Source organism: Streptomyces sp. NPDC059994, assembly GCF_042737755.1.
In the GTDB taxonomy this organism is placed as follows: domain Bacteria; phylum Actinomycetota; class Actinomycetes; order Streptomycetales; family Streptomycetaceae; genus Streptomyces.
Window position 1 is genome coordinate 1 of sequence record NZ_JBHWUR010000001.1, and the last position, 113,808, is coordinate 113,808.

Genomic DNA, 113,808 nt, shown 5'->3' on the forward strand with positions numbered 1-113,808 from the left:
GCGCCGTCCTCTCCCTCAGGACCGTCAGCCGAGGACCGGGAAGTTGCTGCGGAAGACGCCGCGCGGGTCGCGGTCGCGCTTGACCTGCTGGAGCCTGGCCAGCGCCGCGGGCTGGAAGGCCGCCGCGGCGGTGTCACCGGGGGAGAGGTACGTGTAGGGCTTGCGGCCGCTGATGTACGGGGCGACCGACTGGACCAGCGCCTCCTGGCGGGCGGCGATCTCGGCACCGCGCTCCGGCGTGAAGGGCACACCGAACATGGACAGCGTGTACGGCTCGGTCAGCGGGCCCTGCGGGTTCTCCGTCGGCGCGGCGAAGGCGCCGCCCAGGTGCCGGATGTGCACACCGAAGAGCGGGTCGATCGGCTCCGCGAGCAGCGCCGCCGCGACCTTGTCGTCCAGGTCGGTGAGCAGCTCGGCGCGGCTCGCGCTGGGCCCGGGCTCGGTCGGCTCGCCGGTGATCTCACCCAGCTCGGCGACCGGCAGCATGGCCCTGGTGTCGGTGTTCGCGCCCTCGATCTCGTCGAGCGCGCCGAGCAGCGCCCGGCCCTCGGCCTCGTCGCCCAGGAAGGTGCTGTCCACGGTGACCAGCGAGGGGCCGTTCGGGATCTGGAGCAGGTTGATCCACGCGGTCAGCTCGTCCGGAGCGTTGGAGGTGATCTTGCGGAAGGCCTCAAGGACGCGGGGCGCCTGGCTGCCGTGCCAGACCACCCGGCCGCCGAACAGTGCGGGCGCGGGGTGCAGGTCGTACTCGATGGCCGTGACCAGGGCGTAGTCGCCGCTGCCGCCGCGCAGCGCCCAGAAGAGGTCGGCGTCGGAGTCGGCGGTCACCCGGGCCTGGGTGCCGTCGGCGGTGACCACCTCGAAGGCGGTGACGCTGTCGGCGGCCCAGCCGTACTTGCGCCCGAACCAGCTGAGCCCGCCGCCGAGCGTGTAGCCGACCACGCTGACCAGCGGGGAGCTGCCCGGCAGCCCGGTCAGGCCGAGCGGCCCGGCCACGGCCTGGACCTGCCCGCCCAGAACGCCCGCGCCGACGCGCGCGGTGCGGGCGGCGGCGTCCACGTGCAGCTCGTCGAGCTTGCCGGTACGGAGCAGGATCACTCCCTCCACGTCACCGCTGGCGCCCCGGCCGCCGGGCTGGGGCGCGACGACGAGTCCGGCGGCCGCCGCGTACCGCACCACAGCCGAGACGTCGTCGGCGTCGGCGGCCTCGACGACCGCCGAGACGGGCTGCTGGACCGAGAGGTTCCAGGGCTGTCGTGCCTGGTCGAAGTTGTCGTCACCGGTCAGCAGGACACGGCCGCGCACCTGTGAACGCAGTTCGGCGAGAGCGCTCGTGGTCATGGTTCTTCCCTACTTCCTCGTTCTGCGTATGCCCCCGGAACGCACCGGCCGGCTTTCGCGATCACTTCCCTGACGGAATCGAACGGGGAAATGTGACGAGAAGGCGGAGGAAGACGGCGGGGAGGGGCGCGCGGAACCCACCGGTCCGGTCCCGCGCGACCGACATCAGACCCCGTCCGGCCCGGCTCCGTCGTCCTCCGGGGTGGGCGGGGCGAGGGGCCGCAGCCACAGCCAGACCAGGAAGAACAGACCGAGGGCGAGCATTCCGAGGCCCGTCCACAGGTTGATGTTGATGCCCTGAGCCTTGTCGAGGTCGGCGTCGGAGGCCGTCAGCCCGGCTATGGTGACGATCACTCCGTACAGGGTGAAGAGGCCGCCGATGATCCGGCGGATGTCGAAGAGCCGGGCCGCGGTGGCGGACTTCTTCTCCAGCTCGGAGACTTCGCGTTGCAGTTCAGACATGGTCCGGGCCTCCGATCAGAGCGAGTAGGGCAGGTAGCAGAGCGCGGCGAGGACCACCGCTCCCCAGCCGAGCAGCGCGGGCCTGCGGTACCAGGCGCCGTCGCCCTCGGCGGGCGGCTCCTCCAGACCGGGCGAGACCGTCCCGTACACCAGACCGGCGAGCTCGGCCTCGGGCTTGGGCGCGGTGAAGAGCGTGACCACGACCATGACGATCGCGCCGGCGGCGAAGCCGACGATCGCGGAGACGAAGTTGGCGCCCTGGTCGGTGGGGATGGAGACGACGCCCTGCTTGTAGATCCAGAAGTAGTTGACCATCGCGGCCGTGGTGCCCGCGAGCAGCCCCCAGACACCGGACTTCATCGAGGCCCGCTTCCAGAACATCCCGATGACGAAGACCACGAACATCGGCACGTTGAAGAAGGAGAACAGTGTCTGGAGGTACCCCATGATGTTGGAGAAGCTGGACGCGATGAACGCGGTGCCGATCGAGGCCAGCACACCGATCGCCGTGATCAGCCGCCCGAAGCGCAGGTAGTACGCGTCCGGCTGCCCCTTCTTCACGTACTTGGACCAGATGTCGTACGTGAAGACGGTGTTGAACGACGACACATTGGCCGCCATGCCCGCCATGAACGCGGCGAGCAGCCCGGTGACGGCTATGCCGAGCACACCGTTGGGCAACAGCTCCTCCATCAGATACGGGATGGCGTCGTTGTACGTGAGGCCGGAGGCCGGGGTGCCGATGTTGGGCACCAGGGCGGCGGCGACCAGTCCCGGGATCATCACCAGGAAGACGATGAACATCTTGGGGAAGGCCGCGATCAGCGGGGTGCGCTGCGCCGCGCTGAGGTTCTTGGCGGAGAGGGCGCGCTGGACCTCGGCGAAGTTGGTGGTCCAGTAGCCGAAGGAGAGCACGAAGCCGAGCCCGAGGATGATCGTCAGCCAGTTGGCGCCGAGCGGGTTGCTCTGCCCGATGCCGGTTCCGCCCCAGGCGGTGAGGTAGTTGTGGCCGTGCGCCGACTCCAGGTTGTCGCTGAGCGCGCCCCAGCCGCCGACCCGCTTGAGGCCGAGGACGACCAGCGGGATGAGCGCGGCGAGGATCACGAAGAACTGGAGCACTTCGTTGTAGATCGCCGAGGAGAGTCCGCCGACGGTGATGTACGCGAGCACGAAGAGCCCGGCGACGACGATGGCCACCCACTGCGGCCAGCCGAGCAGCGCCTCGACCACGATGGACAGGGCGTAGAGGTTGACGCCCGCGATCAGGATCGCGGCGAAGGCGAACAGCGCCGAGCTGAGCAGGTGCGCGGACGCGTCGAACCGCTGGAGCAGGAACTCCGGCACCGAGCGGACCTTGGAGCGGTAGTAGAAGGGCATCATCACCAGGCCGAGGAAGACCATGGCGGGGATGGCGCCGATCCAGTACCAGTGGACGACCGCCACGCCGTACTGGGCGCCGGTGGCGGCCATCCCGAGTATCTCGGTCGCACCCAGGTTGGCGGCGACGAAGGCGAGCCCGGTCACCCAGGCGGGCAGCGAGCGCCCGGAGAGGAAGAAGTCGAGGCTGGTCTTCACGCTCGCGCGGGCGGCGAAGCCGATGCCCAGAACCACGACGAAGTAGATCGCCAGAATCGTGTAGTCGAGCCCATTGGTGGGGAGCCGGAGCCCTTCGGCCAGAGATTGCATACGTACCCGCTTCGTCGCGCGAACTGATCCGAACCGGAACCTACGCCTCGACGGCCAGAAACTGAACACTTTTGTTGGAATTTTTTGTTTGATTGTGGTGGAGGGTGAGCGGTGTGTGGGGGTGGCCCGGTGTCGGCCCCGGCGGCTTGTCCGGATTGCGCCGGGCCTGGGGCCGGAGAGGGAACACGATGGGTTCATGGCAGTGGAACGGCCCGCACAAGCCCACCACCGCGGTGGCCGTACGGCCACGGTGGGCGCCGTCGCCATGAAGGGCGATCCGCAGGCGGCCCAGCTGCCGTATGTGTTCGTCCTCCGACGACTCCGGCCTGTGGGTCAACCGGTGGTCGCCGCCGTAGGCGGTACGCGTACGGCGAACGGGCCGTCCAGGGCCGCCCATTGGAGCAGCATGACGGTCTTGGCGTCGGCGATCTCCCCGCTGCGGACCCTGTCCAGGGCCTCGGCGAAGGGGAGTTCCATGACGGCGATGTCCTCGCCCTCGGCCGCGACCCCGCCTCCTTCGGCGGTGGCGGTGCCCGGGCCGTACGGGGCCGCGAAGAAGTGCAGCCGCTCGGTGACCGAGCCGGGGCTCATATAGACCGCGAAGACCGGTTCGGGCACGCCGACGGTGTGGCCCGTCTCCTCGGCCGCCTCCCGCCGGATGGCCTCCTCCGGGCTGTCCCCGTCGAGAAGCCCGGCGGCGGTCTCGACGAGCATGCCGTCGGGGTGCCCGTTGACGTACGCGGGCAACCGGAACTGGCGCGTCAGCAGCACGGTCCCGCGGTCGGCGTCGTACAGGAGGATCGTCGCGCCGTCGCCCCGGTCGTACGTCTCGCGCTGCTCGCGGCTCCAGTGGCCGTCGCTGTGGCGGTAGTCGAAGGTGGTCTTGCGCAGGACGTACCAGTCGCAGGAGAGCACCTCGACGTCGGTGATCCGCACCTGCGGGTTGCCGGTCAGATCGCGTCCGTGCCGGTCCAGGCCGGTGCGGCCGCGGCGGTCGGGGGTGTCGATGCCGGCGGTCATCGGGCGAGGACCGTCTCGACGCCCGCGTCCCGCAACGCCTTCAGCGTCGCCGGGCCGCTGGGGTGGGTGTCGGCGTCCTCGGCCGCGGCGTCGGTGACGAAGCCGTGCACCGAGCCGAGCGGGGCGACCTGGCCGAACGCGCGGACGCCGAGTTTGGTCGCGTCGGCCACCCCGATCGTGCGGGCCGCCTGGGCGAGCCCGGCCTGCTTGACGGCCGCGTCCTCCAGTGAGAACTCCGACCAGCCGTGGTCGGCGTGGACGCCGCCGATGGACATCACGAAGCAGTCGAAGACGAGGGATTCCAGCGTGCGCAGGGCCAGGGGGCCCACCAAGGAGCGCTCGCCGGGCCGGGAGCGGCCTCCCACGACGAGGAGTTCGATCCCGGGCCGGTCCGCCAGGCATGCCGCCGCCTGGAGACTGAGCACCGCGACCGTGAGCGGGGCCCGGGCGGCCAGCTGCTCCGCGACGTGCACAGTGGTGGTTCCGGCGTCAAGCAGCACGCGCGACCCGGGCTCCACCAGCGCGGCCACCGCCGCACCGAGCCGGTCCTTCGTAGCGGCCTGCCACGCCTCGCGGGCGGCGAACCCCGCGCCCTCCTCACGGGGCGGCCCGGCGACCGCCCCGCCGTGCACCCGCCGGAGCAGCCCCTGGCGCTCCAGCGCGTCCAGATCCCGGCGCACGGTCATCTCGGACACCCCCAGTCGCTGGGAGAGTTCGGACACGGAGATCTGACCGGAGCCCTGTACGAGCCGCAAGGTCAGATCGAGACGATTGGCGACACCCATGGCCCTTTTCTAACACATAAATGTTCGATCGAACATAGAAATGGGAGAAGGGCAGGTCCCTCCGGGGTCGGGGGCGGCCGACCGGTGGCGGCGAGTCGCGGGCGCGGGCGGCCTGAATCACCTGGCCGCATGAGCGAGCCATCGGGCCCCGGCCCCAGCGACCCCGCCGATGGGGCCCCCGGCCCCGGTCCCCGACGCCACCGGGATCGTGGGGCCCGCTGCCCGGCCCCGGAGGCCTGTGCAACCCCCCGCATGGGCGCAGGCGGTGGCCATGGTTGCCGCTGGTCATCGCCCTGCTGCCGGCGGGCGGCTGCGCGGCGGTGTTCGCGCTGTTCGCCAACGGGGTGTGACCGCCGCAGCCTCCGGGCCGCGCCACTGCGTCGTGCGGTGACTTCTGAAGGCGGTGTTCCGCATACCCCGCCCGCGTGCCATCGTGATGCCCGGACCAACTGGTCTGGACCATCTCGTCGTTCGTGCGGCGGTCCCGCCGTGCGGCACCACAGTCGGGAGTGGGCGGATGCGTGGGGCGACCGTGTTACCGGGGGCGGGCGGGAACGGGTGTGAGGCTGTCGGTGGGGCGCCGCCGTTGCATCGGCTTGAGGTGCCGATGCCGAACTCGCTGCCGTTCGCCATGGGCACCTTCGACACCATCGGCGCGATGTCCCGCGCCGACTTCCCGCACCGGCACACCTTCTACGAGATCGTGCACGTCACCGGCGGCACCGGCACCCATGTGCTCGATCTCGCCCGGTTCGCGCTGCGCCCGCCGCACCTCTGCGTCATCGCGCCCGGGCAGGTCCACCAGTGGGAGTGCGCGGACGGGCCCGAGGGGTCGGTGATCCTGTTCACCGACGACTTCCTGCTGGACCACCCCGACGACCGCGCCCTGCTGCGCGGACTCGGGCCACGGCCCTGGCTGGAGCTGGACCGGGAGGCCGGCGCCTGCACGTCGTCGCTGGTGGCGGAGATGTACGAGGAGTACCGCACGGGGGCCGAGGGCTTCCACGGGGTGCTCCGCGCGTTGCTGCACGTGCTCCTCGTGCGCGCCGCCCGGCTGCCCGCGCGGCCCGTCAGCCGGGCCGTCGCCCGCGCGAGCGGCGTCGCGGGGGAGTTCACGGCCCTGGTCGCCCGCGCCGAGGACCTGCCGCCGTCCGTACGGGCGTGCGCGGACCGGATCGGGGTGTCCGTGGGGTATCTGACCGAGGCCGTGAAGGAGGCCACCGGCCGGACGCCCGGCGAGCTCATCCGGCAGGCCCGCACGCATGAGGCCAAACGGCTGCTGCTGCACACCGAGTTGACTGTCCGTCAGGTCGCCCGGCGGGTCGGGTTCGCCGATCCTGCCTACTTCTGCCGCTTCTTCCGCCGTGAGACCGGTACCAGCCCCGGTGACTTCCGGCGCGGCGGCGGAGATATTCACCACGACCACCGCATTGCGTCCATCGCCCGCACCGGACCGTCCGCCTAGCGTCGTAGCCGTCCCCCCCACCTCCCCCCGAGGAGCAGACATGGATGGCGAGCGCGACGCGAGAACACGTGACGAGAGCCGGCCGCCGGGTGCCGACGGGCAGCCGCGGCCCAGCCGCAAGACCGTGCTGCGGGCCGCGCTGGCGGCCGGTGTGGCCGTGCCCGTGTCCCTGGTCGCGATGCCCGCCCTGGCGCGCGGCTCCGTCGGCACCGGCACCACCCCCGAGCTCACCCCGTCGTGCGACGACGGCGACCACCCCACCCCGGCACAGACCGAGGGCCCGTACTTCAAACCGAACTCCCCCGAACGCGCCTCACTCCTCGAACCCGGCACCCCCGGCACCCGGCTCACCGTCACCGGATACGTCTTCGGCCGGGCCTGTCTGCCGGTGGCGGGCGTGCTGCTCGACTTCTGGCAGGCGGACACCAACGGCGCCTACGACAACACCGGCTTCCGCCTGCGGGGCCACCAATACACCGACGCGCGCGGGGCGTTCACGCTGACCACCGTCGTACCGGGGCTCTACCCGGGCCGTACCCGCCATCTCCACGTGAAGGCCCAGGCACCCGGGCGGCCGGTGCTCACCACGCAGCTCTACTTCCCCGGCGAACCGCGCAACAACACCGACTCGCTGTTCGACGCCCGGCTGCTCATGACCGTACGGGACGCGGGCGCGGCGAAGGAGGCGGCGTTCGACTTCGTGCTCGACGTGGCCCAGTCACCGACGCCGACCGCCACGCCCACCGGCCCGCCGCCCGGAACCACCTGGGCCGTCGGCACCGCCTACGGCCCGGTCGACCGCGTCGGCTACGGCGGCCGTACCTACCTCTGCCTCCAGGCCCACACCGCCCAGCCGGGCTGGGAGCCGCCGAACGTCCCCGCGCTGTGGCGGGCCGCCTGACCCCACCCGGGCAGGCTCTGGCGCAAACCCCGAGGGCGCCGGGGAGCACACCGACGCGAGTTGGTCGCCCGACGGCGCGCATGTGGTGTTCGCCTCCGCCGCCGGTGGGCTCGACCTGCCGAAGATCTTCGTGATCCCGGCCGGCGGCGGCCGTCCCGTACGGGTGACCAGCGAACGTGACACCTATGACGGCGCCCCCAGCTGGTCGCCCGACGGGCGGTGGATCGCCTTCGAGTCGCACACCGGGGACGAGGACCGGCCGACGTCCCGGTGGCGAGTCCCGGGACCCCGGCGATGAGCAGCGGGATCATCCCATGGTGACGGCCAGCAGCGCGTACTGGGACACCGTCAGCTCGACGGATGCGGTGGCGCCGTTCACGGTCCAGGTGACCGGGCGCGGCGCGGGCGAGGCGGCGTCCGGTGAGCTGACCGTGGCGGCCAGCACCTGCTGACCCGCCGGGACGGCCAGCGTGACGGTGCAGGTGGCGGGTGTGGTCTTGAAGGCGGCCGGTGTGTCACCGAAGCCCGTGAAGTTGACCAGCTGCACCAGGGTGTCGTTGCCGAGGTGGCTCAGCTCCAGGTGGATGCGACGGTCACCGGTGAGCGTGACGGTGGGCGGTGCGGCCGTACGTACCGCTTCGAGGAGTCTGTCGGCGCTCGGCTGGTCCGTGGCGGAGAGGTATTTCAGACCGAGCAGGTCCTTGAAGTACCAGCAGGTGCCCGCGCCGAACGCCTGGCGCCTGCTCACCGGCAGCGGGCCGCCCCCGCGGAAGCCCAGCACGTCCGCCAGCGCGTACTCGCTCCTGGCCGTGCCGAGCTGGTCGAGCCCGGTGGGTGCGGGGCCGGTGATCACCACCGTGCCGCCGCCCTCGACGTAGGCGCGCAACACGTTCGCCTCCGCGTCCGAGACGGCCTGGAGGTCGGGCAGGAGCAGGACGCGGTACGGGGCCAGGTCGGCGGCCTCGATCCCGGGGCTGGGCACGGTGTCGAACGGGATGTGGGCGTACACCAGCGACTTGACCGTGCCCCGGAACTCGCCCAGCCACTCGTGCCTGGTGCAGCTCTCCTGGGGCTCGTTGAAGCTCCACCAGTCCTTGACGCCCGTGGGCGGCTTGGTGGTGACGTACATCCCGCTGCCCTCGGTGGGGCTGACGAAGTCGCGGGAGGACGAGGAGTGGTAGACCCCGACCACCGCCCCGCCGGTGGCGGCGAACAACTGCTCCTGGTGGGCCGCCACGAACCCGTACATCCGGGTCCGCATCGCCCTGTCGGTCGTCTCGGTCTTGAACGGCGTCTTGACCTCGTACGGGTTGCAGCCCGCCGCCAGCACCTCGGCCATCACCAGTGAGGCGTCGTCGGCCTTCCAGCCGTACGAGAACGCCCAGGCGGGCTTGGTCCCGCTGGCAGCGCGGGCGTATTTGTACATCGAGATCAGACATGTCCAGTCGGTGGCCGTGGCGTGGCGCATCCCGTCGTAGTTGCCGAGGATGTCCACCTCCCACACATGGCTGACGCCCTCGGCCTTGCGCAGATAGGCCCCGTCGAGACCGACCAGGGTGGAGTACTGGTAGTCCATGGTCACGGTCTCCACGAACGTGACCAGGTCGGGGTTGACGGAGCGCCCCGCGGCGGCGATGTCGAGCTGCCACTGGAGCAGGTTGCGGTGGCGCCACTCGACGTAGCGCCGGAAGGCGAGGTCCGTGAAGTCGGCCTTGACGGGCATGCTGAGGCCGGTGTCGGCCTTGAACGCCGCGGTCGCCCAGGTCGAGGTGTCGCACCAGCTCAGTGCCCCGTCGAAGTAGATCGGCACGTCCGGCCAGATCGCGTCGAGACCGGTGGCGGCGAGCGCCTTGACACGGGTCAGGTAGTAGTCCCGCCAGGGCGAGTCGGGGCTCAGCCAGCAGCTCTCGTCTCCCGGGTCGACCCAGACGACCAGGCTGCCGTAGAAGACGTTGGGTTTGCCGTCGAGGCCGCGCTGGACCCAGTCCTTGCCGTCGCTGTCCTTGTAGAACGACGGTCCCTTCTCGCCGCCCGCGCTGATGAGCTCCATCGACGGGTAGTACATGACCACCCGGATCCCGGCGGCGTGCGCCAGCTGCACAAAGCTCCTGACCTTGCCCATGTGCTCGGTGAACTGCTGGTCCGTCAGCCAGTTCGACAAGATGGTGTCGACCTCGATGACGCTCACGTTCTGCGCCTTGAGTCCGGCGATCACCGGCTTCATGTCGAGGTTCGGGTCGGCGTCGTCGTCGAAGGTGCCGTCCGCGATGCGGGCGAAGCGGGCCCATGCGGGAAAGGGGACGCCGGCGACGGGCGTGTGGGCGGTGCCGAGAGATTCGGCCCAGGCGGGGCCGGAACGCAACCCCGGAACGGGCAGCAGATTCGCCGCCATGGCCAGCCCCCCTGCACCCAGCCCCTTCCGTAATACGCTTCTTCGGCACAGTCTCCGTCTCTCGTGCATTTAACTGTCCCCCCAGTGGTGGTCGTTTCGGCTTCGGAATACCGCGCTTTCACTGCCCGTTGCCTTTCCGGGCAATCCTGTCTGATCTTTTGCAGCACCGCGTGGACTCGCGGCAACGCGGCCGAGAGGGCTCAAATGCGACGGACGCTTTCCGGCCGTACTTCTCCCGGGAAGCGGTGGAGTTCGGTCGTTTCGGCGACGCGAGCGCGGATGGCAGACTGCGATCATGAATACGGAGACGATCAACGCGGCGGCCGCGGGCGCCTGGAAACTCGGTGACCTGTCGGTCAACCGGCTGGGATTCGGCGCGATGCGCCTCACCGGCAGCGCCGCGTTCGACCTCGGCACGCCCAGCGACCGCGAGCGGTCCATCGGCGTGCTGCGGCGCGCGGTCGAACTCGGCGTCAACCACATCGACACCGCGGCCTTCTACTTCTCCCGGCTCCGGTCCGCCAACGAACTCATCAACCGGGCGCTGGCGCCCTACCCGGACGATCTGGTCATCGTCACCAAGGTCGGTCCGGGGCGCGACGCGTCGGGCGAGTGGCTGTCCTGGGCCACGCCGGAGCAGCTGCGCGGCCAGGTCGAGGAGAACCTGCGCCAGCTCGGCCGCGACCACCTCGATGTGGTCAACCTGCGCCTCAACGGGCCGGGTTCGCTCGCCGAACACTTCGGCGCACTGGCCGAGCTGCGCGACGCCGGACTCATCCGCCACCTGGGCATCTCCAACATCGCCCCCGAGCACCTCGCCGAGGCCCAGGCCATCGCGCCGGTGGTCTGTGTGCAGAACCGGTACGGCCTGGACAGCCGGCGTACGGGCTCCGACGAGGTGCTGCGGCTCTGCGGGGAGCAGGGCATCGCGTTCGTCCCGTTCTTCGCCATCGCCGGGGAGGGGCGCGAGAGCGGTGCGGGACAGGGGGGCGGCACGGACAGTGAGGCGGTCCTCGCGGTCGCCCGCGCTCACGGGGTGACGTCCGCGCAGGTCCGCCTCGCGTGGACGCTGCGGCAGGGCGAGCACGTGCTGGCCATCCCCGGCACCGGCAACCCGGACCACCTGGTGGAGAACGTGGCCGCGGGCGCGCTGCGGCTCACGGACGAGGAGATGGAGCTGCTCGGGTCCCCGAGCTGAGGCTGCCGGACCCCTCGCTCGATGTCCGAAATGAACCCCAGAGGGGCAGTTTCCCTTCTATGTCGCCAATCTAGTCATTAGGAATGATAGGGCGGCTTAAGATTTTGTTTGGGCAGTGTCGGTGGAATTGCTATTACCGGCGCAAGGAGTGAATTGGGTCACGCGCCCCCCTTGTCGGCGGGCGCCCCGCGACGCGCGCATTCCGTTTCGTGCGGGGCGAGTTGGGGGTGCGGGGAGGCAGGGTCCCGCATTTCCCGCCCCTGGTGGATCTTTCTCGCGGCTGCCGTGGTGAATTGAGGTCTTGTTTCGGCCAGTCCTATTCGTTTACGGTCACCGTCAAATCCGGATGGACCGCCGAATCCTGCCGCTGTCCGGAAACCTCCCACACACGAAATGGCAGGAGCGGGGGAACCAGGTAGGCCGCCGAATCCGGAGACGGAACGGCTCGGGGTGAAGCCGCGTGCGCCGCGGCCGGGCAGCTCTCGCCCGAACCCGACAGCTCACCTCGCAGGCGAAGGAGAGGAATTCGCCATGCCCGCAACGGGTAAGCACCGCCGCCCCAAGTCCCGCACCCTGACCCGGGGCATCGCCGCCGTGGGTACGGGTGGCGCCGCGCTCATCATTCCGGTGATCGGCGCCACCAGCGCCGGTGCCGCACCTTCGGCGGCGCCGCACTCCGGCACCGCCGCGAAGTCCGCGCCCGCCGTCGCGGCCGCCGCGAAGGGCACGGTGTCCGCCAAGCCGATCGTGGCGAAGAAGGCCGCCGCGACGACCTACTCCGTCGTCGCCGGGGACTCCCTCTCCAAGATCGCCCAGGACCTCGACGTCAACGGCGGCTGGAAGAAGCTGTACCAGGACAACCGCCAGGCCATCGGCGGCAACCCGGCCCTGATCCACCCCGGCCTCGAACTGGCGGTGGGCAAGAAGGCGAAGGCTCCGGCGGCGTCCGCCGGCCGTACGGCCACCTCGGCCCGGGCCGACCGTTCGGCCCGTACGACCACGCTGCCCCAGCAGGCGACGGCCGCCGTGGCGAAGAAGGCGACGTACTCCGACAACCTGGACGGCTGGATCCGGCAGTCCCTGGACATCATGGCCCAGCACGGCATCCCCGGCTCCTACGACGGCATCTACCGCAACATCATGCGCGAGTCGTCGGGCAACCCGCTGGCCATCAACAACTGGGACTCCAACGCCGTGGCCGGCACGCCCTCCAAGGGCCTCCTCCAGGTCATCGACCCCACCTTCCAGGCCTTCCACGTCGCCGGCACGTCGACGGACAGCTACGACCCCGTCGCCAACATCGTCGCCGCGTGCAACTACGCGGCCAACACGTACGGCTCGATCGACAACGTGAACGGCGCGTACTGACGGCGGCCGACGGGTCGACGGCGGCCTCCGGTCGACTACCGAGGAGGGGACGGCCGGGGTGGCAGACCATCTGGTCCATCATGGACCAGATGGTCTGTTACGGTGAGCCGACCAGGCTCAGGGGAGGACCCGTCATGCCACGCCCGACGCGCGCCGAGCTCGACGCCGAGATCGTCGAAGCCGCCGCCGAGCTCTTCACCGCGCAGGGCTACCTCGGCACCTCGGTGCAGGAGATCGCGGACCGGGTCGGCTACTCGAAGACCGGGCTGCTGCACCGGTTCCCCTCCAAGGAGCGGCTGCTCGCGGCGACGCTCATCGGGCCGCTGACCGAGTTCGCCGCCCTGCGCGCCACCTGGAGCGCCCTGCCGGACGGCCCCGAGCGGCACCGGCGGGCCTCGGCCGATCTGGTCGACCTGGCGCTGCGCCACCGCTCCCGGCTCGCCCTGCTCTTCAACTCCGGGCTGCCGGTGCTGCCCGGCGCGCTCGCCGGAGTGGAGGGCATGGGGGATCTGGGCGACCACCGCACCGAGACCCTCGCCGCCTTCGCGGACCCTGATGACCTGGAAGGCACGATCCGGGCGCAGCTGGCCGTGACCGGCCTGGTCAGCACCGTCGCCGCACGCCAGGACGTACCGGATGGGCTGCTGCGCGCCCCGCTGCTGCGGGCCTTCCGCGCCGCGTGCGGGATCTCCGCGCACCCCGTACTCCGCGGGGGTTCCGCATGCTGAGGCCGCGGGCTGTGGCGGGCCGGGCGCTTCGGGGGTGGCGGAAGTACGCCGTCGCCGCGGTCGTCCTGGCCGGGCTGGGCGTGGCGGGAGACCGGGCCGCGACCGCCTGGACGGAACACCGTACGGCCGACGCGTTCCAGAAGGCCCAGGGGCTCAAGGCCGCGCCGCACGTGCAGGTGCACGGCTTTCCCGTACTGGCCCAGCTGGCCGGGGGCACGCTCGACCGCGTCGACATCGAAGCCTCCGACATCCCCGCGGGCCGCGACGGCGGCAGGCTCCCGATCACCACGCTGAACGTCGAGCTCGACCGTCTGCGCCGCTCCTCGGACGCCTCCGAGGCCCACGCCGCCTCCGCCAAGGCCACCGCCTTCGTGTCCTACCAGGACCTGTCCGCCGCGCTCGGCGTCGAGGTCGGCTACAGCCAGGACAGTACGAAGGCCGAGCCGCGCGTCGTGGCCACCGCGAGCCTGCCGTTGGTCGGCAAGGCCACGGCCAGCGCACGGGTCGACGTGGCGGGCGACCACGCGCTCGCCTTCCGGTCCGTGAAGGTGGGCGACGGCCTGCCGAAGGCGATGCGGACGATCGTCACCGGCATGCTGGAGCGCGAGCTGAAGCTCGACGGCATCCCCGACGGCCTGGCGCTCAGGTCCCTCACCACGACTCCCGACGGACTCACCGCGACCCTCTCCGGCAAGGACGTCACCTTCCGCACCGACGACCGCGCCTGAGCGCCCGCCGGGCAGGTGCAACAACGGGTTTCGCGGACGCCAACCGCCTCGACGGGACGCCGGGCGTGATACGCAGACCTCAACACTCGTCGAGGTCACGGAACTTCGCCGGCCGGTGACAAGAACGGTCACGAGAACAGACGGGGAGCGAGCCCATGCCCATCAAGGTGATCCTCTTCGGCGCGACCGGCATGGTCGGCCAGGGGGTGCTGCGGGAGTGCCTGCGCGACGACAGGGTCGAGAGCGTCCTCGCCGTGGGACGCACCCCGCTCGGCGCCGAGCACCCGAAACTGCGCGAGCTCGTCCACCCCGACCTGGCGGCCCTGATGAGCCTGCCCGCCACCCAGGCCCAACTCACCGGATACGACGCCTGCTTCTTCTGCCTGGGCGTCTCCTCGGCGGGCATGGACGAGGACACCTACCGCCGCATCACCCACGACCTCACCCTCACGGCCGCCCGCGCCCTGTCCTCCTGGAACCCGCGCTCCACCTTCGTCTACGTCTCCGGCCAGGGCACCGACGCCACTGAGCAGGGCCGGATCAAGTGGGCCCGGATCAAGGGCAGGACGGAGAACGACCTGCTGGCGCTGGACCTGGACGCGTACATGTTCCGCCCCGGGTACATCCAGCCCCTGCACGGCATCACCTCGAAGACCCGCCTCTACCGGGCCGCGTACGTGTTCACGAAGCCGCTCTACCCCGTCCTGAGACGACTGGCCCCGAACCACGTCACCACGACGGAGCAACTGGGCCGAGCGATGATCGCTGTCGCGACGGAGGGCGCCCGCGTGCATGTCCTGGAGACCAGGGACATCAACGGGACGGCGTCCCGCCTTTGACGGGACGTCAGTGCCCGCCCCGGTACACCCGCAGCGCGGGGACCTCGAACGACATCTCCGACACCTCCGGGGCGGGGGCGGGATGGAAGCGGCCCGCGCTGACCGAGAGGTTGACGATGAGGTGGGCGTGCCAGCGGCTGCCCACTCCGCGGTGGTCGGCGAAGACGTGGGCGCCGTTCACCCACCACGTGACCGAGCGGGCGCCGAACTCGACCCGCAGGTCGAGGAGGCCGCCGGGGGCGATGGACGGGTCGCGGTAGGAGTGGTGGGCGTCCCGGACGTGGTTGCTCAGTTCCAGGAGGTCGGGGTTGTCGGGGTGGTACTCGAACACGTCGACCTCCTGGCCGCCGTCCCGCCAGGTCCAGATCGCCGGCCAGGCCCCTGTGGCGTGCGGCAGCCGGACCCGGGCCTCCAGGACGTCGCCCGCGCGCACCATGAAGTCCTCGTCGCTGCCCTCGGTGGTCAGCAGCCCCGTGCTCCACGTGCCCTCGGGGCGGCGCCTCGCCCAGAACGTGCCGGTGCGGCTGTACGCGGCGTCGGGGACCAGGTGGTCGAGCTTGTCGTCGCCGGGGTTGACCGGGCCGCCGTCCGGATACGCCCAGGAGCGGCCCGCGACCCACTGCGCGGGGGAGGTGAAGTCGGCCGTGAAGAAGGGGAGCTGCGGGGCCTCGGTGAGCACGGGCACACTCTGGCACAGGTACGGGGCCCGTCCCGGCGCCTCACCCGCCTCCTCACCGCCTCCTCCGCGCCACCCCGCCGCTTCTCCCCGTACCTCGAAAGTAAGCTTTACGTACGCAAACATCCGGGATGGCAGGTTCGGGGCTGGTTGAGTGATTTTTCCTTGGGGGATCAGGGATTCCCGGGGGCGTGGCTGGGGAAGTCGGCATTTGCTGTACGGGACGGCCACACCGTGCTACGGTTGATCCAGTTGCAGTTGTGGTTCCCAAAGACTTCAAGTGCCTGGGCGGGTATCTTCCGTCCGGCACTTTTGTATTTCCGGTGCAGTTATCCGGACGGGGCAATCATCACGGCGACGCCGGGATTCACACAGTGTGAATCCCAGGGCAATGCCCCGAAGGAGATATGACATGGCTACTGGCACCGTGAAGTGGTTCAACTCGGAAAAGGGCTTCGGCTTCATCGAGCAGGAGGGTGGCGGCCCGGACGTGTTCGCCCACTACTCGAACATCGCCACCCAGGGCTTCCGTGAGCTTCAGGAAGGCCAGAAGGTGACCTTCGACGTCACGCAGGGCCAGAAGGGCCCCCAGGCGGAGAACATCGTCCCCGCCTGACGTCGCTGAAGCGCAAGTATGACGCAGCTGGGGCCCGCACTTCGTGTACGGGCCCCAGCTCGTTGCTGTCTCCGGGCATGCGCCCCTCGCGGGGTGCGTGCCCGCTGCGCCGTGGACGGCACTCCACGGTGTGCATGACACCGGGTACCGCCGCCGCGCGCACCACCGCCCCGCCGGGGTCATCCCCTCGGGCCGGCCCGCGGCAGGTATTCCGAGGCCCGGCAACGGCCCGCAGCGTCGCGGCCGACCCGGGCTCGTTTTCGTCTTTTCTTTCGGCTCGTTCTTGCGATTCCCCGGCAGTCATATCCGCCGCGAATTCCTCGATACGTGCCATATCGAGGAAGGTTCTGTATGAACCGATCAGCTCGCACGAATGACCGCTCCTTCGGCGCCCGCAAGGGCTCCGGCTCCGGCTCCGGCGGCGCCCGCTACCGCGCCCAGGCCCAGGCACAGGCGCAGAGCCGCTCGGGCGGCCGCACCCGGCGCCCCTCCGCCCCGCAGGGCGAGTTCGCGCTCCCCACCACGCTCACCCCGGCACTGCCCGCAGCTGACGCCTTCGCCGACCTGGACATGCCCGCCCCCCTGCTCGCGGCGCTCACCGGCGAGGGCGTGACGGTGCCGTTCCCGATCCAGGCGGCCACGCTGCCGAACTCGCTCGCGGGCCGTGACGTACTCGGCCGGGGCCGCACCGGCTCGGGCAAGACCCTCGCCTTCGGCCTCGCGGTCCTGGCCCGTACGGCGGGCAAGCGCGCCGACTCCAAGCAGCCGCTGGCCCTGATCCTCGTCCCCACCCGCGAGCTGGCCCAGCAGGTCACCGACGCGCTCACCCCGTACGCCCGGTCGCTGAGGCTGCGCCTCGCCACCGTCGTCGGCGGGATGTCGATCGGACGGCAGGCCGGGGCGCTGCGCTCGGGCGCCGAGGTCGTCGTGGCGACGCCCGGCCGTCTCAAGGACCTCGTCGAGCGCCGCGACTGCCGCCTCGACCGGGTGGACATCACCGTCCTGGACGAGGCCGACCAGATGGCCGACATGGGCTTCATGCCGCAGGTCACCGAGCTGCTGGACCTGGTGCGCCCCGGCGGGCAGCGGATGCTGTTCTCGGCCACCCTGGACCGCAATGTGGACCTGCTGGTGCGCCAGTACCTGACCGACCCGGTGGTCCACTCCGTCGACCCCTCGGCGGCCACGGTCACCACGATGGAACACCACCTGCTGCACGTGCACGGCGCCGACAAGTACGCCACCGCCACGGAGATCGCCGCCCGCGAGGGCCGGGTGATCATGTTCCTCGACACCAAGCACGCCGTAGACCAGTTCACCAAGCACCTGATGAGCAGTGGCGTACGGGCGGCCGCGCTGCACGGCGGCAAGTCGCAGCCGCAGCGCACGCGCACCCTGGCCCAGTTCAAGGACGGGCAGGTCACCACCCTGGTGGCGACCAACGTCGCGGCCCGGGGCATCCACGTCGACGACCTCGACCTGGTCGTCAACGTCGACCCGCCCGCCGACCACAAGGACTATCTGCACCGCGGCGGCCGTACCGCCCGTGCCGGTGAGTCCGGCAGCGTCGTCACGCTGGTGACGCCCAACCAGCGCCGCGACATGACCCGGCTGATGGCGGATGCGGGCATCCGGCCGCAGATCACCCAGGTCCGCTCCGGCGAGGCCGAGCTGAACCGCATCACCGGCGCGCAGACCCCGTCGGGCGTCCCGATCGGCAACGCGCCGGCGGCCGAGCGCCCCAAGCGCGGCGGGGCCCCGTTCCGGGGCATCGGCACCACCCCCGGCCGGCCCGGCCGCTCCGGCGGGAGCCGCCGGACCACCGAGGCCCAGCAGCTCGCCGAGGCCCGCAAGGCGGCACGCGTACGCCGCTCGGCATAAACCGGTGCGCCGCTCGGCCTGGGGCCTGTCGTCACATTCCCGTCGTCGCCCGAAGGGCGGTCCGCGGCGTCTGGTGCGTGCTCTCGGCGTGCCGGGCGTCGCGGGGCGGGCGGGAATTCGACGACCGGCCCTCGGGGCCGGTCGGCGCTCAGTGGGCGGGGGTGTGCGTGGCCGTCGCCGCCGGGAAGGTTTCGGTGAGCAGGGCGTCGAACAGCATCGTGACGTCGTGTTCGCTCAGGCCCTCCGCCCGCGCCTCGCGCAGCCACTCGCCGAGCCGGGTGCGCAGCGGTGACTCCGGAGCGGTCTGCGGGGTGGCCAGCGAGCGGGTGATGAACGTCCCCGCCCCCTGGCGCACTTCGACCAGCCCGGAGCGCTCCAGCTCGCGGTAGGCCTTGAGAGTGGTGTTGGGGTTGACCTTCGTGGTGGCCGCCACCTGGGCCGCCGTAGGTAGTTTGTCGCCCTCGGCCAGCGCCCCCATGCGCAGCGCCTGCTCCACCTGGTGGACGATCTGGAGGTAGGCGGGCAGACCGCTGCGGCGGTCCACGCGGAACACGACCATCGCACCTGCCTCCTTCGCGTCGTGGGTGTCCGGTGGGTGCGAGTCCCGGGCCTCGACACCCGGGTGCTCCACCCTTCGTACGGTGGCGTACAGCCTATGCCCGGCGGTTTCCCGCCCCGGGCCGGACAGGCCCTAGAACGCCTGGCGGCGGGTCCGCCACACGGCCAGTGCGAGCAGGGCCCCGGTCGCCACGGCCAGCAGAGCGGCCGCGGTCCACTGCAAGGTGGCCATCTGGTCGTAACCGAAGTAGTCCCACACCGAGTTGACGATGCCCTTACGGGCGCGGCAGGCATCGGAGTCGGCGTCACTGACGCAGGTACCCCACCCGTACAGCTTGCCCGAGGCGGTGCCGATCCACTGGTCCACCTGGACCGAGCCGTTGAGCACCGCCGGGTGGTCGCCGTCCAGGGGGAACGCGACCCGCCGGGGTGTGGCGAGGTGCGGCTTGAGGTAGTCGAAGGCCACCGAGAAGGCGAACGCGCCGAAGAAGGTGAGCGTCATCGCGGTCACCGCACGGCGCACCAGTGCGCCGATGACGATGCCGAGCGAGGTGGTGAACAGCGCTGTCGTGAGCAGTACGGGGCCTGTGTTGTCGAAGATCGACGCGTCGAGCCAGTCGGTGGAGACGAACGGCCGGGCGGCGTGCCAGTACCAGGTCAGCAGCGTGCCCAGGACCGCGGTGGTCACCGCGACGAGCACCACGGCGAAGCCGAGCTTCCACAGCAGCCAGTGTGTCCGGGGCACCGACTGGGTGGTGACCAGCCGCGCCGTGCCGTTCTCCTGGTCCGAGGCGAGGAGCGGGGCGCCGAGGAAGACACCGAAGAGCAGCGGGAGATACCCCACGTAGCGCGCGATGCCCTCGAAGCTGTTCTCCAGCCGCAGGCGCAGGGCGCCGTCGATCTCGTCGACAGGGGTGGAGGGCCAGCCGGCGGCGTGTGCGTCGTCCAGCATGACTCCGCGCTGGTAGATGATCCAGGCCGAGCCGAGGGCGATGGCCGCCGCGCAGGCGAAGAGGACGGCCCGGTGCTGGCGTGTCACGAGCCAGAGCAGTCCGCGCAGCCTCCTGGGCTTGGTGCGGGCCGGTTCTTCGGCGACGGCGGGGCGGGTGAGCGTGCTCATACGGCGTACTCCTCTTGGTGGCCGGGAGCGGCGGCCGGGGAAAGCAGCGCGGGCGCCTCGGGGTTGCGGAGGTAGGCGAGCAGCACCTCTTCCATGCTGGGCTCGGCGAGCTGCCAGTCGCCGGTCAGCGGGCCCTCGGTGCGCACCATCGCGGTGAACTGCCGTCCCGCGGTGCGGGATTCGATCACCGTGTGGGTGCTCAGCGCGAGGGGCAGGCCCTGGTCCGTGGTGACCCCCGTGACCAGGGTGTGCATCGGCACCAGCTCGTCGGTCTCACCGGCCATCCGGACCCGGCCGTCGGCGAGGACGAGGAGGTAGTCGCACATGTGCTCAAGCTCGCTGAGCATGTGGGAGGACATCAGGACCGTGGTGCCGCGCTCGACGGCCTCGGACATCAGCAGCGAGCTCAGCTCGTCGCGGGCGACCGGGTCGAGATCGGCCATCGGCTCGTCCAGGAGCAGCAGTTCGGGCCGCTTGCCGAAGGCGAGCGCGAAGGCCACGCGGGTGCGCTGGCCGCCCGACAGGGTGCCGATCCGGGCGTCCATCGGGATCCGCCCGGCGTGCACGATGCGCTCGGCCGCCGCCTGGTCCCAGCCCGGGTTGAGCTCCTGGCCCAGGCGCAGCGACTCGGCCACGGTGAACCGCTTGAACATCGGCTTGTCCTGGGCGAGATACGCGTACCGGGGCAGGGCGGCGGGAGAGTCGGCCGGGGTGCCGAAGATCCGCAGCTCCCCGGCGCTCGGCTCGACGAGCCGGGTGGCCAGATTGAGCAGGGTGCTCTTTCCGGCGCCGTTGGGTCCCACGAGGCCGCAGATGCGCCCGGCCGGAATCCGGAAGGTGCAGTCCCGCAGGGCCCAGCCCCGTCGGTATTTCCTCCCCAGCCCACGTGCTTCCAGGGCCCACCGGGTGTCGGCCGCGCCAGGAGCGGTCAGGTCGCGCACGCGCCACCCCCCCTTTCCATGATTCCACTAGTTGACTAGTGGAATCATGGTGTCCGCGACGAGGACCTGTCAAACGTGCGCGGACAACGGGGGAGCGGATCACATGGCGGCCGCCCGGGTCGCCTCCCACAGGTCGCGGGTGAGGGCGGCCGCCGGTACGGCCCGGGCGAGGCGGAAGCGGCTGCCCGCCCACAGATGGAGCCGGTCCGCGTCCCCGGCCTTGGCCGCGGCGGCGCGCAGCCCCTTGGTGAGGTGGTGCACCTGCGGATACGCGCCGGGGGCGCTCGCGTCGTGCGCGTCGATGAACCGGTTGCGCAGGCCCCGCGCGGGCCGTCCGGAGAACGCGCGCGTGACCACGGTGCGGTCGAAGCGCGGGTCGACCAGGGCGTCCTGGTGGGTCCGCGAGGCCCCCGACTCGTGGGTGCGCAGATATACGGTGCCGAGCTGCGCGGCGACGGCGCCGGCCGCCAGCACCGCGGCGATGTCCTCCCCGGTGCCGAGGCCGCCCGCCGCGATCAGGGGGATCCGCACACGTTCACGGACGGCCGCCAGCAGGTCGGGCAGCGGCAGGTCCGACGGCTCGGCCCGGGCGTCGTGGGTGGCCCGGTGGCCGCCCGCGTCCGGGCCCTGGAGGCAGAGCGCGTCCACCCCGCGGGCCTCGGCCGCCTCCGCCTCGGCGACGGTGGTGACGGTCCCGATCAGATGGCTGCCCGCCCGGTGCAGCGCCTCGACGACGGACGCGTCGGGCAGCCCGAAGGTGAAGGACACCACCGGCACGGACTCGCGCACCAGGACGTCGAGCTTCTCGTCCCACCCGTCGTCGTCGCCCTCGTCGGTCGGCACGGGCAGGGTGATGCCGTACTCGGCGGCGTCGGCGAGGAGCTCCGCACGGTAGGCGCCCACCGCCTCGGCGCTCGACGGGGCCGGGGGACCCGGCACGAAGAGGTTGACCCCGAACGGGCCGCCCGTCAGCTCCCGGGTCCGGACGATCTGCTCCCGCATGCCATGCGCGGTGCGGTATCCGGCGGCCAGGAAGCCGAGTCCGCCCACTTCGCTCACGGCGGCGGCCAGTTCGGGGGTGGAGGCGCCGCCCGCCATCGGCGCCTGGACGAGCGGAACGGAGAGTCGGTCGGGCTGGAACGGCATGGTCGTCCTCCAGGGTGAGGGTCTTCTGCGTCGTCGCTCCGATCATGCCGGGCCCGGGTTTCCGCCGGGCACGGACGGGCGTCGGCGTTCGTTTTCCTCGCGGCAGCGTCCGCCAAGGGGCGGCGGGGCGTGGCTGATTGATCCATATCGGCGGTGGCGGCGCGCGGCGTACGATCCGGCCGCCCGGCGGTCGAACCGGCCGCGGGTCCGAGGCCGATGGGGGAGTCATGACGAGCATCGAGAGTGACAGACCGGGACCGGACGGCGGCGGTCTGCCGGATCCGGGGGCGCTGGGCACGGTCGGGGAGTTCGTCGGGGCGCTGCGGGCGCTCAAGGCGGTGGAGAGCCTGTCCCTGCGCGAGTTGCAGCGGCGCACCGGGCTGCCGAGGACGACCATCGCCCATGCGCTGAACGACGAGCGTCCGTCGCTGCCGCCGTGGGACCGGGTGCAGGCGCTGCTGCGGGCGTTCGGCGTACGGGGAGAAGCGCTGGCGAGTTGGAAGGACGCGTGGACGCGCATCCGGCTCGATTCGGCCAAAAGTGCGGGCGGTGACGGGGAACCGGAACCGGAGGCCGCAGAGCAGCCCGCCGAGCCCCCCGAAGGAGAGGTTCAGCAAGCGGGTGCGGCCGAGCCCGAGGTGTCCGCCGTACCCCGCGCGCGGATCCGTCCCGGGCGCCGTGCGCTGATGCACGGCAGCCTGCTGGGGGTCGGCGCCGTGCTCGGGGCCGTGGCCGTGTTCGGGCTCGTCGGCTCGGCGGGCGGTTCGCCGGGAGGGGGCGGTCCCGTGGAGGCCGAGACCTGTCCGCCCGCCACCGCGTCGCGGAGCGCCGACCCCGGCCTGCCCGTCTCGGCCGATCCCCGGCTGCCCGCCTCCGCCGACCCCGGTCGGTCGCCCTCCAGCGGTTCTCCGGCGCGTGTGGTGCGGGCGCGCCCCGCCTGGGTGGGCCGCCCCGCATCCGACGCGCAGATCCTCTCCGACACGGACGTCGACCTCCCGGTGACCTCTCCGGTGACCGGCGGGGACGCGCTGATCGTCAGCGTCATGCTGACCAGCACCTGCCCCGGCCCCGTCACGGTGACCGACACCCAGGGGGACCGGTTCCGCGTCGCGGGCGAGGTCACCGACACCCGCAGGCACCGCACCCTGCTCCTGGCAGGCTTCCACGTGCACGCGCTCACCACCGCCGACTCGATCCGGGTGGTGTACCCGAGCGCCAGCAAGTACCACATCGCGGTCGACGAGTTCCGGGGCGTCAGCACGGTCGTGGCCCGGGCGGAAGCCCACGGCGAGGCCGGTGGCACCGCCTTCACCACCAGCCACAGCAGGGTGGAGTGCGCGCCCGGTGACCTGGTGGTGGCCGCCGTGGGCACCAACAGCGGTACCGCGCCCGTCTACTCGACCGAGTGGAGCGCGCTGCCCGTGCTGAGGCTGTCGTCCTACCGTCTGTCCGGCGCCTACCGCGTCGCCCCGGCGGACCCGTCGTGCGCGGCGACGGGCACCACGACGGCCCAGTGGGGTGCGGTGGTGGTGGCGTTCCGCTGACACGGCGGAGACCGGCGCCTGCCCTGGCGGATTCGCGCCCTTCCCCGCCGCCCGCGCGCCACGTTACGTATGGCTTGGCGCACCACGGCGGCGCGCGGGGAAGGGCGGCGGTCATGACCGAGGCACAGCCGAAGGGCCAGGTTCCCGCAGGGGACGACGTGTCGCGTACGGCGCACTCCGGCAGCCAGGGGATGACACGCTTCGACGACGCCTACGACCAGCCGGACCCGCGCGCCTACTTCCGCGCGCTGCGCCCCTGGGGATACCGGACACCCCACCACGCCCAGCGCGTGTTCCGGCGCCTGCTCGCCGCACGTACGGCCGCCGGGCGCGAGCAGGGCCCGGCGACCGTGCTCGACCTCTGCTGTTCGTACGGCGTCAACGCCGCCCTCCTCCACCACGACCTGACCCTGGAGGACTTGTACGAGCACTACGCCTCGGCGCGCACCGCCGCACTCACCACCGCCGAGCTGAAGCAGCGCGACCGCTCCTTCTACGCGGCCCACCGCCGCCCCGACGCGGCGCGCGTCATCGGGCTCGACATGGCCGGGCACGCCGTCTCCTACGCGCAGGCGGTCGGATTGCTCGACGAGGGCTTCGCCGAGAACCTGGAGGCGGCGCCGCCGAGCCGGGCGCTGCTCCGGGCCGTACGGCACACCCGCCTGATCACCGTCACCGGCGGAGCCAGCTTCCTCTCCGCCCGTACCTTCGCACCGCTCCTCGCGAGCATCGAGGGCCCCGTGTGGGTGGCGGCGTTCGTGCTGCGCACCGGCTCCTACCGGGGCATCGCGCACAGCCTGGCCGCCCACGGCCTGGTCACCGAGAGGCTGACCGCCCCCACCTTCCCGCAGCGCCGCTTCACCGATGAACAGGAGCGGCGCTACGCCGTGGACGCGGTGACCGCGGCCGGTGAGGACCCCCGGGGCAAGGAGAGCGACGGCTGCTTCCACACCGCGCTGTATCTGTCGCGTCCCGCCGCCGAGGTGGCGGATGTGCCGCTTTCGGCGGTGTTGGACGGTGGTTTGTAACCGTCGTGCCACACCCGCCCATACGTGTGAACCATTGCGGCCGCCGCGGTGTGTTGTACGGCGAGCGCCGGGGTGTACCGGCCATACCCTCGGGGGAGTCATGGACTACTCACACATGCGTCGGGCGATGACGGTGGCGGCGACGGCCGTGGTGGCCGGTGTGCTGGTGGTCGGCTGTGAGCCGGGCGGCGGCAAGGGGCCCGACACGGGGGCCGCGTCCCCCGTTATTCCGAGCGCCCAGGCCACACCGCACACCACCGCACCCACCGCGAAGGCCCCCACGGCCCCGGCGGGCACCGCCAAGCCCAAGCACGCGGCCCCCAAGTGCGGGATCAGCGACCTGAAGGTCACCCCGGCCCACCAGGCGGCCAACCGCCCGCCGGGTACGGGCACGGGCGCGGCGGTCGTCGGGTTCGCCAACACCTCCGCGCACCCCTGCACGGTGAAGGGGTTCGTCACCGTGGGCGGCGCGGGCAACGGCTCACCGGACCACAACGTCCCCCTCGCCGCCACCCACACCGGCACCGCCTCCACGGTCACGCTCGCCCCCGGCGCCCACGCCTGGACGAAGCTCACCTTCGTCCAGGTCCAGGGCGAGGCCGACGGGATCTGCGCGTCCGGTGCCGAGCCGGTCTCGTACCCGACGCTCGTCCTCGGGGTGCCGGGTGCCGGGCGTCATCAGACCGCCCTGGACGACGGCGTGATCGCCGAGTGCGACAACACCGTGAAGGTCACGGCGCTCTCGGCCGCCAAGCCCTCCTGAGCGCACCTGCCTTGCGGCTCAGCCGTCCCGCGGGCAGAACACACCGACCCGCTGGACGACGTTGTTGGCGAAGCCGCCGCGGTTCCAGGGCTGGGCGAGCGGCTGGGTGGCGCCTTCGGCGTCGGTGGCGCGGACGCTCAGGACGTGGCTGCCGGGGGTGGCCGTCCAGGGCGCCCGCCAGCGGCGCCAGGCCCAGTCGTGGCCGTCCGCCGGGGCGAGTTCGGCCTCGTACCAGCTGTGCCCGTCGTCCGTGCTCACCTCGACGCGGGTGACGGGCGCCCGCCCCGACCAGGCCCGGCCCTCCAGCAGGATCCGGCCGGGGCGTACGACCCGCGTGCGGGACATGAAGTCCGGGAAGCCGGGCGGGACCATCAGCGCGCGCGGGGCGATCAGGGTGACCGGATCACCGGGATCGTCGGCGGACTGCCGGTAGCGGTAGGCGACTTGCTGCTGGAAGCCGGTGAAGGGGGTCGCGGTGAGCGTGATGGCGCGCAGCCACTTCACGTGCGCCATGCCGTACCACCCGGGGACCACGAGCCGCAGCGGGTGGCCGTGCTGCGGCGGCAGCGGGGCGCCGTTCATCTCGTACGCCACCAGCACCTCGGGATCCCGGCCGACCGCGTCCGTCACCGGCAGACTGCGCTGGTAGTCCTGCTCCACCCCGCGCTCGACGCCGTGGTCCGCGCCGGTGAAGACCGCCTCGACGGCGTCCCGCTCCACCCCCGCCTCGGCGAGCAGCGTGCGCAGCGGCACCCCGGTCCACTCCGCGGTCCCCACCCCCTCGACCAGCCACGGCTGGCTGACGGGACGCGGGGCGAGCCGGGCCCGGCCGTTGCCCGCGCACTCCATGGTCACCCGGTGTGTGGCCGCCGGGAAGGCGCGCAGGGCCGCCAGGTCCAGGGTGAGCGCGGTGCGCACCCGGCCGCCTACGGTGAGCTCCCAGTCGTCCGCGTCGGCGTACGGGATGTCGTAGTGGACCAGTACGTAGTGCAGTCCGGGCGGGGTGACGTCGTAGCGCAGGGCCTCCAGGGGCAGCCCGTGGTTGCGGGCCGCCAGGGCGAGTTCCTCGGGGCTGATGCCCTCCGCCGGGCCGGCCAGACGCCCCGGCGTACTGATGTCACCGATACGGCCGTCCATGAACCCATCGTGCGCCCGCGACCGGGCCCGGTCATCTCCGGGGCCGGGGCGGGCCGGGGATTGCGAGTCTCCGCTCGCGGCGAGACGCTTGAGGTGTCAGCCCTGTGGCGCCCGTTCACGGCCGAGACCGGTGGGGACGCCGGGGCACCGGCGTGCACGAACCCACCGGCGGCCCAGCAGGGGAAGGGCCGGGCGGGTCCACGGACCGTACCGTGCCGCTGCTAGGAGATCGCCATGGACGGCACGACGCTGGAGGCGATGCGGACCGTACTGCGCGGTCCGGTCATCGGCCCGCAGGACCCGGAGTACACCGAAGCCCGCACGATCTACAACGCGATGATCGACCGGCGGCCCGCCGCGGTCGTCCGGTGCGCGGACGCGGGCGACGTCATCGACGCGGTCGACTTCGTCCGCGACCACGGCCTCGAACTCGCCGTCCGCGGCGGCGGGCACAGCGGCCCGGGCCTGTGCCTGGTGGACGACGGGGTCACCCTCGACCTGTCGCCCATGCGCTGGGCACGCGTCGACCCCTCGGCGGAGATCGCCCAGGTCGGCGGCGGCTCCCTGATGGGCGACCTGGACCACGCCGCCCACGCGTTCGGCCTGGCCACCCCGGCCGGCATCATGTCGACGACCGGCGTCGGCGGGCTGACCCTCGGCGGCGGCCACGGCCATCTGACCCGCAAGTACGGCCTGACCATCGACAACCTGCTGGCGGCCGACGTGGTGCTCGCGGACGGCAGCTTCGTCACCACCAACGAGCGCAGCCACCCGGACCTGTTCTGGGCGCTGCGCGGCGGCGGTGGGAACTTCGGCGTCGTCACCGCCTTCACCTTCTCGTTGCACCCGGTGCACACCGTGGTGCTCGGCGTCACCCTCTGGACGCTCGACCGCATCGGTGACGTGCTGCGGTGGTACCGCGAGTTCCTGCCGCAGGCGCCCGAGGACCTGAACGGGTTCTTCGCGGTGCTCGTCGTCCCGCCGGGGCCGCCGTTCCCGGAGGAGATCCACGGGCAGAAGATGTGCGGCGTGGTGTGGTGCTGGACCGGCGACCCGGACGAGGCCGAGAAGGTCTTCGAGCCGGTCGGCGAACCCGGCCCGCCCGCCTTCCACTTCACGGCGCCCATGCCGTACCCGATGGTGCAGAGCATGTTCGACGAGCTGATCCCCAAGGGCCTGCAGTGGTACTGGCGCGGCGCGTTCTTCGACCGCATCACCGACGGGGCCATCGACGTCCACGCCAAGTACGCCGAGGGCATCCCCACCGACCTCTCCACCATGCACCTGTACCCGGTCGACGGCGCCGCCCACCGGGTCAAGCCGGGCGACACCGCCTGGGGCTACCGGGACGCCGTCTGGTCCGGGGTCATCGGCGGCATCGACCCCGACCCGGCCAACGCCGAGACCGTCAAGCAGTGGTGCGTGGACTACTGGGAGGAGCTGCAGCCGCACTCCATGGGCGGCAGTTACGTGAACTTCATCGGCGTCGGCGAGGGCCAGGAGCGGGTCAGGGCCACCTACCGCGACCAGTACGACCGCCTTGCCGCGGTCAAGCGCGCCTACGACCCGCACAACCTCTTCCACGCCAACCAGAACATCGAACCCGCCCACGGTTAGGGCTTGTCCGGCGGCCCGTCACACCGGCAGCAGCCGTGCGACGAGGCCGCCGAGCTGGTGCGCGTTGCGGCACACGTGCATCTCGACCAGTTGGGCGTAGGCGAGCGCGGCCGAATCCCCGGTCGACCACTGGGACGCCGGTTCGGGGTTGAGCCAGTAGACCCGGCGGGCGCGCTCCGCGATGCGGCGCAGGGCGGGCAGGTTCGGGTCGGCCATGTTGGTGCGGGCATCCCCCAGGACGAAGACGGCGGTGCGCGGGCCGACCGCGTCGAGATGGCGCTCGGCGAACTCCCCGAGCGAGGTGCCGTAGTCGCTGCTGCCGTGCCAGCCGGTCACCGCCGCCTCGCCCGCGATGCGGTCACCGAGGCCCGCCGGGTCCGCCGCACCCTTGCGCAGCAGCCCGGTGACCTCGTCCACGCGGTTGACGAACGCGAACACCCGCACCTTGCTGAACTGGTCGTGGAGCGCCTGGACGAGCAGCATCGTGAAGTTGGCGAAGCCCGCGACCGAGCCGGACACATCGCAGAGCAGCACCAGCTCGGGGCGTACGGGACGGCGGCGGCGCAGCACCGGGCGCATGGGGACGCCGCCGGTCGACAGCGAGCCGCGCAGGGTGCGGCGCAGATCGATCCGCCCGCGGGCCGCGCGTCGGCGCCGCGCCGCGAGCCGGGTGGCCAGTTTGCGCGCCAGTGGATGCACCGACCTGCGCAGCTCGTCGAGTTGGGCGCGGCCCGCCACGAGGAAGTCGACCCGGTCGGCGGTGGGCCGCAGGGCCCGGCGGGCGATCTCGTCGGCGCCGCGCCGCTCCGCGACCCGGCGGCGCGCCTCGGTGCCCACCCGCTCGCGGAACCCCTGGATGCGGCGGCGGATCTCGTCGTCGGTCAGCCGGTCGGTGAAGGCGGCGCCCCGGGCGCCCTGGGCGAGTGTGGCCCGTACCCGAGCGAGCAGTGTCTGGGGCCGCAGCCGGTCGAGCGTCTGGTGTGCGGAGAAGCCGTCCGAGCCGGGTGAGGCGCCGTATCCGCCGAGGCTGTCCACGGCCTCGGCCGCCAACTGGCCCAGCGCCGCCTGGTCGTTGGCGGCCAGCGCGGCGGCCAGCCGCTCGCGCAGGTCCGCCGTGTCGCCGCCCGGTGTGGCCGGCGCGCCGACGCGGAGCGGGAAGTACAGGTCGAAGACGGGGTCGAAGACCGCCCGCTGTCCCTCGTGGTGGAGCAGCGCGGCGGCCAGCCCCTCCCGCATCCGCTCGCGGTCGGCGAAGCCGAGCACCTCCAGGGCGGCCGCGGCGTCGACGGTCTCGCCCGGGCCGATCCGCAGCCCGTGCGTCCGCAGCGTCCGGACCAGCTCGGTGAGGCGGTCGGGGAGCGCGGTCACACGGCGTCCAGGTCGAGTTTGGCGGCGGCCTTCAGCAGGTCGTCCTGGTGCTTGAGGAGGACGCCGAGGCTGTCGCGCACGACGTTCTCGTCGAGCGTGGCGGCGCCGAGCGCCAGCAGCGTACGGGCCCAGTCGACCGTCTCCGAGACCGAGGGCGCCTTGCGCAGGTCCATCGCCCGCAGCGCCCCGACCACCCGCACCACGGACGCGGCGAGCGCCTCGTCTAGCCCGGGCACCTTCATCCGTACGATCCGGCGCTCCAACTCCTCCTCGGGGAAGCCGATGTGGAGGAAGAGGCAGCGGCGGCGCAGGGCCTCGGAGAGCTCGCGGCTCGCGTTGGAGGTGAGCACCACGAACGGGCGGCGCGTCGCCGTGATCGTGCCCAGCTCCGGCACGGTGACCTGGAAGTCGCTGAGTATCTCCAGGAGCAGCCCCTCGACCTCCACGTCCGCCTTGTCGATCTCGTCGATCAGGAGGACCTTGGGGTCGCTGCCGCGAATGGCCGTGAGCAGGGGGCGGGAGAGCAGGAACTCCTCGCCGAAGATGTCCGTGCGCGTCTCGTCCCACGACTCGTCGCGGCCCGCGGTGATGCGCAGCAGCTGCTTGGCGTGGTTCCACTCGTACAGCGCGCGGGACTCGTCGACGCCTTCGTAGCACTGGAGCCGGATGAGCTCGGCGCCCGCGACCTGGGCGACCGCCTTGGCCAGCTCCGTCTTGCCGACGCCCGCCGGTCCCTCGACGAGCAGCGGCTTGCCGAGCCGGTCGGCGAGGAAGACGGTGGTGGCGACGGCCTGGGACGCCAGATAGCCGGTCTCGGCGAGGCGCGCGGAGACATCGTCCACGGACGTGAAGTACCCGGTCGTCATGGGGTGTTCTCCTGGTCTTGCGCGCGGTGGAGCGGCTTCGCGGCGCGCTCGTACGTGATGTCGTACGTACTTGATCAGCTCCCCGGGCCGGTCCACAACGGGGAGGCACGGTTTGCGGCGAAGGTCACGGTGCCCGGAAGGGGCCGCGCCCGGCGTCAGTGCGTGGCGCGGCGGGTGGTCAGCAGGAGCGCGATGTCGTCCGGGCGGTCCGTGGCCTGGCGGGCCTCCTCGATGAGCAGGTCCGCGGTGCCGCCCAGGGAGGGGCCGGTGCGGCGGGTGGGGGTGGCGGCGCGGGACAGGGCCGCGCGGAGCCGCTCGATGCCCTCGTCGATGTCGCTGCCCGGCCGCTCGACCAGCCCGTCGGTGTACAGGGCGAGCACCGCCCCCGGCTCCAGGCACAGGTCCACCACCGGGTACACGGCGTCCGGGGCCACCCCGAGCACCACGCCGCCGGGCAGGTCCAGGACCTCGGTACGGCCGTCGGGGTGGCGTAGCAGCGGCTGCGGGTGTCCGGCGCGGGCGGCCCGGGCGGCGCCGGTGAGCGGGTCGAGCCTGATGTAGCAGCAGCTGGCGAACTGGCCCGGGTCGAGGTCGATGAGCAGCCGGTTGGTGCCGCTCATGACCTCCTCGGGCGGATGCCCGCCGAGCGCGAAGGCCCGTACCGCGCTGCGCAGTTGACCCATGGTGGCCGCGGCCTGCACGCCGTGTCCCTGGACGTCGCCGATGACCAGGGCCAGCCCGTCCCCGGCCTCGACCACGTCGTACCAGTCGCCGCCCACGTCCATGCCCTGGGTGCCGGGCAGATACCGTCCCGCCGTCTCCACCCGGGGGTGTACGGGAAGGCGGTGGGGGAGCAGGGCCGCCTGGAGGCCGCGGGCGAGGGCGGCCTCCGTGTCGTAGCGCTGGGCCCGCTCCAGGGCCTGGGCGATGAGCCCGGCGAGCGCGGTGAGGACCGTGCGCTCCTGCGGGCTGAAGCCGCGCGGCCGGTCGAAGCCGAGGATGCAGGAGCCGACCGGCCGGCCGGAGGCGATCAGCGGCAGGAAGGCGCGGGCGCCCTCCTCGGCGTCGAGGGCGATGCCGGGATAGGCCGCCGCGAGCTGCTGCATGGACTCGAAGAAGAGCGGGCGGCCACTGGTGAGCGTCTCGACGCCGGGCAGCCGTACGTCGAGCGCGACCCCGTCGAAGGGGTCCAGGAAGCCTTTGGGGAAGCCGCTCTCCCAGGCGAGGTAGAGGTGGCGGTCCTGGAGCAGATAGATGGCGAGGCGACGGCCGCCGAACGCCGGGAGCAGTTCCTGCATCACCACGGCCGAGACCTGGCGGGCGGTGACCGCCTCGCTCAGCGCCAGGGCGAGGAAGACGGGCGGGTAGAGGGCTTCCGTCCCGTTCGCCGCCGCGGCGGGGGCGGCCGGGTCGTCCGCGAGCGCCGCCGGGGCCGTCAGCGGCCCGAACGGCGGGCCGCCGCGCTCCTGCCCGTCGAGGGCGGTGCCGCCGGGGAGGGAGGCGGCCCTGGCGGCGCCGGCGTCCCGGCCCAGCGGGACCGCCGTGAACGTCAGACCGTTCGGGCCCGGGTAGACGGACAGCGAGAGCCGGTCGCCGTACCGCTCCCCGGACCCCGGCCCCTCACCGGGTGCCGGCGGGCGTCTGACCTGGAAGTGCACGGGGTCCCTCGACAGCAGCGCGCCGCGCAGATGGTCCTCGTACGTGGGCTGCTCCAGCCACGGCACCGCGTGCCACAGGGACCGCCCGAGCAGTTCGCTGGGCGGGTGGCCGAGGAGCAGGGCGGCGCGCGGGTTGACGTAGCTGAACAGCCCGAGGCGGTCCAGCGTGAACACGCCCTCCGGGAGCAGATCGGCCGCGCCGTCCCCGGGGGTGCCGCGGCCCGCGTGCCCCGGGGAAGCGCCGTTGGCCGGGGGCTGTACGCACAGCGGCTCGCCGTCCCAGACGACCCCGGGGCCGTCCGCCTCCAGTTCGTGGAGGGCGGCGCCCAGGGCCTGTGCCGCCTCCGTGAGGCGGTCGCGGTCCAGAGGCGCCGAGGAGGCGTCCAGTGTCGCGGGGCGCAGCACGCTGAGGACTCCGTACGCCGTCGACGCCCCCACCACGGGCACGTACACCGAGCCGAACCGGAACGGCAGCCCGGCCGCCAGCTGGGGGTAGCGGCGCATGGTCTCGGTGGGGTCGGCGAGCTGGATCTCGACGCCGAGGCGATGGGCGTCGGCCACCGGGAACGGCCGGTCCACGTGCATACGCCACCAGGGGCGGAACAGCGGTCCTGGCAGTCCGGAGAGCACGGCCAGCCGCAGCAGCCCGGGTGTGCTGGACCGCAGGTACACGCCTCCCACGTGGCCGCCGACGGCGCGCATGGCCTCCGCCACGGCCCCGGTGAGCAGTGCGGTCAGTCTTCCCGGCGCCCAGTGCTGGTTCTCGGCGCTCTCAGTCATCGGTCTGCCCTCGTCCGCGTGCCGCGCGGTAGGTGATACAGCAAGAATGCGCCCCGGGGCCGGTGGCCCGCACCTCGTGGGCGGCGCCCGGGTGGCCGGAGCCGAGAGGCCCCGGGTTCAGGGGGCGGCACGGGCCGAGGATCCGCCCGGTGACTCCCCGAACGTACGGCGGTAGGCGCCCGGTGTCGTCCCGAGCGCGGTGCGGAAGCGGCGGCGGAGGTTGACGGCGGAGGCGAGGCCGACGCGCGTGGCGATGGCCTCGACCGGCAGGCCGGTCTCCTCCAGGAGGACCCGCGCCGCGTCGATGCGGCGGCGCAGCAGCCACTGGCCGGGGCTGACGCCGAGCTGGCCGTTGAAGCGCCGGGCGAGGGTGCGGCCGGAGAGCCCCGCGTGTGCGGCGAGCCGGTCGAGGGTGAGCGGGGTGTGCAGGCGTGCGTCGGCCCATTCGAGCAGTGGCGCCAGTGACTCGTCGGCGGCCCGGGCGGGCACGGGCGGGGCCGCGTACTGGAGTTGGCTGCCCTCGCGGTGCGGCGGCAGGACCATGCTGCGGGCGATCCGGGCGGCGTGGGCCGCGCCGTGGTCGGTCCGCACGAGGTGCAGGCACAGATCGATCCCGGCCCCGCTCCCGGCGCTGGTCGCCACGTCGCCGTGGTCGACGTACAGGACGTCCGGGTCCACCTCGACCTCGGGATGCTCGGTGGCGAGCTGGTCGGTGCGGCGCCAGTGGGTGGTGGCGCGGCGGCCGTCGAGCAGCCCGGCGCGGGCGAGGACGAAGGCGCCCGTGCAGATGGACACGATCCGGGCGCCGCGCCGGTGGGCGGCCCGCAGGGCCTCCAGGACGGCCTCCGGCACGGCCCCGCCGACCGGCTGCCAGCCCGGCACGACCACGGTGTCCGCCGTCTCCAGCGCGCCGATCCCGGCCTCGACGAGCATCGGGCAGCCGACGGTGGCCGGTACCGGCCCGGGCCGCTCGGTGCACACCTCGAAGGTGTACGCGTCGGGGAGATCCGGGCGTACGGCGCCGAAGACCTCGGCGGCGCAGGCGAGTTCGAAGGGCGACTGCGGTGGGTTGATCAGGGCCACGACACGGTGACGGTCCATGGCAGGAATGTACCCGCAGATGTCTTTCCGGACTCTCGGGGAGAGGATCCGATGTGATCCACAGTGGTGCCATGAGCGAGATCACCGGAACAGGACCGCTGAAGACCGTCGTGCGCGTCGAGGAGGTGGAGCCGATCGACGTCGCCCCCGGCATCGTGCGCCGCAGGGTGGGCATCACCGGGCACGCGCGCGGCTGGCTGATCGACTTCGCGCCGGGCAGCGAGTGGCCCGAGATCGACGTCCACGCCACCGAGGAGCGCTACTTCGTGCTCAGCGGGGAGGTGATCGAGGGGGAGGAGCGCCACGGCGCCGGTACCTACGTGGTGTTCGCGCCCGGCAGCCGCCACCGGCCGCGCAGCGAGAGCGGCGCGCGGATGCTCGGCATCACGGTGCTCTGACACTCCGCGCGCCCCGGGCGTGTACACACGAGTGGGGCCGGAGGGGCCCCCCCCTCCCGCCCCCACACCCCCCATGGGGGGGGGGGTCAGGCCCAAGCTCGACGCCGGCCCCCACGCCCCCGGCCCCACCCGGGGGTGCCCGCCGCGCGCGGGGGGGGGGGGGTGGCGCGTCCTCTGGGCTCACTCCCCCCCCGCCCGCCGGGGGTGTTCACACTGGGGGGGGCCGGCGGCCCCCCCGCCTCCCCCCCCACTCACGCCTCTTCGGGGGCGGGGACAGGCCCTAGCTCTCCGCGTGCCCGCTCGCCAGCGGCCACTCGCGGTGGAGGGCGCCGAGCGGGATGCGGCGCTCGATGACCGGCGTGCCGAACAGAGACAGCTGGAAGTGGAGCTGGCCGCTCAGGTCGAGGCCGCCGTAGACGGCCCAGGCACCGGAGACGGACGCCTTGCCGTCGGTGGACGCGGTCGCCTTGGCGTCGGCCTCGCCGCGCAGATAGGGGGCGAAGTCGGCGCTGACGCCGACGGCCCCGTACAGACCGACGGAGGCCTCGGCGCCGAGGGCGCCCTTGACGCGCCCGGCCGCGGTGACGGTGGCCGTCACCGGCGAGCTGTGCACGGCGGAGGTGCTGACCGGGGTCCAGCCCTTGCCGGACGTGTAGCTGCCGCCGACGCGGAAGTCGCCCTTGACGTCCTGCTGGACGTCGAGCGTGACATGGCCGTCGGCCTCGACCTGGACGTAGCAGGTCAGGTCGAGGTTGACGACGACGGGGACCGGCCCGACCTGGATGACGGGCGCGCTGTGCAGCTTGGCGAAGGGAATGCGCTTGGGTGCGCCGGTGCTCGCGGCGGCGCGGCCCTTGAGCGCCCACTGCGAGGACCAGTCGCCGCTCATGCCGAGGAACGCGGAGCGCGGTCCGAAGCCGCCGGAGCTGCCGTCGTACGAGAACTCCACCTCGGGGGCGAGCTGGACGAAGCCGGAGACCGAGGCGCCGGCCGAGGCCGGGGCGTCCTTGGCGGTGTCCACCGCGGCGTTCACGTCCAGGCGCAGATTGCCGAGGGGCAGCTTGGCGCCCTTGGGCCCGAACGTGAGGCCCTTGCCCTTGGCCCAGGAGAAGGTGACGCCCTTCATCAGGGGCTCGACCTTGACCGAGGACGGGTCGACCGGGACCTTGCCGTCGGCCTTGTCGTCCTTGAGGACCGAGGCCAGCGTCGTGGACGCGGTCTTCACCTCGGTGCCGCTCCCGGTCTTCCCGACGACCTCGGTGACCTTGGCGAGCAGTCCGTTGGGGGCGCCCGGCGCCGGAGCGCTGGCGATGACATCGCCGACCGCGACGGGCTTGTCGGGCGCGGGGGAGTGGCTGGGCGCGGCGGTGTGCCGCTGCGGGGCGGTGGATATGACGGCCCGTCGGCTCGCCTTGTCGTAGGAGGCGACCTTCAGCGAGGACTTCTCCGGCCGGCCCTTGCCCGTACGGGTGCGGGCCACGGCCGTCGGCGCGGACGCCTCCTGCGGCGCCGCGGCCACGTCGAGCTGCTGCGTGTCGTCGGCGGCCGCCGCGGTGGTGGCGGTGCTGCCCGGCTGCGCCGCACTGCTGTGCCCGGTCGAGGAGCAGCCGGTGGCGGCGAGGGCCAGGGCGGCCAGGCCGGGCACCAGGAGGCGTGTGGTGAACGTGCGCACGTGGATGTGACCTTCGGATGGGAGGAGGGGGGTCGTTACTCGGGAGTAACGCGAAGGCCGATCATGCCATGTGCGCCCGGTGCCAGTCACCTTGACTGCCCGCCAACTCGCGTGTGGCACAGGACGGTTGAAGCTTCATTTAGGTGGGTGGGAGCGGCGTTCCCGTGGGGTGGGGGCGGTGTATACGCCGGTGGGGCGGTTCGGGGTGCCGGGAGCAACCCCCAACCGCCCCCACTCCTGCGTCAGGCGTTCTCGGCGAACGCGTCGACCCCGGTCAGCTCGGCGGAGAGCCGCCACAGCCGTGCGGCCTGCGCGGGGTCCGTCGCGTGCGCGCTGACACCGGTGGTGAGTTCACCGCGCGGCACTTCGCCGTCGGCGGGGCCGTCGTCACCCGGGCCCGCGGGCTCCGCGATGTCGCAGTCCTCGCAGTAGACACCGCCCAGGCCCGCCAGTCGGGGCGAGGACGCCGCCCAGGCCTGGGTGGCCGCACCCTGCTCCGGCGTCTTGAACGAGTCGGCCACGTTGCCCTCCTCGTCGACCCACCCCGCGTCGAGCATCTCCTCGCGCGAGACGTGGCGCGTCAGGGGCGTCAGGATCTCGCCGGGGTGCAGCGCGAACGCCCGCACCCCCGCGTCCCGTCCCAAGGCGTCGAGGTGGACGGCGAAGAGCACGTTGGCCGTCTTGGCCTGCCCGTACGCCAGCCACTTGTCGTAGCCCCGGGCGAAGTGCACGTCGTCCCAGCGGATGCCGGAGAGCTGGTGGCCCCGCGAGGACACCGCCACCACCCGCGCCCCGCCCGCCGCCAGCGCCGGCCAGAGGTGGTTGACCAGGGCGAAGTGGCCGAGGTGGTTGGTCGCGAACTGCGCCTCCCAGCCCGGCCCGACCCGGGTTTCGGGGCAGGCCATCACCCCGGCGTTGTTCACCATGATGTCGATGCCCCGGCCCGACGCGAGGAAGCGGTCGGCGAAGGCGCGGACGCTGTCGAGGTCGGAGAGGTCCAGGGTGTCGACCTCGACGCCGGGCCCGACACCGCCGTCGGCGCCGGTGAGGCCCGCCAGTGCCTCCTGGGCGGCGGCGCGCCGCCGTGCGGGCACCACCACATGGGCCCCGGCGGCCGCCAGCGCCCGGGTCGTCTCCAGGCCGAGGCCCGAGTAGCCGCCGGTGACGAGGGCGAGCTTCCCCGTGAGGTCGATGCCCTCCAGCACCTCCTGTGCGGTGCTGCGGGGTCCGTGCCCGGATCCGATCCTGTGCTGAGGAGTGGTCGTGCGAGTCGTGTCGGTCGTGTCAGATGTCGTGCGCGTTGTCATGCCGGAGAAGCTACGAATTGGAGTGCGCTCTCAGTCAAGCACGGCCCTGACGGGTGGAGCGGGCGCGATGCGCTTCCAGGGGCGCGCCCGCTCCAACTGCTCTACGACACCGATGAGTTGATGCTCCGAGCCGGGGCGGCCGACGAGCTGGACGGAGCCGGGCAGGCCCGTCGGCAGCGAGCCGAACGGCATCGCGAGGGCGGGATGGCCGGAGAGGTTCCACGGTGGTGTCATCGGGGAACAGGCCGTGTTGACCAGGACGTTGGCCAGCCAGCCGCGCTCGTGCCAGGCGTCGGCCGCCGGGCCGCGACGGGCCAGGGCGGGCGTGAGCAGGACGTCGTACTCCTCGAAGAAGGGCGCGAGCCGCTTGTTGAGCGCGCCCCGGTGATCCGCGCGCAGCATCCCGAGCCGCCCGGCGGCCCGCCCGATCGCCGCGTGCCGCCGGGTGCGCGGGGTGAGCAGGCGCGGGTCGAGCCCCTCGGCGTCCTGCGCGGTGCCTCCCGTCCAGCGGGCCAGGATGACCGTGCCGAAGGTGAGGGGATAGGGCGGATGGGCGGCCGACACCCGGTGCCCGGCCTCCACGAGCGCCCGGGCCGCCTGGCGGGCGAGCGAGGCGTACGCGCCGCCGACGCGCACTCCGGCGATCGGGCTGCGCGTGGAAACCGCGATCCTGAGGGCGCGCGGCGGATCGGCCGGCTCGTCGGCGCCGGGCCGCATCTCGCCCGCGAGCACCGAGAACATCAGCCGTGCGTCGGCCGCCGTCGTCGCCAGCGGGCCGTTCTCCGACATCCCGAACCAGGCACCGCCCAGGCCGGAGGGCACGCGCCCGGTGCCCGGCTTGAGGCCGATCAGACCGCAGTGCGCGGCCGGGATCCGCAGGGAACCCATGCCGTCGTTGCCGAGCGCGAGCGGCACCAGACCCGCCGCGACCGCGGCCGCGCTGCCCCCGGAGGAGCCGCCCGCCGTACGCGACGGATCCCAGGGGTTGCGGGCGATGCCGTGCACCCCGTCCGTGGTCCCGAAGACGCACAACTCCGGTACGTGGGTGAGCCCCACCACCACCGCGCCCGCCGCCCGCAGCCGGGCGACGGTGACGTGGTCCTCGGCCGCGAGGGTCGCCGGGGTGGCCGCGGAGCCGTTGCGGGTCGACTCGCCGCGTACGGGCAGGTTGTCCTTGACGGCCACGGGAACCCCGGCGAGCGGCAGCCGGGACAGGTCCGTCCGCGCCCCGACCGCGTCCGCCTCCGCCAAGGCGGCGGTGGCGCGCACCACGCGGAACGCGCCGACCCGCCCGTTCCGCGCGGCGATCGCGGCCAGGTGGTCGGCGACCACCTCGCGGGGTGTGACCACCTTCTGCCGCACGGCCTCGGCTATCTCGGTGGCGGTCCGGCCTGCCCACTTGGTCACGGTGGCTCCTCGGCGCTGCTGGCTCGGTCACGACGGACGAGAGGCCACTGTGGACGACCAGCGCGTCTCCTGTCGATACCCGTGGATCTTCGCCACCGTGATCGGCCCCGCCCGGCCCTGGACACACGGCACGGGCTGGGGCAGGCTCCGGCGCCATGAGCGCACACCAGCCGAGTGGGAACCCCCTGCCGCCGGGGCTCGGCGACGCGATACGCGGCACCGCCGAGGACATCGCCCTGCTGTTGCGCGGGGCCCGCGACACGAGCGTGCCCGTACCGGGTCTCCAGTGGACGCTGGGGGAGACGGCCGCGCACCTGGCGCAGGCCAACCAGCTGATGGCCGAGATCGCGGCGGGAGGCGGCCGCGTCCACGGGGACGGCACGCCGGGGAGCATCGCGGCGGCCAACGCGCGCGCCCTCGCCGAGTTCGGCGAACGGGCGGCCGAGCCGCTGGCCGCGATGATCGTGGCCCAGGCGACGGCCTGTCTGGACGCGGCCGAGGCGGCCGGCCAACGGGGAGCCGGGCCGCTGGTCACCCCGATGGGCACCATGGACCTGCCGACCCTGGGCGCGTATCTGCTCACACATATGCTCGGCCACGGCTACGACATCGCCCGCGCGGTGGGCCGCCCGCACATGCTCGACCGGCGGCGCGTCGAGCTGACCCTGCCGTTCATGGTCGCGGCGATGCCACGGGTGGTCGACGCGGGTGCCGCGAAGGGGTGCAACGCGCGGTACACCGTCCGTCTGTGGGGCGGCGCCCGGTTCGGCGTGGAGTTCACCGAGGGTGCGGCCACCGTCGGGGAGCGGCCGCCGGGCCGCCCGGACTGCACCATCCGCATCGAGCCCGTCACGTTCCTGCTGATGGCCCTCGGCCGCGTCGAGCCCCGCGCGGCCATCGCCCGGGGCCGCGTCCTGGCGTGGGGCCGCAAACCCTGGCTGGCACCGCGCTTTCCCACCTTGTTCACGGCGCCCTGAATACCGGGCGGCGAGGCCCGTGCCCACGGCCCGGCCCCGAGTCCGCCCTGAACATCCGCCCTGAACAGGAGTCTGTTCTACCTTGGGGCGCTCCACAAGCACACCATGTGACGCGGCCCCTGCGGGCCGCTGGGGGGCTAGCCCTACCCCCGCCGTGCTGCCTGCCGGATGGGCTCACGCGTCCCGCTCAACCACCCTTGTCCCATGACGACTTACCGCCACCGAGGCCTCGCGATCGCCCTCTCCCTCGCGGCCGCCACCACGGCCCTGACCGCCACCGCCGTACCGGCGGCCCAGGCGCGTTCCGCCGGTGCCGAGGCGCCCGTGCTCGACTGGAAGCCCTGCGCCGACGGCGGCGCCGCGACCGGGCGGGAGTGTGCCCGGCTGCCCGTGCCGCGCGACTACGGCGACCCGCACGGCCCGAGCCTCACGATCGCCGTCTCCCGGCTGCGCAGCGAGAACCCGGACAAGCGGCGCGGGGTGCTCCTCGCGATCCCCGGCGGGCCGGGAGGATCCGGGCTGAAGCAGTTGGCGGAGCAGGGGGACGCGCTGCGCAAGGAGACCGGCGGCGCCTACGACATCGTCAGTTTCGACCCGCGCGGCGTGGGCGCCAGCACCACGGCGAGCTGTGAACTCTCCGACGACGACCGCATGATGGTGAACGTCCGGTCGTGGCCGGGACCCGGCGGCGACATCAGCGAGAACGTCGCCAGGTCCCGCCGCATCGCCGAGGCCTGCGCGCGCAACGGCGGCCCGGAGCTGCGCAGCTTCACCTCCCGCAACGAGGCCCGCGACATCGACCGCTTCCGCCAGGCGCTCGGCGAGCGCAAGCTGTCGGCGTACGGCGTCTCGTACGGGACCTATGTGGGAGCGGTGTACGCGCAGCTGTTCCCGCAGCACACCGACCGCTGGGTGCTCGACAGCAGCGGCGACCCCGACCCGGGGCGCGTCGAGCGCGGCTGGCTGGCGAACATGGCGCCGGCGGCGGACATCCGCTTCCCGGACTTCGCGGCCTGGGCCTCGGACCCGGCCCGGGAGGCCAAGGGTCTGCGGCTGGCCGAACGCGCCGAGGACGTACGGCCGTTGTTCATCGCCCTGGCGGCCAAGCTCGACGCGGAGCCGAGGAAGACGGCCAAGGAAGGTGTCCGGCTCACCGGCAACCAACTGCGCCAGGCGCTCCAGATGGCCCTCTACTCGGACGGCACCTTCCCCATGCTGGCGCAGCTCATCAAGGCGGCCCAGGACCCGAAGGCGACCCCGGTCCTGCCCGGCCCGCTCGCCGAGCCGATGAGCGACCAGGAGGCCGCGGCCGTCGTGGGAGTGCTCTGCAACGACGTGAGCTGGCCGAAGTCGGTCCCCTCGTACGAGCGTGCCGTCGCGGCCGACCGGATCCGCCACCCGCTCACGGCGGGCAGCCCCGTCAACGTTCTGCCCTGCACCTTCATGAAGGACGCGCCGGCCGAGAAGCCGGTCCGGCTCACCGACGAGGGCCCGTCCGACATCCTGATGATCCAGGGCCTGCGGGACCCCTCGACGCCGTACTTCGGCGCTCTGAAGATGCGTGCGGCGTGGGGCGACCGGGCCCGCCTGGTCACGGTCGACCACGGCGGCCACGGCATGTACCTGCACAACGGCAACGCGTGCGGCGACCGCGCGGTCACCACGTTCCTCACCACGGGCGTGCGTCCGCAGCGGGACACGTACTGCGCGAGCTGAACCCCGGTGGGGGCCGAGGCCGCGGGATACTGAGCCCTTGGGGCACCGGGGGCTCAGGCCCTGAACCCGATGTGTACGTGGTCGTGGTGGGTGGCGTCGGAGAAGAACTGGTTCGCGGTCGCGCCGCCCGACAACTGGACCGGGCCGCCGACGTTGTACGAGCCCGTCGCGGCCGCGGCGCGCATGAAACCGGTGATCAGCCCGCGTGAGGTCGCCGGGTCGACCACCGGGTGCCCGTCGATGCGCCAGACGTCGAAGGCCCGCCCGGGCGGATGGTCGCTGGGGCGGTCGGTGCCGAACACGTCGAGCGGGTGCCCCGAGCGGACGACGCTCACCGACATCCGGTAGTCGCCCGCGAGCCGCAGCATCGCCCGCAGCACGCTCTCGTGCACCTTCCCGCTGCGCACGTCGGCGGCCGAGGCGGGCGGCAGCTCGATCCGGGGCTGGGCGAGCACCGCCTTCGCCGACGCGCCGAGGGGCCCCGCGGGGCCCGGGTCCGCGGGGTGCAGCGAGGTGACCCGCCAGCCCTTCGAGGTGCGGCTGAGCCGCACGTCGACGGTGGTTCCACCGCTGCGGACGGCCCCGCCGGTCCGTGTGCTCTGTTCGCACACGACCAGCACGCTCGCGGAGTCGGACAGGATCCCGCCGTACTGGGCGTCGATCACGTGGACCACCGCCTCGTCCGCCGAAGGCGTCAGCGGCCCGGCCCCGGCGGCGAGTTTCGCGGCCGACGCGGCGGGGATGCCGAGGGCGGCGGCCCGGGCCGCCGCCCCGCGTACATCGCCCTGTCCGGCCCGCCAGGTCCCGAGCGCTTCGACGAGGCGGACGGCGGCGGTCTTGGCCGCGGGGGTGACCTCGCTGGGACCCGGCCGCCAGGGGATGGGCGAGGGCAGGGACGCCCCTGTTCCCTTACTGGGTACCGGAGTTGGAGCCGAGGTGATTGGTCGCCCTGTCCCGGAACCCGCCGGAGAGCCGGTGGCCTTCGGCGTCTTCGTACCGTCCGAGCAGCCCACGGCGCAGGCGCACCAGGCGGCCGTGCCCAGGAGCAGCGCACGGCGTCCGATGGGCTCCGGCCGCTGCTGGTGGATCGGGGGACGACGGGCCATGACCGCTCCTCTGACGCACGGCGTGTGACGCACCATGTGCGGATCGCCTCGGGGCCTTCGGGGTGCACCCACTATCCGTCAGGCGCGCACGCTGGCGGCGCACATGTGCGGGCGGCTACTCCGTATGCGCCCGATCCCCGCCCCCGCACACCGTTGGCCGCCGCGGCCACCCCGGCCTTGTCGTCGGAAAGTCGTCGCAAAGTCGCCGGACCCGAGCCCGGGGCGGCTGCTGGACTGTGGCGTCGGCGAACGACGTACACCGGCTAGGGGACGGGACCGCCTCCACATGACGACAGCCACCACCCTCCCGACCTCGACGGACCCGGCGCAGGTGTGGTTCGCCCGGGCTGCGCCGCACGCGCCGGAGGCCGCGGCGGTGCCCTTCACGGCGTCGTTCCAGGCGACGATCTCCCTCGGGGCACTGGCCGGTGGCGCGGCCGTGGACCACGCCACCCCGTCGGTGGTCATGGCTCCGGGCGGCACGGTGGCCGCCCTCGCCACGGTGGTGATCGTGACGGCGAAGTGGCCGGCGGTCTGAGCCGCGCGTTCGCCTTGCGGCCGCGGCCCGGCCTGCGGCGCACCGCCTCCACCTCCCCGCCTCCACCTCCCCGCCTCCACCTCCCCGCCTCCACCTCCCCGCCTCCACCTCCCCGCCTCCACCTCCCCGCCTCCGGCGGCCCCGTCCCGCTCGCGGTCACCGTGGCGCGAGCGTCGGTTCCGGGCCGAAGCGCCGCCGGTACGCCGAGGGGCTCAGGCCCGTCTCGCGGCGCAGTCGGGCGCGCAGGTTGGCGGCGGTGCCCAGGCCGCTGCGGCGGGCGACCACGTCGAGCCGCGGTTCACCGCGTTCGATGAGACGGCAGGCGAGGGCGACCCGCTCGCCGGTGAGCCAGGCCAGCGGGGTGGTGCCGAGCTGGACACGGAAGCGGCGGTGCAGGGTGGCGGGGCTGACGGCCGCGCGGGTGGCGATGTCGGCCACGGTGAGGGGTTCGCCGAGCCGCTCCTGGACCCAGGCGAGCACCGGCGCCAGCGACTCGTCCGGGGTGTCGGGGACGGGCCGCTCCACGAACTGCCGCTGCCCGCCGTCCCGGTGGGCGGCGAAGACCAGCCTTCGGCTCACCGAGTTGGCCACCTCTGCGCCGTGGTCGCGGCGGACCAGGTGCAGTCCGAGGTCGAGGGCGGCGGCGCTGCCGGCGGAGGTGAGGATGTCGCCGTCGTCCACGAACAGCACGTCCGGCCGCAGGTCGACCGAGGGGAAGCGGGCCCGGAACGAGTCGGCCCACTGCCAGTGCGCGGTGGCGCGGCGCCCGTCGAGCACCCCGGCCTCGGCCAGGGTGAAGGCGCCGCTGCACATCCCCACCAGGCGTGCGCCGCGTGCGTGCGCACGTCGTACGGCGTCGAGGACCGCGGGGCGCCGGGGCACGTCGGTGTCCGGCCGGTTGGGCACGATCAGGGTGTCCGCGGTGTCGGCCGCGTCCAGTGCGGCGACGCCCGTGAGCGTGAAGAACCCGTCCCGCATCAGGGTGTACGGCTCGGGGGCGCACAGGGCGAAGTCGTAGAGATCACGGCCGAGTTCGGGCCTGCGCAGGCCGAACACCTCGGTGACACAGGCCAGCTCGAAGGGGTTGGAGTTCTCGTCGACGATCACGACGACCCGGTGGGTGTGAGACGCGCGGGGCCCGTGCGAGGAATCTTGCGGCATATGCGATTTCTAGCACTCGCGGGGGCGGAGCACCACGGCCGAGGATGAGGTCATGAGCAACGAACCCCTCGCCCTGCACCAGGCCCTGGCCTCCTTCGACGCCCTGTGGAGCCCCCGCATCGTCACCCGCGTCAACGACTACGACGTACGCGTCGCCAAGGTCGGGGGCGAGCACGTCTGGCACGCCCACGACCACACCGACGAGTTCTTCCTGGTGCTCGACGGGGAGTTGGACATCTCCCTGCGGGAGGCCGGCGGCGAGCGGACCGTGACCCTGGCCACCGGCTCGGTCTTCACCGTCCCGCGCGGCACCGAGCACAAACCGTCCTCGCCGTCCGGTGCCTCGATCCTCGTGTTCGAGCCCAGTGGGACCCTCTCGGTGGGCGACCGCCACGACGAGGTGCCCGCCCACGTCGACGCGACGACCGGGCACGCGCTCTGACCGTCTGCCCTGCTCACCCGACGTACGTATCGGCAACGATCATGTTTCCGGCACGTTTCGGCGGCCCCGCCGGAACTCCCTTACCGTGAAAGGTACTTCCCTCCCCGGGTGATCATCTGACATCTTGCGTCCACCACTCGTTTCGTACGACCCGGTAGGTGCCACCCGTACCTGTCGGGTCATCGGAGGACGCATTGATACCCCCCATATCCAGACGCCCCAGACGTTTCCTGGTCGGCGCCGCCGCCCTCGGAGCCGCGCTGACCTTCGCGGCTCCCGCCCTCGCGAGCACCCAGCCCGTCGCCCCGGCTGCCGCCGCCCCGGCCCACGCGGCCGCGCCGGTCACGGCCCGGAGCGCGGCCTGGGTCGCCGGCACCCGTGCCTACCTGGTCATCACCGCACCCGGTGACACCTCGGCGGTGCGCTCGGCCGTCACCGCCAACGGCGGCACGGTCTTCTCGTACTTCGACGCGATCGGCGTCATCGTCGCCCACTCCGCCTCCGGCACCTTCGCCACCACCATGCGGGGCGTCAGCGGGGTCCAGCAGGTCGGTGCCACCCGCACCTCGGACGTCCCGGCCGACGCCTACAACCCGGCGCTGCCGGCCAACCCCGCGCAGTCGACCACCCCCGCCGGCGAGCCGGTCCGCTGGGACATGAGCCAGATCAAGGCCGACCAGGCCTGGGCCGTCTCCACCGGATCCGCCTCCGTCAAGGTGGGCATCCTCGACACCGGCGTGGACGACCAGCACCAGGACATCGCGCCCAACTTCGACGCCGCCGACTCGGTCTCCTGCGCCTACGGCAAGCCGGACACCCGCACCGGCGCCTGGCGGGACGTGGACAGCCACGGCACGCACGTCGCGGGCACGATCGCCGCCGCCAGGAACGGCAAGGGCGTCGTCGGCGTCGCACCGGGCGTGAAGATCGCCTCGGTCCGCCTCGCCGAGCCGACCTCGACGCTCTTCTACGCCGAGAACACCGTCTGCGGACTGGTGTGGGCCGGTGACCACGGCTTCAAGGTCACCAACAACAGCTACTACACCGACCCGTGGCAGTTCAACTGCCCGGACAACGCCGACCAGGCCGCCATCATCGAGGGCGTGCGCCGCGCCCAGGAGTACGCCGAGGGCAAGGGCTCCCTCCAGGTCGCCGCCGCGGGCAACTCCAACTACGACCTGGCGAACAAGACGACCGACAGCGAGAGCCCCAACGACTCGACGCCGACCACCCGCCGCATCACCAACGCCTGCCTCGACATCCCGACCGAACTGCCGGGCGTCGTCACGGTCTCGGCGATGGGCAGCGGCAATGTGAAGGCGTCGTACTCCAACTTCGGCAACGGTGTCATCGACGTCGCGGCCCCGGGCGGCGACGGCTCAGGCGGTGTGTACTCCACCCTGCCGGGCGGCAAGTACGGCACCAAGAGCGGTACATCGATGGCCTCGCCGCACGTCGTGGGTGTGGCCGCGCTCCTGGCGAGCGCCAACCCGGGCATCACTCCGGCGCAGCTGCGCGACAAGCTGGCCGTCCAGGCCAACGACGTCGCCTGCCCGTCGGACAGCCGGTGCACCGGCACCACCGCCAAGAACGCGTTCTTCGGCGAGGGCCAGGTGGACGCGCTCAAGGCGGTCGGCGCCACCGTCCCGCCGGGCCGGTACTTCGAGAACACGGCGGATGTCGCCGTCAACGACAACACCACCGTGGAGAGCCCGCTGGCGGTCACCGGTGTGACCGGCAACGCCCCGGCCGCGCTCAAGGTGGGTGTGAACATCGTGCACACCTACATCGGTGACCTGAAGGTCGACCTCGTCGCCCCCGACGGCACCGTGTACACCCTGCACAACCACGCCGGCGGCAGCGCGGACGACATTCACCAGACGTACACCGTCGACGCCTCCGCACGGGTGGCCAACGGCACCTGGAGGCTCCGGGTGAACGACAACGCCAACGGGGACACCGGCCGCATCGACAGCTGGAACCTCACGTTCTGAAGCCTCTGAAGCTTCCGGACCTGCTGAGTCCCTGAACCGCGAAAGCCCGGGCGCCCGCTCCCCGCGGGGGAACGGACGCCCGGGCGTCGTGAGGTCCACCGGAGACCCGTGACGGTGTTCCCGGGAGAGGCGAAAGCGGCCCTCCTCCCTACCGTTTACCGTTTCGCCCCCCGCCAGCCGCCCCACGGCCGCCACCACGGCCGCGGCGCCGTCCTCGGCGTGGATACGGGCAGCGAGCGCCCGGGCCCGGTCCCGGAAGGCCGGTTGTGCGACGGCCTCCCGCAGCGCCGCCGCCAGCCGGTGGGCGCTGAGCGAGCGCAGGGGTACGGGACCGGGGCCGACGCCCAGCGCGGTCAGCCGTGACGACCAGAACCCCGCGTCCAGTTGCGCGGGCACCGGCACGGCCGGCACCCCCGCCCGCAGCCCGGCGGCCATGGTTCCGGCGCCCGCGTGGTGGACCACCGCCGCCATCCGCGGGAACAGCCAGTGGTGGGGCACCTCGCCCACCGTGAGCACGTCGTCGTCGCCGACCGACAGCCCCGTCCAGCCCTCCTGGACCACGCCCCTGACTCCCGCTTGCCGCAGGGCGTCACGCGTCAGCGCCCCGAGCCGCTCCGAGTCGGCGACGACCAGGCTGCCGAACCCCACGAACACGGGCGGCGGACCGTTGCTCAGGAAGTCGGTGACCGTGCGTCCGGCCGCCAGCCGGGCTGCGGGTGCGGCCACCAGTAGCCCGATACGTCGAGCCCCGGCCGCCAGTCCTTCGGGCGCGGGACCACGGTGGGGGAGAACCCGTGCGGTACGGGCCACTTGGTGCGGGCGTCGAGTCGTCGCTGGGCCGCCGGGCCGCGGGCGGCAAGCCTCAGCTCCTTGCGCAGGGCGCGGGCGGCGGGCGCGAAGACGCGGTCGGTGGCGAGCTGGACGGCCGCGCCGGCGACGCGGTTGCCGTACCGGCCCATCGAGCGCGCTCCCGTGGCCACGGGCGGGAAGTCGCCGGTGGGCGCGAGCGGTTGCAGGAACACGCCCATGCTGGGTACGTCGAGGGCCTCCGCCGCGACCCGGGCCACCGGGGCGGTGGTAGCCGCGGAGAGGACCAGGTCGGTGCCCCGCGCCGCCGCGTCCAGCAGGGCCGCGGCGAGCGCGGGCATCAGTGAGCGTCCGAGGCGTACGAGCTCCACGACCGTTCGCGCCCTGGTCCGTGCGTCCAGCAGCCGCCGCCCGCCCTCGGACGCGAGTACCGCGCGGGGGTCGGCCGGCAGCGGACGGAAGCCGAGCCCGGCCCTTCGCACCACCTGCTCGAAACCTCGTGCGTGGCGATCGCCACATCGTGGCCCGCCTGCTGGAGACGTACGCCGAGACCGGTGTACGGCGCCACGTCACCGAGCGACCCGGCCGTCGCGATCAGGATGCGCATGGACGCAGTATCGCGGTGCCGGCCCGGTCAACAGGCGCAAGCCGCGCATGTGCCCTCGAAGCGGGGGCGCACCCCGTAGGACGAATTTCCATCCAATCGGATGATTTTTGTCAACCTTGCTCGGTAAGTGGGGAGTTAGACAGCAAGGCCCCGAGTCCGACCCCAAGTCCCCGTCCCTGTCCGTTTCCATGTCCGCGTCGCCCGATGGCCCCGAGCAACACCCACGCCGTCAGGGCGCGTCGGCATGTTCCGAGTTGTGCGCAGCGCTGTCCGACGACATCCGTAAACCCTCGAAGAAGACAGAGGTGTTCAGTGATCCGTGTGTGCGCCAGGTCCGCACTGGCTCTCGTCCTGATGCTCATCCCGATGACCGCCGCACCGACGTCCTCGGCGGCGGCCGCACCTCAGACCCTGACCGTGCTGACCTACAACATCCACCACGGCGCGGGCGCCGACGACGCCCTCTCCCTCGACCGGGTGGCCCGCGTGGTGAAGGACAGCGGCGCCGATGTCGTCGGCCTCCAGGAGGTCGACCGGCACTACGACGCGCGCAGCAACTTCGTGGACCAGGCGGGCTGGCTCGCCGAACGCCTCGGCATGCACGTGGCCTACGGCGCCAACCTCAGCCTCGACCCGCCGCGGTCCGGGGCGCCCCGGCGCCAGTACGGGACGGCCATCCTGTCGCGCTACCCCGTCATCAAGGCCCACAACACCCGGCTGCCCCGCCCGCGTTCGGGCGAGCAACGCGGCCTGCTGGAGGCGGACATCAACGTGGACGGCACGGCCGTGCGCATCCTGACCACCCACCTGGAACACACCTCGCAGACCGAGCGGCTCGCCCAGGCCGGCGCGATCAACAGCGTCATCGGGGACTCCAGCCGTCCCACCGTGCTGGTGGGCGACCTCAACGCCACTCCGGGCGCCCGCGAGGTCGGCGTACTGACCAGGCACCTCGGCGACGCGTGGCGCGCGGCGGGGGAGGGGGCGGGCTACACCTTCGACGCACGCGACCCGCACAAGCGCATCGACTACGTCCTCACCTCGTCCGGCCTCGCCGCCCGGCAGGCGGAGGTCATCGACAGCGACGCCTCCGACCACCTGCCGGTCAGCGTCGACGTCACCCTTACCTAGGCCCTAGCCCACGGCGGCCACGGCGGACGCGAACCGCTCCAGTGCGCGCGGATCGCTCTGAAGGAACAGATTCGGCTCGATGAGCTCCAGCTCCATCACCACCGGCGCCCTGCTGTCGTCCAGCGCGAGGTCCACCCGCGCGAACAGCAGGGCGTCGGGTGACGGAACCGCCGCGAGCGCGTCGAGCGCGGTACGGATCTCCGCCCCGGTCGGCTCGTAGGGAGCCGCGCCCGGGTGCGCGTCCCTGAAGTTGTCGATCACATTGGGCTCGGCCAGCACGGGCTGCTTGCGGATGGCGTGACTGAACGTCAGCCCGCCCTCGCCGGTGGAGAGGAAGACCAGTGCGCGTTCACCCTCCTCCACCAGCGGGAGGTAGGGCTGGACCATCGCGCTGCGGCCCTGGTCGAGGAGCATCCGGGCGTGGCGTACGGCATCCGCGTGCCGCCCGGGCTCGTACCGTGCGGTGTCCCGGGCGCCGGCGGACACCGCGGGCTTGACCACCGCGCCGGTGGGCAGATCGAAGTCGGCTTCCTCGCACCGCCCGCCCGGGTCGATGACACGCGTCGGAACGACGGCGACGCCGCGCCCGGCCAGTTCCGGCAGATAGCGCTTGTCGCTGTTCCAGCGCACCACCGGCAGCGGATTCCACAGCCGGGTGGCGCGCCCCGCCTTGTCGGCCCACGCGAGGAACTCGTCGAGCCGTGCCGCGTAGCCCCAGGTCGAACGGATCACCGCCCGATCGAATCCGCTCCACTCCACGGCGTCCGCGTCCCAGGCCACCAGCTCCGCGGCCAGGCCGTCGGCACGCAGCGCGTCGACGATCAGGGAGAGGTCCACGTCGTACTCGATACCGGCGGCACTCGTCACGATCGCGACCCTCGCAGCACCCATGGACACTCCCCGTTGCCTTGCACGTTGTACCGGAGCTCTTAGAACCCTCTTATAGTGCAAGACTATTCACGACGCATGAGATCAATTTCCTCGACCCACAGCCGGACCCACAGCCGGACCCGGGGCCGGGCCGCCGCCCACGGGCTCGCCGTCACCCTCGCCCTCGCCGCGCTCGCCGGATGTACCACGGCGGCCGGCGCCGAGGTGTCCGCCACCGGTACCGGGGACGGCAAGGTCACCGTTCCCCTCCGGGGCGGCACCGCCGTCATCGACACCGCGTCACTCGCCGTACGGGCGCGCCCGGCGTCCGGGGGAGAGCTGGAGCTGTCCGCCCCGGCCGCGACCGACCTCGGCCGGCCGGGCCCGGTCACCGAGATCCGAGGGGGAGCCCGCTGGACCTACCCCGCGAAGGAGTTGACGGTCACGGCCGTCGCGGAGCGCGGGCGGCTGCGCGTGAGCATGGCCGCGGGGCGCGACGGGGAGGTGCGGTGGCCGGTCACCGGTACCGACGCGTCCGCCACCGACCTCCAGCTCCCGCGTGGCGAGGGCCTCAACATCCCCGTGCGCGACGCGTTCTGGAGCGCGCCCGAGCGCGGACTGACCGGTGAGCCGATGGACATGGGCACCGGCGCGCTCACCATGCCGATGTGGGGCTATACGTACGGCAGTCGCGGCGCGAGCTATCTCGTCCCCACCGACCTCGGCACCTCGCTGGGGTTCGCCTCCGACCGTGGCGGGCTGCGCGGCACGGCCACCCACACCTTCGACGGCGGCGAGGACACCCGCTCGTACACCGTCACCTTCGCCCTCACCGACGGGAACCCGGTCGCCCCCGCCGTCGACTACCGCGACTGGCTCTCCGAGCACGGCAGGCTCGGCAGCCTCCGCGACAAGATCAGGGCCAACCCGGCCGACGGCAAGCTGCTCGGCGCCTTCCACGTCTATCTGTGGGGCGACGCGCGGACCCCGCAGGGCATGGAGGAGCTGCACGGGCTGGGCGTGAGCCGGATGTGGCTCGGCTACGACGCCGGAACCGATCCGATGAGCGCCCAGGCCGTCGCCGCCGCCAAGAAGAACGGCTACCTCGTCGGCCCGTACGACTCCTTCGCCAACGGGCAGGACCCCGCCACCGCCGACTCGCCGAGCTCGGCGTGGCCCGGCCGCGTCTACCCCGACTACTGCGTGATCGACGCGAAGGGCAAGCCGGAGACCGGATTCGGCAACCGGGGCTGCTACCTCAGCTCACAGGCGTTCGAGCAGTCCGAGCCGTCCAAGCACTACCTCGCCGAGCGCACGCGCCGGATGGTGGCCAACGGCGCCGACAGCTACTTCCTCGACGTCGACGCGGCCGGAGACCTCTTCCGGGACCACAGCCCGCAGCACAAGATGACCAAGGCCCAGGACCGGGCCCACCGCCTCGCCCGGATGAAGCGACTCCAGGACGGCGGGCTCGTCCTCGGCTCCGAGTCGGCCGGAGCGTGGGCCAACCAGGTCGTCGCCTTCAACCACGGGTCGGCGACCCCCGTCGGCAACGGCCTGTGGCCGCTGGAGCGCAACAAGGAGGTGTGGGGCGGATACGCCCCGGAGAAGGCGCCGAAGACCTTCTTCAAGCCGGTCGACCTGCCCGCGGACCTCGCCCGGGAGATGTACGACCCCAAGTACCGCATCCCGCTGTACGAGACCGCCCTGCACGGCTCACTGGTCAACGTCGAGCGCTGGGAGCTCTCCTTCGGCAAGCTGCCGCAGCAGAAGCAGACCCGCGCGTTGCTGGCCATGCTCTACAACGTCCCGTTGAACTACGTCCTGGACGGGCCGACCCTGAAGCAGGACGGGCCCGAACTGGCCGCTCTGCAGAAGTACTTCGCCCCGCTGCACGAGAAGGCGGGCACCCAGCGGCTGACGTCGTTCCGCTGGCTGACCGCCGACCGCGCCGTGCAGCGCACCGTCTTCGGTGACGGCGCGCTGACCGTCACCGCCAACTTCGGAACCACCGCGTCGCACGATGTGCCCGCGGGATGTGTGAGCGCGAAGCTCAAGGGCGACCGGCAGCCGAGGCTGCTGTGCCCGAAGAAGGTGGTGCGCTGACCCCTCAACGGGCCAGTCGCAGCTCGATCCACGGTGTGCTGTCACCGGGCAGCACATACCGCTCGAATTCGACGAACCCGTGGTTCCGCGCGAACCGCAACCCCTCCACGTTGGAGGCGAGGACCACCGTCTCGACCACGTCGGCGCCGAGCGCCCGCGCGTGGTCGAGGCCGCGGGTGTAGAGCTGCTCGCCGAACCCCTGTCCGCGGTGTTCGGCGAGCACGCGCGCGATCACCGTCGCCGTGCCCGAGCCGTCCTTCGGCGGACGCACCGTCGTGCACCCCACCAGGACGTCCCCCAGATAAGCGACCTCCAGGCGGTTCCGGTGGACGCGCTCGCGCACCTCGCCGAGCGACAGGGGAGCGGTGGGGATGATCACGTTGTGCACATGCCGCCAGTCCCGCAGCGTGGCGTCGCTGTCCGGCACCTGGATACGAAGATTGCTCACCGGAGCAGCGAACCCGCAGCTGGTGCGGGCAGTCAAGGGGCAGCTGGACCAGCTCCCACTACGACGCGCTCCCACTACGACGCGCTCCCACTACGACGCGGCGGACAGCGGCCGGGTGACGGCCCTGGCCCTGCACCCGTTCGTCATCGGCCTGCCGTTCCGCCTCAAGTACCTGGGCCAGGCCCTGGAGTACGGGGCGAACCACCCCGGGGTGTGGGTGACGAGGAGCGATGAGATCGCCGCCCACTTCGTCAGCGGAAGAAACCATGCGTCGGCAGGCCCGGACGGAACGGCATGATCACCCGCTCCAGGTTCGCCTGGATCTGTTCGGCCTCCCGGCGGACGTCGCCAGGGACGTCACCCCGTTCCCGTATGAGCTGGGCGTAGATCGGTACGTCACTGTCGCTGTTCACCGCGCGCTGTCCCTCCTGGCCGCCGGCGCGTCCCGCCGGCGGCACGATTTTAGGCGGTGCGGGAGGGCGGCCGAGCACGGCGGTCGGTCCGTGGCCGCGATCGCGCTCGCCGTGGTGCCCAGCGGGACCCACTCGGAGCGGCGGCCGGCCCACCGGGAGACGGCCGGCCCGTCGGCGGCGCGAGTCCGGGGTGGGGCCGGGAGTCGGCCTCCGGCGCGAGTCCGGCCCGCGTCAAGTCTCCTGCGCCCGGCGGCGGAGCCCAGGCCTGCGGTGTGCGGGCAGTCCCCGGCGGAGCCCAGGCCTGCGGTGTGCGGGCAGTCCCCGGCGGAGCCCAGGCCTGTGGTGTGCGGGCAGTCCCCGGCGGAGCCCAGGCCTGTGGTGTGCGGGCAGTCCCCGGCCAAGCCCAGGCCTGTGGTGTGCGGGCAGTCCCCGGCGGAGCCCAGGCCTGCGGTGTGCGGGCAGTCCCCGGCCAAGCCCAGGCCTGCGGTGTACGGGCAGTCCCCGCGGAGCCCCGGTCTCCGGTGTGCGGGCAGCCCCCGCCGAACGGTCGGCCTTCGGCGCAGGGGCGCCGCTGCGCAGCGCGCCCGCCACCGGCACGGGGCCGCCCTACGTCAACTCCGCCGCATCCAACCGGATTTCGACCCGCCCGCCGGGCACTCGCGTCCCGTTGGGCCTCGGCGTCCGCGTCCGCGACGGCCCGTCGTGCCGCCGCCTCCACGGACCGGGCGGCCACCAACTGGTCGACGGCCTGGTCCAGTCGCAGCCGCACCTCCCCGGCCACCGCGGATTCCGCTTTCCCGGACGCCGCGTCCCCGGATCGTGCTTCCGCGAGCCGGGAGGAGGCGTCCGGCTGCCCGGCCGCCGGGGAAGGCACCCCGGCGGCGGAGCTCGCGTACCAGGCCCCGCCGTCGTCCGCGCGGTCCCGGAGCAGCGTCACCATCGCCGGCAGGCTCTCCACCAGACGGCACGATTCGGCGAGGTCCGTGTGTGTTCGACGCAGTGCCTCCTCCACGCCCGGCGCGGGTCTGCCCACCACCTCGGAGGTGAGCGCCCGGTCGTGCGGCCGTCGGGCCTCGGCGAGCAGCTCTTCTCCGCGCAGGGGTCCCGGACCTGGTCCTTGAGTACGGTGTTGAGGCGCCCGAGCGCGACGACCCGTGCTCCGGAGCGGTATTCGCTCCACGCCGTCCTGCCGCCGCCGTACCGCTGCGCGAGCTCCCGCACCGTCTGGCCGCGGGTCACCTCACGCAGAGAGTCCGCGAGTTCGTCGGCGGCTTCCGTTCTGCCCTTCGGCCCACCTTGCGGACGTCCTGCTCCGGGCATGTGTCCCCCTGCTCCACCAGCCGGCCGCATGGTCCGTGCGTGGACCGACGCGCGTGCGGCCCCCCGGCCGCATCCCCCGCGCGAGCGCGGCACAGGGAACACCTTCCGGCTTGTCACGTCCAGCACAAGAAGCCACCGGTGTCTCGAATGCGCGCCCGCCCCCACCGGTGGAACGGGCGCCGGCCCGTCACGGCGGTGAGCTATGTTTTGAACACACATGGCATGAGAAGGAGGCCCGCCGGTGTCATCGGGGCAGAAGGCGCGCGCCCAGGCGGCCGCGATCACGCCGAGCGGGCAGGCGTCGGACCACGAGCGCCCCGCGGCGGACCGGGTGCGCGCCCTCTTCGACGGCCACCGCCTCTCCCCGGGGCAGCGGCGCATCGCCCAGTACATGATCGACCACCTCACCGAGGCCGTGTTCCTCTCGATCACGGAGCTCGCGGAGCGGGCCGGGGTGAGCCAGCCGTCCGTGACCCGCTTCGCGGTGTCCCTCGGCTACAGCGGCTATCCCGCCCTGCGTGATGTGCTCCAGCCGATCGCCCTGAGCGCGGTCGCGGGGTCGCCGGAGACCCGCGAGCAGATCCGGCACAACGAGCTGCAGGCGGCGGTGGACGCCGAGATCGAGAACCTGGAGAACGTGCGCAGGCTGGTGGCCAACACCAACCAGGTGCTGGAGATCGGCCGCGAGCTGGCCGGCTCGGTGCCACTGACCATCCTCGGACTGCGGATCTCCGTGTCCCTGGCGGAGTACTTCGCGTACGCGGCCCGGCGCATCCACCCCGATGTGCGGCTGGTGACGCGCGGCGGCAGCGTCGCCTACGACGCGCTGCTCCAGTCCCGCTCGGCGGGCGGCACCTGGGTACTGGCCTTCGCCATGCCCCGGCACGCCAAGGAGACCCTGGCCGCACTGCGGGCGGCCCGCAGCGCGGGGCTGCGCATCGCTCTGATCACGGACACCACCCTGGGGCCGCTGGTCGACGAGGCGGATGTGGCGCTGACCGCCGGCACCGGATCACGGCTGGTGTTCGACTCGTACGCGGCACCGAGCATGCTCGCCGCAGCCCTGCTCCAGGCGATGGCGGACGCCGATCCGGAGCGGACGCAGGCGCGCCTTGAGGAGTACGAGCAGGCCGCCGACCAGCACGGTTTCTTCCTGTAGGACCGATTCGCCCACCGGGCTCCCCGGGATCTTCACACCTTTCGGGTGCATGAATTTTTTCATACCCTTGTTTACTCAACGGTATATATGTTTACTGAGGCGGTGGCGATCCCCCGATCCCCCAGATGCCAAGGAAGGCGACCCCACGCCCTCCCAGAGCGAACAGCCGACGTGACGCCCCCCTCCTCGCGTCAGGCCGGATGTTCGATCGAGGCTTTCGGATCCGGGCGGACGCCCACGGGCGGCCTCGGCTAACCCCTAGGCCGGGGCCGCCCCCTTCCACCTCTCGATCAGAGTTCGACAACTTCGGAAGCGACGAGAATGCCCCACACGGCCCCCACCATCGCGCTCAGCCCGGACTGGCCCTGTCAGGTCAAGGAACCCGGGACGCGGGACTGGGAACGCACGGCCACCCGCTGGCTGCGCGACCTGCTGCCGGCCCGCTACGCCGGCTACTCACCGCTCACCCGCCACCACGTCATCCTCGCCCGGCACGCACAGCTCCAGCTCCAGCACGAGATGCGCGCGGTCCGGGTGGCCCTGCAGACCAGCCGGGCCGAGCTGCCCACACTGGGCGTGGCGGAAGCGGTCATCGAGAACACCATCCGGATGTACGCGACGGAGCTGGACCAGCTGGGCCGCCTCGCGCGCGGGGTGCGTCTGGTGACGGACGCGCTGATGGGCGACCATCCGGCCCACCGCAGGCCGTAGGCCACGTCCGCCCGGCCGAAGCCCTCACGTATCCCCCCGCCTCACGTCATCGCCGCCCCCAGCGCCACGAATCCGCGGATCAGCACGGACAGGTCGGCGAGCAGGGGCCGGACGGAGCGCAGGTACTAGGCCGAGCACGACGGGAACGGCCTTGTGCGTGCCACCACCGTGGCGGTGCCGGGGAGGTCGAGCCGCTCGGTGTGGGGCGCTCCGGCGTCACGGAGCAGCTCCGCCACCAGGTTGTGCGCCTGCTTGACGGGGTCGGGCGGAAAGCCCGGGAAGGCGATGGAGAAAATCGCCGCCAGCCGTTCCAGATCTGCGCGGAGCCCGTCCATGAGGCCGTCGGCCCGGGCTTCCAGCTCCAGCGCACGCCGCCCTGACTGCCGCTGAGCCGCCGCGCCCGGCGCACGGGCCGACGGATTCGAATGCCCTCGGGACACCACGATTCGCGATCGGGCGCGCGGCCGCACTACGGGTGGTGCACCCGGGGCGCCCCGCCCGCGCCCGTCGTTGTCAGTGGTGGATGGCACGCTGGCGGGTATGGACGAGCTGATACGGCGCCGTGTCTATGGAGCCGACCATGACGATCCGGACCCCGGACCGCGACCGGGCCATGTCTACCGCGAGCTGGTGGCGGGACCGCTGGACGGGCTGCTGCTCGACGTCACCGGCTGGACCGACGGGCAGCTGAGCGAAGGCGCCGCGCTCGCCACGGAGATCGGCTCCCACGGCCCGGGCGGCCGCGCCTGGTACGGCCCGCGGCCCGGCGATCCGCACCACTGGGACTGGGCGGGCGACACGCCCTGACTATGTGGGCCCGGAGCGGCGGGAGCCCTGCTGTCCCGGCCCGCGGACGATCAGCCGGGTGAGCAGCACGACCGACCGGGGCGCCGAGCGGTCGCCGTCGATCCGCGAGAACAGCAGCTGGGCCGCGGTGGCGCCGAGCGCGACCGGATCCTGGCTGACCACGCTGAGCGGCGGGCTGAGGCGGTCGGCGAGCGGGAAGTCGTCGAAGCCGACGACGTCGACGCGGTCGGCGTGCCCGAGCGCGCCCATCACCCCCATGGTGATCACGTCGTTGGTGGTGAACAGGGCGGTGGGCGGCCGGGCCAGGGCCCGCAGCGCGGCCAGCGCCGCCGCCGCGTCCGACCGGCTGCGCAGGTCGTGCCGTACGAGCGCGGGGTCCTCGGGTACGCCGTGCGCGGCCAGCGCGTCGAGGTAGCCGGCGTGGCGCTCGCGCTGGGTCCAGATGCCGAACCGGTCGCCGAGGTAGGCGATACGGGTGTGGCCCTGGGCGAGCAGATGGCGGACGGCCCGCTCCGCGCCCGCGCGGTTGTCGACCGTGACGGTGTCGACGGCCAGGCCCTTGGCGGGCCGGTCCACGCAGACGACGCGCGTGCCGCCCTCCATCGGCTGTTTGAGGAAGCCGTGGCCGCCGATGGTGGGGACGAGCAGGAGGCCGTCGACCTGGCGGGCGGTGAAGGCCGCTATGACCTCGCGTTCGCGGCGCGGCTCGTCGTTGGTGCTGCCGACGAGGACGAGACAGCCGCGGCGATGCGCCTCGTCCTCCACCGAGCGGGCCATGAGCGCGTAGAACGGGTTGGCCAGATCGTCCACGACGAGCCCGATCGTGGACGTTCCGGGGTTCTTGCGCCGTAGGTTACGGGCGTTGTCGTTGCGCTGGTAGCCCAACTGCCGTACGGCCTGCTCGACTCGGGCGGCCGTCCCGGGGGAGACCCCTGGCTCGCCCGACACCGCGCGCGACACGGTCATGGGGCTGACCCCGGCGGCGCGGGCCACGTCCTTCATCGTCGGGCGCTTCACGGGCCTCCTCAGCGGCGGATCCCTCTTCGGGGACGGGCACGGCGATGCGTCGATGATTGCAGACGGAGCCCCATGTCAGGCCGGATGAGGGGACCTTGGTGCGGGCTGGTGCGGCCTGGTCTCCGACGCGGGCCCGGCTTGGTAACGTTCCCATCCCCAACGGCTGGTTCCGGTGCTTGTTCACGCCCCTGCCTCTTGACGAGTCATCAGGGACACCTCAACAATCCTGAGTTGATTGGTAACGTTCACACGCCCATCCTTCAACCGCACTCCGAGCATCCCCGTCCCCGAGGCAGCCCGCCGGACGGCGAGCGGGCCTCCGCGAGAAGGTGGTCCCCCTCGTGCTCCGATCCGTGCACCCCTCCAGATCCCCGCTCCGCTCCGGGTACGCGGGGGCGTTGAGCGCCCTCGCCCTGGCCGCCTCGGGCCTCGTCGGCCTCGCCGCGGCGGCGCCGGCCCACGCGGCGGTGCTGCCGCTGACCCAGTACGTGGACCCGTTCATCGGCACCGACGACAGCAACGCCCCCAACCCCGTGCCGGGCGGCGCCGGGGGCAGCACCTACCCCGGCGCCGTAGTGCCCTTCGGCGGCGTCCAGTTCAGCCCCGACACCCCCACCGCCTCCCCGTCCGGCTACCGCTACAAGGACGCCTCCGTCGAGGACTTCAGCCTCACCCACTTCGACGGCGCCGGCTGCGCCAACAACGAGGACCTGCCGCTGCTGCCGGTCACCGGCGCGCTCGGCACCTCACCGGGCTCCAACTGGACCGGCTACGCGTCCGGCTACACCAAGGCGAACGAGGTGGCCAGACCCGGCTACTACAAGACGCGCCTCGACCGCTACGCCACCGACGTCGAGCTGTCCGCCACCACCCGCACCGGCATGGGCAAGCTGGCCTACCCCGCCTCCGCCACGTCCCGCCTGCTGGTCAACACGGGCCGCAGCGCCACCGGCAGCCGCGCCGGAACCGTGCACGTCAACGGCAACGAGCTGACCGGCAGCGTGACGGCCGGCGGATTCTGCGGCTCGTCCAAGACGTACCAGATCTACTTCGACATCCGCTTCGACCGGACCCCGACCGGCTTCGGCACCTGGTCGGGCTCCACCGTCACGGACGGCTCGGCGAACGCGTCGGGCACCAACACCGGCGCCTACGTCACCTTCGACACCACCGCCAGCACCACGGTCCAGTTCAAGGTGGGCCTGTCGTACGTCAGCGTCGCGGGCGCCCAGGCCAATGTGGCGGCGGAGAACGGCGGCTGGGACTTCGGCGCGGTACGCACGGCGGCCGACGACTCCTGGAACCGGATGCTCAACCGGGTCCAGGTCTCCGGCGGCAGCACCGCCGAGCGCCAGAAGTTCTACACCTCGCTCTACCACGTCCTGCAGAGCCCCAACATCTCCAGCGATGTGAACGGCGACTACCGGGGCTTCGACAACGCCGTGCACAACTCGGCCCGGCCGGTCTACCAGAACTACTCGGGCTGGGACATCTACCGCTCCTGGGCGTCGCTGATAGGGCTGATCGCGCCCATCGAGGCCAGTGACATCGCCAAGTCGATGGTCCTGGACGGGCAGCAGGGCGGACTGCTGCCGAAGTGGTCGCAGCAGACCAACGAGGACTTCGTGATGACCGGCGACCCGGGCCCGATCATCGTGGCCGGCCTGTACGCGTTCGGGGGGCGCGACTTCGACACGGGCGCGGCACTCGCCCTGATGGAGAAGGCGTCCAACGGCGGCACCACCCAGGGCAGCGCGATCCGCGGGCGCCAGTCGACGTACACGAACCTGCACTACCTCGACGACCCCTCCGACTCGCTCGAATACTCCGCGTCCGACTTCGCGGTGGCCCAGTTCGCCAAGGCGCTCGGCAACACCTCCAGCTACACCACGCACATGAGCCGTGCGCAGTGGTGGCGCAACACCTTCAGCCAGGAGTCGTCGTACGTCCAGCAGCACAAGAGCGACGGCTCCTGGACCTGGCCGCTCGACCCGGCGAGCCAGTCCACCTTCACCGAGGGCAACGCCTCCCAGTACACCTGGATGGTCCCGCACGACTTCGCCGGCCTGATCAACTCGATGGGCGGCCGGGAGACCGCCGTCCAGCGCCTCGACCACCACTTCACCGAGGTCAACGCCGGTCAGAGCAGGCCGTACTACTACATCGGCAACGAGCCCGAGCACGGTGTGCCGTGGGCCTACAACTACGCCCGGCACCCGGCCGGAGCCTCGGACGCGGTGCGCAAGGTGATGGCCGAGTCCTTCACCACCGGCGCCGGCGGCCTGCCGGGCAACGACGACCTCGGCGCCACCTCCGCCTGGTACGTGTGGGCGGCGCTCGGTATGTATCCGGCCACGCCCGGCGCGGACACGCTCGCGCTGCACGGGCCGCAGTTCCCGTCCGTCCTGATCCAGCGCGCCGCCGGGAACATCACCATCAACACCTCCGGCTCCGGCCCCTATGTGCAGGGGCTCGGCGTCAACGGCACCGCCACCAGCCACAACTACCTGCGCTATCCGGACCTCGCGGCCGGTGCCACCCTCACGTACACCATGGGCGCGGCCCCCAGTGCCACCTGGGGCACCGGGGCGTCCGACGTGCCGCCCTCCTTCCAGGACGGCGCCACTCCGGTACCGCCCGCGCCCGAGCTCGGCGCCGACCTCGCCCAGGGCGCGACGGCGACCGGATCGGCGGTCTGCGCGGCGGCCGAGTCGCCCGACAAGGCGGTGGACGGCTCGTTGAAGAACAACAGCAAGTGGTGCTCGGCCGCGAGCAGCCCCTCGCTCCAGGTCGATCTCGGATCCGCCAGGACCGTGTCGTCGTTCGTGGTCAAGCACGCCGGTCTCGGCGGTGAGAACACCGGCTGGAACACCGGTGGCTTCCAGATCCAGACCAGCGCCGACGGCTCCTCCTGGACCACGGCCGCCACCGTCACGGGCTCGCGCTCCAGCCGGACCTACCACCCGGTCTCGGCCCGCACGGCCCGCTATGTCCGGCTGCTGGTCACCAGCCCGTCCAACACCTCGGGCAGCGCGGCCCGCATCTACGAGCTGGAGGTGTACGGCGGCGGGAGCGGCAACCTCGCCCTCGGGCGGGCGGCGACCGGCTCGGCGTCGTGCAACGGGTCGGAGACCCCGGACAAGGCGGTCAACGGAAGCGTCAGCGGCGGCAACAGCGACAAGTGGTGCTCGCTCGCCTCCGGCACCAAGGACCTCCAGGTCGACCTGGGCGCCTCCCACCCGCTGAACTCGATCACCGTGCGCCACGCGGGCGCGGGCGGCGAGAGCGCCGGTCTGGACACCAAGGACTTCGATCTGAGCGTCTCCGCCGACGCGGCGACCTGGACCACGGTGGCCCAGGTCCGCGGCAACAGCGCCGACTCGACCACCAACCCGGTCGCCGCCTCCGCCCGCTATGTGCGGCTCTCGGTCGTCACCCCCACGCAGACCGCCGACCAGGCCGCCCGGATATACGAGTTGGAGGTCTACGGCACCTGACGTACGGGTCTGGCCGACGGGATGTCGTCGCGCGCCGCCGGGCAGGTGAGGTCGGCGGCCGGCAGCCGCCCGTCGGCCAGGTAGCCGTTGACCGCGCCGTTGACGCAGTCACTGCCGTAGGCGGTTCCGTACACGGCGTGCCGGTAGGAGTTCTCGACCGTGATCAGCCGGGAGCTCGGCCACTTGGCGTGCATGGCCAGGGCCTCGGAGTACGGGACGCGCGGATCGCCCGTGGCGTTGACCATGAGCGCCGGGACGTCGTTGTCCACGACGGTCGGCCGCTCGCGCGGTGCGGTCCAGAAGGGGCACGGGGTGATGTCGTTGAGGACCGGGCCGAACAGCGGATGGGCCGCGCGGCTGCGCTCGACGGCCCGCCGGAAGACCTCCGGGTCGCGCGGGCCGGGGGTGTCGGCGCACAGATACGCCGTCTGGGTGCTGCCGTAGGCCGAGTACTGACCGGTGAACAGCCCCGGCAGAAGCTCCGCAAGGCCGGGGTCCGGCTCCGCGTGGCCGGTCTCGGCGGCCCGTTCGAGGGTTGCGACCATGACGGCGATGTCCGCGTCGCTGCGCGCCAGGTCGTCGCCGAGGACTCCGTACACGATCAGGGGCAGGAGGTGCTCGTCGATGCGGTAGGTCCCGACCGTGAACGGGTGGCGGGTGGCGGCCGCCTGGATGCGGCCGACCGTCGCGAGGACCGCGTCGGCCGTGGCGCCCAGGCCGTAGGCGGCGTTGCGCGGCGCGGCCCACCGGGCCCAGTGGCGCAGGGCGTTCTCGTTCACCTCCTCCGTGCCGTACTCGGCCCACGGGGCGAGGCGGTGCGGCTCGTGCACGCCGTCGAGGACGACCCGGTCGGTGCGGCCCGGGAACATCGCGGTGTACACCTCGCCGAGATACGTGCCGTAGGAGACCCCCAGGTACGAGATCCGCCGCTCGCCGAGCACCGTGCGCACCACGTCGAGGTCGCGTGCGGCGTTGCGGGTCGACGCGTACGGCAGCAGACCGGCCGCGTTGCGGCGGCACTTGGCGGCCAGATCGCGCTGGAAGGCCGTCATACGGGCGAAGCCCGCCCGGTCCTTGCCCGCCGCGCGGAAATACGTGCTGGTCGGCCAGCGGCAGTCGATGGGCGGGTTGCGGCCGGTGAAGCGGGGGTCGACGCCCACCACGTCGTACCGGGCCGCGAGTTCGCCCATCGCAGCCCGGCGCTCCAGCAGGTAGTCGATCACCGGGTCGGCGGGGCCGCCCTCGTTCACCACGAGCGCGCCGATCCGGTGAGCGGTGTCGGTGGCCCGGATGCGGGCGACCGCGACGGTGATGCCCGGGCCGCCGGGGCGGGTGTGGTCGAGGGGGACCTTCACCTCGGCGCACCGGGCGCCCGCCTTCTCCAGCTCCTGGCCGGAGGTGTCCTGGGCGTCGCGCACACAGCCGTGCCAGGCGGGGACTTGGCGGGCGGGATCGGCGGGGCGGGCGGCGGCCGTCGACGGCGGAGCGGCCGTCAGCGCGAGGAGGGCGGCCACGGCCGTGGCCGCCCCGAGCCGGACGCGGGTCTGCCGACCGTACGCGAGCCTCATGTCACCGAGGGTAGCGGGATGTTTCGCCACTCCGCCGCCGAAAGCGGAAATTCCGTCAGAGGACCGCGACGGGCGAGGCGCGCTCGAAGTCCGCGAGGACGATACCGCCCTCCTTGGTGTCGTCGTTGATGAAGACGATCGACTCGATGGGTACGTTCCGTTCGTCGCTCAGCGCAGCCACCAGCTCCTGTGCCACGACCGTCTCCAGGACGACCCGGGCGCCGGGTGGGCTGTCGGGCAGCCGTACGACGGCGAGGTTCTCGGACGCCTCGACCCGGGCGGTGGTCACCAGCAGCGTCAGATGGCCCGCGGCCGACAGGGAGCGGGCGAGCGCGACCTCGCGGCCGCAGCCGAAGACGAGGTGCAGTGTGTTGCCCGCCGACTCCATCTCGCCGTGCAGGTAGTTGCGGGTGACCGAGGCCGCGGCCGGCATCCGGGGCACCTCGCGCAGCAGCAGCGCCGCCTCCTCCGCGGTGACCCGGGAGGCGCCGGAGGCGACGCAGTCGGCGGCGACGCACCGCGCGGCACGGGTCCGCAGCGAGGCGACGGCGTGGGCCGCCCGCGTCCGTACGGCCTCGGCCTGCTCGGGGACGCCGTCCCAGGCGTCCCCGTCGCGGCCCGCGATCACCCCCGCGATCAGGTCGAGGGCGACGACGGTACCGGTGAAGCCGACGGTCGAGGCGCAGGAGTCCGGCTCGTTGCCGAGGTCGACGGTGAGTCCGGCGAGGGCGCCGAGCGGGGAGGGGGTGACGTTGAGGACCGCGAGGGTCGGCACGCCGCGCGCCGCCCGGAACGCCGCGATCGTCTCCGAGCTGCGGCCGCTCTGCGACACGCCGATGAGCAGATCCGTGTCGAAGCCGCCAAGCCCTTCCTCGATCTCGCTGGCGAGCACCCGCTGGGCGGGCACGCCGTGGCCGCGCAGCACCTCGACCGGCAGCGCCAGAGCCGCGTACGAGGCACCGATACCGGCTAGGAGCGGGCGCCTGACGTCACGCAGCCGGTCACCGACGGAACCGTCCAACTGCCGCCGCACATGGGCGATCACGCGCTCCAGCGCCTGCGGCTGGCCGGCCTGGCCGTCGAGGAAGGTGATTCGCGTTCCGGACATGAGGAGTCCTTTCGTGCGCCCCCGGCGTGAGCGGGCCGGAGCGCGGAGCGGGGGACAGAAGGCGGACGAACCGGGCAGGTAGGACGTTGAAGGCAGGATCATCCTGCGAAGTGCCGACCGGGGGAATGGCGCCCGGGGAGCGCACGGTGGCGGTCGTGTCCGCCGTGACCGCAGGTGCCTCATCCGCAACGGTGGCGCGCCGGCGCTCTTCGCGCTCGGCGCAGGGTGTCCGCCATCCGGCCGGGCGCCGGGTACCCGCCCACGTACACGGGCCGTCCCCCGCTCCGAAGAGGCGGGGGACGGCCCGGAAGGTCAGGCGTGGGACGTCAGGGCGTCAGATGAGGTCCATCGCGGCCACCTCGTCGGGACTGCCGTAGCTGACCGGGCCCTGGAAGCGGTGGCGGGCGGTGACGAACCACCACACGGTGGCGATGAACAGCACCGCACCCAACGCGATCGGGGCGTAGTTGAACGAGGTGGTGGTGATGGGCGAGGTCTGCGGCAGCATGAACAGCACGCTGCTGAGCGCGATCCAGACCACGGCGACCGCCGCCACGGGCTTGCCCCACCGGCCCAGGTTCCACGGGCCGGGCTCGAAGTCGTCCAGGCGCAGCCGCAGGAAGATGGGGACGCCGTAGGCGAGGTAGAGGCCGACGACGTTGACGCTGACGATGGCGGTGAAGGCGGTGTGCGACCACCAGCCGGGGATGATCAGCACCAGCGAGCAGGCCGCGGCCAGCCACACGGCCTTGACCGGGGTGCGGGTGCGCAGCGACACCGAGTGCCACCAGCGCGATCCCGGCATCGCCCCGTCGCGCGAGAAGGCGAAGATCTGGCGGGTGTTGCTGGTCATGTTGGCGAGGCCGCAGAACAGCATGGCGCCGATCACGATCAGCAGGAGCAGCTTGGCGGTGCCCATACCGAGCGCGTCGATGAGGATCTGCACCGGCGGGGCCGCCGAGCTCGCCTCGCCCGCGTAGTCGCGGATCGCGTACACCAGGGCGAGCATCAGGACCAGTCCGGCGAGCGCCGAGTAGATGATCGCGCGCATGATGCCCTTGGGCGTGTTGACCGTGGCCTTCACGGTCTCCTCCGACATGTGGAAGCTGCCGTCGAAGCCGGTGAACGTCCAGCTGGTCACCAGCAGGCCCAGCATCGCCGCGTACAGCCCGTTGCTGAAGCCGGTGGTGTTGACGAAGTGGTTGGCGAACGACGCGGACTGGTGATGTGAGGGCTTGAAGCTCAGGGCGGCCACGATCACCACCATGCCGACCAGCAGCCACCACACGGAGATCCGGTTCACCACGGCCACCAGCTGCACCGTGTACGTGTTGGCCAGCGCCTGCACCACCAGGATCACCGCGGCGATGCCGACGGTCTGCTGGGGCGTCGGGTCGTACGACGGCCACTGCATCGAGACGAACGCCTGGATGAAGGTCGCGGCCGCGTAGTTGGTGGCGGCGGTGCCGCCCACCTGGCCGACGAAGTTCAGCCACCCCGTGTACCAGGACCAGGCGCCGCGGTGCCGCTTGGCGAGCTTGCCCGCGGAGAAGTACAGGGCGCCGCTGGTCGGGTAGGCGGAGGCGATCTCGCCCATCGCCGCGCCGACGAACAGCACCATCACCGACACACCGATCCAGCCGAAGATGAGGATGCGCGGCCCGCCGGCGCCCATTCCGAATCCGAAGGCGGAGAATATACCGGAGATGATGTTGATGATTGTAAAAGATATCGCGAAATTGTCGAACGCGTGGAATCTGCGGGTGAGTTTCCGCGGGTAGCCCATCGCGTGCAGCGTCGCGTCGTCGTCGAGGGCGACGGGTGCTTCACGGCGAGGGGCTTTCGAGCGGAGCGGGGACGTGCGCTCGGACACTGGGGCAGCCTTTCCTGGTGGGGGTGGACAGGACGCGTCGATCTCGTACGGGTGCCGCGGGGGCGTGCGGCCGCAGGGGTGGATCAGGCCGGGCCGGGGGTCTGCAGTCCGCAGGACCGCCTGGCCCTGGTCAGCCGTTCCTCGGGGTCGCCGAACGCGCTCCAGGGCATACGGGAGGCGTAGGGCCCCATGGCGGTGAGCACTTCCCGGGCCTCGAACTCGCGCTTCGCCATGTACAGCGCGTGCGCAAGATACGCCAGGTCAAGCACCGGCGTGAAGCGGTAACTCGCCGTGTGGGGAAACCAGTTCTGGTAGATGCCCAGCGCGGTGGCCGTCCACTGGGGCTGCAGCCAGGTGCTGTCCGCGAGGAGCGCGGACGAGTCGTAGTCCTCGACCAGCGCGACCAGGGGGAGCAGCCGCAGCGGCGAGTTGAGCGGTGCGCGGTGGCTGAGGAAGGAGGCGACGTCCCAGCGGGCGCTCGCCGAGCCGCCGTGGCGGGTGAAGAAGAAGGCCAGGAACCGGTGGTGGGCCTCACGGTTCCAGGGGTCGAGCCGCAGGATGTGGGAGAAGAGCAGCCAGGGTCCCGGCGGCGCGGTCAACAGGCCTTTGGGGGCCGGGTCGTGGGAGCGCTCGAAGCGGGCGAGGGCGAGCTGGGCGACCCACGGGGTGGGGTCCTGCGGGAGCAGCTTCGCGGCCCGTCCGCAGGCGGCGGTCGCGATGCGCACCAGCGCACCGGCCCGGCCGTCCTGGGCGTCGGCCATGCGTAACGCCCGTACCATCGCGACACGCGCGGCCAACAGCGCGGCCTCCGCGCTGGGTTCCTCGGCGAGCCACCGCTCGGCGAGGTCGGAGTCGGCGGCCTCGGACGCGAGCACCAGCGAGCGGTGGGCCCGCACCTCGAAGTCCGTGCGCGCGTCCTTGAGGACGTTGTGCGCACTCAGATACCGACCGGCCCTCACGTCCGTGCAGGCTTGCGCCAACTCGCGATCGTCGGCGGCTGGATGCCACACGTACTGTCCCTCGAACGAGCCCGCAGTCACGATCCCCTCTCCATCCCGAAGACGACGCCACCCGCATGCGCATTCCGGCCATGGCGAATTCAGCCAAGGGACGTAACCCCTACGCAGGCTCACTGACAGCGAGGCACACCTTACTCATCATTAAGTCGTATCGAAACTCGTCGCCCGGAATATCTGGTTCCTTGTCATTTATGGGCGGGACAAATGAGGTTCGCTCCACCGGTGGCGCCGCGCGGCTTTTGGCGGGGTGCCGGTACGGGGTATGTGTACGGCATATTCCTCGGCCGATCGAGCCTTTTCGGCCGTGGCCGGATTCAGCGGACGGCGTTCCCGCGGCGCCTCATGGCAGCAGCGAGCGGGTCCGTAGCCAGATCTCCATCTCGTGGAGCGGCTCGCCGACCGTGAGGAAGTTGCTCCGGACGCCGAGCCCCGCCGCTCGGCCGTGGGTGTCGGCCCGCCGCCGCGCCGGCTTCACCAGCCGGATCGGCTCGGCGAAGCCCACCGGGTCCTTCGCCTCCATCGCCACGCGCAGGGCCGCCGCGGCGGCGAGCAGCGCGCGGCCGGGCTTGCGTGGCGGTCGCTGACGGCGCTGGTGGTGGGCTTCGCCGCGGCCATGCTGCTGACGGCCGGGTCCGGCTGGCTCCTCGGCCGGGTGGGGCTCTTCGACAAGGCCATGCTGGAGGCGGACCGCCCCAACACCGCCTTCATCTGGAAGCCGGACTGGATGTCGTTCGTCGTCGCCTTCCTGGCGGGTGCCGCCGGAACCCTCTCGCTCCACCTCGGCCAAGTCCGGGGGCGCTGATCGGGGTGGCCATCTCGGTGACCACTGTCCCGGCGGCGGCCAACGCCGCCATGGCGTTCAGCTACAAGGAGTGCGCCCAGACCTGGGGCTCGACCGAGCAGCTGCTCGCCAACCTGGGCGGGATCGTCCTTGCGGGCATCCTGACCCTGCTCACCCAGAGGTCATTCCTGACGAGCCCGCGCCGGCGCCGTACGCCCGCGCGCCGAGGCTCGTACCGCGTGGCGCGGGGGCAGTCAGCCCGCCGCTCCCGCGCCACACGCGAACGGGCCGGTCAGTGCTGCTGGGGGCGGCTCGTGTTGGACCAGCCCTCCGACTCGCAGCCGTGCTTGTAGTACGAGCCCTTGCTGGAGTTGCTGCCCGCGGAGGTGTGGCAGCCGCTCTTGTGCCCGCTCTCGGATCCGGAGTCGCGCCCGTGGTCGCGGTCGTTGTCACGGCCGGAGTCGCGCCCGTGCTCACGCCCGTTGTCACGGCCGGAGTCGCGCCCGTGCTCACGCCCGTGCTCGCGGCCGTGGTCACGGCCGTGGTCCTGGCCGTAGCTGTGCTGGCGGCAGTGATCGTCGTTGTCGTGGGCGAGCGCGGTCGCCGCGCCGCCGAAGACGATGCCGACGGCGAGGACGCTCGCAGAGATCGTGGTACGCAAACGCATGGGTGCTCCTGTGAGGTGGGTGAAATGTGACGTCCTCAGCGATCACCGTTACGGGAGGTGGCGAAACCTGACGTCACTCGACTGCCCGGTGTGTGACTACCGGTGTGTGACGTCCTTCACGTCTATGTGGCGGAACGTGATGAATGCCTTGCAGGGGCACTACGTACTGGTGTGCACAAGGATCGGCGTGACGTTTCTGCAGGAGGTTCCCCATGAGGCCGTTCACTCTGCGCTACACGGTGCCGCATGAACCGGAGGCCGTGGCGGTCCCCTACCGCTTCGACGCCTCACGGCAGCTGAACGTGCTGCCCGACGGGCGTCCCGCCGTCGCCGACCGCGCGGTGCTCAGGGCAACCGGCACCACCACGTCCACCGCCGGTTCCCAGACCCATTTCGACGACTGACGGCCCGGCAGTCGGATGACGGTTCTCATCCTCACCTGCGAAGGTGACGTCACCACGGACATGGTGGTGACCGAGCTGCACGAGCGGGGTGTCCCGCTGGTGCGCCTCGACCCCGCCGATCTGCCCGGCAGAGCGGTGCTGTCCGCCGAGTACGCCCACGGGGACTTCGCCGGGCACCTGTCGGTCGACGGGTTCCTGGTGAGCATGTCCGGGCTGCGCTCGGTCTGGGTGCGCCGGCCGGGGCAGCCCGCCGCCCATGCGCCGGAGCCCTCCCAGTGGCTCACCGCGGAGGTACGGCAGGCGCTGTTCGGCATGCTGTACTCGGCGTCGGCGCGCTGGATGAACCATCCGCGCGACGCCGAACAGGCCCGCCACAAGCCGTGGCAGCTGCGGGTCGCCCACGCCGGCGGGTTCGCCGTGCCGCCCACGGTCGTCACGACGGTTCCCCGCGTGGCCCGGCAGTTCGCGCAGGAGTACCGGGACGTGGTGGTGAAGAGCGCCGCCGGGCCGCCGCCGGACGAGCCCCTGATGGCGCTGCCGACCACACTGATCGGACCCGACGCGGACTTCTCCAGCGTCCGGGCGGGCCCGGTGCTGCTCCAGCGCTACATCCCCAAGAAGGCGGACATCCGGCTGACCTGTGTGGGTGCACTGCTGTTCGCCGCCCGGAAGGTGTCCGACCCCCAGCAGGTGGACGGGCGCTACGACGACAGCGGTCGCCGCTGGGAGCCCGCCGGGGTGCCCGACCGCATCGCCGAGTCGGTGTACGCGTACACCCGCCGCACCGGGCTCGCCTACGCGGCGTTCGACTTCGCCGAGGACGCGGACGGCGTCTGGTGGTTCCTGGAGTGCAACCAGGGCGGGCAGTTCGGCTTCGTCGAACTCGACACGGGCCAGCCGATAGCGGCCGCGGTAGCCGCCTGGCTGGCTCAGTGAACCGCGGCGCGGCCGCGGCCGCGCACGGTCGCCACCAGCGGCGCCTCGGGCTGCAGCAGCAGTCCGGCGCGGGGCGCCACCTGGGTGGCCGGCAGGTCGAGGCGGCGGCGCTGGGCCAGGGTGGCCAGCACGAGGGCGGCTTCGACCTGGGCGAAGCGGGCGCCGAGACAGGTCCGCGGGCCACCGCCGAACGGGTACCAGGCGTGGTCCGGCACCGCCTCCGGCGCGTCGGCGCCCCAGCGCTCGGGGCGGAACTCGTCGGGGCGCGCGAACCAGCGCGGGTCGCGGTGCGTGGTCCACTGGCTGCACCAGACGACGGTGCCGGCCGGAACGCGCGCGCCGCCGAGCGTGGCTCCCGGGCGGGCGACCGCGGGGACGAGCCAGACCGGCGGATACAGGCGCAGCGCCTCCTTGACGATCTGCTGGGTCCACACGAGCCGGTCGTAGTCGTCGATGGTGGGCGGGCGCCCCGCGAGCACATCGTCCAGCTCGGCTTCGAGCCGGGCGCGGGCAGCCGGGGAGCGGGAGAGCAGGTGTACGGTCCACGTCAGCGCCGTGGAGGTGGTCTCGTGACCGGCGGCCCAGAGGGTGACGGCCTCGTCGCGCACCTCCTTGGACGACAGCGGCCGGCCCTCCTCGTCGCGGGCCGAGAGCAGCCTGCTGAGCAGGTCGTCGCGCTTCCCGGTGTCGTCGGGCGCGCTCAGCCGGGCCCGGATGAGCCGGTGCACCTCGGCGTCGATGGTGGCCACGGCGGTCAGCAGGGCCCGCCGGGACGGGGTGCGCACCCAGGCGGGCAGGAACAGGCCGATGCCGCGCAGCTCCGTTCCGACCGTCCGCCCCGCCACGTCCATCGCGTCGCCCAGCGCCCGGGTCCGCTCCCCGAGGTCGTTGCCGAACAGGGTGCGCAGCACGACCCGCTGGGTGATGAGCGCCATCTGCTCGCGCACGTCGATCCGCTCGCCCTCGCCCCACGCGTCGGCCGCCGCGCCCGCGCAGTCCACCATCGTCGCGGCGTACGCACGGACCTGGCGCGGCCGTACGGTCGGCTGCACCAGCGAACGTTTGCGCCGCCAGTCGTTGCCCCTGCTGAGGATGACGCTCTGCCCGGTGATCTGTTTGAGCGCCCAGCCGATGTCGAGGATGTCGTAGGTGTCCTCGCGCCCCGCCAGCATCTCCATGATGTGCTGGGGATGGGAGATGAACAGGCTGCGCCTCGGGCCCAGCGACCAGGTCACCGCGTCCCCGAACTCGTCGCGCAGCAGCGTCAGGAAGCCCAGCGGATCCTTCCCGAAGGCGAACATATTGCCGAGCGGCCGGGGCAGGCCCCGGGGACCGCGGACGGGGTGGAGCGGGGGTGCGGAGAGGGGCACGGGGAATCCCGGGGTGCGCCGGTGAGGGCTCAACATAGTGCTTTTCTGCCCATGTGCCCGGTGCGGCAAGCCGTCGGCGCGAGCCGTCACTGACTCCGCGCCCCGAAGGCTCAGGCGTCGGAGGCCTGGAGCTCCTGCCGTTCGCCGGGCGGATGCAGCTCCGGGTGGGTGTCCCACCAGGCCCGGTGGAACGCGTTGTTGTCGACGTTGGACACATACGCGCAGACCGCCGCGCGGTAGAGCAGCTCCGCCTGTCGTGTCGGGACGGCCGAGCGGTTCCAGGCCAGGCGGATACGGCCGTGAAGCGGGGCGCCGACGAGGGGGCGCATCACGGTGCCCTCGGCCCGCGGCGCGGTCGGCTGGCTCAGGGCGACGGCGCGGCCCCCGGCGATCAGCGCGTACTGCATCTGGCGGTCCGCGATCCGGTGCCGCAGCCGGGGCACGAACCCGGCTCGCGCGCACGCCTCAAGGAAGGCCTCCGGTCCGCCGTCGTCGTCCTCCACGAGGGTCATCCACGCCTCGTCGGCCAGGTCGGCCAGTTCGATGTGCTCCCGGCCGGCCAGCGGGTGGCGGGCCGACATCCGGATGGAGAACGGTTCCTCCGGGATCAGCGTTCTGGCCAGGACCCCTTCGGGGAGCGGGACTTCGTGGTCGTTCACCTCCCCGTACACGATGGCGTCGTAGCGTCCGGCGCCGAGCATCCGGGTCAGCGCGGTCACCGAGTGCTCCAGGTCCACGGTGATCTCCTGCCCGGAGAGCGAGAGATCGGTCTGCTCCAGCAGGCCGTCGACCAGGACGAGCAGGATGCAGCCGAGCCGCATCGGGGCGTCGGTGGCGACCGTGCGCGCCCGGGTGCCGAGCGCGTCCATCTCGCTGAGCACCCGGCGCGCCCTGGCCAGCACGAACCGGCCGAGCGCGGTCGGCTCCGTGCCGTGGCGGCTGCGGATGAACAGATCGCCGCCGGTCACCCGCTCGATGCGGCGAAGTTGGGCGGAGAGTGAGGGCTGGGAGACCCCGAGTCGGCGGGCGGCGCGTCCGAGGCTGCCCGCTTCGGCAATCTGGCAGACGGCCTGTAAGTGCCTCAACTCCAGCTGCATCCTCCGAGCGTACGCAGCGGCCTCCCGTCGCACCATAACTCGCGCCGTATGACCAACTGGTATGTACCAGACTTGCCATGTCCACGCCCATACTGCGCGAAGAACAGGCCCCCCACGATCGGAGTGGACGTTGCGCCCCTTCAGATTGACGGCCGCTGTGGCAGCGCTGGCACTGACCACGAGCCTGACCGGCGCCTTAGCCGGTACGGCATCGGCCGCACCCCATTCGCAGTCAGGGCCGGACCAGCGGCCCACCCCCCTCTCGCGCGCCGTCGCCGCCGCCGACCAGGCGGTCCGCAGCGGGCTCGACACCTTGGTCAACTCCCCGCAGGAACAGTACGAACGGCGCCTGGTCACCCCCTGGGTGAAGAACCTCTACTCGGTCGCCTACGAGCGGAGCTACCGCGGGCTGCCGGTCGTCGGCGGCGACGCGGTGGTGCTCGCGGACGGCGACGGCGACATACGCGCCGTGCAGTCCGCCTCGGCCGTACGCATCGACGTGGCGACCACCCCGTCGGTCACCGCGAAGACGGCCGAGTCCACCTCGCGCACCAAGCTGGCGAAGGTCGACAAGGTGGTCGACAGCCGGCTCGTCGTCCGGCTCGCGGACGGCAAACCCGTGCTCGCCTGGGAGACGGTGCTCGCCGGACGTACCAGGACCGCGCCCAGCAGGCTCCACGTCTTCGTGGACGCACGGACCGGAAAGGTCCTCGCCACCCACGACGACGTCGAGGCGGGCACCGCCAGCAGCAAGTGGAACGGCCCCGGCCCGCTCACCATCGACACCACCAACTCGGGCGGCAGCTACTCGCTGCGCGACCCGAACCGGCCCGGCCTGAGCTGCGCCGACTACAGCACGGGCGCCGTCTTCACCAAGGCCTCCGACTCCTGGGGCACGGGCAACCCCACCAGCAAGGAGACCGGCTGCGCGGACCTGATGTTCGCCGCGCAGAAGCAGTGGGACATGCTGGGCCAGTGGCTCGGCCGCAACGGCGTCAACGGCAGCGGCCGCAGCTTCCCCGGCAAGGTCGGCCTGAGCGACCTCAACGCGTACTGGGACGGCAGCTCGGTCACCATCGGCCACAACAGCGCCAACGAGTGGATCGCCGGAATCGACGTGGTGGCCCACGAGTACGGGCACGCCATCGACAGCAACACCCCCGGCGGCACCAGTGGCCAGGAGGCCGGACTCGGTGAGGGCACCGGTGACATCTTCGGGGCGCTGACCGAGGCGTACGTCAACGAGCCCTCCCCGTACGACACCCCGGACTACACGGTCGGCGAGATGATCAATCTCCAGGGCCGGGGCCCGATCCGGAACATGTACAACCCGCCCGCCGTCAACAACGACCCGGCCTGCTACAGCTCCGCGATACCCGGCACCGAGGTGCACGCGGCCGCAGGCCCCCTCAACCACTGGTTCTACCTGCTGGCCGAGGGCAGCAGCCCCGGCGGCGGCAAGCCCAACAGCCCCACCTGCAACCAGAGCACGGTCACCGGTGTCGGCGTCCAGAACGCGGGCAAGATCTTCTACGGCGGCATGCTCCTCAAGACCAGCGGCATGTCGTACAAGAAGTACCGTACGGCGACGCTGAGTTCGGCCAAGTCGCTCGATGCGACGTGCAACCTCTTCAACCGGACCAAGGCCGCCTGGGACGCCATCAGCGTGCCCGCGCAGAGCGGTGACCCGACCTGCCAGCCCAGCGGCCAGGACGACTTCTCGCTCGCCCTGAACCCGGCGTCGGGCACCGTCCAGCAGGGCGGATCGGTCACCACCACCGTCGCCACCAGCACCACCACGGGCTCGGCCCAGTCGGTGGCGCTCACGGCCTCCGGCCTGCCGTCCGGCGTGACCGCCTCCTTCAACCCGGCCACCGTGCAGTCCGGCCAGTCCTCGGTGCTCACGCTCTCCGCCACCGCCAACGCGGCGCCCGGTGCGTCCACCGTCACCATCAAGGGTCAGGGCACCGCGCTCTCCCACACCGTCGACTACGCGCTCAACGTCGGCGGCACCCCGCCCGGCACCGACCCGCCCAACATCGACGTCGCCAACATCCAGGCGCACCTGTCGCAGCTGGGCACCATCGCCAGCCAGAACGGCGGCAACCGCCGTGCGGGCAGCGGCGGTTACACCCAGTCGCTGGCCTACATCAAGGGCAAACTGCAGACCGCCGGATACACCGTGGCCGAGCAGAACTGCACCACCTGCACCTACCCCTCGAACAACCTCATCGCCGACTGGCCCGGCGGCCCCGCCGACCAGACCGTGATGTTCGGGGCGCACCTCGACAGCGTGTCGGCCGGACCCGGCATCAACGACAACGGCTCGGGCTCCTCGACGCTCCTGGAGAACGCGCTGGTCCTGGCCCAGAAGAACCCGACCATGACCAAGCACGTGCGCTTCGCCTGGTGGACCGACGAGGAGCAGGGCCTCAACGGCTCCAAGTTCTACGTCAACCGCCTGAGCACCACCGACCGCGCGGCCATCAAGGCGTACTACAACTTCGACATGGTCGGCTCGCCCAACGGCGGCTACTTCATCAACAACGTCAACTCGACCGCCGGAGCCCCGCTCAAGGCGTACTGGACCTCGCTCAACCTCGCCCCCGAGGAGAACGTCGAGGGCCAGGGCCGCAGTGACGACGCGTCCTTCCAGGCGGCCGGTATCGCCACCTCCGGTTACGCGGCCGGCGCCAGCGACCGCAAGACCTCGGCACAGGCGGCCAAGTGGGGCGGCACGGCCAACGCCGCCTACGACTCCTGCTACCACAGCGCCTGCGACACCCCGAGCAACATCAGCGCCACCGTCCTTGACCGCAGCGCCGACGGCGTGGCGTACACGATCTGGAAGCAGGCCGTCGGCGGGACCACCCCGGCGCAGGACTTCTCCCTCGCCACCAACCCGCCCTCCGGCAGCGCCAACCCGGGCGGCAGCGTCACCAGCACGGTGAACACCACCACCGTCAGCGGTGACCCGCAGACGGTCGCCCTGTCGGTATCCGGCGCGCCCAGCGGGGTGACCGCGACACTCGACCCGACGTCCGTGCAGTCCGGCAAGTCCTCGACCCTGACCGTGCAGGTCGGTACGAGCGCCACGCCGGGCACGTACACCCTGACGGTCACGGGCTCCGGCACGGTCAGTCACAGCACCACCTACACGCTGACCGTCGGCGGCGGCACCTGCACACCGCGCCAGCTCGTCGTCAACGGCGGGTTCGAGAACGGCTCCAGCCCGTGGACGAGCACCTCGGGCGTCATCACCAACCAGGCCGGCGAGGCGCCCCACAGCGGCTCCTACATGGCGTGGCTGAACGGCTGGGGCTCACCCCGCACGGACAGCGCCTCCCAGTCGCTGAGCATTCCGTCCGGCTGCTCCCGCTACCAGCTCTCGTTCTTCCAGCACATCGACACGGACGAGAACGAGAACGTCATCTATGACGTCTTCACCGTCTCGGTGGGCGGCCAGACCCTGGCCACCTTCTCCAACCTGGACGCCAACTCCGGCTACACGCAGAAGTCCTACGACCTCTCGTCGTTCGCCGGACAGACCGTCACCCTGAAGTTCAACGGCGTGGAGGACCAGGCTCTGCAGACCTCGTACGTCGTGGACGACATCACCCTTCAGGTGAGCTGACAGCTGCCTGGGAGTGTGGTGAACGCGTCGGCCCCCGCCTTTCCCGGCGGGGGCCGGCGCATCTCTTCAGGGTTTGCGACTATGCGCCGCTGGCCTTGAGCATGTCCTCGCGCTCGACGATTTTGACGCGTTCGCGGCCCTGCGGTTCGCCCAGTGCCTTTTCGGCCGCGTCCAGCCGGTGCCAGCCCTCCCACGTCGTCGAGCGCACCCCGCGCCCGGCGAGGAAGGCGTCGACGGCCTCGGGCTCCGGGGCGGAGGGGGTGCGCAGCCGGCCGTGGGTGTGGTCGTCCAGGAGGTTGGCGACGGTCTCGTTGGCGTCGCCCTTGGTGTGGCCGATGAGGCCGACTGGGCCGCGACGGATCCAGCCGGTGACATACGTCGAGGGGAGGGGCTGCCCGGCTTCGACGACGCGGCCGCCCTCATTGGGGACGGTGCCCGACTCGATGTCCCAGGGCAGTTTGGGCAGTTCGTCGGAGAGGTAGCCCACGGCCCGGTAGACGCCCTGGATGTCCCAGTCGTGGAACTCGCCGGTGCCCTCCACGTTGCCGGAGCCGTCGAGGCGGGTGCGCTCGGTGCGCAGGCCGACGACGGTGCCGTCTTCGCCGAGGATTTCGGTGGGTGACTCGAAGAAGTGCAGGAAGAGTTTGTGGGGGCGGTCGCCGGTGTCGCGGATGGCCCAGTTCTCCAGGGTCTTGGCGACCATGTCCGCCTGCTTGTTGGAGCGGCGGGTGGCGATGGAGCCCTCGTCGTAGTCGATGTCCTCGGGGTCGACGATGACCTCGATGGTGGGGGAGTGGTCCAGCTCGCGCAGCTCCATGGGGCTGAACTTGGCCTGGGCGGGGCCGCGGCGGCCGAAGACGTGGACCTCGCGCGCCCGGTTGGCCTTGAGGCCGTCGTAGACGTTGGCGGGGATTTCGGTGGGCAGCAGTTCGTCGGCGGTCTTGGCGAGGATGCGGGCCACGTCGAGGGCGACGTTGCCGACGCCGAGCACGGCGACCTTGTCCGCGTGCAGCGGCCAGGTGCGCGGCACGTCCGGGTGTCCGTCGTACCAGGACACGAAGTCGGCGGCGCCGTACGAGCCGTCGAGCTCGATGCCGGGGATGTCGAGGGCCCGGTCGGCGTCGGCGCCCGTCGAGAAGATCACCGCGTCGTAGAAATCGTGGAGCTCGTCGAGGCTGATGTCACCGGGGTAGTCCACGTTGCCGAAGAGCCGGATCTGCGGTTTGTCGAGAACCTGGTGCAGGGCGGTGACGATGCCCTTGATACGGGGGTGGTCGGGAGCGACGCCGTAGCGGATCAGCCCGAAGGGCGCGGGCATCTTCTCGAAGAGATCGATCGAGACACCGGGGTCGGTGGCGGCCGCGGACTTCAGCAGCGCGTCCGCGGCGTAGATCCCGGCGGGACCTGCGCCCACGATGGCTGTCCGCAGGGGGCGGGGCATGACTGTTTCCCTTCGACCGACAACGAGATGACTCGTCGGTCACCCTAAGCTTAGGTAAACCTAAGTGGCTACCCGCCCCCCACTTATGACCTCATAAGTCAACCTTATGACATCTCAAAGTGATGGTGATGGGCAGGGTAGCGAACGGCGCGAAACGGTCGCCTCGGCGGGGTGTCCCGGCGCCGCTCCGGGGCAAGGGAGAATACAAAGCCTCAGCAGGAGTGGGAGGTTGCCCCTTGACCGTCTACGTGGACGACGTGAAGGACTACGGCGCTCTCGCGCGACGACGAGGTCTGCCGTCCGCGCACTGGTGCCATATGACGGCCGACACCGAGGACGAACTGCACGCCTTCGCGGCCGCCCTCGGCATGCGCCGCGCCTGGTACCAGCGCAAGGGCCCACAGGACCACCGATGGCACTACGACATCACCCCGCCGACCCGCGCCCAGGCCGTACGGCTGGGCGCCCGGGAGGTGGACCGGCGGTTCATGGGCAACCTGATGATCAGCCGCAACGACGACGTCCGGGTCTGACCCGGCAGGGCGCGACGGCCCCGGCGCGCCGGGCTACGGGGCCACGCTCGGCTCCGGCACAACCGGCTGCCGGACCGGGGCGAGGATGCCGGGGCGCTTCCGGTGCGCGAAGCCGTGCCGCACCAGGGCCGCCCCGGTCAGCACCACGAGCAAGGCGCACACCCCCGGCCAGCCGAAGGCGGCGTACGCACGGGCCCCGGTCCATGACCCCAGGCTCCCGCCGATGTAACCGCAGGTCATGTACGCGGTGTTGAGCCTGCTGCGGGCCTCGGGGCGCAGGGCGTAGAACCGCACCTGGTTGGCGATCATGCCGGACTGCATGCCGATGTCGAGCAGCAGGGTCCCCACCACCAGGGCGGCCATCCCCAGCGGTCCACCGAGGCCGCCGAACGCCAGGACGGCGGCCGCCGCCAGGACGCCGAGCATACTGACGAGGTTGACCGCGTCGGGCCCCCGGCGGTCCGTCTGGCGCCCGGCGAGCGGGGTGCAGAGCATGGTCGCCGCGTTGACCAGGGCGAGCGCCCCGATCGCCCGCGCGCCCATGCCGTACGTGGAGCTCGTGAGCAGGAGGGCCACGCCCGTCCAGACGGCCGAGAAGCCGCCGAACAGCATGGCCTGGTAGAAGCAGGACCGCCGCAGCTCGGGCTCGGCGCGCAGCAGGCGCAGCGGCTCGGCGAGCAGCGACGGATACCGCTGCCGCGACGGCGGAGACGTCCTCGGCAGTACGCGCCACAACAGCACCGCGGTGATCAGGGCGAGTGCGGCGGCGATCAGATACGGGGCGCGCCACCCCAGCCACTCGCCGACGGTTCCGCCGAGCGTCCGGGAGAGCAGCATGCCGCCGAGGGACCCGCTCAGCAGGGTTCCGCTGACCGCCCCGCGCCGGTCCTCGGCCACGAGCCCGACCGCCAGCGGCCCCGCGATCGGGGCGATCACCGTGGTGATGCCGATGAGGGCGCTCGCGCCGACCAGCGGCCCTAGCCCCGGCGCGGCGCCCGCGGCGAGCAGCCCGAGCGCGGTGAGGCCGAGCAGTGTGACGATCAGCGACCGGTGCGGGAACCGGTCCCCGAGCGGCACCAGCAGGAAGATCCCCGCCGCGTACCCGAACTGCGCCGCGGTCACGGTGAGGGCGGCCGCGTCCGGGGAGGCGTCCAGCGCGGCGGCGACCGTGGGGCTGATCGCCTGCGGGAAGTAGACATTGCCCACGGCCACCCCGCAGGTGACCGCCAGTAGCAGGATCACATGGCGGCTCATCTGGGCCCCCTCACGTACGGGGCCCATGGGACGGGACTGGCCGGGATCGCTCATGCGGGCAAGTCCACGGGACCGATGGGCGATTGCCAACTGATTTAGCGCCCGGCTGAAGGGTGGGTCACCGGCGGGACAGCACGCCCCGTACGAACGCGGCCTGGCCGGCGTGCTGGAGGTCGTCCGAGACGACGCTGACCAGCCGGACCGCCAGGGTGACCGGCGGGTCCCACGATGTGTCGACGACCCGGGCGAGCGCGTCGCCGTCGAGCCCCGCCAGATAGGCGACGGTCTGTGCGTGGACGGCATCGTGATAGCCCGTCAGCTGCTCGGCGGAGGCGCTGACCGAGGCGACGTCGGCGGAGGTGTGTCCGTAACCCGTGTCCGTCTCCGCCAGCGGCAGCCCGAACCGCCGCGCCCACCCCTGTCCGGTCCACACCTGTTCGAGTCCGGCCGCATCCGCGATGTGGTCGTCCTGGATCCTGGTCAGATGCCAGACCAGCCAGGCGATGGAGTTGGCCGAGTCGTCGACGCGGAACGCCAACTCCTCGGTGCTCAGGCCTTCGACGGCGTCCGCGACCGTTGCGCGGATCCTGCCGAACGCGTCTACGAGGAGATCGGAACTCGTCACCGTGGTCACGGGTGCCAACCTAGTGCACGGGGAATCGCATGCGCCGGTGCGCGCCGGGGTGTCCGGGAGACCGGGCGTCCTGCACCTCTGGTCCTAGGACCAAAAGGTGAGCTCGGTACCGCCTTTGAACAGAGGTTCCCTCACGTCAGGCGGCATAGGGTCGACGTCGTAAAGAATGATCGTCGTGAAGTCGACGGGGCGTTGACCCACGGCGTACGGGTACACCGGCGCGGGGTCCGGAGGAGGGCGAGCCATGACTGAGGCACGGAACGACGGGCACGGCTGGTCCGGCGACCGGTTGGACCTGGACGGCTACCTGGCCCGTATCGGCTACGAGGGGGAGCGCGCGCCGACACTGGAGGTGCTGCGCGGGCTGCAGCGGGCGCATGTGACCTCGATCCCGTTCGAGAACGCCAACGCCGTGCTGGGCAAGCCGGTCGCGCTGGACATCGAGACGGTTCAGGACAGACTCGTGAGGGGCGGCCGGGGTGGCTACTGCTACGAGCACGTCGTTCTGTTCGCCAGTGCGCTGGAGCGCCTGGGCTTCCAGTTCACCGGCCTGATCGGGCGCGTGACGCTCGGCAACTTCAAGGTCCTGCCCGCCACCCACGCGCTCATCGCGGTGCGTCCGGCCGACGACGACCGGCTGTGGCTGTGCGACGTGGGATTCGGCAACGGGCCGCTGGCGCCCATCGAGATCGCCGACGGAGTCGAGGTGGATCTCGACGGCTGGAAGTTCCGCATGGAGCGCAGGGCGGGCGTGCTCGGCATCGACGAGTGGTGGCTGCACCAGTACGGCCAGGACGGCTGGCTCGACCGGCACACCTTCACCCTCCTGCCGCAGTACCCCATCGACTACGCGGTGGGCAGCCACTTCGTGAGCACCCACAGCCGGTCGCCCTTCACGGCCCGCCTGTTCGCCCAGAAGTTCACCGCCACCCACAGCCACCGGCTGGACGCGGCCACCTGGACCACTTTTCGCCCGGACGGCTCCGCCACCGAGCGCAAGATCGAACCGGCCGAGCTGGGGCGGGTACTCGCGGAAGAGTTCGGGATCGTGGTCGAGGGGGAGGAACTCGCACATCTGGAGCGGGGCCTCGCCTCGGCCTGATGCCCCGGGGGCCTGCCGCGGGGCAGAGGGGCGCCGGTGATCTACGCGGTGGCGAAGATCACCGGCAGCGTCCGCGTCCGCGACCCGACCCGACCCGCGACCCGACCCGCGACCCGACCCGCGACCCGGGTCGCGGGCGGCGATGCTCGCGGTGGAGCTCAGGACCGCTTGTCCTTGGGCTCCTCGGCGCTCTTCTCCTTGATGCGGACCGCTTCCTTGCGCACCTCGGCCTGGGTGGCCCGCTCCTTCTGGAGCCACTCCGGGTTGTCCTGCTTCAGGGCGTCGATCTGCTCGGTGGTGAGTGCGTCCGTCACGCCGCCACGGGCCAGGCCCGCGATGGAGACGCCCAGCTTCGCCGCGACCACCGGCCGGGGGTGCGGGCCGTTGAGGCGCAGCTCCTGGAGCCACTGGGGCGGGTCGGTCTGGAGGGCGTTCAGCTCGGTGCGCGAGACGACACCCTCCTGGAACTCTGCGGGGGTGGCCTCTAGGTACACACCCAGCTTCTTCGCCGCAGTCGCGGGCTTCATGGTCTGGGTGGTCTGGTGCGACGTCATGGTGCCAAGAGTATCGAGCGTGTGCACCACCTCCGACCATCACCGGTAACCTGGCGGGGTGACAGGCTCGGAAGCAACCCCCTCGTTCCGGCTCGCCTACGTTCCGGGCGTGACACCCACCAAGTGGGTGCGGATCTGGAACGAGCGGCTGCCCGACATCCCGCTGACCCTGGTCGCGGTCACGGACGCCGAGGCGTTCGACGTGCTGCGCGCCGGCGGCGCCGACGCCGGTTTCGTACGGCTGCCGGTCGACCGGACGGACCTCAGCGCCATCCCGCTGTACACCGAGACGACCGTGGTCGTGGTCCCGAAGGACCACGTGGTCGCGGCGGTCGAAGAGGTGTCCGCCGAGGACCTGGCCGACGAGACCGTGCTGCACCCCCTCGACGACCCCCTCGACTGGGAGCGTCCGCCGGGGCAGCCCGCGCTGGAGCGCCCCGCCACGACGGCGGACGCCATCGAGCTGGTGGCGGCGGGCATCGGCCTGCTCGCCGTCCCGCAGTCGCTGGCCCGGCTGCACCATCGCAAGGACCTCACCTACCGGCCGCTCACCGGTACCCCGGAGTCGCGTGTCGCCCTGTCGTGGCCGCAGGACCGGACCACCGACCTGGTGGAGGACTTCATCGGGATCGTCCGCGGCCGGACCGTCAACAGCTCCCGGGGCCGCGCCCAGACCCCGGCCACGACCAAGGCCGAGCCGAAGGCCAAGCGCCCCGACGCGTCCGCCGCACGGCGCAAGCCCGCCGCGGGCAAGGCGGCCGGGAAGAACCAGCGGACCGGCTCCGGCTCCGGCGGTTCCAAGGGCGGATCCAAGGGTGGCGCCAAGCGCGGCAAGCCCCGCGGCCGCTCGTAGCCCCGGCGCCGTGGGGGCGCTCTATCCCGTCAGCAGCTCCCGTACGGCCTGTTCCGACCAGTGCGGGTGCGCCCCGGGGCGGGACGCGACATACGCGGCGACCGCGTCGGCGTCCCACGCTCCCGCCTCCAGCAGACCCGAGACCAGATGGCGTACGTACGCGGCGGACGGCGCCGTCGTCAGGACGTCGGCCACCCTCCACGGCGCCGTGAACGTCAGCAGGGGAACGCCGTCCACCTGCCCCGCGCAGACGACGGTTTCGTAGCGGCCGTCACCGAGCGCCATCCGTCCCCGGGACAGCACCTCGCTCAGATCGAGGTCGGCCCCCGGCTCCCGGTACATCTCCTGCGCGGCGATGTCCGCGAACTGGGAGGCCGACACGAGGTGGGCCCGCGCCAGGACCCGGCCTTCGGCGTCCGGGTCGTAGAAGGCCCGCCCGCCGCCCCAGACCGGCGACCGGGTGGCGAAGTACATGACGCCCGGGAGCTCCACGGGGATCGACGCGGCAGGCAGACTGCGGTCCCGGCAGCCCGGGTAGACGCGGGTCCCGCCGGCCGGGCGTCCGCCGGCGAGATAACAGGCGAGCCGGTGCAGGAACATGTTCGAGCCGTACGAGGTGTACCAGACCCGGCGGGGGGCAGGGGCGTCGAGCGGGCCCGGCTCGATGGCGCGCGGGGTGCTCACGGGTGCTGCCGCCCCTCCTCGTCGTCCAGGTTCCGCTCGAAGCGGAGGCCCGGGCGGCCGCCCAGCTCGGTCTCCCCGCAGGGGGTGAATCCGGTACGCGCCAGTACGGCTCGCGAGGCGGTGTTGTCCAGGGTCGTCGCGGCCCGCAGCCCGGTCAGGCCGTACTCCGTGGCGGCCAGGGCGCAGGCTTCGCGGACGCCCGCCGTGGCCAGTCCGCGCCCGGCGGCGTGCTCGGCGATGCGGTAGCCCAGTTCGGCCGAACCGTCCGCCACATGGACCAGGTTGACCCGCCCCAGCACCTCGCCGCCGCTGCCCACGAGTACGTGGAAGAAGTGCAGCCCCGCCGCCTGCTCGGCCAGCAACTCGTCGTGGCGGGCGGCGAAGTGGGCGAAGTAGTGGTCGCCCCGGTCGGGAACCGACGCGGCGAAGTAGGCGCGGTTCTCCCGCTCGAACTCAAGGAGTGCCGGAGCGTGGTCGAGGCGTAGGAGCTGGAGTTGGGGCATGGCCCGCATGCTACGCACCCGGTGCCGTGGCGACCGCGGTTTACGGATCCGCCCGGCCCCCGGCGCGAGCCCTTTCGCGGCGGCGGCCCCGCCCTGCCACGACGTCCTTCGCCGGATGCCTGCGTCACGGGGCGAGGGCGAACTCGTGGACCAGCTTCACGAATTCGTCCTCCCTCTCGAAGAACGCCATGTGGCCCGCGTCGATTTCCGCGTATGTGCTGTCCGCGATCGCGGTGTGCAGGGCGCGGCTGTTCTCGACGGGGACGGTGATGTCCTGGGCGCAGCCGATGACCAGGGTCCTGGCCTGGATGCGGGGGAGGTGGTGGCGGATGCCGATGCGGGTGTCGAGGCCGACGTGGCGCACGGTGCCGGGGGTGGCCGGCCTGTTGGGGATGAGGAGCTCGACCGACGGCCTCGCCGAAGAGCTGCGCACCACCACGATGGACGTCGAGCACCGCGTCCTGGGCCAGGTCACCCTGGACGACGCGGCCCTGCTCGCGCCCAATGGCGTTGAGGAAGCCCCGGCTGAAGCCCGTCATGGCGACGGCCCGCCCGAAGGCGGCCGGGTCGGACGTGCCGAGCCGACCCCACAGGGTGAACAGGTTGCGCGGGTCGGCGCGAGCCCGCTGCACCTGCTCGACCACCTCCCGGGCACCGCGGCCCGGGTCCTGAGCGACCTCGGCGACGTGCTGGCCCAGAACGACCTGGCCCGTTCCCTGCTCGGCGGGGTGTGCACGGTCTCCGAACACGGGCGCAACGTGGTCTGGCGCTGGTTCGCCGACCCGGCGGCGCGGGACGCCTACCCGGCCGAGGAGCACGCGCACTACAGCCGGGTCCACGTCGCGGACCCGCGGGCCGCCGTGGGCCGCGGGTCCGGGGACCTGGCCGCGACCCCGGCTCGTGGAGCGGCTGCGCGGCGCCGGCGAGGAGCCCTGTGGGAGATGCACGAGGTCGCCGTACGCCGGCACAGCCGGATGCGCGTGCCGCACCCGGTGATCGGCCCCGTAGACCTCGACTGCCAGGTGCTCCTCGCCCCGGAGGGCAACCAGCGGCTCGTCCTGCTCGCCCCGCCGCCGGCACGGACGCGGCCGACCGCCTGGCTCTGCTCCCGGCCGTCGGGGAGCAACGGCTGGTCGGGTGATTCGGCGCGCCGTGCCGTGGAAGCGGCGGGTCGTTGGACATCAGTGGATTGGAAGCCGCTGAGAGGGAAGGTGCGGGAGGTGCCCGAGTTCACTGATCCCCTCATCCATCTGGCGCGGCGCCGCCGGGAACCCGCGGTGGTGCAGACGCTGCGCTCCACGGCCGCCGCCGTCATCTCGTACGTGGTCGCGCTCCAGCTGAGCAGCGAACCCGCGCCGCTCACCGCCCCGCTGACGGCCCTGCTCGTCGTCCAGGTCACCCTCTACACCACGCTGGTCACCGGTGTGCGACGGGTGAACTCCGTCGTGGCGGGTGTGCTGCTGGCCATCGGATTCAGCGCGCTGGTGGGGCTGACCTGGTGGAGCCTGGGGCTGATCATCCTGGCCGCGCTGGTGGTCGGACGCTTCGTCAAGGCCGGGGAATTCGTCCCGGAGGTCGCGATCAGCGCGATGCTCGTGCTCGGGGTGACCCGGGTCTCGGCGACCGCGTGGGACCGCGTACTGGAGACGCTGATCGGCGCGGGCGTCGGCATGCTGTTCAACGTGCTGCTCGTGCCGCCGGTGTGGGTGGAGTCCGCGGGCGAGGCCATCGTGGAGCTCGCCGCACGGATGCGGAGGCTCCTCCTCGACCTGGCGGAGGAGGTCGGCGGCCATACCCCGGTCGCCCGGGCGGCGGCCCGGCTCCACGAAGCCCGCCGGCTCGACCACGACATCGTGCAGGTGGACGCCTCGCTGCGGCAGGCCGAGGACAGCCTGCGGTTCAACCCCCGGGTCAAGGAGGGGCTGCTGTCGCGCATCGCGCTGCGCACCGGACTCGACGCGCTGGAGATCTCGGCGGTGGTGCTGCGGGTGGTGTGCCGGTCGGTCACCGACCTCGCGAAGGAGCGCACCCAGGAGCACCTCTTCGAGCCGGAGACGGGGATCGCCCTGCGGGACGTATTCGAACACCTCGCCCAGGCCGTGGAGAGCTTCGCCGTGCTGATCACCACGCAGGTCAGGGCCAACGCCGAGGAGGCGGAGAACCGCTTCGCCGCCGAGCTGTCAGCCGCCCGCGCGAGCCGCGACCGCGTCGCCCTGCTGCTGCTCGCCCAGGTCGGGCGCGACCCCCGGCAGTGGCAGCTGCACGGCGCGCTGCTCGCGGAGGTCGACCGGATCCTGGACGAACTCGATGTGGAGAAGCGGTCGCAGCGCCTGGTGGAGGAGCTCGACCGGCACTCCCGCGAACGCCGGGAACGCCATCGGTTCCTCCGCCGGCTCCGAAGCCGGCTCCGACGCGGCCTGCGTCTGCGGGAGTCGGCGGACTGAGGCCGCGATCCGGCACGCCGCCCGCATCGCCCCCGGCCCGGCAGTCCTGCATACGGGGCGCGCCCGAACGGGTGGCCCGTCGGCGTGGTCGTCGCGCTGTGGTGGCTGCCCTTGTCGGGAGAGGCGGGTGGATCTGACTGCTCGTCAATGGCGGTCGGTGAAACCATGTAGGTGTACGGCGAAGTCGGGCCACCGCGGGTGCTCCAACCCTCGGAAAGAATCCGGTGTCGGCAACCCGGTCCACCTCACTACACTCACATCGCAGCGGCCACGGGAACCCGGGCCGCCAGTCGACCAGTTGAGGGGAGCCCGGCATGCGTGCGTTCACCGCTGTCGTCGTTCCCACGTCCCGGTTCGACGTGATCCTGGTGTCCACACCCTCCCGGTGACGGCTGCGCGGCCGCCACCGGATGCCCGCGACGAACTCCTGACCTCTGCCCGCACCGTGAACCATGTGCGGGCGGTCGAGCCATGACCCCGATGCCTCCTTGGCGCTCATGCCGCATCAGGGGATCTCCCTTGCCTGGAATCAGGCACCTTCGTCTCGTCCGGGAATCGCGCTGCCCATTTTCGCTTCATCCTGAAAGGCCTCGGGCCGTGCGTACCAACCTCCGACCCCACCCCACCCGTCCGCTGACCGTCATACGGAATCTCGGCATCCTCGCCCATGTGGACGCGGGCAAGACCACCGTCACCGAACGCATCCTGTACGCGACCGGCGCCACCCACAGACGCGGTGAGGTCCACAACGGAACGACCGTCACCGACTTCGACCCGCAGGAGCGCGACCGCGGCATCACCATCTTCGCCGCGGCCGTCAGCTGCGACTGGGACGGTCACCGGATCAATCTCATCGACACACCCGGCCACGTCGACTTCTCCGACGAGGTGGAGCGCTCACTGCGCGTGCTCGACGGCGCCATCGCCGTGTTCGACGCGGCCCCCGTCGTCTCGGTCGCGATCGAGGCCCGCAGGAGCCTAGACACGGACCGGCTGGCCTCGGCGCTGGCCCAACTGGTCGAGGAGGACCCCTCGTTGGCGGTGCTCACCGATGCCGAGACCGGGCAGACGGTGCTGTCGGGGATGGGCGAGCTGCATCTGGAGGTCGCGGTGGAGAAGATCCGCCGCGCCCAGGGCCTGGAGCTGAGCGTCGGGCGGCCGCAGGTCGCCTATCGGGAGACGGTTGCCCGGGGGGTGTCCGGACTGCTGTACCGACATGTCAAACAGGAGGGAGGAGCAGGCCAGTTCGCCCATGTCGTCCTCGACGTGGAACCGCTGGACGCCGCCGCCGAAGCCACCGGCGGCGGTGCGGAAGGCTTCGTGTTCCGCTCGGCCGTCACGGGCGGCCGGGTGCCGCAGGAGTATGTGCGCGCGGTCGAGGCCGGGTGCCGGGACGCGCTGGCCGGGGGTCCCCTCGGCGGCCACCCGGTCACCGGGCTGCGGGTCACACTGGCCGACGGCGCCACCCACTCCAAGGACTCCTCGGAGATGGCGTTCCGCACGGCAGGCCGTCTCGCGCTGCGCGAGGCCCTGCGGGCGGGCACGATGGCGCTCCTGGAACCGGTCATCGAGGTCACGGTCACGGTGCCGGACAGCGCGGTGGGCGCGGTCCTCGGTGACCTGGCGTCCCGGCGCGGCCGGGTCTCGGGGTCGGCTGCCCGGGCGGGCACCGCGGTGGTCACCGCGACCGTGCCGCTGGCCGAGCTGTTCGGCTATGCGTCCCGGCTGCGCGGCCGCACCCGTGGCCGGGGCACCTTCACCACGCGGCCCGCGGGCTACGCCCCGGTCCCGGCCGGGGTGGCGGACACCCTGCTGACCCGCTGACGCCCCACGACGGCCCCGCCCGCGGAGGGCGGGGCCATCCCCGTGTCCGGCCGCGCCCTCCCCCGTCCTCCTACCGGTTCTTGATCTGTACGCGCTTGATGTTCACCGGCAGCGTCGGGAACCCGTCACCGGGACCGTTCTGGTCGTCCTCGCCGCCCGCGGCGATCTTCTGCAGCACGTCGAGCCCGGCCGTGACCTTCCCGAACGGCGTGTAGGCCGGGGAGAGTCTGGTGTCCTTCCAGACGAAGAAGAACTGACTGCCGTTGGTGTTCGGCCCGGCGTTGGCCATCGCGACCGTACCGGCCGGATAGGTGGCACCGGTGAGGTTCTCGTCGGGGAAGGAGTAACCGGGGCCGCCGCTGCCGGTACCGGTCGGATCGCCGCACTGCAGCACATGGATCCGGGCCGTGGTGAGCCGGTGGCAGTGCGAGCGGTCGAAGTAGTCGCGCTGGGCGAGGAACTTGAAGGAGTACGTGGTGCACGGGGCCCTGTCCGTGAGCGCCTGGAAGGTGATGGCGCCCTGGCCGGTGCGCAGGGTGGCGCTGTAGGGCTTGGCGGCCTTCACCGGGTCGAAGACCGGTATCCCCTTGAAGTTGTCCGCGGGCACGGCCGGAGTATAGGTGCAGGCGGTCGCGGGCCCTGGGGCGGCCGGGGCGGCGGCTGCGGCCTGCGTCGCGGCGCCGAGGGGCAGCAGGGCGGCAGCGGCGAGCAGGGCGTACGGCTTACGGAGCACGAGACGGGTCCCTTTCGGATCGACACCGGACGGGTGTGTCATGGCCGCCTCATCCTGCCCGCTGGGGCGCGCGCCATGCGTGGGGTCGGGGAGGACCGCCTCGGCGACGCGACGAAGGGGACGCGGGTTCGCGTTCGCGGCGCCCGCCCGCCCCAACCACTCGTAACGGGTGAGTGGTTGGGGCGGGCAGGGCGAGCGTACGTGTCCCGGTCAGGCCGCCCTGGTCTGGCGGCGGTAGCCGCCGGGGGCCAGACCGTACTCGCGCTTGAAGGCCTTGGCGAAGGCGAACTCCGAGCCGTAGCCGGTGCGCGCCGCGACCGATGTCAGCGGGGCGTCGGTCTCGCGCAGCAGCCGCGCGGCCGTCGTCATGCGCCAGCGCGTCAGATACGCCATCGGCGGCTCGCCCACCAGCGCGGCGAACCGGCGGGCGAACGCGGCCCGGGACAGCCCGGCCCGCTCGGCCAGCGACTCGACCGTCCACTGGGCCGACGGGTCCGCGTGGATGGCCGACAGGGCCGGCGCCACCGCCGAGTCGCCCAGGGCCGCCGCCCAGCCCCGGGCCGCGGCCGGAGGCTGCCCCTCCAGCCAGGCCCGCAGGATGTAGAGCAGCAGCGAGTCGATCAGCGTGGGCACGATGCCGTCCGAGCCGATGCGCGGGTTCTCCAGCTCGGAGCCGAGGAGCTGGACGGCGGCGCTCAGTTCGGGGTGGCGGCCGTGCCGCGTCTGGAGGTGGATCACCTCGGGCAACTGGCGGACCAGGGGGTGTGCGCGGCCCTGGTCCAGGTGGTAGTTGCCGCAGAGCAGGCTCGTCTCGGGGCCCTCGCCGCCGACCGTGACCGAGCCGAGCGGCGACCCCCCGCTGCACTGCTCGGCCTTGGCCTCCACCGCCACGGTGGAGGGGTGGTCGGCGAGGATGTGTCCCCGCCCGTCGCGCAGGAAGACCACGTCGCCGGGGTTCAGCGGGATCGGCTTGAGGTGCGGTGGCGCGTCCTCCAGGGGGACCAGCCAGCACGTCCCGTACAGCACCACGTGGAACCCGGCCCCCGCGACCGCCGGCAGCCGCAGGCCCCAGGGGGCGCGGCCGTTGGTCCGTACGGACGCCGGGTGTCCCGTACGCATCGAGGCCAGCGCCTCGGTGAGGATGTCCATCCGGCCTCGCCCTCCCTGGTGGTCCGTCGGTCAGACCGTCAGGACAATCTTGCCCTGTACGTGTCCCGCGCCGACCAGCTCGTGTGCCTTGCCCGCCTCCTCCAGCGGGAACGTCTCCTCCACGTACGGCCGGACCGCACCCGCGTCGACCAGCTCGGCGATCGCCTCAAGGGCCGGGTAGTCCGGCTCGACCGAGATGCCCGCGAAGCGCCGCCCGGCCGCCTCGACGCGCGCGGCGAGCTCCGCGTCGCCGTGCTCCAGGATGGAGACGAGCGTGCCGCCCGGGCGCACCGACCCCAGCAAGAGGTCGCCCTGGGCCGCGGAGTCGAAGACTATGTCGGCGTCCTTGACGGCTTCCTTGACGTCGGTGGTCCGGTTGTCGATGACCTCGTCGGCGCCGAGGCCGCGCAGGAAGTCGTGCCGGGCCGCACTGGCCAGGGCGATCACATGGGCGCCGCGCGCCTTGGCGATCTGCACCGCGAAGTGCCCGACGCCGCCGGCCGCCCGGTGGATCAGCACCCGGTCGCCCGCCTTGACGCCCGCCGCCTGCACCAGGCCCTGCCAGGCGGTGAGCGCCGCGAGCGGGATGGCGGCGGCGTGCACGTGGTCGACGGAGGCGGGCTTGCGGGCCACCTGGCGGGACGGGACCAGGACGTACTCGGCGTACGCGGTGGCGGCGCGCGGGAAGTACGGCATTCCGTACACCTCGTCGCCCGCCTTGAACCGGGCGCCGGGACCGGCCTCCTCGACCACACCGGAGATGTCCCAGCCGACACCGAACGGCGGCTCGCCGAGCAGCGGGTAGGCGCCGGACCTGACGGCCAGGTCCACCGGGTTGACGGCGCTGGCGTGCACCTTGACGAGGAGATCGCCGCCCAGCGGCTTGGGCCGCTCGGCCTCCACGACCTCAAGAACCTCGGGACCGCCGAAGGACTTCTGGATCACTGCACGCACGGTAACTCTCCCTAAGTCTGCACACGTTGCCGTCCGACTCGACGTCCGGCTCGGTGTGCCCTGCTTGATGTCCTCAACCTTAGGGAGATCGGACGAGCCGCAGAATGGCCTTCCGTCTCACTTATATGTCCCAGCGTCTCGCCGTTGGGTGTTCTCGGTGGGGGAGCGGTCCGACAGGTCCCGCGGAGAATCCGCTGCGGGACCGCGCCCGCGGCCCCCTACGATCGGTCCCATGACGGATCTGACGGATCTCCAGTACCCCGCCAAGCCCCGCCCCGGAGACCTGGTGGCGGTGGTGTCCCCCTCCGCCGGACTGCCCGGTCTGTTCCCGATGCCGTACGAGTGGGGGCTGCGCCGGTTGCGGGAGGACTTCGGGCTGAGGGTGCGGGAGTACCCGACGACCCGGACGATGGGGGCGACGCCCGAGGAGCGGGCCGCCGACCTCCACGCGGCCTTCGCGGACCCGGACGTCAAGGCGGTGATCGCCAGCATCGGCGGCGACGACCAGATCACCGTCCTGCCGCACCTCGACCGCGAACTGCTGCGCGCGCACCCGAAGCCGTTCTTCGGCTACAGCGACAACACCAACCTCCTGCTGTTCCTGCGGAACCTGGGCATCGTGGCCTACCACGGCGGCTCGGTGATGGTCGAGCTCGGACGGCCCGGCGCGATGCACCCCCTGACCGAGGAATCCCTGCGGGCCGCGTTGTTCACCTCGGGTGAGTACGAACTGACCGCGCCGTCCACGTACGGGGACGTCAACCGCCCCTGGGAGGACCCGCGCACCTTCGACTCCGAGCCGGACAGCGAGCCCGCCGACGGCTGGTTCTGGCACAACGGCGACCGGGTGGTCGAAGGGGCGAGCTGGGGCGGCAATCTGGAGATCGTGTCCTGGCTGCTGATGGCCGACCGCGAGGTGCGGCCCGTCGGGACCTACGCCGGGAACGTGCTCTTCCTGGAGACCTCGCAGGACATGCCCCGCGCCCAGGACGTCCACTGGATCCTGCGGAGCATGGGCGAGCGAGGGCTGCTGCGGCAGTTCCCCGCACTGCTCATGGGCCGGGCGAAGAGCTGGTCGTTCGAGAACCGGTTCGGTGCGCAGGAGAAGGCGCGTTACCGGAAGCAGCAGCGGGAGGCCGTCCTGCGGGCCCTCCGGGTGTACGCCCCCGACACCATGGCGGTGTTCGACGTCGACCTCGGCCACACCGATCCGCAACTCGTGATCCCCGTCGGCGGTCGCGTCCGGGTGGACGGGCCGGCCCGGCGGATCGTCGTCACCTACTGACGCGCCGACAGGCGGCCCGGCTTCAGCGCGGCCGTGGCGTCGTCCCCGGTCCCCACCGCTGCTGGTACCGGGCGGCCGAAGCGCCTGCGGTGAAGGCGGCCGAGGCCTCGGGGGAGGTGCCCACGCGCCAGTCGATCTCCTTCACCGCCTGGTACCAGATGACTCCGATGATGTCGCGGTGGCGGGGCAGGGAGCGGAACATGCCGGTGATCCACTCGGCCTTGCGCCCGGCCGCGTCCGTGGCGCCGACCTCGGTGATGACGAGCGGCTTGTGGGTGAAGCGGCGCAGTTCGGTGCGGGTGGGGGCGAAGAGGTCGTCGAAGGACTGGTAGTTCTCCTTGCCCACGGTGCCGTAGTAGCCGGACAGGCCCACCCAGTCCACGTAGGCGTCTCCGGGGTAGAGGCGGGTCAGCGGTGTGGAGTTGGTGTAGCTGACGTTGGGGCTCCACACCCACACCGCGTTGTGCGCGCCCGCCGCGTCGAAGACCTCGTGGATGTGGCGCCACGCCTGGACGTACTCCCCGCGGCTGTTGCCGTTGGACTGCTCGCACCAGGGGTACCAGTAGCCGTTCATCTCATGGGCGAAGCGGATGGCCACCGGGTAGCGGAGGGATGCGATGCCGCGTGCCCAGGAGCGTACGTACGCGTCGAAGTCGCCGTGGACGATCCGCGACAGGCGGTACGCGGGTTGTTCGCCGCGCAGTTTTGGTTCCTCGGCCTCCTCGGTGTGGTCCCACGGCTCCCAGGCGACCATGGGCAGCATGCCCCGCTCGGCCACCCGGTCGATGGCCGCCGCGTCGAAGCGGTCGTGCGCCCAGTCGGCCGAGAACTCGAAGACCTGCGGCCGGTGCCCGGTCTGGCGGGTGAAGTCGGCGGCCTCCGTGAAGTCATGGGTGCCCTGGGAGGTGAAGACGCCGAGGAACGCCTTTCCGGGGGCGGGGAAGGGTGTTCCGGGGTGAGGTGTGTCTTTTCCGGCGCCGGGCAGTCGCGTCGTCGGGGGCAGGACGGCGTCGGCGCGGGCGGCCGCCGCGCGGCGGCCGCGGTCCGCGAGGTCCGGGGCCACCTGGAAGGTGTACCAGCACAGGACGACGGCGCAGAGCAGCGCGAGCACCCGTGGCGCGGTGATCCTCATGGCTCGGCCCTCGCCGTGCGCAGGCGCGTGGAGACGCCCTCGGCCAGCGCGAGCAGCGGCGGCGCCGACCCGGCCGCCAGACACAGCAGCGTCCAGATCCGCATACCCGTGTAGTCGTGGTGGTGCAGGAAGCTGACGACCAGGAGGCATCCGGCCAGCAGCGCCCAGATCAGATGCAGCCGGAAGGTGCGCGGCGACTCGGCGCTGCGCAGGTCTCCCTTGGCGGTGACGACGTAGGCGAGCGGGCGTCGCAGCAGGGCGTTCACGGCGGCGGCGATGTACACGGGCCCGGCGAACAGCGTCAGCAGGATGCCCGCCATGCCGATCTCGCGCCTCTCGTGTTCGGCGAGGTTGAACCGGCGCAGCCACAGCCACAGCGCGAACGACCCGGCCATGCCCGCCGACCACAGCAGGAACCAGGGGAGGCCGGGCAGCTGGATCGACGACACCCCCAGCAGCATGTACAGCGCGGTGGCGAGGGTGCCGAGCGCCAAATTCACCGCGATGCCCGGGTAGTAGAACTGCACCAGGTCGTACAGCAGACGCTGGCGGGGCCTGAGGCGGATGCCCTGCCTCAGACGGGGGTTGAGCTTGATCTCCCAGATGCCGTACGCCCAGCGCTTCTGCTGGTTGAAGTAGTCGGTCCAGGTCGTCGGCCCCTCGCCCACGGCCACCACGTCGGGGGTGTAGACGCCCTTCCAGCCGTGGCCGGTGGCGGGGTTGAGCGTCCCGTGCACCCGCATGCTCGTCAGATGGTCCTCGATGATCGAGTCCTGGTAGCCGCCGATCTGCCGCCAGGCGGCCACCCGGTAGAGGTGGTTGGTGCCGATCAGCAAGGGGGCGTCGAGGCCGTTGCCGCCTCGCTCGACGATGCTGCTGAACAGGTACTGCTGTACGGAGGCGCCGTGCGCGACCCAGTTGTCGTACGCGTTGCCGTACACCTGGGGGGCGACCACGAACGCGGTGTCGGGGTCGTGGAAGTAGCCCAGGGTCCGCTCCAGGAAGCACGGCAGCGGCACGTGGTCCGGGTCCATCTGGGCGACCACGTCGTACCGGTTCTCGTGCTCGGCGCGCCAGGCGTTGTGGTTCCCGGACTTGGTGCGGGCGCGGAACGGGCCCGACGGCCGGTTGTACTCGGGCCGGTCCTTACGGCTGAAGTGGTGGACGCCCAGGCGCGCGGCCATCTGCCGTACGGCCGGGTCGTTGCCCTCGTCCAGGATCCACACGTCCACCGCGCAGTCCCAGCGCTCCACCTCCAGCATGGCCCGCAGGGTCCGCTGTACGACGGCGAGGGGCTCCTTGGAGGGCACGATCGTCGTCAGCATGGCGACCCGCAGCCCGCCCGGCGGGGTCATGGGAATGGGGTCACGCGCCCGGAAGGAGAGCACCCAAATCGCCACCGCCTGCCCGACTTTGATCGCCTCGACAGCGATGACCAGGCAGAACCCGACGCGGGCCAGACACAACCCGAACCCGCCCAGGCCCGTGACGCCTGGGCCGGGCACATGCTCGGGCAGCAGCAGCCAGCCGATGAAGACGAGGTCGGCCAGGGCGGTCGCGGTGACCAGTGCCGTGAGCGAGATCCGGTCACGCGTGTCCAGCACGGAGAGGAACCCCACCTCCCGGCGCGGGTTGGCCAGCGGGCCGCAGCCCCGGGCCGCACTCCGATAGGCCGTGACGGCCGACGCGTTGCGGCGGCGCCTCTTCTCGGCGCGCCGGTCCAGCCGGGTTGGATAACTGGACATGTCCCCCCTTGCTGACCGACAACATCACTCCGGCGTGAAAAGGCCGTTACTTGCGGTGAGTAGGACTGCCGTCGTCCGCTGTCCGGTTCCCGCCCTGCGCCGTGGTCGGGTGTTCGGACGCGCGTCAGAGGCGAACGGCGTACAGGGCGCTGTCGTCGCAGCCGAAGTACACCGTGTCCTGTGCGACGGCCGGGGAGTGCACCGGAGCGGGGGCGAGGAAGCTCCAGAGCTCTTTGCCCGTCGAGGCGTTCAGCGCGTACAGCCTGCTGTCGTCGCTGCCCACGTACACCACCGCTCCCGCCACCGCCGGGGTGTGCACATCGCCGGCGGCCATGAACGTCCAGACGGTCTTCCCGGTGGCGGCCTCCAGCGCGTGCAGCGCCTTGCCGCCCCCCGCATACACCAGCCCCCTGGCGATCGCGGGGCTGGAGCCGACGGACGCGCCCTCGAACCGCCAGACCTGCTTCCCGGTGCCCGCGTCCACCGCGTACAGCCCCCCGTCGGTGCTGCCGAAGAGGACCAGGCCGCTCGCCACGGCCGGGATGCCGGACACTGCGCCCCGGGTGGTGAACGCCCACTGCTGCTCGCCGGTGGCCGCGTTCACCGAGTACAGGTTGGTGTCGCTGCTGCCCACGTACACCGACTCGCCGGACACGGCGGGGGAGTGGGTGTCGTTTCCGGCGGTGAAGGCCCAGCGGCGCCTGCCGGAGGCCGCGTCCACGGCGTACAGCCGGTGGTCGGCGCTGCCGACGTAGGCGACGCCGCCGGTCACCACCGGGGAGTGGACGATGCCCTGGGTCGTGAACCGCCAACGGACCGCGCCCGAGCGCGCGTCGAAGGCGTACAGGACGCGGTCGTCGCCGCCCAGGTAGACGCTGCCGCCCAGCACGGCGGGCGCGGAGCCGATCGCCCCGCCGGTCGTGTACGTCCAACGCCGTTGCCCGTCGGCTGTGTTCAGTGCGTACAGGGTGCCGTCGTTGCTTGCCGCATACACCAAGTCACCCGCCACTCTGGGGTACGACAGGACCGTGCCGGTGGTCGCGAAGCGCCAGCGCGGCGAGCCCGCCCCGGACGGCCCGCCGCCACGCGAGAGCGCCCAGCCGGCGGCCGCCGCGCCACCGGCCGCAAGGACGCCGACGGCGGTGTACAGCACACGCCGACGGCCGACCGGCCGCCCGCCGGTGGCCTCCGGCCGGTCCGGCAACTGCTCGGTGCGCAGGGGTACGGAGACGGGCGGCGCGGTCGTCGAGGTCGGCGCGTCCGGAAGAGCCGGAACCGTGTCCTCGCCGTGCCACGGCTCCGGCAGCCAGCCCGGGGCCAGCAGCTCCACCGGTGACCGCCCGCCGGTCAGGGCGTGCATCAGCGCGGGCAGCTCCGGGCGGTCGGCGGCCTTCTTCGCCAGGCACCAGCCGATCAGTTCGCGCAGACCCGTGGGCACCGCCTGGAGATCGGGCTGCTCGTTCACCACCCGGTACAGCAGCGCCGGTACCGACGCCTCCCCGAACGGGCTGGCGCCCGCCGCCGCGTAGGCCAGCACCGAACCCAGCGAGAACACGTCGGACGACGGCTCGATCCGGAACCCCTGGATCTGCTCGGGCGACATATAGCCCGGGGAGCCGATCGTGGTGCCGGTCAGGGTCAGCCCGGTGTGCTCGCAGAGCCGGGAGATCCCGAAGTCGATGACGCGCGGCCCGTCCTGGGCGAGCAGCACATTGGCGGGCTTGAGGTCCCGGTGGATGAGGGACGCGCCGTGGATCGCGGTGAGCGCCTCCACCAGCGCCGCGCCGAGCGCCCTGACGGACCGCTCGGGGAAGGGGCCGCTCTTCTGCACCGCCCGTTGCAGGGAGGGGCCCGGGATGTACGCCGTCGCCAGCCACGGCCGGGCCCCCTCGGGGTCGGCGTCGACCACCCCGGCCGTGAAGAAGCCGCTCACGGCACGGGAGGCGATGACCTCACGGGCGAACCGCTGCCGGAAGGCCGGGTCCTGGACGTACTCCGGCCGGATGACCTTGATCGCGACCTTGCGGCCGCTGGGGGAGTACCCGAGGTAGACCCGGCCCATGCCACCGCTGCCCAGCTGGGCCACCAGCCGGTACGGCCCCACGGTGGCCGGATCGTCAGGCCCCAACGGCTCCAAGGCGCCCCCCGGGTCGCATCCTGGACTTCACCACGTCGCTCGCCGGAAAGCGTAGCGCCGGTCAGGCCGCGCCGCTCACCCCCGGAGCCACGAACCGCCGGTGCATCGGCAGGAGTTGGATGTCCGGCCGGCCGACGATGCCGGCCTTCTCGACGGCGGGCGCGAGCCGTTCGCCGAAGAACCGCTCGAATTCCTCCTGGGACTCCCAGACATCGGTGACGTGCAGTGAGCCGGAGTCGAACCACGCCACGTGCAGACAGGCACCGTCGGGCGCCCGCTTCTCCCAGCCCACGGTGTCACGCACCGCGTCGTACTGCTCGGGGGTGACCCCGGCCCAGCTCAGTGACAGGACAACGGCCATCGACTGCTCCTCTCCCGGTCTTGCCCGCCTCTTGCGTCGGGCGGGCCAATTCTCGCCGCGAGGGTCCCCTTTGAGACATAACGCCCTAGGGCGTGCGGCAGCGTACGGGAGCACGTACGGGAGCCGTCGCGCCCCCATGCCCGGCGGCCCGGCCGTCGCCCGGGCGGCCACCTCCGGCGCGCGCACCGGCCCGGCCGCCGCCACCCGTCCAGCGGCTGTCGGCGCGCCGGGGTGTCCGCCGGGCGCCAGCCTGGGGCTGTTGCCCGTCGACAACATCCCAGGAGAACGCCGTGCCCCGTTCCCGACGTCCGTTCCGCGGTGTGCTCGCGGCCGCCGTGCTCCTCACCCCGGCCGCGACGGCTGCCGCCGCAGGGCCCTCGGCCCCGGCGCCCGGGGCGGCGCGGACGAGCAGTGTGGAGTGGGCCGAGGGAAGCTTCCGGGCCGTCTGCGGCACCCGCCGGGGCGCCGCGCCCGACCGCCGCACCTTCCGGTTCTTCGACGACGCCCGGATGGAGGCGGTCGCCTCGCACATCGCGCGGGACCGGCAGGGGACCGTGCTGTGGACCGGACACCTCGCGGGCCGCCCCGACCGGCCCGTCAGCCTCGCCATCGACGGGGCGTGCGGACAGGGCGCGCCGAGGGTGGCCGGGGAGGTGCACCTGGGCAGCAAGCGGTATGTGATCGACGCCGACCGGCCGGGGACGTCCACGGTGCGCGAGCTGCGCTTCGCCCGTACGACGTCCCTGTACGGCGACGTCGTACGGGTCGAGGCCCCGCAGGGCCCCCGCGCACCCCGGCCCGCGCGGCAGGAGCGGCATGCGCAGCCGCGTGCCGCCGTCACGGCACCCGTCATCGACCTGCTCATCGGCTACACCCCGCACACGGTCCGCAACACCAAGGGTGGCGTGGAGGCGCTCGACCTGAAGGTGAAGGCCGCCGTCGCCGGGACCAACGCCGCCTACTCCGACAGCACCGTCACCGCCCGGCTCAACCTGCTGGGCACGTTCACCACGAAGGAGTGGACGGGCGACGACGGCGACACCGGCGGCATGACTACCGCCCTGTCGGACCCCAGCAGCCCGCGCTACTCCGGCGCGTTCGCCGCCGACGCGCGCCGCCAACGGGACGAGCAGGGCGCGGACCTGCTGCATGTGCTCACCCAGTTCACCCCCGAGCCCGGCGCCCTCTACACCGTCGGCATGGCCAACTCCCCCTCGCTGCCCCGGATCGTCCCCGGCGCCGCCCCCTCGGCCGGCAGCGATGGCGCGGCCTTCGGCGCCCAGCAGGTCGACACCCTCGGCACCTACCACCTGGCGCACGAGATCGGCCACAACTTCGGCCTCAACCACGACTACAACACCGACCCCGTCGACCCCGCCGAGGAGAACTACCGGCGCGGCAACCTCAACCCGTACTACCCCGACAACCACGGCTATCTGCCCGCCGACCGCAGCTGGACGGACATCATGGGGTACACCATGGCGTGCGCCGACGAGAACAAGTGCGAGACGAAGCTGTGGTTCTCCAACCCCCGCCAGACGTATGAGAACCGGCCCCGGGGCGTGCCATTGGGGCAGCCCGACCCCGCCGACTGCGTCCGCGTCATGAACCTCACCGGCCCCGTCCTCGCCAACTACCGCACGCCGTCCGCCACTACGGCCCCGGCGGTCCGGTACGCGCTCGCCGCCGCCCCGGACAGCCCCGAGCACGGCACCGTCACCCCCGCCGCGACCGGCCTGTTCGACAAGGGCGACCAGGTCACCCTGACCGCCGCTCCCAGAGCGGGCTACAAGATCGACTACTGGGCGGTGGACGGCAAGCTCCAGTCCACCCGGGCGAGCGAGCTGACCGTCATGATGGACGGCAACCACTTTGTGACGGTGAAGTTCACCAGGACCACGGCCACCGCGACCCGACTCCCGGCGACGAGCGCCCAGGTGTCCCCGGCCACCGGCCCGCCACGATTCGTGCTGCGGTGGGTTGATCGATAAGGTGCCAGGTCACGACCGCTCCCCGTTCGATCCACGGGCCGGTCAGGGCTCTGCCGCGGTTGGTGGCACCTCCACGACCGCCGTGCTGATCTCTGCCTGCCCGGGCCCCGCGATACGGGGGCGGTCCTCACGGCGGGGCAGCCGGGCCCCGGCCGACGGGTCAGGAGGAACGAGTGGCACAGATCATCGCCGAGGTCTCACGGACGTTCAACGAGTTTCTGCTCTTGCCGAACCGGACGCGGACCGACTGCTCGGCTGCGACGGTTGATCTGCGCACGCCCCTGGTGCGGCACATCGCGGGCGAGGCGTCGGCGATCGAGCTGCAGTCCCCGTTCACGTCCGCGATCATGCAGGCCGTCAGCACACCCGAACTCGCGATCGCGCTCGCGCGAAACGGTGGTTTCAGCTTCCTGCACCACAACCAGCCGATCCAGGACCAGGCCGCGGCGGTCCGCCAGGTGAAGAACTTCAAGGCCGGGTTCGTCACCAGCGACACCAACGTCCGCCCCGACGACACCCTCGGCCTCCTGGTCGACGTCATGCGCCGCACCGGTCACAGCACCGCCGCGGTCACCCACGACGGGACCGCCACCGGCCGCCTGCTCGGCCTGGTGACCTCCCGGGACTTCCATCCCCAGCGCCATGATCTGGACGGACCGGTCAGTGGCCGGATGACCGCTGTCGCCGACCTGGCCCATGCCGGACCCGACATCACGCTGTCCGAGGCCAACGCGCGGCTGTGGGACGAACGGCTGGACTGCCTCCCGGTGCTGGATAGCGAGGGTCACCTCCAGCATCTGGTGTTCCGTTCCGACTACGCGGACAACAAGCGCTTCCCGAACCAGGTCGTGGACGCCGCCAAGCGTCTTCGGGTGGGCGCGGGTATCAACACCCACGACTACCAGGAGCGCGTCCCGGCCCTGCTGGAGGCGGGCGCGGACGCGTTGTGCTTCGACTCGTCCGACGGCTACAGCGACTGGCAGGCGCAGGCACTGTCCTGGGTCAAGAAGCACTATCCGGAGATCCCGGTCGGCGGCGGCAACGTGGTCGACGGGGAGGCGTTCACCTTTCTCGCCGAGGCGGGAGCGGACTTCGTCAAGGTCGGGGTGGGCGGTGGCTCCATCTGCATCACCCGGGACCAGAAGGGCATCGGCCGCGGCCAGGCCAGCGCCGTGCTGGATGTCGCGGCGGCCCGGGACGCCTTCCTCGAACGCACCGGCGAGTATGTGCCGATCTGCTCCGACGGTGGGCTGGTGCACGACTACCACGTGGCCCTGGCGCTGGCGATGGGTGCCGACTTCGTCATGATGGGGCGCTACTTCGCCCGCTTCGACCAGGCGGCCGGCGCGAAGCTGCCCACCCGTGACGGCTTCGTGAAGGAGTACTGGGGTGAGGGCTCGAACCGGGCCCGCAACTGGCAGCGCTACGGCCAGGGAGGCCAGGGTCTGGTCTTCGAGGAAGGCGTGGACGGCTACGTCCCCTACGCGGGCGACCTCAACGAAGGCCTCGCCCTGACCGTGGCCAAGCTCAAGACCACGATGGTCTCCTGCGGCTCCACCACCCTGCCGGAGTTCCAGTCCACGGCCCGGCTGACCCTCGTTTCGGACCAGAGCTTCCAGGAGAGCCACGCCAACGTCACCCTGCGGGACACCCCGGGGACGGTCTCCTGACCACCTGCGGTCCCGCCGTCCTTCGAGCCCCCAGGTTGACCCGGCCCCCGGCGCGGTTACGCGGCGGGGCCCGTCGGCGCCGCTAGCCTCGGGCCCATGACAGACACCTTTGAGCACAACCCCCGGGTGTGGACCGCGGCGCGCCTGCGCGAAGCACTCCAGGGGCTGCCGGACGACACCCCCATCCACGTCGGTGTGGCGGACGGGCCCGGCGACTTCGACGGGTACACCGAGTACGCACTGGTCAACCTGGAGCCGGTCGAGAAGGACACCGCGACTGCCGGGCCCGCCGCCGTGCACAGCGACGTGGAGTACACGCTCTTCGCGGACTTCAAGGCGGGCCAGTACCACTACGACCTGGACTGACCGCCCGCCGAGGTGTGTCCGGGGCGAGGTGTGTCTGGCGCCCGCTACTCGAAGCGCGAGGTGTCGCCCGCCCCACGCCGTACGATCTCGGCCTCGCCGCCGGAGAAGTCGATGACGGTGGTCGGCTCGGTGCCGCAGTCGCCCGAGTCGATCACGGCGTCCACCACGTGGTCGAGGCGCTCCTTGATCTCCCACCCCTGCGTCATCGGCTCGGCCTCGTCGGGCAGGAGCAGGGTGCTGGAGAGCAGCGGCTCACCCAGGTCGGCCAGCAGGGCCTGTGTGACGGTGTGGTCGGGGATGCGCACCCCCACGGTCTTCTTCTTGGGGTGCAGCAGCTGGCGCGGCACCTCCCTGGTCGCGGGGAGGATGAAGGTGTAGCTGCCCGGCGTCGCCGACTTGATCGCGCGGAACACATCGTTGTCGATCTGTACGAACTGGCCGAGCTGCGCGAACGTCTCGCACACCAGGGTGAAGTGGTGACGGTCGTCGAGCTGCCGGATCGCCCGGATCCGGTCGATGCCGTCACGGTTGCCGAGCTGGCACCCCAGGGCGTAGCAGGAGTCCGTCGGGTACGCCACGAGCGCGCCGGACCGGATGCTGTCCGTCACCGTGCTGATGGTGCGCCGCTGCGGATTGTCGGGGTGGACATCGAAGTACTTGGCCATCCGCCGAGTCTACGGGCCGCGCCGCGATGGTGCCCGGGCGCCCGTTCACTCGTCGGGGTGGTGCGATGATCGCGGTGTGACCAGCACTCTTATGGATACCGTCGATGCCACCGCGGTGGCCAAGCACGTTCTGTTCGACGTCGACGGTACGTTGATCGACGCCGTCGACAACCAGCGCCGGGTATGGCGGGCATGGGCGGAGCGGTATGGCCTGGGCGCCGACGAGGTGTACCGGGTGGCGCTGCGGACCCGGCCCCTGGAGACCTTCGCGAGTGTGGCCCCGGACCGCGATCCGCACGAGTGCCTGGCCGCGCTCCACGAGCTGGAGGACGAGGACGTCCGCTCCAGTGTGTACGCCGCCTTCGCGGGTGCGGCGGAGCTGCTTTCCGCCCTTCCCGCGGGCTGCTGGGGGCTGGTGACGTCGAACTACGAGCACCGGGTGCGCGGGCGGTTCGCCCGGACCGGGCTGCCGGTGCCGGAGGTCCTGGTGGACGCCGCCGCGGTGACGGAGGGCAAGCCGTCGCCGCTGCCCTATCTGCTCGCGGCCGAGCGGTTCGGCGCGCTGCCGGAGAACTGTCTGGTGGTCGAGGACGCGCCCTCCGGGGTGCTGTCCGGGCTGCGCGCGGGCATGACGGTGTGGGGGGTGAACGCCCCTGTCGCGGTGGACGGGGTGCACCGCCACTTCGCGAGCCTGGAGGAGGCGGGGCCGGAGATCCTGGCGTTCGTGACCGGCGCGGGGTGAGCGGGCGGGCGGCGCGTGGACGGGCCGCCCGCGCCGCCGCTCAGGAACGGGGGCCGAGGGCGTCCACCACCAGGTCCGCGAGGAGGCGGCCCGCCGTGCCGTCCGGGTCGAGATCGGGGTCGTAGATGGTGAGGTTGAAGCCCGGCCCGGACGTGGTGTTCGACGCGGTCGGCGAGCTTACGGGTGTAGGAGGCGAGGGCGGGGGCGTTGAAGACGCCGTCGCCCTCCTGCCAGTCGCCGCGGTCGTAGCGCGGTGGCACGACCACCCCGCCCTCGTACGCCCCGAGCCGCCGCACGATGCCGAACTCCCGCATCGCTCCGGCGAGTTTGCAGCAGCCGGGGACCGTGCCCGGGGCGGGCGGGCGCAGGCCGAGGTTGGACGGGGCGTCGATGACCACGAGGCGTCGCATGCCGGACATCCTCACCGAGGACGGGCCTGCTCCTCAACAGTGATTCCCCTGGGTGAAGGTGCCACGCCCGGCCGGGGCGTCAGGACGTCAGGTGCAGGGCCCGGGCCACGTCCGCCGTGCGGGCCGAGGACGTGGTGGACTCGTAGCCGCCGCGCATCGAGGCGTCCGGGTCCTTGAGGCCGTTGCCGGTGACCGTGACCACCACGCGCTGCCCGGCGTCGAGGCGGCCCGCGCGGTGCTCGGCGAGCAGTCCCGCGATGCCGGCCGCCGACGCGGGCTCGACGAAGACACCCTCGTGGCGTGCGACGAGCCGGTACGCGTCGAGGATCTGCTCGTCGGTGACGGCGCCGATCAGGCCGCCGGAGCTGTCGCGCGCCGCGATCGCGCCCCGCCACGAGGCGGGGTTGCCGATGCGGATCGCGGTGGCCACCGTCTCCGGCTCGGCCACCACCTCGCCGTGCACCAGCGGCGCCGCGCCCGCCGCCTGGAAGCCCCACAGCCGGGGCCTGCGGGTGGCGATCCCCGCGGTGCCGTACGCGTCGTAGCCCCGCCAGGCGGCCGTGATGTTCCCGGCGTTGCCGACCGGCAGGCAGTGGATGTCCGGCGCGTCGCCCAGCGCGTCCACGACCTCGAACGCGACGGTCTGCTGGCCCGCCAGGCGGTGGTCGTTGACCGAGTTCACCAGCGCGACCGGGTGGTGCTCCGCCAGCTCGCGGGCGATGCGCAGACAGTCGTCGAAGGAGCCGGTCACCTCGACGATCTCGGCGCCGTAGCGGACCGCCTGGGCGAGCTTGCCGAGGGCGATATGGCCCCGGGGGACCAGGACGGCGGCGCCGATGCCCGCGCGGGCCGCGTACGCGGCGGCCGAGGCGCTGGTGTTGCCGGTCGAGGCGCACACCACCGTACGCGCGCCCGCCTCGACGGCCTTGCTGACCGCGACCGTCATGCCGCGGTCCTTGAACGAGCCGGTGGGGTTGGCGCCCTCCACCTTCAGCCACACATCGCAGCCGGTGAGCGCCGACAGATGGGTGGCCGGGACGAGTGGGGTGTTGCCCTCGTGGAGCGAGATGACGGGTGTGGTGTCCGTGACGGGCAGCCATGCGCGGTAGCCGTCGATGAGGCCGCGCCAGGGGCGGGGCCGTACGGAGGTGGTGGTGGCGGAGGAGCGCTCGTCTATGGTCACGAATGTTACTGTAACCCGAGAGTTTCCATAGATGCGAAACAATCGTTTCATCACCGGCGATGGCGGCGGGGAGTGGCATGGCGAACGACGAGGAGGTGGCGGCCCGGCTCGGGGCGGTCTATCCGGAGCTGCCGCGCGGGGAGCAGGCCATTGTGCGGGTGCTGCTCGACGACTATCCGTTCGCCGCCCTGGGCTCGCTGCGCTCCCTCGCGGACCGGGCGAAGGTCAGTCCGCCGACGGCCTCCCGGCTCTTCGCCCGGCTCGGCTGGTCCGGCTTCGCCGACTTCCAGGCCGCGGTCCGGGCCGAGGGCCGCGAGCACGACCGCTCCCGGCTGCGCGAGTTCGTCGCCACCGCCCCCGACGGCCCGCGCCGGGCCGCCGAGCAGCTCAGGGCCGGGCTCGACGCCACCATCGCCGCGGCCGGTGACCCCCTGCTCGCCCGGATCGCCGCGCTGCTCTCCCAGGCGCGCGGGGTGTGGGGGATGGGCGGCCCCCTGAGTGAACTCGCCGCCGACTATCTGGTCCGCCAGCTCGCCAGCCTGCGCCCGGGCGTGCGCCGGGTGCCGGACGGGGCGGCCGAGCGGGCCCGGGTGCTGCTCGACCTGGGGCCGGGCGACCTGATCGTCGCGTACGACTTCCGCCGCTACAGCGACACCACCGCGCGGTTCGCGCGCGCGGCCCGGGCGCGCGGGACGCGGCTCGTGCTGGTCACCGACGCCTGGGAGTCCCCGCTGGCCGCACACGCCGAGGTGCTGCTGCGGCTGCCCCGCGACGCGGCGGGCCCCATCGCCCCGCTGACCCATGAGATCGCGGTGACCGAGCTGATCCTGGTCGCGACCGTGCCGCTGCTCACCGAGTCGCCCGGGCGGCTGGAGAACCTCGACGCCCTCACGGCGGAGCTCGGCCAGGACTGAGCGGCCCGCCGCCCGGCGAAGGAGCGGGGCGTACGGGGGCGCTTTTCATCGGACCACGCGCGCAGGGCGCCGGTCTTCGCGCTCTGCCGGGCCGCTCGGACGGTACGAGACGGTGGCACGGTCCGATCGCCGTACGGGAAGGCCCATCGATGCCACGAGGTGCGCAGCCGACCACCGTGACCCGCACGAGCAGAGAGGCCTCCCCGCCCCACTGTGTGGCCCGTGGCCAGGGTTCGACGGTGTTCGCCCGCACCGTCGTGGCGTCACCGCCCGCCCGCCGGTCCCCGCTCGGATCCGGCTGCCGCAAGAGCGGGCGGGGAGCCCGCGTCCTCGCGTACACCGCCGGGTCCGCCGGATTCGCGCGGTGATCCCCGCGCAGGCTTCCCGTCCCGGCAGGGACGCGCACGTGGTGGTCGTCGGAGCGGGGTTCTCCGGCATCGGTGCCGCCATCCGGCTGCGGCAGGCGGGGTTCCGCGAGGTGATCGTCCTTGAGAAGGCGCCCCAACTCGGCGGCACCTGGTGGGAGAACACCTATCCGGGCTGCGCCTGCGACGTGCCCTCCACGCTCTACAGCTACTCGTTCGGCCCGGACACCGCCTGGACGAGGGTGTTCGCCGGACAGTCGGAGATCCACGCCTATCTGCGCTCGACGGCCGAGCGGTACGGGCTCGGCGAGGTGCTGCGCTGCGGGGTGCGGGTGCTGGGGGCGCGCTGGGACCCGGCGGCCGCGCGCTGGCGCCTGGAGACCAGCGACGGCTCCTACAGCGCGGCGGTGCTGGTCCTGGCCACCGGGCCGTGGCATGTGCCGCGCCCGCTGGAGGTGCCCGGCATCGAGGGCTTCGCCGGACCGGTGCTCCACACCGCCCGCTGGGACCACGAGGTCGACCTCACCGGCCGCCGCGTGGCCGTGGTCGGCAGCGGCGCCTCCGCGGTCCAGCTCGTGCCCGAGATCGTGTCCCGTGCGGCGGAGGTGCGGCTCTTCCAGCGGACCGCCCCCTGGGTGCTGCCCAAGCCCGACGTGCCACTCCCGGCGGCGTTCAACTGGTGCCTGGACCGCGTGCCCGGCGCCCGCAAGGCCCTGCGCGCCGGGCAGTACGGCCTCCAGGAGGGCCTGGGCTGCGCCTTCCGCCACCCGGAACTCGCCCGGCTGGTCGAGGCGGGGGCCCGGGCACACCTGCGCCTCGCGGTCCGCGACCGGCGCACCCGCCAGGCGCTCACACCGGACTACCGACTGGGCTGCAAACGCCTGCTGACCTCCAGTACCTACTACCAGGCCCTGTCCCGGCCGCACGTCCACCTCCACCCCACCGCCGTGGCGGTCGTGCGCGAGAAGGCGGTGGTCGGCGCCGACGGCACCGTGGCCGAGGCCGACGTGCTCGTCACGGCCACCGGCTTCCGGGTCGGTGAACTGCCGCTGGCCGAGAGCCTGTGCGATGCCGACGGCCGTACGCTGCGAGCGGCCTGGGCCGGTGAACCGCAGGCGTACCTGGGCAGCAGCGTCAGCGGCTTCCCCAACCTCTTCCTGCTCCTCGGGCCCAATCTGCTCGGCGGCTCCACCTCCGCGATCAGCGTCCTCGAAGCCCAGCTGACCTACCTCACCGCCGCTCTCGCCCACCTCCGGCGCACCGGCCACGCCGCCCTGGACGTCCGGCCCGCCGTACAGGCCTCGTACAACACGGCGGTGCAGGCAGCGCTGGCGAGCACCGTCTACAACACCGGAGGCTGTACCAGCTACTACCTCGCGCCCAGCGGGCGCAACACCATCGCCTGGCCCTGGTCCACCGGGCGGCTGGTGCGCCGGCTGAGCCGCTTCGACCCCGGCGCGTACACCTGGCGGGCACCGGCCGTCCGGGGGCCGAAACTGCCCGAGACGGCCGAGGCGTTGTAAGGGGCTGCGCGGCTCCGGCGGGACGGTGTCAGGATGCGTCGGTCTCCTCCGCCGCGCGTTCGGCGGCATCGACCTGCGCGGCGAATTCCCTGGCCGTCAGGCGCTGCAATGCGCCGCCGTGGCGCCGGACCAGCTCGTCTGCGGGCTCCGGCGCCGCCTCGTGGAGGTCGAGGACGAGCATGGCCGCGCCGTCCTCGACCCGGCTGCTCAGCATGATCAGGCCCGCGCCGTCCTCGATGAGCCGGCGGTTCTCGGCGGCGTTGGCGAGGGCGGCCCCGGCCGCGCTGCCAAGCAGCACGCCGATCGGTCCGCCGAGCAGTCCCACGAGCCCGCCCACCACGCCGCCGCCCACTGTGGGCACCCCGGCGCCGCGTACATGGTTGTCGGGCACGTCGAGCAGGCCCTCGGCGGACCTCTCAAGGACCGCCGCCTGGCGCAGTCCCGGCAGGGAGACGGCTTCCTCGTACGCCGCCCGGCACCGCGACGGATCGGTGAACGAGATCAGCAGCACATGATGAGTGTCCGCCATGGCAGGTGCTCTCCCTTGTCGTGCGATGCGCCGACCTTGCCGTGCGGTCCGCCGCTTCCGCCCCTCCAGTGGAACGCCCGAACCGGCGCCCCGCCACGTGGGCACGCCCGTCGGGGAAAAGGGCCGGTCCGGCCGGGCGCCGGTTCGGGTCATTTCCCGGGTGACCGAAAAGCTATTCAGGAACGCACTATTCACCGCAAGGGGATTCGGTCACGCTGGCTTGCGGGATTCATGTGTTTCTGGCCAAAGGGGGATTGCGGGTATCACGCCGAAGAGCTCTCCCATACGCTGCGCGAGTTGTTGGGAGTTGACTGACTGTCAGCTCGGGTGATCCTCAATCGAGAGGGGAATCATGCGTATCCGGAGAAGGGCCGCCGTGGTCCTGGCCACGCTGGGCGCCCTGTTCCTGGCGGCGCCGACGGCGGGTTCCGTGTCCCCCGCGCCGGACCATGCGCGTACCGGCGTGGCGAAGGCGAAGGACGCCGTCCGGGCGGCGCCGGACCCCAAGCTCGACGTCATGGCGGCGGCGACGTTCATCCACCTCGTGAACAACGGGTCGGGACAGTGTCTGGCCGTCCCCGGCGGCAGCCTCGACCAGGGTACGGGCCTCATTCAGTGGCCCTGCGGCACCTGGAACGACCACTACTGGAACCTTGAGCCGTGGACCATCGGCGGGGTCCGCTACTACCGGCTGGTCAACTACAACAGCAACCAGTGCCTGGCCGTGCCCGGCGGCAGCCGGCAGAACGGCGCCCAGGTCATCCAGTGGCCGTGCGGAACCTGGTACGACCACTTCTGGAGGTTCGATTCCACCGGTGGTGGCACCTACCACGTCGTGAACTACAACAGTGGCCAGTGCCTGGCGGTGGAAGGCGGAAGCCATGACGCCGGTGCGAAAGCCATTCAGTGGCCGTGCGGAACCTGGCCCGACCACTACTGGCGGTAAGGAGTAGTCTGCGAGAAAACGACGACGCCCTCCGGCGGCCGGGCGAAACGACCCGGCCGCCGGTCGGTCGTCCCGTGGTTCATCGGTTTCGCGGCGGACTTTCTCCCGTTCGAATTTCGCATTCCGTACGGCCGCGGAGTCCGCTTCCGGCACTCCTCGCGCTTTCGAGGCTTACGTCCCGTCGGTCATGGAAAGGTACGGCTCGTGCCGACGAACGACGAGATGGCCAGTGAGTTCGCAGCCGAGCTACGGCGGCTGAGGAGCCTGCGCGGGATGTCCCTCACCGAGCTCGCCCGCTCGGTCCACTACAGCAAGGGCTACCTCAGCAAGATCGAGAACGGCGGGAAGCCCCCGACGCTCGACGTCGCCCGGCGCTGCGACGCCGTCCTCGACGCGGGCGGGGGCCTGACCCGGCTCGTTCCGAAGACACCCGCCGGGCCGCCCGCCGCCGTCGGCATCCCCCCGGCCCGCCCCGGCGAGGCCGATCCGGACGTGGCGCGGTGCCCCTACCGAGGACTCGCCGCCTACGGGCCGCAGGACGCCGAGTGGTTCTTCGGCAGGGACGGCGCCACGGCGGAGCTGGTGGGGCGGCTCGCCGAGCGTGTGGGCCACGGTCCGCTGGCCGTGGTCGCGCCCTCGGGCGCGGGGAAGTCCTCGCTGCTCCAGGCCGGGCTGCTGCCCGCGCTGCGGCGCGGCGCGCTCCCGGTCGCCGGGTCCGCCGCGTGGCCCGCCCTGGTGTGCACCCCGACCGCGCACCCGCTCAAGGAACTGGTGCGCCGCACCACGGACCTGCTCGGCCGCGCGGGCGACGGCCTCACCCCCGAGGCGCTGGCGCAGCGGCCGCGCGCCCTGCTGGACGCGGCCCGTGACGCCCATGGACACCCCGGACTCGTGCTCGTGGTCGACCAGTTCGAGGAGGTCTTCACCCTCTGCGCCGACGAGCGCGAGCGCCGCGCCTTCGTCGCCGTCCTGCACACACTGGCGACGGGCACCGAGCCGCCGCCCGGGGCGCGGGCCCCGGCGGGAGCCGCGGTTCCGGCCGAAGCGGCCGTAGTCCTGGGCGTGCGTGCCGACTTCTTCGGGCACTGCCTCGAACACCCGGAACTGGCCGAGGCGTTCACGCACGGCCTGTTCGCGCTCGCGCCGATGTCCGGCGCCGAGCTGCGCGCCGCCATCGCCGGCCCCACCGAGCGGGCCGGTCTCGCCCTGGAGCCGGGCCTGGCCGAGCTGCTGCTGCGGGACCTGCGCTCCGGCCCCGCCGCCTCCCCGGGGTCGCTGCCGCTGCTCGGCCACGCCCTGCTCGCGACCTGGCAGCAGCGCTCGGGCCGCACCCTGACGGTCGCGGGGTACGAGACGACCGGCGGCATCCACGGAGCGGTGGCCCGCACCGCCGAGTCCGTGTTCACCAGCCTCGATCCGGCCGAGCAGCGGATGGCGCGCCACCTGCTCGTACGCCTGGTGCAGGTCGGCGAAGGGTCCGCCGCCCAGACCCGCAGACCGCTCGAACGCGCCCTGATTCCCGGCCAGTCGGCGGATCCGCCGGCCGCCGCCCGCGCCCTCGACGCGTTCGTGCGGGCGCGGCTGGTCACGGCGGGCGCCCAGACCGTGGAGATCACCCACGAAGCGCTGCTGCACGCCTGGCCCCGGCTGCACGGCTGGATCGAGAGCGACCGCGCCGCCCTCGTACAGCGCCAGCAGCTCGCGGACACCGCTGTCGAGTGGGCGCGCGCGGCGCACGATCCCGGGCTGCTGTACCGGGGCGCGCGGCTCGACGCGGTCCGCGACTGGGACCGGCGGCCCGGGAGCGGGGACCGGCTGGGGCCGCGGGAAGCCGGGTTCGTGGCGGCCTGCCTCGCCGAGGAGGAGCGCGGCCGACGGGCGGCGCGCCGCCACGTCCGGGTCCGCCGCGCCCTGCTCGGCGCGCTCGCCGCCCTGCTGGCCGTCGCCGTCGCGGCGGGCACCGTGGCCTTCCGCCAGCGCTCCGACGCGTACCGGCAGCGCCGCATCGCCCAGTCGCAGGCCATGGCGGTACGGTCGGAGGCGCTCGCCGAAGGACGGCCGGAGGCGTCCATGCTGCTGGCGGCCGCCGCCTATCGGTCGGCCCCCACCCCCGAATCGCGCGGGGCCCTGCTCAGCACCCAGGCCCAGTACTTCGACGGTCGGCTGACGGGCCATCAGGGACCCGTCAACGGCGTGGCGTTCAGCCCCGACGGGCGTCTGCTCGCCTCGGCCGGATCGGATGCCACGGTACGGATCTGGGACACCGTCCACCACCGTGAGACGGCCACGCTCACCGGATACGACAGCCCGGTCACGGCCGTGGCCTTCGCGCCCGACGGCCACCGGCTGGCGACCGCCGGCACGGACGGGTCCGTACGCCTGTGGGAGATGCCCTCGCATCGGATGACCGCGATCCTGACCGGCCACCGGGGAGCCGTACGGTCGGTCGCCTTCGCCCCCGACGGGCGCGGCCTCGTCTCGGGCGGCCTCGATCGCACGGTACGGCTGTGGAGCGTGCCGGACGGCACCCCGCGCGGCGTGCTCACCGGCCACGACGACGCGGTGATGTCGGTCGCCTACGCCCCCGACGGCCGGACCGTCGCCTCGGCGGGCGCCGACCGTACGGTACGGCTGTGGGACGCGGCCGACGGGCGGCCGGACGCCGTGCTCACCGGCCACACCGACCAGGTGCTCGGACTGGCCTTCGCCCCGGACGGCCGCACCCTGGCGTCCGGCAGCGCCGACCGCACCGTACGTCTGTGGGACACCGCCGACGGCGCGGCGCGCGCGGTCCTCACCGGACACGGCGACGATGTCAACGCCGTGGTCTTCAGCCGCAGCGCAGACACCCTCGCCAGCGCCGGCGGCGACGGCACGGTCCGGCTGTGGGACCCGGTGAAACGCCGCCTCGCGGCGGTGCTCTCGGGCCACACCGACTACGTACTGTCCATCGCGGCGGGCCCCGACGGGCGCCTTGCGACCGGCGGGTTCGACCAGTCGGTGGTGCTGTGGAACCCGGGCGGCCCGGCGCTGGTCGCGCGGCCGTTCACCGAGGAGTGGCAGTCGGCCTTCTCACCGGACGGCCGTCTGCTGGCCGCCGCTGCCGCGGACCACACGGTACGGCTGTGGGACGTGGCCCGCCGCCGCCCGCTCCCGCCGCTCACCGGACACGACGGATCGGTGTTCGCCGTCGCCTTCTCGCCGGACGGACGCCTGCTGGCGTCGGCGGGCGCCGACCGCACGGTACGGCTCTGGGACGTGGCCCGGCGCCGGCTCCTCACCACGTTGACCGCACACGCCGGTTCGGTGTTCGCCGTCGCGTTCTCCCCGGACGGGCGCACGCTGGCGTCCGGGAGCGCCGACCGCACGGTCCGGCTGTGGCGCGCGGCCGACGGCGCTCCGCGAGCGGTCCTGAGCGGTCATACGGACTTCGTCAACGCGGTCGCCTTCAGCCCCGACGGGCGCACCCTCGCCACCGGCAGCGACGACCTGACGGTCCGTCTGTGGGACCCGGTGGGGCACGCGGTGCGCACGGTCCTGCGCGGCCACACCGGCTCGGTGCGCGGCGTGACGTTCTCGCCGGACGGCCGCACCCTGGCCACCGGCGGCAACGACGGGACGGTCCGCCTCTGGGACACCCGGCGCGCCGCCCCGTTCCGCTCGCTCACCGGGCACAGCGGTTCGGTGCGCGCGGTGGCCTTCAGCCCGGACGGCGCGGCGCTCGCGAGCAGCGGCAGCGACCGGACCGTACGGCTGTGGCAGCCCGCATCGGGGCACCTCGTCGCCGCTCTGAGCGGGCACGCCGGTGCCGTGTGGGGCGTGGTGTTCGCTTCCGGACGGCCGGGGACGCTGGCCAGCAGCAGCAATGACGGGACGGTCCGGCTGTGGTCGACGGACCTGCGGGCGCGCGACGCCGAGGTCTGCCGACTGCTCGGCGACACGGGCCCCCGCCGCTGGGCCCGGCTGCTGCCGGGGTTGCCGTATGTGCGTGTCTGCGGGCCGGCAGCCTGACGCCGGGCCGGGCAGCTCTGGAACCGGTGCTGTTTCCCTGGGTGTTTCCCGTTTCACGTCAGGACGGGCGACGCCCGCCTCCTCGACAGCGGCCCAGGGCGGCGGCCAGGCTCGAACCCGTCCCGACCAGCGGCGAAGGCACCCCCACCTCTCGCGGGAGCCGATCCCCGAGCCACGGGACGCGTAAGGCACGTAAGACGCGCAGGACTCGTACGACGCGAACAAGGAGCACGCACACCATGAACGCACGCGACAAGCTCGCCCTGATGGCGTCCGCCACCCTTCTGGCGGCCGGACTCACCACCGCCGTCCCAGCCGTGGCCGCCGCCCCGGCCAAGCCCGCCAAGCCGGCCGCCGAGTGCGGGGTGCGCTCGGACGGCCGGCTGCACTGCGGCAACAAGGCGGGCGCGAAGGGCTATGCGGACCGCTCGTACCGCTCGGCGACCCGCGGCACGCTGGTCGGCACCTTCAGCTGGTTCCAGTGCTGGGGCCACGGCGACCCGCACCAGGGCCAGAACGACATCTGGTACTGGACGCAGCTCGACAACGGCGCCTGGGGCAATGTGCCCGCCGTGGACGTGAGCACGGGCCAGGACCCGGCCCCCGGTCTGCGGGAGTGCTGACCACCTGTCGTACGTGACGCCGTAGCCGCCCGCCGGACCCCTCTGCGGCGGGCGGCTTCGGCGTGATGCCGCTGCTGCACCGGCTGTTCCCGCGCATCGACCCGGCGCGGCTCGGCCCGCCCAGGAGTCGGACATGCTCTACGCCCAGCGCACCACTTCGATCGTCACGATCGTCCTGCTGATCGCCGCGGCCGCGATGGCCGATGTGAAGGGTGAGTTCACCCTGTTCCGCAACCGCACGACGGTCTGGCCGGGCGACATCCCGGCGGGCCGGGGCGGCTGCGGCCGTGGCGCTCCGACGACCCCGGTCCAGTCGCCCCGGCGACTCTCCGCGCGCTGGATCACACCCCCTGGAAGCTGCGCCGATACGCGTGCGGGCTGGTGCCGATGAGGCGTTTGAAGCGGTCCCGGAACGCGGTGGGGGAGCCGAAGCCGACCTGGAGGGCGATGCGGTCGACGGGGTGGGCGGTGGTCTCCAGGAGGTGCTGGGCCCGGCGGATCCGGGCCCGGTGCAGCCATTGCAGCGGGGAGGTGCCGGTCTGCTCGCGGAAGCGCCTGTGCAGGGTGCGGGCGCTCATCCCGGCGCGCGCGGCGAGATCGTCCAGGGTGAGCTCGTCGTCGGCGTTCTCCTCCATCCAGCGCAGCAGCGGTTCCATCGTCGAGCCGCGCGGGGCGGGCGGATGCTCGGTGACGATGAACTGGGCCTGCCCGCCCTCGCGTTCCAGCGGCATCACGGACAGCCGCGCCGCGTCGGCCGCCACCGCCGA

96 protein-coding genes, 5 pseudogenes and 1 riboswitch (1 of these 102 only partly in view) are annotated in these 113,808 nt (G+C 72.4%); of the genes and pseudogenes, 48 read left to right on the top strand and 53 right to left on the bottom strand.

All coding sequences use genetic code 11. The features are described from left to right. Positions 1-24 precede the first annotated feature (24 nt). The 5 genes from ACFWA7_RS00005 to ACFWA7_RS00025 all read right to left on the bottom strand — a co-directional run bounded on the left by ACFWA7_RS00005 (position 25) and on the right by ACFWA7_RS00025 (position 5,294). Positions 25-1,341, bottom strand: coding sequence for an FAD-binding oxidoreductase (locus ACFWA7_RS00005; protein WP_385819824.1), 1,317 nt, complete (start codon positions 1,339-1,341; stop codon positions 25-27). A gap of 165 nt (positions 1,342-1,506) precedes the next feature. After that, positions 1,507-1,803 carry a hypothetical protein gene (locus ACFWA7_RS00010; protein WP_385543741.1) on the bottom strand — a complete coding sequence of 99 codons (297 nt, stop codon included), beginning with the start codon at positions 1,801-1,803 and terminating at the stop codon, positions 1,507-1,509. A 15-nt stretch (positions 1,804-1,818) separates the two neighbouring features. Further along, positions 1,819-3,489: a sodium:solute symporter family protein gene (locus ACFWA7_RS00015; RefSeq protein WP_385819826.1), complete on the bottom strand. Its 1,671-nt coding sequence runs from the start codon at positions 3,487-3,489 to the stop codon at positions 1,819-1,821. 333 nt (positions 3,490-3,822) lie between these two features. After that, positions 3,823-4,509 (bottom strand): NUDIX domain-containing protein, encoded by a 687-nt coding sequence (locus tag ACFWA7_RS00020; protein WP_385819828.1) that lies wholly within the window; start codon positions 4,507-4,509, stop codon positions 3,823-3,825. Then, entirely contained in the window at positions 4,506-5,294 is a 789-nt protein-coding gene (locus ACFWA7_RS00025; RefSeq protein ID WP_385543732.1) for a DeoR/GlpR family DNA-binding transcription regulator, read from the bottom strand. The genes ACFWA7_RS00020 and ACFWA7_RS00025 overlap by 4 nt, the downstream gene beginning before the upstream one ends. A gap of 517 nt (positions 5,295-5,811) precedes the next feature. On the opposite strand from ACFWA7_RS00025, the gene ACFWA7_RS00030 reads away from it, so the two are divergent. The 3 genes from ACFWA7_RS00030 to ACFWA7_RS00040 all read left to right on the top strand — a co-directional run bounded on the left by ACFWA7_RS00030 (position 5,812) and on the right by ACFWA7_RS00040 (position 7,958). After that, entirely contained in the window at positions 5,812-6,759 is a 948-nt protein-coding gene (locus tag ACFWA7_RS00030) for an AraC family transcriptional regulator (protein WP_385819830.1), read from the top strand. A gap of 40 nt (positions 6,760-6,799) precedes the next feature. Continuing rightward, positions 6,800-7,660, top strand: coding sequence for a carbohydrate-binding protein (locus tag ACFWA7_RS00035; RefSeq protein WP_385819833.1), 861 nt, complete (start codon positions 6,800-6,802; stop codon positions 7,658-7,660). An 82-nt stretch (positions 7,661-7,742) separates the two neighbouring features. Then, positions 7,743-7,958: a TolB family protein gene (locus ACFWA7_RS00040; RefSeq protein ID WP_385819835.1), complete on the top strand. Its 216-nt coding sequence runs from the start codon at positions 7,743-7,745 to the stop codon at positions 7,956-7,958. Positions 7,959-7,967: 9 nt separating this feature from the next. On the opposite strand, the gene ACFWA7_RS00045 is transcribed toward ACFWA7_RS00040, so the two are convergent. Then, positions 7,968-10,052, bottom strand: a complete 2,085-nt coding sequence (locus ACFWA7_RS00045; protein WP_385819837.1) for a beta-galactosidase trimerization domain-containing protein — start codon at positions 10,050-10,052, stop codon at positions 7,968-7,970. A gap of 295 nt (positions 10,053-10,347) precedes the next feature. Between ACFWA7_RS00045 and ACFWA7_RS00050 the strand changes: the two genes are divergently transcribed. The 5 genes from ACFWA7_RS00050 to ACFWA7_RS00070 all read left to right on the top strand — a co-directional run bounded on the left by ACFWA7_RS00050 (position 10,348) and on the right by ACFWA7_RS00070 (position 14,913). Beyond that, positions 10,348-11,250 (top strand): aldo/keto reductase, encoded by a 903-nt coding sequence (locus ACFWA7_RS00050; protein ID WP_385819839.1) that lies wholly within the window; start codon positions 10,348-10,350, stop codon positions 11,248-11,250. 342 nt (positions 11,251-11,592) lie between these two features. Continuing rightward, a riboswitch (cyclic di-AMP (ydaO/yuaA leader) is annotated at positions 11,593-11,777 on the top strand. Between the two features lie 4 nt (positions 11,778-11,781). Continuing rightward, positions 11,782-12,618 carry a transglycosylase SLT domain-containing protein gene (locus tag ACFWA7_RS00055; RefSeq protein WP_385819841.1) on the top strand — a complete coding sequence of 279 codons (837 nt, stop codon included), beginning with the start codon at positions 11,782-11,784 and terminating at the stop codon, positions 12,616-12,618. 134 nt (positions 12,619-12,752) lie between these two features. After that, positions 12,753-13,346 (top strand): TetR/AcrR family transcriptional regulator, encoded by a 594-nt coding sequence (locus tag ACFWA7_RS00060; protein WP_385819843.1) that lies wholly within the window; start codon positions 12,753-12,755, stop codon positions 13,344-13,346. Then, positions 13,340-14,074, top strand: coding sequence for a DUF2993 domain-containing protein (locus ACFWA7_RS00065; protein WP_385819845.1), 735 nt, complete (start codon positions 13,340-13,342; stop codon positions 14,072-14,074). Before ACFWA7_RS00060 ends, ACFWA7_RS00065 begins: the two co-directional genes overlap by 7 nt. A gap of 155 nt (positions 14,075-14,229) precedes the next feature. Continuing rightward, positions 14,230-14,913 (top strand): epimerase, encoded by a 684-nt coding sequence (locus ACFWA7_RS00070; protein WP_385543705.1) that lies wholly within the window; start codon positions 14,230-14,232, stop codon positions 14,911-14,913. 7 nt (positions 14,914-14,920) lie between these two features. Here the strand turns inward: ACFWA7_RS00070 and ACFWA7_RS00075 are convergent, their stop codons facing one another. Then, positions 14,921-15,592, bottom strand: coding sequence for a beta-glucanase (locus tag ACFWA7_RS00075; RefSeq protein ID WP_385543702.1), 672 nt, complete (start codon positions 15,590-15,592; stop codon positions 14,921-14,923). A 409-nt stretch (positions 15,593-16,001) separates the two neighbouring features. Here ACFWA7_RS00075 and ACFWA7_RS00080 point away from each other — a divergent pair, with 409 nt between their 5' ends. Together ACFWA7_RS00080 and ACFWA7_RS00085 are read left to right on the top strand one after the other, a co-directional pair. Continuing rightward, on the top strand, positions 16,002-16,205 hold the full coding sequence (locus ACFWA7_RS00080; protein ID WP_356349206.1) for a cold-shock protein: 204 nt from the start codon (positions 16,002-16,004) through the stop codon (positions 16,203-16,205). A 351-nt stretch (positions 16,206-16,556) separates the two neighbouring features. Continuing rightward, entirely contained in the window at positions 16,557-18,086 is a 1,530-nt protein-coding gene (locus ACFWA7_RS00085; protein ID WP_385819847.1) for a DEAD/DEAH box helicase, read from the top strand. A gap of 148 nt (positions 18,087-18,234) precedes the next feature. On the opposite strand, the gene ACFWA7_RS00090 is transcribed toward ACFWA7_RS00085, so the two are convergent. The 4 genes from ACFWA7_RS00090 to ACFWA7_RS00105 form a co-directional block, all read right to left on the bottom strand. Further along, entirely contained in the window at positions 18,235-18,645 is a 411-nt protein-coding gene (locus tag ACFWA7_RS00090; protein WP_385543696.1) for a GntR family transcriptional regulator, read from the bottom strand. 132 nt (positions 18,646-18,777) lie between these two features. After that, complete coding sequence (locus ACFWA7_RS00095) at positions 18,778-19,764, bottom strand: ABC transporter permease subunit (protein ID WP_385543693.1); 987 nt, start codon at positions 19,762-19,764, stop codon at positions 18,778-18,780. Further along, positions 19,761-20,705: an ABC transporter ATP-binding protein gene (locus ACFWA7_RS00100; RefSeq protein WP_385819849.1), complete on the bottom strand. Its 945-nt coding sequence runs from the start codon at positions 20,703-20,705 to the stop codon at positions 19,761-19,763. Before ACFWA7_RS00100 ends, ACFWA7_RS00095 begins: the two co-directional genes overlap by 4 nt. A 99-nt stretch (positions 20,706-20,804) precedes the next feature. Then, positions 20,805-21,851, bottom strand: a complete 1,047-nt coding sequence (locus ACFWA7_RS00105; RefSeq protein WP_385543687.1) for a nitronate monooxygenase — start codon at positions 21,849-21,851, stop codon at positions 20,805-20,807. A 227-nt stretch (positions 21,852-22,078) separates the two neighbouring features. Between ACFWA7_RS00105 and ACFWA7_RS00110 the strand changes: the two genes are divergently transcribed. The 3 genes from ACFWA7_RS00110 (at position 22,079) to ACFWA7_RS00120 (ending at position 25,186) form a co-directional block, all read left to right on the top strand. Continuing rightward, positions 22,079-23,395, top strand: coding sequence for a helix-turn-helix domain-containing protein (locus ACFWA7_RS00110; protein ID WP_385819851.1), 1,317 nt, complete (start codon positions 22,079-22,081; stop codon positions 23,393-23,395). Positions 23,396-23,508: 113 nt separating this feature from the next. Continuing rightward, entirely contained in the window at positions 23,509-24,423 is a 915-nt protein-coding gene (locus ACFWA7_RS00115; protein WP_385819853.1) for a hypothetical protein, read from the top strand. Between the two features lie 100 nt (positions 24,424-24,523). Continuing rightward, on the top strand, positions 24,524-25,186 hold the full coding sequence (locus ACFWA7_RS00120) for a DUF4232 domain-containing protein (RefSeq protein ID WP_385819855.1): 663 nt from the start codon (positions 24,524-24,526) through the stop codon (positions 25,184-25,186). Positions 25,187-25,204: 18 nt separating this feature from the next. On the opposite strand, the gene ACFWA7_RS00125 is transcribed toward ACFWA7_RS00120, so the two are convergent. Beyond that, complete coding sequence (locus ACFWA7_RS00125) at positions 25,205-26,323, bottom strand: sulfite oxidase (protein ID WP_385543675.1); 1,119 nt, start codon at positions 26,321-26,323, stop codon at positions 25,205-25,207. Between the two features lie 234 nt (positions 26,324-26,557). Here ACFWA7_RS00125 and ACFWA7_RS00130 point away from each other — a divergent pair, with 234 nt between their 5' ends. Next, complete coding sequence (locus ACFWA7_RS00130) at positions 26,558-27,940, top strand: FAD-binding oxidoreductase (protein ID WP_385543672.1); 1,383 nt, start codon at positions 26,558-26,560, stop codon at positions 27,938-27,940. Between the two features lie 18 nt (positions 27,941-27,958). Here the strand turns inward: ACFWA7_RS00130 and ACFWA7_RS00135 are convergent, their stop codons facing one another. The 4 genes from ACFWA7_RS00135 to ACFWA7_RS00150 form a co-directional block, all read right to left on the bottom strand. Further along, positions 27,959-29,308, bottom strand: a complete 1,350-nt coding sequence (locus tag ACFWA7_RS00135) for a VWA domain-containing protein (RefSeq protein WP_385819857.1) — start codon at positions 29,306-29,308, stop codon at positions 27,959-27,961. Next, on the bottom strand, positions 29,305-30,174 hold the full coding sequence (locus tag ACFWA7_RS00140; protein ID WP_385819859.1) for an AAA family ATPase: 870 nt from the start codon (positions 30,172-30,174) through the stop codon (positions 29,305-29,307). The genes ACFWA7_RS00135 and ACFWA7_RS00140 overlap by 4 nt, the downstream gene beginning before the upstream one ends. A gap of 155 nt (positions 30,175-30,329) precedes the next feature. After that, positions 30,330-32,534, bottom strand: coding sequence for a SpoIIE family protein phosphatase (locus ACFWA7_RS00145; RefSeq protein ID WP_385820164.1), 2,205 nt, complete (start codon positions 32,532-32,534; stop codon positions 30,330-30,332). A gap of 195 nt (positions 32,535-32,729) precedes the next feature. Then, entirely contained in the window at positions 32,730-33,713 is a 984-nt protein-coding gene (locus tag ACFWA7_RS00150; protein WP_385543664.1) for a GlxA family transcriptional regulator, read from the bottom strand. A gap of 71 nt (positions 33,714-33,784) precedes the next feature. Here ACFWA7_RS00150 and ACFWA7_RS00155 point away from each other — a divergent pair, with 71 nt between their 5' ends. Next, positions 33,785-34,111 carry a cupin domain-containing protein gene (locus tag ACFWA7_RS00155; protein ID WP_385543660.1) on the top strand — a complete coding sequence of 109 codons (327 nt, stop codon included), beginning with the start codon at positions 33,785-33,787 and terminating at the stop codon, positions 34,109-34,111. A 280-nt stretch (positions 34,112-34,391) separates the two neighbouring features. Here ACFWA7_RS00155 and ACFWA7_RS00160 read toward each other — a convergent pair whose 3' ends face one another. The 3 genes from ACFWA7_RS00160 to ACFWA7_RS00170 all read right to left on the bottom strand — a co-directional run bounded on the left by ACFWA7_RS00160 (position 34,392) and on the right by ACFWA7_RS00170 (position 38,497). Next, positions 34,392-35,783, bottom strand: coding sequence for a hypothetical protein (locus ACFWA7_RS00160; RefSeq protein WP_385536439.1), 1,392 nt, complete (start codon positions 35,781-35,783; stop codon positions 34,392-34,394). 242 nt (positions 35,784-36,025) lie between these two features. Then, entirely contained in the window at positions 36,026-37,090 is a 1,065-nt protein-coding gene (locus ACFWA7_RS00165; RefSeq protein WP_385536437.1) for an SDR family NAD(P)-dependent oxidoreductase, read from the bottom strand. A 30-nt stretch (positions 37,091-37,120) separates the two neighbouring features. After that, positions 37,121-38,497, bottom strand: a complete 1,377-nt coding sequence (locus ACFWA7_RS00170; RefSeq protein ID WP_385536435.1) for an amidase — start codon at positions 38,495-38,497, stop codon at positions 37,121-37,123. Positions 38,498-38,652: 155 nt separating this feature from the next. Between ACFWA7_RS00170 and ACFWA7_RS00175 the strand changes: the two genes are divergently transcribed. Further along, positions 38,653-39,474: a maleylpyruvate isomerase family mycothiol-dependent enzyme gene (locus ACFWA7_RS00175; protein WP_385536433.1), complete on the top strand. Its 822-nt coding sequence runs from the start codon at positions 38,653-38,655 to the stop codon at positions 39,472-39,474. A 204-nt stretch (positions 39,475-39,678) separates the two neighbouring features. Further along, positions 39,679-41,190 (top strand): alpha/beta hydrolase, encoded by a 1,512-nt coding sequence (locus tag ACFWA7_RS00180; RefSeq protein WP_385536431.1) that lies wholly within the window; start codon positions 39,679-39,681, stop codon positions 41,188-41,190. A gap of 53 nt (positions 41,191-41,243) precedes the next feature. Here ACFWA7_RS00180 and ACFWA7_RS00185 read toward each other — a convergent pair whose 3' ends face one another. Further along, positions 41,244-42,296, bottom strand: a complete 1,053-nt coding sequence (locus ACFWA7_RS00185) for a hypothetical protein (RefSeq protein ID WP_385819861.1) — start codon at positions 42,294-42,296, stop codon at positions 41,244-41,246. A gap of 325 nt (positions 42,297-42,621) precedes the next feature. Here ACFWA7_RS00185 and ACFWA7_RS00190 point away from each other — a divergent pair. Continuing rightward, a pseudogene (locus tag ACFWA7_RS00190) lies at positions 42,622-42,834 on the top strand (MFS transporter); the annotation flags it as partial. A gap of 156 nt (positions 42,835-42,990) precedes the next feature. Here ACFWA7_RS00190 and ACFWA7_RS00195 read toward each other — a convergent pair. Beyond that, a complete protein-coding gene (locus ACFWA7_RS00195; RefSeq protein ID WP_385536425.1) occupies positions 42,991-43,995 on the bottom strand; it encodes a helix-turn-helix domain-containing protein in 1,005 nt (334 codons plus the stop codon). 52 nt (positions 43,996-44,047) lie between these two features. Here ACFWA7_RS00195 and ACFWA7_RS00200 point away from each other — a divergent pair, with 52 nt between their 5' ends. Both ACFWA7_RS00200 and ACFWA7_RS00205 read left to right on the top strand, forming a co-directional pair. Next, positions 44,048-44,437, top strand: a complete 390-nt coding sequence (locus ACFWA7_RS00200) for a cupin domain-containing protein (RefSeq protein WP_385819863.1) — start codon at positions 44,048-44,050, stop codon at positions 44,435-44,437. A gap of 194 nt (positions 44,438-44,631) precedes the next feature. Next, the gene (locus tag ACFWA7_RS00205) at positions 44,632-46,431 is read left to right on the top strand and encodes a S8 family serine peptidase (RefSeq protein ID WP_385819865.1); all 1,800 of its coding nucleotides are present in this window, start codon (positions 44,632-44,634) and stop codon (positions 46,429-46,431) included. A gap of 171 nt (positions 46,432-46,602) precedes the next feature. On the opposite strand, the pseudogene ACFWA7_RS00210 reads toward ACFWA7_RS00205, so the two are convergent. Beyond that, positions 46,603-47,845 (bottom strand): annotated as a pseudogene (locus ACFWA7_RS00210) (glycosyltransferase); the annotation flags it as partial. A gap of 321 nt (positions 47,846-48,166) precedes the next feature. Between ACFWA7_RS00210 and ACFWA7_RS00215 the strand changes: the two are divergent. Beyond that, positions 48,167-48,976: an endonuclease/exonuclease/phosphatase family protein gene (locus ACFWA7_RS00215; RefSeq protein WP_385536420.1), complete on the top strand. Its 810-nt coding sequence runs from the start codon at positions 48,167-48,169 to the stop codon at positions 48,974-48,976. A 3-nt stretch (positions 48,977-48,979) separates the two neighbouring features. Here the strand turns inward: ACFWA7_RS00215 and ACFWA7_RS00220 are convergent, their stop codons facing one another. Then, a complete protein-coding gene (locus ACFWA7_RS00220; RefSeq protein WP_385819867.1) occupies positions 48,980-49,867 on the bottom strand; it encodes a RimK family alpha-L-glutamate ligase in 888 nt (295 codons plus the stop codon). A gap of 75 nt (positions 49,868-49,942) precedes the next feature. Between ACFWA7_RS00220 and ACFWA7_RS00225 the strand changes: the two genes are divergently transcribed. Then, on the top strand, positions 49,943-51,952 hold the full coding sequence (locus tag ACFWA7_RS00225) for a glycoside hydrolase (protein ID WP_385819869.1): 2,010 nt from the start codon (positions 49,943-49,945) through the stop codon (positions 51,950-51,952). A 4-nt stretch (positions 51,953-51,956) separates the two neighbouring features. On the opposite strand, the gene ACFWA7_RS00230 is transcribed toward ACFWA7_RS00225, so the two are convergent. After that, entirely contained in the window at positions 51,957-52,400 is a 444-nt protein-coding gene (locus ACFWA7_RS00230; protein ID WP_385536414.1) for a GNAT family N-acetyltransferase, read from the bottom strand. Here ACFWA7_RS00230 and ACFWA7_RS00235 point away from each other — a divergent pair. From ACFWA7_RS00235 to ACFWA7_RS00245, 3 genes are all read left to right on the top strand, one after another. Continuing rightward, positions 52,393-52,698 carry a hypothetical protein gene (locus tag ACFWA7_RS00235; RefSeq protein WP_385819871.1) on the top strand — a complete coding sequence of 102 codons (306 nt, stop codon included), beginning with the start codon at positions 52,393-52,395 and terminating at the stop codon, positions 52,696-52,698. The genes ACFWA7_RS00230 and ACFWA7_RS00235 overlap by 8 nt on opposite strands. 1,676 nt (positions 52,699-54,374) lie before the next feature. Beyond that, complete coding sequence (locus ACFWA7_RS00240) at positions 54,375-55,292, top strand: MurR/RpiR family transcriptional regulator (RefSeq protein WP_385536408.1); 918 nt, start codon at positions 54,375-54,377, stop codon at positions 55,290-55,292. Between the two features lie 321 nt (positions 55,293-55,613). After that, positions 55,614-56,003: a hypothetical protein gene (locus tag ACFWA7_RS00245; RefSeq protein WP_385536406.1), complete on the top strand. Its 390-nt coding sequence runs from the start codon at positions 55,614-55,616 to the stop codon at positions 56,001-56,003. Positions 56,004-56,128: 125 nt separating this feature from the next. Here the strand turns inward: ACFWA7_RS00245 and ACFWA7_RS00250 are convergent, their stop codons facing one another. Then, positions 56,129-56,338 (bottom strand): hypothetical protein, encoded by a 210-nt coding sequence (locus ACFWA7_RS00250; protein ID WP_385819873.1) that lies wholly within the window; start codon positions 56,336-56,338, stop codon positions 56,129-56,131. Positions 56,339-56,543: 205 nt separating this feature from the next. Between ACFWA7_RS00250 and ACFWA7_RS00255 the strand changes: the two genes are divergently transcribed. After that, positions 56,544-56,810, top strand: a complete 267-nt coding sequence (locus ACFWA7_RS00255; protein WP_385536402.1) for a hypothetical protein — start codon at positions 56,544-56,546, stop codon at positions 56,808-56,810. Here the strand turns inward: ACFWA7_RS00255 and ACFWA7_RS00260 are convergent, their stop codons facing one another. After that, positions 56,811-57,827, bottom strand: a complete 1,017-nt coding sequence (locus ACFWA7_RS00260) for a LacI family DNA-binding transcriptional regulator (RefSeq protein ID WP_385536400.1) — start codon at positions 57,825-57,827, stop codon at positions 56,811-56,813. Between the two features lie 341 nt (positions 57,828-58,168). Between ACFWA7_RS00260 and ACFWA7_RS00265 the strand changes: the two genes are divergently transcribed. Next, positions 58,169-61,324, top strand: coding sequence for a GH92 family glycosyl hydrolase (locus ACFWA7_RS00265; RefSeq protein ID WP_385819875.1), 3,156 nt, complete (start codon positions 58,169-58,171; stop codon positions 61,322-61,324). Here the strand turns inward: ACFWA7_RS00265 and ACFWA7_RS00270 are convergent. The 5 genes from ACFWA7_RS00270 to ACFWA7_RS00290 all read right to left on the bottom strand — a co-directional run bounded on the left by ACFWA7_RS00270 (position 61,312) and on the right by ACFWA7_RS00290 (position 67,418). Further along, positions 61,312-62,892: an alpha/beta hydrolase gene (locus ACFWA7_RS00270; RefSeq protein ID WP_385819877.1), complete on the bottom strand. Its 1,581-nt coding sequence runs from the start codon at positions 62,890-62,892 to the stop codon at positions 61,312-61,314. The genes ACFWA7_RS00265 and ACFWA7_RS00270 overlap by 13 nt on opposite strands. 55 nt (positions 62,893-62,947) lie before the next feature. Then, on the bottom strand, positions 62,948-64,000 hold the full coding sequence (locus ACFWA7_RS00275; protein ID WP_385819879.1) for an SIS domain-containing protein: 1,053 nt from the start codon (positions 63,998-64,000) through the stop codon (positions 62,948-62,950). Between the two features lie 334 nt (positions 64,001-64,334). Then, positions 64,335-65,786, bottom strand: coding sequence for an amino acid permease (locus tag ACFWA7_RS00280; protein ID WP_385536450.1), 1,452 nt, complete (start codon positions 65,784-65,786; stop codon positions 64,335-64,337). A gap of 170 nt (positions 65,787-65,956) precedes the next feature. Next, positions 65,957-66,913 (bottom strand): hypothetical protein, encoded by a 957-nt coding sequence (locus tag ACFWA7_RS00285; protein ID WP_385536391.1) that lies wholly within the window; start codon positions 66,911-66,913, stop codon positions 65,957-65,959. A 319-nt stretch (positions 66,914-67,232) separates the two neighbouring features. Next, positions 67,233-67,418 (bottom strand): hypothetical protein, encoded by a 186-nt coding sequence (locus ACFWA7_RS00290; protein WP_385820189.1) that lies wholly within the window; start codon positions 67,416-67,418, stop codon positions 67,233-67,235. Between the two features lie 24 nt (positions 67,419-67,442). Between ACFWA7_RS00290 and ACFWA7_RS00295 the strand changes: the two are divergent. Then, positions 67,443-67,894 (top strand): annotated as a pseudogene (locus ACFWA7_RS00295) (DUF389 domain-containing protein); the annotation flags it as partial. A gap of 71 nt (positions 67,895-67,965) precedes the next feature. On the opposite strand, the gene ACFWA7_RS00300 reads toward ACFWA7_RS00295, so the two are convergent. Continuing rightward, positions 67,966-68,340 carry a hypothetical protein gene (locus ACFWA7_RS00300; RefSeq protein ID WP_385819881.1) on the bottom strand — a complete coding sequence of 125 codons (375 nt, stop codon included), beginning with the start codon at positions 68,338-68,340 and terminating at the stop codon, positions 67,966-67,968. Between the two features lie 212 nt (positions 68,341-68,552). Here ACFWA7_RS00300 and tgmA point away from each other — a divergent pair, with 212 nt between their 5' ends. Continuing rightward, a complete protein-coding gene (tgmA, locus tag ACFWA7_RS00305) occupies positions 68,553-68,744 on the top strand; it encodes a putative ATP-grasp-modified RiPP (RefSeq protein ID WP_385536388.1) in 192 nt (63 codons plus the stop codon). 15 nt (positions 68,745-68,759) lie between these two features. Then, positions 68,760-69,680 carry an ATP-grasp ribosomal peptide maturase gene (tgmB, locus tag ACFWA7_RS00310; protein ID WP_385819884.1) on the top strand — a complete coding sequence of 307 codons (921 nt, stop codon included), beginning with the start codon at positions 68,760-68,762 and terminating at the stop codon, positions 69,678-69,680. Here tgmB and ACFWA7_RS00315 read toward each other — a convergent pair. Beyond that, positions 69,674-70,981, bottom strand: a complete 1,308-nt coding sequence (locus ACFWA7_RS00315; protein WP_385536384.1) for a cytochrome P450 — start codon at positions 70,979-70,981, stop codon at positions 69,674-69,676. The genes tgmB and ACFWA7_RS00315 overlap by 7 nt on opposite strands. 179 nt (positions 70,982-71,160) lie before the next feature. Next, positions 71,161-72,147 carry a LysR family transcriptional regulator gene (locus ACFWA7_RS00320; RefSeq protein WP_385536382.1) on the bottom strand — a complete coding sequence of 329 codons (987 nt, stop codon included), beginning with the start codon at positions 72,145-72,147 and terminating at the stop codon, positions 71,161-71,163. 145 nt (positions 72,148-72,292) lie between these two features. Here ACFWA7_RS00320 and ACFWA7_RS00325 point away from each other — a divergent pair, with 145 nt between their 5' ends. Then, the gene (locus ACFWA7_RS00325) at positions 72,293-75,781 is read left to right on the top strand and encodes a M28 family peptidase (RefSeq protein ID WP_385536449.1); all 3,489 of its coding nucleotides are present in this window, start codon (positions 72,293-72,295) and stop codon (positions 75,779-75,781) included. Between the two features lie 79 nt (positions 75,782-75,860). Here the strand turns inward: ACFWA7_RS00325 and ACFWA7_RS00330 are convergent, their stop codons facing one another. Continuing rightward, entirely contained in the window at positions 75,861-77,222 is a 1,362-nt protein-coding gene (locus ACFWA7_RS00330; protein ID WP_385536380.1) for an FAD-dependent oxidoreductase, read from the bottom strand. Between the two features lie 236 nt (positions 77,223-77,458). On the opposite strand from ACFWA7_RS00330, the gene ACFWA7_RS00335 reads away from it, so the two are divergent. Next, entirely contained in the window at positions 77,459-77,755 is a 297-nt protein-coding gene (locus tag ACFWA7_RS00335; protein WP_385536378.1) for a DUF4031 domain-containing protein, read from the top strand. Positions 77,756-77,788: 33 nt separating this feature from the next. Here the strand turns inward: ACFWA7_RS00335 and ACFWA7_RS00340 are convergent, their stop codons facing one another. Both ACFWA7_RS00340 and ACFWA7_RS00345 read right to left on the bottom strand, forming a co-directional pair. After that, a complete protein-coding gene (locus ACFWA7_RS00340) occupies positions 77,789-79,009 on the bottom strand; it encodes an MFS transporter (RefSeq protein WP_385819886.1) in 1,221 nt (406 codons plus the stop codon). A 118-nt stretch (positions 79,010-79,127) separates the two neighbouring features. Continuing rightward, positions 79,128-79,634 carry a DUF664 domain-containing protein gene (locus ACFWA7_RS00345; protein ID WP_385536447.1) on the bottom strand — a complete coding sequence of 169 codons (507 nt, stop codon included), beginning with the start codon at positions 79,632-79,634 and terminating at the stop codon, positions 79,128-79,130. A gap of 253 nt (positions 79,635-79,887) precedes the next feature. Here ACFWA7_RS00345 and ACFWA7_RS00350 point away from each other — a divergent pair, with 253 nt between their 5' ends. Further along, positions 79,888-80,745, top strand: coding sequence for an arylamine N-acetyltransferase (locus ACFWA7_RS00350; protein WP_385819888.1), 858 nt, complete (start codon positions 79,888-79,890; stop codon positions 80,743-80,745). A 158-nt stretch (positions 80,746-80,903) separates the two neighbouring features. On the opposite strand, the gene ACFWA7_RS00355 is transcribed toward ACFWA7_RS00350, so the two are convergent. Then, positions 80,904-81,299: a DUF5997 family protein gene (locus ACFWA7_RS00355; protein WP_385819890.1), complete on the bottom strand. Its 396-nt coding sequence runs from the start codon at positions 81,297-81,299 to the stop codon at positions 80,904-80,906. A 58-nt stretch (positions 81,300-81,357) separates the two neighbouring features. Between ACFWA7_RS00355 and ACFWA7_RS00360 the strand changes: the two genes are divergently transcribed. Next, positions 81,358-82,152 (top strand): LysR substrate-binding domain-containing protein, encoded by a 795-nt coding sequence (locus ACFWA7_RS00360; RefSeq protein WP_385536370.1) that lies wholly within the window; start codon positions 81,358-81,360, stop codon positions 82,150-82,152. Positions 82,153-82,173: 21 nt separating this feature from the next. Here ACFWA7_RS00360 and ACFWA7_RS00365 read toward each other — a convergent pair whose 3' ends face one another. The 3 genes from ACFWA7_RS00365 to ACFWA7_RS00375 form a co-directional block, all read right to left on the bottom strand. Next, positions 82,174-82,836 carry a histone deacetylase gene (locus ACFWA7_RS00365; protein ID WP_385536368.1) on the bottom strand — a complete coding sequence of 221 codons (663 nt, stop codon included), beginning with the start codon at positions 82,834-82,836 and terminating at the stop codon, positions 82,174-82,176. Continuing rightward, positions 82,833-83,339, bottom strand: coding sequence for a GNAT family N-acetyltransferase (locus ACFWA7_RS00370; protein WP_385819892.1), 507 nt, complete (start codon positions 83,337-83,339; stop codon positions 82,833-82,835). The genes ACFWA7_RS00365 and ACFWA7_RS00370 overlap by 4 nt, the downstream gene beginning before the upstream one ends. A 124-nt stretch (positions 83,340-83,463) precedes the next feature. Beyond that, positions 83,464-83,703 (bottom strand): alpha/beta fold hydrolase, encoded by a 240-nt coding sequence (locus tag ACFWA7_RS00375; RefSeq protein ID WP_385536364.1) that lies wholly within the window; start codon positions 83,701-83,703, stop codon positions 83,464-83,466. 268 nt (positions 83,704-83,971) lie between these two features. Between ACFWA7_RS00375 and ACFWA7_RS00380 the strand changes: the two are divergent. The 3 genes and pseudogenes from ACFWA7_RS00380 to ACFWA7_RS00390 all read left to right on the top strand — a co-directional run. Next, positions 83,972-84,412, top strand: a pseudogene (locus ACFWA7_RS00380) (transcriptional regulator); the annotation flags it as partial. A 147-nt stretch (positions 84,413-84,559) separates the two neighbouring features. Beyond that, positions 84,560-85,783, top strand: coding sequence for an aromatic acid exporter family protein (locus ACFWA7_RS00385; protein ID WP_385820166.1), 1,224 nt, complete (start codon positions 84,560-84,562; stop codon positions 85,781-85,783). Positions 85,784-86,380: 597 nt separating this feature from the next. Then, entirely contained in the window at positions 86,381-87,607 is a 1,227-nt protein-coding gene (locus ACFWA7_RS00390) for a GTP-binding protein (RefSeq protein WP_385819894.1), read from the top strand. Between the two features lie 70 nt (positions 87,608-87,677). Here the strand turns inward: ACFWA7_RS00390 and ACFWA7_RS00395 are convergent, their stop codons facing one another. From ACFWA7_RS00395 to ACFWA7_RS00405, 3 genes are all read right to left on the bottom strand, one after another. Next, a complete protein-coding gene (locus tag ACFWA7_RS00395; protein ID WP_385819896.1) occupies positions 87,678-88,340 on the bottom strand; it encodes a peptidylprolyl isomerase in 663 nt (220 codons plus the stop codon). A gap of 210 nt (positions 88,341-88,550) precedes the next feature. Next, the gene (locus ACFWA7_RS00400; RefSeq protein ID WP_385536359.1) at positions 88,551-89,489 is read right to left on the bottom strand and encodes an AraC family transcriptional regulator; all 939 of its coding nucleotides are present in this window, start codon (positions 89,487-89,489) and stop codon (positions 88,551-88,553) included. 30 nt (positions 89,490-89,519) lie between these two features. Then, the gene (locus ACFWA7_RS00405; protein ID WP_385819898.1) at positions 89,520-90,443 is read right to left on the bottom strand and encodes an NADP-dependent oxidoreductase; all 924 of its coding nucleotides are present in this window, start codon (positions 90,441-90,443) and stop codon (positions 89,520-89,522) included. A gap of 241 nt (positions 90,444-90,684) precedes the next feature. On the opposite strand from ACFWA7_RS00405, the gene ACFWA7_RS00410 reads away from it, so the two are divergent. Beyond that, on the top strand, positions 90,685-91,728 hold the full coding sequence (locus ACFWA7_RS00410) for a S66 peptidase family protein (protein WP_385820168.1): 1,044 nt from the start codon (positions 90,685-90,687) through the stop codon (positions 91,726-91,728). A 22-nt stretch (positions 91,729-91,750) separates the two neighbouring features. On the opposite strand, the gene ACFWA7_RS00415 is transcribed toward ACFWA7_RS00410, so the two are convergent. The 4 genes from ACFWA7_RS00415 to ACFWA7_RS00430 form a co-directional block, all read right to left on the bottom strand. Continuing rightward, positions 91,751-92,860, bottom strand: a complete 1,110-nt coding sequence (locus ACFWA7_RS00415) for a glycoside hydrolase family 26 protein (protein WP_385536355.1) — start codon at positions 92,858-92,860, stop codon at positions 91,751-91,753. After that, positions 92,857-94,605: a glycosyltransferase family 2 protein gene (locus ACFWA7_RS00420; RefSeq protein ID WP_385536353.1), complete on the bottom strand. Its 1,749-nt coding sequence runs from the start codon at positions 94,603-94,605 to the stop codon at positions 92,857-92,859. Before ACFWA7_RS00420 ends, ACFWA7_RS00415 begins: the two co-directional genes overlap by 4 nt. Positions 94,606-94,729: 124 nt before the next feature. Beyond that, the gene (locus ACFWA7_RS00425; protein ID WP_385819900.1) at positions 94,730-96,709 is read right to left on the bottom strand and encodes a PQQ-binding-like beta-propeller repeat protein; all 1,980 of its coding nucleotides are present in this window, start codon (positions 96,707-96,709) and stop codon (positions 94,730-94,732) included. 94 nt (positions 96,710-96,803) lie between these two features. Beyond that, complete coding sequence (locus tag ACFWA7_RS00430) at positions 96,804-97,103, bottom strand: hypothetical protein (protein WP_385819902.1); 300 nt, start codon at positions 97,101-97,103, stop codon at positions 96,804-96,806. Between the two features lie 290 nt (positions 97,104-97,393). On the opposite strand from ACFWA7_RS00430, the gene ACFWA7_RS00435 reads away from it, so the two are divergent. The 3 genes from ACFWA7_RS00435 to ACFWA7_RS00445 all read left to right on the top strand — a co-directional run bounded on the left by ACFWA7_RS00435 (position 97,394) and on the right by ACFWA7_RS00445 (position 101,130). Continuing rightward, positions 97,394-99,094: a reprolysin-like metallopeptidase gene (locus tag ACFWA7_RS00435; protein ID WP_385819904.1), complete on the top strand. Its 1,701-nt coding sequence runs from the start codon at positions 97,394-97,396 to the stop codon at positions 99,092-99,094. Between the two features lie 173 nt (positions 99,095-99,267). Continuing rightward, positions 99,268-100,764 (top strand): IMP dehydrogenase, encoded by a 1,497-nt coding sequence (locus ACFWA7_RS00440; protein ID WP_385536346.1) that lies wholly within the window; start codon positions 99,268-99,270, stop codon positions 100,762-100,764. A gap of 96 nt (positions 100,765-100,860) precedes the next feature. Continuing rightward, positions 100,861-101,130: a DUF6225 family protein gene (locus ACFWA7_RS00445; protein WP_371656185.1), complete on the top strand. Its 270-nt coding sequence runs from the start codon at positions 100,861-100,863 to the stop codon at positions 101,128-101,130. Positions 101,131-101,174: 44 nt separating this feature from the next. Here the strand turns inward: ACFWA7_RS00445 and ACFWA7_RS00450 are convergent, their stop codons facing one another. Then, positions 101,175-101,795, bottom strand: coding sequence for an L-threonylcarbamoyladenylate synthase (locus tag ACFWA7_RS00450; RefSeq protein WP_385536342.1), 621 nt, complete (start codon positions 101,793-101,795; stop codon positions 101,175-101,177). 91 nt (positions 101,796-101,886) lie between these two features. Between ACFWA7_RS00450 and ACFWA7_RS00455 the strand changes: the two genes are divergently transcribed. Further along, a complete protein-coding gene (locus tag ACFWA7_RS00455; protein WP_385820170.1) occupies positions 101,887-102,537 on the top strand; it encodes an HAD family hydrolase in 651 nt (216 codons plus the stop codon). A 140-nt stretch (positions 102,538-102,677) separates the two neighbouring features. Here ACFWA7_RS00455 and ACFWA7_RS00460 read toward each other — a convergent pair. Together ACFWA7_RS00460 and thrC are read right to left on the bottom strand one after the other, a co-directional pair. Beyond that, positions 102,678-102,947 (bottom strand): annotated as a pseudogene (locus ACFWA7_RS00460) (arginase family protein); the annotation flags it as partial. A 79-nt stretch (positions 102,948-103,026) separates the two neighbouring features. Beyond that, positions 103,027-104,124: a threonine synthase gene (gene thrC / locus ACFWA7_RS00465; protein ID WP_385536441.1), complete on the bottom strand. Its 1,098-nt coding sequence runs from the start codon at positions 104,122-104,124 to the stop codon at positions 103,027-103,029. A gap of 83 nt (positions 104,125-104,207) precedes the next feature. Between thrC and ACFWA7_RS00470 the strand changes: the two genes are divergently transcribed. After that, positions 104,208-105,044 (top strand): MurR/RpiR family transcriptional regulator, encoded by an 837-nt coding sequence (locus tag ACFWA7_RS00470; protein WP_385536341.1) that lies wholly within the window; start codon positions 104,208-104,210, stop codon positions 105,042-105,044. Positions 105,045-105,450: 406 nt separating this feature from the next. Next, positions 105,451-106,932 (top strand): flavin-containing monooxygenase, encoded by a 1,482-nt coding sequence (locus ACFWA7_RS00475; protein WP_385819907.1) that lies wholly within the window; start codon positions 105,451-105,453, stop codon positions 106,930-106,932. A gap of 28 nt (positions 106,933-106,960) precedes the next feature. Here ACFWA7_RS00475 and ACFWA7_RS00480 read toward each other — a convergent pair whose 3' ends face one another. Beyond that, entirely contained in the window at positions 106,961-107,461 is a 501-nt protein-coding gene (locus ACFWA7_RS00480) for a histidine kinase (protein ID WP_385536337.1), read from the bottom strand. Positions 107,462-107,813: 352 nt separating this feature from the next. Between ACFWA7_RS00480 and ACFWA7_RS00485 the strand changes: the two genes are divergently transcribed. The 4 genes from ACFWA7_RS00485 to ACFWA7_RS00500 all read left to right on the top strand — a co-directional run bounded on the left by ACFWA7_RS00485 (position 107,814) and on the right by ACFWA7_RS00500 (position 113,432). Further along, positions 107,814-108,407 carry an RICIN domain-containing protein gene (locus tag ACFWA7_RS00485; protein WP_385819909.1) on the top strand — a complete coding sequence of 198 codons (594 nt, stop codon included), beginning with the start codon at positions 107,814-107,816 and terminating at the stop codon, positions 108,405-108,407. 204 nt (positions 108,408-108,611) lie between these two features. After that, on the top strand, positions 108,612-112,418 hold the full coding sequence (locus ACFWA7_RS00490; RefSeq protein WP_385819911.1) for a helix-turn-helix domain-containing protein: 3,807 nt from the start codon (positions 108,612-108,614) through the stop codon (positions 112,416-112,418). 239 nt (positions 112,419-112,657) lie between these two features. Next, a complete protein-coding gene (locus ACFWA7_RS00495; RefSeq protein ID WP_385536331.1) occupies positions 112,658-113,041 on the top strand; it encodes a hypothetical protein in 384 nt (127 codons plus the stop codon). Positions 113,042-113,174: 133 nt separating this feature from the next. Further along, a complete protein-coding gene (locus ACFWA7_RS00500; RefSeq protein WP_385819913.1) occupies positions 113,175-113,432 on the top strand; it encodes a hypothetical protein in 258 nt (85 codons plus the stop codon). Here the strand turns inward: ACFWA7_RS00500 and ACFWA7_RS00505 are convergent. After that, positions 113,383-113,808, bottom strand: partial view of a GlxA family transcriptional regulator gene (locus ACFWA7_RS00505; RefSeq protein WP_385819915.1) — the final stretch only. It continues 519 nt past the right edge of the window; the window shows 426 of its 945 coding nt (coding positions 520-945); its start codon lies beyond the right edge, outside the window; it ends in the stop codon at positions 113,383-113,385. The two genes, ACFWA7_RS00500 and ACFWA7_RS00505, sit on opposite strands and share 50 nt — an antisense overlap.

Excerpts from the sequence above, each read along its gene's own strand:
- ACFWA7_RS00005 (WP_385819824.1), bottom strand. The coding sequence starts at position 1,341 with ATGACCACGAGCGCTCTCGCCGAACTGCGTTCACAGGTGCGCGGCCGT.
- ACFWA7_RS00010 (WP_385543741.1), bottom strand. The coding sequence starts at position 1,803 with ATGTCTGAACTGCAACGCGAAGTCTCCGAGCTGGAGAAGAAGTCCGCC.
- ACFWA7_RS00015 (WP_385819826.1), bottom strand. The coding sequence starts at position 3,489 with ATGCAATCTCTGGCCGAAGGGCTCCGGCTCCCCACCAATGGGCTCGAC.
- ACFWA7_RS00020 (WP_385819828.1), bottom strand. The coding sequence starts at position 4,509 with ATGACCGCCGGCATCGACACCCCCGACCGCCGCGGCCGCACCGGCCTG.
- ACFWA7_RS00025 (WP_385543732.1), bottom strand. The coding sequence starts at position 5,294 with ATGGGTGTCGCCAATCGTCTCGATCTGACCTTGCGGCTCGTACAGGGC.
- ACFWA7_RS00030 (WP_385819830.1), top strand. The coding sequence starts at position 5,812 with ATGCGTGGGGCGACCGTGTTACCGGGGGCGGGCGGGAACGGGTGTGAG.
- ACFWA7_RS00035 (WP_385819833.1), top strand. The coding sequence starts at position 6,800 with ATGGATGGCGAGCGCGACGCGAGAACACGTGACGAGAGCCGGCCGCCG.
- ACFWA7_RS00045 (WP_385819837.1), bottom strand. The coding sequence starts at position 10,052 with ATGGCGGCGAATCTGCTGCCCGTTCCGGGGTTGCGTTCCGGCCCCGCC.
- ACFWA7_RS00050 (WP_385819839.1), top strand. The coding sequence starts at position 10,348 with ATGAATACGGAGACGATCAACGCGGCGGCCGCGGGCGCCTGGAAACTC.
- ACFWA7_RS00055 (WP_385819841.1), top strand. The coding sequence starts at position 11,782 with ATGCCCGCAACGGGTAAGCACCGCCGCCCCAAGTCCCGCACCCTGACC.
- ACFWA7_RS00060 (WP_385819843.1), top strand. The coding sequence starts at position 12,753 with ATGCCACGCCCGACGCGCGCCGAGCTCGACGCCGAGATCGTCGAAGCC.
- ACFWA7_RS00065 (WP_385819845.1), top strand. The coding sequence starts at position 13,340 with ATGCTGAGGCCGCGGGCTGTGGCGGGCCGGGCGCTTCGGGGGTGGCGG.
- ACFWA7_RS00070 (WP_385543705.1), top strand. The coding sequence starts at position 14,230 with ATGCCCATCAAGGTGATCCTCTTCGGCGCGACCGGCATGGTCGGCCAG.
- ACFWA7_RS00080 (WP_356349206.1), top strand. The coding sequence starts at position 16,002 with ATGGCTACTGGCACCGTGAAGTGGTTCAACTCGGAAAAGGGCTTCGGC.
- ACFWA7_RS00085 (WP_385819847.1), top strand. The coding sequence starts at position 16,557 with ATGAACCGATCAGCTCGCACGAATGACCGCTCCTTCGGCGCCCGCAAG.
- ACFWA7_RS00090 (WP_385543696.1), bottom strand. The coding sequence starts at position 18,645 with ATGGTCGTGTTCCGCGTGGACCGCCGCAGCGGTCTGCCCGCCTACCTC.
- ACFWA7_RS00095 (WP_385543693.1), bottom strand. The coding sequence starts at position 19,764 with ATGAGCACGCTCACCCGCCCCGCCGTCGCCGAAGAACCGGCCCGCACC.
- ACFWA7_RS00105 (WP_385543687.1), bottom strand. The coding sequence starts at position 21,851 with ATGCCGTTCCAGCCCGACCGACTCTCCGTTCCGCTCGTCCAGGCGCCG.
- ACFWA7_RS00110 (WP_385819851.1), top strand. The coding sequence starts at position 22,079 with ATGACGAGCATCGAGAGTGACAGACCGGGACCGGACGGCGGCGGTCTG.
- ACFWA7_RS00115 (WP_385819853.1), top strand. The coding sequence starts at position 23,509 with ATGACCGAGGCACAGCCGAAGGGCCAGGTTCCCGCAGGGGACGACGTG.
- ACFWA7_RS00120 (WP_385819855.1), top strand. The coding sequence starts at position 24,524 with ATGGACTACTCACACATGCGTCGGGCGATGACGGTGGCGGCGACGGCC.
- ACFWA7_RS00125 (WP_385543675.1), bottom strand. The coding sequence starts at position 26,323 with ATGGACGGCCGTATCGGTGACATCAGTACGCCGGGGCGTCTGGCCGGC.
- ACFWA7_RS00130 (WP_385543672.1), top strand. The coding sequence starts at position 26,558 with ATGGACGGCACGACGCTGGAGGCGATGCGGACCGTACTGCGCGGTCCG.
- ACFWA7_RS00140 (WP_385819859.1), bottom strand. The coding sequence starts at position 30,174 with ATGACGACCGGGTACTTCACGTCCGTGGACGATGTCTCCGCGCGCCTC.
- ACFWA7_RS00145 (WP_385820164.1), bottom strand. The coding sequence starts at position 32,534 with ATGCGCGCCGTCGGCGGCCACGTGGGAGGCGTGTACCTGCGGTCCAGC.
- ACFWA7_RS00150 (WP_385543664.1), bottom strand. The coding sequence starts at position 33,713 with ATGGACCGTCACCGTGTCGTGGCCCTGATCAACCCACCGCAGTCGCCC.
- ACFWA7_RS00155 (WP_385543660.1), top strand. The coding sequence starts at position 33,785 with ATGAGCGAGATCACCGGAACAGGACCGCTGAAGACCGTCGTGCGCGTC.
- ACFWA7_RS00165 (WP_385536437.1), bottom strand. The coding sequence starts at position 37,090 with ATGACAACGCGCACGACATCTGACACGACCGACACGACTCGCACGACC.
- ACFWA7_RS00175 (WP_385536433.1), top strand. The coding sequence starts at position 38,653 with ATGAGCGCACACCAGCCGAGTGGGAACCCCCTGCCGCCGGGGCTCGGC.
- ACFWA7_RS00180 (WP_385536431.1), top strand. The coding sequence starts at position 39,679 with ATGACGACTTACCGCCACCGAGGCCTCGCGATCGCCCTCTCCCTCGCG.
- ACFWA7_RS00185 (WP_385819861.1), bottom strand. The coding sequence starts at position 42,296 with ATGGCCCGTCGTCCCCCGATCCACCAGCAGCGGCCGGAGCCCATCGGA.
- ACFWA7_RS00195 (WP_385536425.1), bottom strand. The coding sequence starts at position 43,995 with ATGCCGCAAGATTCCTCGCACGGGCCCCGCGCGTCTCACACCCACCGG.
- ACFWA7_RS00200 (WP_385819863.1), top strand. The coding sequence starts at position 44,048 with ATGAGCAACGAACCCCTCGCCCTGCACCAGGCCCTGGCCTCCTTCGAC.
- ACFWA7_RS00220 (WP_385819867.1), bottom strand. The coding sequence starts at position 49,867 with ATGGGTGCTGCGAGGGTCGCGATCGTGACGAGTGCCGCCGGTATCGAG.
- ACFWA7_RS00225 (WP_385819869.1), top strand. The coding sequence starts at position 49,943 with ATGAGATCAATTTCCTCGACCCACAGCCGGACCCACAGCCGGACCCGG.
- ACFWA7_RS00245 (WP_385536406.1), top strand. The coding sequence starts at position 55,614 with ATGCCCCACACGGCCCCCACCATCGCGCTCAGCCCGGACTGGCCCTGT.
- ACFWA7_RS00250 (WP_385819873.1), bottom strand. The coding sequence starts at position 56,338 with ATGGACGGGCTCCGCGCAGATCTGGAACGGCTGGCGGCGATTTTCTCC.
- ACFWA7_RS00255 (WP_385536402.1), top strand. The coding sequence starts at position 56,544 with ATGGACGAGCTGATACGGCGCCGTGTCTATGGAGCCGACCATGACGAT.
- ACFWA7_RS00270 (WP_385819877.1), bottom strand. The coding sequence starts at position 62,892 with ATGAGGCTCGCGTACGGTCGGCAGACCCGCGTCCGGCTCGGGGCGGCC.
- ACFWA7_RS00275 (WP_385819879.1), bottom strand. The coding sequence starts at position 64,000 with ATGTCCGGAACGCGAATCACCTTCCTCGACGGCCAGGCCGGCCAGCCG.
- ACFWA7_RS00280 (WP_385536450.1), bottom strand. The coding sequence starts at position 65,786 with ATGGGCTACCCGCGGAAACTCACCCGCAGATTCCACGCGTTCGACAAT.
- ACFWA7_RS00300 (WP_385819881.1), bottom strand. The coding sequence starts at position 68,340 with ATGCGTTTGCGTACCACGATCTCTGCGAGCGTCCTCGCCGTCGGCATC.
- tgmA (WP_385536388.1), top strand. The coding sequence starts at position 68,553 with ATGAGGCCGTTCACTCTGCGCTACACGGTGCCGCATGAACCGGAGGCC.
- tgmB (WP_385819884.1), top strand. The coding sequence starts at position 68,760 with ATGACGGTTCTCATCCTCACCTGCGAAGGTGACGTCACCACGGACATG.
- ACFWA7_RS00315 (WP_385536384.1), bottom strand. The coding sequence starts at position 70,981 with ATGTTCGCCTTCGGGAAGGATCCGCTGGGCTTCCTGACGCTGCTGCGC.
- ACFWA7_RS00320 (WP_385536382.1), bottom strand. The coding sequence starts at position 72,147 with ATGCAGCTGGAGTTGAGGCACTTACAGGCCGTCTGCCAGATTGCCGAA.
- ACFWA7_RS00330 (WP_385536380.1), bottom strand. The coding sequence starts at position 77,222 with ATGCCCCGCCCCCTGCGGACAGCCATCGTGGGCGCAGGTCCCGCCGGG.
- ACFWA7_RS00340 (WP_385819886.1), bottom strand. The coding sequence starts at position 79,009 with ATGAGCCGCCATGTGATCCTGCTACTGGCGGTCACCTGCGGGGTGGCC.
- ACFWA7_RS00350 (WP_385819888.1), top strand. The coding sequence starts at position 79,888 with ATGACTGAGGCACGGAACGACGGGCACGGCTGGTCCGGCGACCGGTTG.
- ACFWA7_RS00355 (WP_385819890.1), bottom strand. The coding sequence starts at position 81,299 with ATGACGTCGCACCAGACCACCCAGACCATGAAGCCCGCGACTGCGGCG.
- ACFWA7_RS00370 (WP_385819892.1), bottom strand. The coding sequence starts at position 83,339 with ATGCCCCAACTCCAGCTCCTACGCCTCGACCACGCTCCGGCACTCCTT.
- ACFWA7_RS00400 (WP_385536359.1), bottom strand. The coding sequence starts at position 89,489 with ATGGACATCCTCACCGAGGCGCTGGCCTCGATGCGTACGGGACACCCG.
- ACFWA7_RS00415 (WP_385536355.1), bottom strand. The coding sequence starts at position 92,860 with ATGAGGATCACCGCGCCACGGGTGCTCGCGCTGCTCTGCGCCGTCGTC.
- ACFWA7_RS00420 (WP_385536353.1), bottom strand. The coding sequence starts at position 94,605 with ATGTCCAGTTATCCAACCCGGCTGGACCGGCGCGCCGAGAAGAGGCGC.
- ACFWA7_RS00430 (WP_385819902.1), bottom strand. The coding sequence starts at position 97,103 with ATGGCCGTTGTCCTGTCACTGAGCTGGGCCGGGGTCACCCCCGAGCAG.
- ACFWA7_RS00445 (WP_371656185.1), top strand. The coding sequence starts at position 100,861 with ATGACAGACACCTTTGAGCACAACCCCCGGGTGTGGACCGCGGCGCGC.
- ACFWA7_RS00450 (WP_385536342.1), bottom strand. The coding sequence starts at position 101,795 with ATGGCCAAGTACTTCGATGTCCACCCCGACAATCCGCAGCGGCGCACC.
- ACFWA7_RS00455 (WP_385820170.1), top strand. The coding sequence starts at position 101,887 with ATGGATACCGTCGATGCCACCGCGGTGGCCAAGCACGTTCTGTTCGAC.
- ACFWA7_RS00470 (WP_385536341.1), top strand. The coding sequence starts at position 104,208 with ATGGCGAACGACGAGGAGGTGGCGGCCCGGCTCGGGGCGGTCTATCCG.
- ACFWA7_RS00480 (WP_385536337.1), bottom strand. The coding sequence starts at position 107,461 with ATGGCGGACACTCATCATGTGCTGCTGATCTCGTTCACCGATCCGTCG.
- ACFWA7_RS00485 (WP_385819909.1), top strand. The coding sequence starts at position 107,814 with ATGCGTATCCGGAGAAGGGCCGCCGTGGTCCTGGCCACGCTGGGCGCC.
- ACFWA7_RS00495 (WP_385536331.1), top strand. The coding sequence starts at position 112,658 with ATGAACGCACGCGACAAGCTCGCCCTGATGGCGTCCGCCACCCTTCTG.
- ACFWA7_RS00500 (WP_385819913.1), top strand. The coding sequence starts at position 113,175 with ATGCTCTACGCCCAGCGCACCACTTCGATCGTCACGATCGTCCTGCTG.